At 45.3% G+C, this 82,877-nt stretch carries 80 protein-coding genes and 2 pseudogenes (1 of these 82 only partly in view); 50 read left to right on the top strand and 32 right to left on the bottom strand.

Features of this window, described 5'->3' with window-relative positions:
* The 4 genes from AB4323_RS03795 to AB4323_RS03810 all read left to right on the top strand — a co-directional run.
* Positions 1 to 5, top strand: partial view of a transporter substrate-binding domain-containing protein gene (locus tag AB4323_RS03795; RefSeq protein ID WP_372151659.1) — the final stretch only. 862 nt of this gene lie to the left of the window's left edge; the window shows 5 of its 867 coding nt (coding positions 863-867); the start codon falls outside the window, past its left edge; the stop codon is at positions 3 to 5.
* A 131-nt stretch (positions 6 to 136) separates the two neighbouring features.
* A complete protein-coding gene (locus tag AB4323_RS03800; RefSeq protein ID WP_372151661.1) occupies positions 137 to 778 on the top strand; it encodes an amino acid ABC transporter permease in 642 nt (213 codons plus the stop codon).
* Between the two features lie 115 nt (positions 779 to 893).
* Positions 894 to 1,559 carry an amino acid ABC transporter permease gene (locus AB4323_RS03805; RefSeq protein WP_372051399.1) on the top strand — a complete coding sequence of 222 codons (666 nt, stop codon included), beginning with the start codon at positions 894 to 896 and terminating at the stop codon, positions 1,557 to 1,559.
* Positions 1,552 to 2,406 carry an amino acid ABC transporter ATP-binding protein gene (locus tag AB4323_RS03810; RefSeq protein WP_017065130.1) on the top strand — a complete coding sequence of 285 codons (855 nt, stop codon included), beginning with the start codon at positions 1,552 to 1,554 and terminating at the stop codon, positions 2,404 to 2,406. The genes AB4323_RS03805 and AB4323_RS03810 overlap by 8 nt, the downstream gene beginning before the upstream one ends.
* Positions 2,407 to 2,509: 103 nt before the next feature.
* Here AB4323_RS03810 and AB4323_RS03815 read toward each other — a convergent pair whose 3' ends face one another.
* Positions 2,510 to 3,238 (bottom strand): UTRA domain-containing protein, encoded by a 729-nt coding sequence (locus AB4323_RS03815; protein ID WP_102320935.1) that lies wholly within the window; start codon positions 3,236 to 3,238, stop codon positions 2,510 to 2,512.
* 211 nt (positions 3,239 to 3,449) lie between these two features.
* On the opposite strand from AB4323_RS03815, the gene AB4323_RS03820 reads away from it, so the two are divergent.
* The 6 genes from AB4323_RS03820 to AB4323_RS03845 all read left to right on the top strand — a co-directional run bounded on the left by AB4323_RS03820 (position 3,450) and on the right by AB4323_RS03845 (position 8,848).
* Complete coding sequence (locus AB4323_RS03820; RefSeq protein ID WP_102511694.1) at positions 3,450 to 4,553, top strand: ABC transporter substrate-binding protein; 1,104 nt, start codon at positions 3,450 to 3,452, stop codon at positions 4,551 to 4,553.
* A 61-nt stretch (positions 4,554 to 4,614) separates the two neighbouring features.
* Complete coding sequence (locus AB4323_RS03825; protein WP_372151663.1) at positions 4,615 to 5,493, top strand: alkaline phosphatase family protein; 879 nt, start codon at positions 4,615 to 4,617, stop codon at positions 5,491 to 5,493.
* The gene (locus AB4323_RS03830) at positions 5,490 to 6,383 is read left to right on the top strand and encodes an ABC transporter permease subunit (RefSeq protein WP_017067196.1); all 894 of its coding nucleotides are present in this window, start codon (positions 5,490 to 5,492) and stop codon (positions 6,381 to 6,383) included. The genes AB4323_RS03825 and AB4323_RS03830 overlap by 4 nt, the downstream gene beginning before the upstream one ends.
* Positions 6,383 to 7,168, top strand: coding sequence for an ABC transporter permease (locus AB4323_RS03835; RefSeq protein WP_004732591.1), 786 nt, complete (start codon positions 6,383 to 6,385; stop codon positions 7,166 to 7,168). The genes AB4323_RS03830 and AB4323_RS03835 overlap by 1 nt, the downstream gene beginning before the upstream one ends.
* A complete protein-coding gene (locus tag AB4323_RS03840; RefSeq protein ID WP_017070182.1) occupies positions 7,168 to 8,187 on the top strand; it encodes an ABC transporter ATP-binding protein in 1,020 nt (339 codons plus the stop codon). Before AB4323_RS03835 ends, AB4323_RS03840 begins: the two co-directional genes overlap by 1 nt.
* 1 nt (position 8,188) lies before the next feature.
* A complete protein-coding gene (locus AB4323_RS03845) occupies positions 8,189 to 8,848 on the top strand; it encodes an HAD family phosphatase (protein ID WP_102320939.1) in 660 nt (219 codons plus the stop codon).
* Between the two features lie 75 nt (positions 8,849 to 8,923).
* Here the strand turns inward: AB4323_RS03845 and AB4323_RS03850 are convergent, their stop codons facing one another.
* The 3 genes from AB4323_RS03850 to AB4323_RS03860 form a co-directional block, all read right to left on the bottom strand.
* Positions 8,924 to 9,589, bottom strand: a complete 666-nt coding sequence (locus AB4323_RS03850) for a response regulator (RefSeq protein ID WP_136974564.1) — start codon at positions 9,587 to 9,589, stop codon at positions 8,924 to 8,926.
* The gene (locus AB4323_RS03855) at positions 9,586 to 10,956 is read right to left on the bottom strand and encodes an ATP-binding protein (protein WP_372151791.1); all 1,371 of its coding nucleotides are present in this window, start codon (positions 10,954 to 10,956) and stop codon (positions 9,586 to 9,588) included. The genes AB4323_RS03850 and AB4323_RS03855 overlap by 4 nt, the downstream gene beginning before the upstream one ends.
* 288 nt (positions 10,957 to 11,244) lie before the next feature.
* Positions 11,245 to 11,490 (bottom strand): hypothetical protein, encoded by a 246-nt coding sequence (locus AB4323_RS03860; protein WP_017072318.1) that lies wholly within the window; start codon positions 11,488 to 11,490, stop codon positions 11,245 to 11,247.
* A 301-nt stretch (positions 11,491 to 11,791) separates the two neighbouring features.
* Between AB4323_RS03860 and AB4323_RS03865 the strand changes: the two genes are divergently transcribed.
* The 5 genes from AB4323_RS03865 to maiA all read left to right on the top strand — a co-directional run bounded on the left by AB4323_RS03865 (position 11,792) and on the right by maiA (position 18,294).
* Positions 11,792 to 13,840: a DUF3466 family protein gene (locus AB4323_RS03865; RefSeq protein WP_065584491.1), complete on the top strand. Its 2,049-nt coding sequence runs from the start codon at positions 11,792 to 11,794 to the stop codon at positions 13,838 to 13,840.
* A 437-nt stretch (positions 13,841 to 14,277) separates the two neighbouring features.
* Positions 14,278 to 15,351: a 4-hydroxyphenylpyruvate dioxygenase gene (gene hppD, locus AB4323_RS03870; protein WP_016785453.1), complete on the top strand. Its 1,074-nt coding sequence runs from the start codon at positions 14,278 to 14,280 to the stop codon at positions 15,349 to 15,351.
* Positions 15,344 to 16,519: a homogentisate 1,2-dioxygenase gene (locus tag AB4323_RS03875; RefSeq protein WP_372148151.1), complete on the top strand. Its 1,176-nt coding sequence runs from the start codon at positions 15,344 to 15,346 to the stop codon at positions 16,517 to 16,519. Before hppD ends, AB4323_RS03875 begins: the two co-directional genes overlap by 8 nt.
* Before the next feature lie 9 nt (positions 16,520 to 16,528).
* Positions 16,529 to 17,566 (top strand): fumarylacetoacetate hydrolase family protein, encoded by a 1,038-nt coding sequence (locus tag AB4323_RS03880; RefSeq protein WP_371720762.1) that lies wholly within the window; start codon positions 16,529 to 16,531, stop codon positions 17,564 to 17,566.
* A gap of 38 nt (positions 17,567 to 17,604) precedes the next feature.
* A complete protein-coding gene (maiA, locus tag AB4323_RS03885; protein WP_372098837.1) occupies positions 17,605 to 18,294 on the top strand; it encodes a maleylacetoacetate isomerase in 690 nt (229 codons plus the stop codon).
* A 211-nt stretch (positions 18,295 to 18,505) separates the two neighbouring features.
* Here maiA and AB4323_RS03890 read toward each other — a convergent pair whose 3' ends face one another.
* Both AB4323_RS03890 and AB4323_RS03895 read right to left on the bottom strand, forming a co-directional pair.
* Positions 18,506 to 19,435, bottom strand: coding sequence for a carbamate kinase (locus AB4323_RS03890; RefSeq protein ID WP_371724785.1), 930 nt, complete (start codon positions 19,433 to 19,435; stop codon positions 18,506 to 18,508).
* A gap of 523 nt (positions 19,436 to 19,958) precedes the next feature.
* Complete coding sequence (locus tag AB4323_RS03895) at positions 19,959 to 21,998, bottom strand: acetoacetate--CoA ligase (protein ID WP_372151666.1); 2,040 nt, start codon at positions 21,996 to 21,998, stop codon at positions 19,959 to 19,961.
* Between the two features lie 199 nt (positions 21,999 to 22,197).
* On the opposite strand from AB4323_RS03895, the gene phhA reads away from it, so the two are divergent.
* The 21 genes and pseudogenes from phhA (at position 22,198) to rlmJ (ending at position 45,722) form a co-directional block, all read left to right on the top strand.
* The gene (phhA, locus tag AB4323_RS03900) at positions 22,198 to 22,992 is read left to right on the top strand and encodes a phenylalanine 4-monooxygenase (protein WP_017065113.1); all 795 of its coding nucleotides are present in this window, start codon (positions 22,198 to 22,200) and stop codon (positions 22,990 to 22,992) included.
* A complete protein-coding gene (locus AB4323_RS03905) occupies positions 22,982 to 23,320 on the top strand; it encodes a 4a-hydroxytetrahydrobiopterin dehydratase (RefSeq protein ID WP_017066731.1) in 339 nt (112 codons plus the stop codon). Before phhA ends, AB4323_RS03905 begins: the two co-directional genes overlap by 11 nt.
* A gap of 141 nt (positions 23,321 to 23,461) precedes the next feature.
* Positions 23,462 to 24,562 (top strand): Fic family protein, encoded by a 1,101-nt coding sequence (locus AB4323_RS03910; RefSeq protein ID WP_372151668.1) that lies wholly within the window; start codon positions 23,462 to 23,464, stop codon positions 24,560 to 24,562.
* A gap of 135 nt (positions 24,563 to 24,697) precedes the next feature.
* On the top strand, positions 24,698 to 25,204 hold the full coding sequence (locus tag AB4323_RS03915; protein WP_017066729.1) for a hypothetical protein: 507 nt from the start codon (positions 24,698 to 24,700) through the stop codon (positions 25,202 to 25,204).
* A gap of 216 nt (positions 25,205 to 25,420) precedes the next feature.
* Complete coding sequence (locus tag AB4323_RS03920; protein WP_004732615.1) at positions 25,421 to 25,630, top strand: DUF3283 family protein; 210 nt, start codon at positions 25,421 to 25,423, stop codon at positions 25,628 to 25,630.
* 96 nt (positions 25,631 to 25,726) lie between these two features.
* Positions 25,727 to 26,443 carry a YebC/PmpR family DNA-binding transcriptional regulator gene (locus AB4323_RS03925; protein ID WP_010432326.1) on the top strand — a complete coding sequence of 239 codons (717 nt, stop codon included), beginning with the start codon at positions 25,727 to 25,729 and terminating at the stop codon, positions 26,441 to 26,443.
* Positions 26,444 to 26,604: 161 nt separating this feature from the next.
* A pseudogene (locus AB4323_RS03930) lies at positions 26,605 to 26,769 on the top strand (LysR family transcriptional regulator); the annotation flags it as partial.
* Between the two features lie 12 nt (positions 26,770 to 26,781).
* Positions 26,782 to 27,657, top strand: coding sequence for an NAD(P)-dependent oxidoreductase (locus AB4323_RS03935; protein ID WP_102428112.1), 876 nt, complete (start codon positions 26,782 to 26,784; stop codon positions 27,655 to 27,657).
* 460 nt (positions 27,658 to 28,117) lie between these two features.
* Positions 28,118 to 28,798 carry a hypothetical protein gene (locus AB4323_RS03940; RefSeq protein WP_372151670.1) on the top strand — a complete coding sequence of 227 codons (681 nt, stop codon included), beginning with the start codon at positions 28,118 to 28,120 and terminating at the stop codon, positions 28,796 to 28,798.
* Positions 28,799 to 28,844: 46 nt separating this feature from the next.
* Positions 28,845 to 29,543 (top strand): ABC transporter ATP-binding protein, encoded by a 699-nt coding sequence (locus AB4323_RS03945; protein WP_372151672.1) that lies wholly within the window; start codon positions 28,845 to 28,847, stop codon positions 29,541 to 29,543.
* Positions 29,531 to 30,829: an ABC transporter permease gene (locus tag AB4323_RS03950; RefSeq protein ID WP_372151674.1), complete on the top strand. Its 1,299-nt coding sequence runs from the start codon at positions 29,531 to 29,533 to the stop codon at positions 30,827 to 30,829. Before AB4323_RS03945 ends, AB4323_RS03950 begins: the two co-directional genes overlap by 13 nt.
* The gene (locus AB4323_RS03955; protein ID WP_017065102.1) at positions 30,822 to 31,604 is read left to right on the top strand and encodes an outer membrane lipoprotein-sorting protein; all 783 of its coding nucleotides are present in this window, start codon (positions 30,822 to 30,824) and stop codon (positions 31,602 to 31,604) included. Before AB4323_RS03950 ends, AB4323_RS03955 begins: the two co-directional genes overlap by 8 nt.
* A gap of 9 nt (positions 31,605 to 31,613) precedes the next feature.
* The gene (locus AB4323_RS03960; protein WP_017066909.1) at positions 31,614 to 32,906 is read left to right on the top strand and encodes a hypothetical protein; all 1,293 of its coding nucleotides are present in this window, start codon (positions 31,614 to 31,616) and stop codon (positions 32,904 to 32,906) included.
* Positions 32,906 to 33,940 (top strand): sensor histidine kinase, encoded by a 1,035-nt coding sequence (locus AB4323_RS03965; protein ID WP_372151676.1) that lies wholly within the window; start codon positions 32,906 to 32,908, stop codon positions 33,938 to 33,940. Before AB4323_RS03960 ends, AB4323_RS03965 begins: the two co-directional genes overlap by 1 nt.
* 72 nt (positions 33,941 to 34,012) lie before the next feature.
* Positions 34,013 to 34,861, top strand: coding sequence for a LytTR family DNA-binding domain-containing protein (locus tag AB4323_RS03970; protein ID WP_017066907.1), 849 nt, complete (start codon positions 34,013 to 34,015; stop codon positions 34,859 to 34,861).
* A 175-nt stretch (positions 34,862 to 35,036) separates the two neighbouring features.
* Complete coding sequence (locus AB4323_RS03975; protein ID WP_102428174.1) at positions 35,037 to 37,799, top strand: pitrilysin family protein; 2,763 nt, start codon at positions 35,037 to 35,039, stop codon at positions 37,797 to 37,799.
* Between the two features lie 297 nt (positions 37,800 to 38,096).
* Positions 38,097 to 40,865, top strand: coding sequence for a M16 family metallopeptidase (locus tag AB4323_RS03980; protein ID WP_372151678.1), 2,769 nt, complete (start codon positions 38,097 to 38,099; stop codon positions 40,863 to 40,865).
* Between the two features lie 292 nt (positions 40,866 to 41,157).
* Positions 41,158 to 41,622, top strand: coding sequence for a hypothetical protein (locus AB4323_RS03985; RefSeq protein ID WP_017072340.1), 465 nt, complete (start codon positions 41,158 to 41,160; stop codon positions 41,620 to 41,622).
* Between the two features lie 276 nt (positions 41,623 to 41,898).
* Positions 41,899 to 43,698 (top strand): protein translocase subunit SecD, encoded by a 1,800-nt coding sequence (gene secD / locus AB4323_RS03990; protein ID WP_372146321.1) that lies wholly within the window; start codon positions 41,899 to 41,901, stop codon positions 43,696 to 43,698.
* A 2-nt stretch (positions 43,699 to 43,700) separates the two neighbouring features.
* The gene (gene secF / locus AB4323_RS03995) at positions 43,701 to 44,654 is read left to right on the top strand and encodes a protein translocase subunit SecF (RefSeq protein WP_372151680.1); all 954 of its coding nucleotides are present in this window, start codon (positions 43,701 to 43,703) and stop codon (positions 44,652 to 44,654) included.
* Positions 44,655 to 44,855: 201 nt separating this feature from the next.
* On the top strand, positions 44,856 to 45,722 hold the full coding sequence (rlmJ, locus tag AB4323_RS04000) for a 23S rRNA (adenine(2030)-N(6))-methyltransferase RlmJ (protein ID WP_102332309.1): 867 nt from the start codon (positions 44,856 to 44,858) through the stop codon (positions 45,720 to 45,722).
* Positions 45,723 to 46,029: 307 nt separating this feature from the next.
* Here the strand turns inward: rlmJ and AB4323_RS04005 are convergent, their stop codons facing one another.
* The 3 genes from AB4323_RS04005 to AB4323_RS04015 form a co-directional block, all read right to left on the bottom strand.
* Complete coding sequence (locus AB4323_RS04005) at positions 46,030 to 47,118, bottom strand: alkene reductase (RefSeq protein ID WP_065583951.1); 1,089 nt, start codon at positions 47,116 to 47,118, stop codon at positions 46,030 to 46,032.
* 59 nt (positions 47,119 to 47,177) lie between these two features.
* Positions 47,178 to 48,386 (bottom strand): MFS transporter, encoded by a 1,209-nt coding sequence (locus AB4323_RS04010; RefSeq protein ID WP_372151683.1) that lies wholly within the window; start codon positions 48,384 to 48,386, stop codon positions 47,178 to 47,180.
* Positions 48,387 to 48,476: 90 nt separating this feature from the next.
* On the bottom strand, positions 48,477 to 49,160 hold the full coding sequence (locus AB4323_RS04015; RefSeq protein ID WP_017081308.1) for an SDR family oxidoreductase: 684 nt from the start codon (positions 49,158 to 49,160) through the stop codon (positions 48,477 to 48,479).
* Positions 49,161 to 49,333: 173 nt separating this feature from the next.
* Between AB4323_RS04015 and AB4323_RS04020 the strand changes: the two genes are divergently transcribed.
* The 4 genes from AB4323_RS04020 to AB4323_RS04035 all read left to right on the top strand — a co-directional run bounded on the left by AB4323_RS04020 (position 49,334) and on the right by AB4323_RS04035 (position 51,780).
* Complete coding sequence (locus tag AB4323_RS04020; RefSeq protein WP_229647557.1) at positions 49,334 to 50,263, top strand: LysR family transcriptional regulator; 930 nt, start codon at positions 49,334 to 49,336, stop codon at positions 50,261 to 50,263.
* A 113-nt stretch (positions 50,264 to 50,376) separates the two neighbouring features.
* A complete protein-coding gene (locus AB4323_RS04025; RefSeq protein ID WP_017057647.1) occupies positions 50,377 to 50,769 on the top strand; it encodes a GFA family protein in 393 nt (130 codons plus the stop codon).
* 29 nt (positions 50,770 to 50,798) lie between these two features.
* Positions 50,799 to 51,266 carry an OsmC family protein gene (locus AB4323_RS04030; RefSeq protein ID WP_372151685.1) on the top strand — a complete coding sequence of 156 codons (468 nt, stop codon included), beginning with the start codon at positions 50,799 to 50,801 and terminating at the stop codon, positions 51,264 to 51,266.
* Between the two features lie 169 nt (positions 51,267 to 51,435).
* Complete coding sequence (locus tag AB4323_RS04035) at positions 51,436 to 51,780, top strand: ribosome recycling factor family protein (protein WP_017061272.1); 345 nt, start codon at positions 51,436 to 51,438, stop codon at positions 51,778 to 51,780.
* 144 nt (positions 51,781 to 51,924) lie between these two features.
* Here the strand turns inward: AB4323_RS04035 and AB4323_RS04040 are convergent, their stop codons facing one another.
* From AB4323_RS04040 to AB4323_RS04115, 16 genes and pseudogenes are all read right to left on the bottom strand, one after another.
* Positions 51,925 to 52,164: an RNA-binding protein gene (locus tag AB4323_RS04040; protein WP_017061273.1), complete on the bottom strand. Its 240-nt coding sequence runs from the start codon at positions 52,162 to 52,164 to the stop codon at positions 51,925 to 51,927.
* Between the two features lie 131 nt (positions 52,165 to 52,295).
* Positions 52,296 to 52,959, bottom strand: a pseudogene (locus AB4323_RS04045) (SDR family NAD(P)-dependent oxidoreductase).
* 271 nt (positions 52,960 to 53,230) lie between these two features.
* On the bottom strand, positions 53,231 to 53,494 hold the full coding sequence (locus AB4323_RS04050) for a hypothetical protein (protein ID WP_017061275.1): 264 nt from the start codon (positions 53,492 to 53,494) through the stop codon (positions 53,231 to 53,233).
* Between the two features lie 246 nt (positions 53,495 to 53,740).
* Positions 53,741 to 54,283: a DUF3833 domain-containing protein gene (locus AB4323_RS04055; RefSeq protein ID WP_065583946.1), complete on the bottom strand. Its 543-nt coding sequence runs from the start codon at positions 54,281 to 54,283 to the stop codon at positions 53,741 to 53,743.
* On the bottom strand, positions 54,280 to 54,855 hold the full coding sequence (locus tag AB4323_RS04060; protein WP_017061277.1) for a chalcone isomerase family protein: 576 nt from the start codon (positions 54,853 to 54,855) through the stop codon (positions 54,280 to 54,282). The genes AB4323_RS04055 and AB4323_RS04060 overlap by 4 nt, the downstream gene beginning before the upstream one ends.
* A gap of 3 nt (positions 54,856 to 54,858) precedes the next feature.
* Entirely contained in the window at positions 54,859 to 55,380 is a 522-nt protein-coding gene (locus tag AB4323_RS04065; RefSeq protein WP_017061278.1) for a DUF2878 domain-containing protein, read from the bottom strand.
* A complete protein-coding gene (locus AB4323_RS04070) occupies positions 55,358 to 56,638 on the bottom strand; it encodes a class I SAM-dependent methyltransferase (protein WP_372151687.1) in 1,281 nt (426 codons plus the stop codon). Before AB4323_RS04070 ends, AB4323_RS04065 begins: the two co-directional genes overlap by 23 nt.
* 105 nt (positions 56,639 to 56,743) lie before the next feature.
* Positions 56,744 to 57,550, bottom strand: a complete 807-nt coding sequence (locus tag AB4323_RS04075) for a DUF1365 domain-containing protein (protein WP_017061280.1) — start codon at positions 57,548 to 57,550, stop codon at positions 56,744 to 56,746.
* On the bottom strand, positions 57,547 to 58,818 hold the full coding sequence (locus AB4323_RS04080; RefSeq protein WP_102393346.1) for an NAD(P)/FAD-dependent oxidoreductase: 1,272 nt from the start codon (positions 58,816 to 58,818) through the stop codon (positions 57,547 to 57,549). The genes AB4323_RS04075 and AB4323_RS04080 overlap by 4 nt, the downstream gene beginning before the upstream one ends.
* 2 nt (positions 58,819 to 58,820) lie before the next feature.
* Positions 58,821 to 59,552 (bottom strand): SDR family NAD(P)-dependent oxidoreductase, encoded by a 732-nt coding sequence (locus tag AB4323_RS04085; protein WP_017061282.1) that lies wholly within the window; start codon positions 59,550 to 59,552, stop codon positions 58,821 to 58,823.
* On the bottom strand, positions 59,552 to 59,983 hold the full coding sequence (locus AB4323_RS04090) for a nuclear transport factor 2 family protein (protein ID WP_017061283.1): 432 nt from the start codon (positions 59,981 to 59,983) through the stop codon (positions 59,552 to 59,554). The genes AB4323_RS04085 and AB4323_RS04090 overlap by 1 nt, the downstream gene beginning before the upstream one ends.
* A gap of 14 nt (positions 59,984 to 59,997) precedes the next feature.
* On the bottom strand, positions 59,998 to 61,413 hold the full coding sequence (phrB, locus tag AB4323_RS04095) for a deoxyribodipyrimidine photo-lyase (RefSeq protein WP_065583940.1): 1,416 nt from the start codon (positions 61,411 to 61,413) through the stop codon (positions 59,998 to 60,000).
* Positions 61,410 to 62,357, bottom strand: coding sequence for a DUF523 and DUF1722 domain-containing protein (locus AB4323_RS04100; protein ID WP_017060965.1), 948 nt, complete (start codon positions 62,355 to 62,357; stop codon positions 61,410 to 61,412). Before AB4323_RS04100 ends, phrB begins: the two co-directional genes overlap by 4 nt.
* Before the next feature lie 174 nt (positions 62,358 to 62,531).
* Positions 62,532 to 63,212, bottom strand: coding sequence for a ChrR family anti-sigma-E factor (locus AB4323_RS04105; RefSeq protein ID WP_017060966.1), 681 nt, complete (start codon positions 63,210 to 63,212; stop codon positions 62,532 to 62,534).
* Positions 63,205 to 63,852 carry a sigma-70 family RNA polymerase sigma factor gene (locus AB4323_RS04110; protein ID WP_017060967.1) on the bottom strand — a complete coding sequence of 216 codons (648 nt, stop codon included), beginning with the start codon at positions 63,850 to 63,852 and terminating at the stop codon, positions 63,205 to 63,207. The genes AB4323_RS04105 and AB4323_RS04110 overlap by 8 nt, the downstream gene beginning before the upstream one ends.
* Before the next feature lie 109 nt (positions 63,853 to 63,961).
* Positions 63,962 to 64,582 carry an LON peptidase substrate-binding domain-containing protein gene (locus AB4323_RS04115; protein WP_017065084.1) on the bottom strand — a complete coding sequence of 207 codons (621 nt, stop codon included), beginning with the start codon at positions 64,580 to 64,582 and terminating at the stop codon, positions 63,962 to 63,964.
* Positions 64,583 to 64,834: 252 nt separating this feature from the next.
* On the opposite strand from AB4323_RS04115, the gene AB4323_RS04120 reads away from it, so the two are divergent.
* Positions 64,835 to 65,221, top strand: a complete 387-nt coding sequence (locus AB4323_RS04120) for a tautomerase family protein (protein ID WP_017060969.1) — start codon at positions 64,835 to 64,837, stop codon at positions 65,219 to 65,221.
* 157 nt (positions 65,222 to 65,378) lie between these two features.
* Here AB4323_RS04120 and AB4323_RS04125 read toward each other — a convergent pair whose 3' ends face one another.
* Complete coding sequence (locus tag AB4323_RS04125) at positions 65,379 to 66,176, bottom strand: DUF4344 domain-containing metallopeptidase (protein ID WP_372151689.1); 798 nt, start codon at positions 66,174 to 66,176, stop codon at positions 65,379 to 65,381.
* Between the two features lie 326 nt (positions 66,177 to 66,502).
* Here AB4323_RS04125 and AB4323_RS04130 point away from each other — a divergent pair, with 326 nt between their 5' ends.
* Positions 66,503 to 66,859 carry a YibL family ribosome-associated protein gene (locus AB4323_RS04130; protein ID WP_017060971.1) on the top strand — a complete coding sequence of 119 codons (357 nt, stop codon included), beginning with the start codon at positions 66,503 to 66,505 and terminating at the stop codon, positions 66,857 to 66,859.
* Between the two features lie 316 nt (positions 66,860 to 67,175).
* Positions 67,176 to 68,402 carry a sodium/glutamate symporter gene (gltS, locus tag AB4323_RS04135; protein WP_017060972.1) on the top strand — a complete coding sequence of 409 codons (1,227 nt, stop codon included), beginning with the start codon at positions 67,176 to 67,178 and terminating at the stop codon, positions 68,400 to 68,402.
* 437 nt (positions 68,403 to 68,839) lie between these two features.
* Here gltS and AB4323_RS04140 read toward each other — a convergent pair whose 3' ends face one another.
* Both AB4323_RS04140 and AB4323_RS04145 read right to left on the bottom strand, forming a co-directional pair.
* Positions 68,840 to 69,496 carry an NAD(P)H-dependent oxidoreductase gene (locus AB4323_RS04140; protein ID WP_017061511.1) on the bottom strand — a complete coding sequence of 219 codons (657 nt, stop codon included), beginning with the start codon at positions 69,494 to 69,496 and terminating at the stop codon, positions 68,840 to 68,842.
* Positions 69,497 to 69,787: 291 nt separating this feature from the next.
* On the bottom strand, positions 69,788 to 70,654 hold the full coding sequence (locus AB4323_RS04145; RefSeq protein WP_017070219.1) for a hypothetical protein: 867 nt from the start codon (positions 70,652 to 70,654) through the stop codon (positions 69,788 to 69,790).
* A 571-nt stretch (positions 70,655 to 71,225) separates the two neighbouring features.
* Between AB4323_RS04145 and AB4323_RS04150 the strand changes: the two genes are divergently transcribed.
* The 3 genes from AB4323_RS04150 (at position 71,226) to AB4323_RS04160 (ending at position 75,037) form a co-directional block, all read left to right on the top strand.
* Positions 71,226 to 73,118 (top strand): PTS mannitol transporter subunit IICBA, encoded by a 1,893-nt coding sequence (locus tag AB4323_RS04150; protein ID WP_017066361.1) that lies wholly within the window; start codon positions 71,226 to 71,228, stop codon positions 73,116 to 73,118.
* Positions 73,119 to 73,301: 183 nt separating this feature from the next.
* Positions 73,302 to 74,450 (top strand): mannitol-1-phosphate 5-dehydrogenase, encoded by a 1,149-nt coding sequence (locus AB4323_RS04155; RefSeq protein WP_372057717.1) that lies wholly within the window; start codon positions 73,302 to 73,304, stop codon positions 74,448 to 74,450.
* A gap of 50 nt (positions 74,451 to 74,500) precedes the next feature.
* The gene (locus AB4323_RS04160) at positions 74,501 to 75,037 is read left to right on the top strand and encodes an MltR family transcriptional regulator (protein WP_022571110.1); all 537 of its coding nucleotides are present in this window, start codon (positions 74,501 to 74,503) and stop codon (positions 75,035 to 75,037) included.
* A 286-nt stretch (positions 75,038 to 75,323) separates the two neighbouring features.
* Here the strand turns inward: AB4323_RS04160 and nagB are convergent, their stop codons facing one another.
* Complete coding sequence (gene nagB, locus AB4323_RS04165) at positions 75,324 to 76,124, bottom strand: glucosamine-6-phosphate deaminase (protein ID WP_017057618.1); 801 nt, start codon at positions 76,122 to 76,124, stop codon at positions 75,324 to 75,326.
* 606 nt (positions 76,125 to 76,730) lie between these two features.
* Positions 76,731 to 77,084, bottom strand: coding sequence for a DUF413 domain-containing protein (locus AB4323_RS04170; protein ID WP_017061517.1), 354 nt, complete (start codon positions 77,082 to 77,084; stop codon positions 76,731 to 76,733).
* A gap of 154 nt (positions 77,085 to 77,238) precedes the next feature.
* On the opposite strand from AB4323_RS04170, the gene AB4323_RS04175 reads away from it, so the two are divergent.
* Positions 77,239 to 78,129 carry a LysR family transcriptional regulator gene (locus AB4323_RS04175; protein ID WP_017061518.1) on the top strand — a complete coding sequence of 297 codons (891 nt, stop codon included), beginning with the start codon at positions 77,239 to 77,241 and terminating at the stop codon, positions 78,127 to 78,129.
* Between the two features lie 183 nt (positions 78,130 to 78,312).
* Here the strand turns inward: AB4323_RS04175 and AB4323_RS04180 are convergent, their stop codons facing one another.
* Positions 78,313 to 78,516 (bottom strand): hypothetical protein, encoded by a 204-nt coding sequence (locus tag AB4323_RS04180; RefSeq protein ID WP_017061519.1) that lies wholly within the window; start codon positions 78,514 to 78,516, stop codon positions 78,313 to 78,315.
* Positions 78,517 to 78,752: 236 nt separating this feature from the next.
* Here AB4323_RS04180 and AB4323_RS04185 point away from each other — a divergent pair, with 236 nt between their 5' ends.
* The 3 genes from AB4323_RS04185 to AB4323_RS04195 all read left to right on the top strand — a co-directional run bounded on the left by AB4323_RS04185 (position 78,753) and on the right by AB4323_RS04195 (position 81,195).
* Positions 78,753 to 80,129 (top strand): AlkA N-terminal domain-containing protein, encoded by a 1,377-nt coding sequence (locus tag AB4323_RS04185; RefSeq protein ID WP_017061520.1) that lies wholly within the window; start codon positions 78,753 to 78,755, stop codon positions 80,127 to 80,129.
* 25 nt (positions 80,130 to 80,154) lie between these two features.
* A complete protein-coding gene (locus tag AB4323_RS04190) occupies positions 80,155 to 80,637 on the top strand; it encodes a methylated-DNA--[protein]-cysteine S-methyltransferase (protein ID WP_017061521.1) in 483 nt (160 codons plus the stop codon).
* 171 nt (positions 80,638 to 80,808) lie between these two features.
* Positions 80,809 to 81,195: a hypothetical protein gene (locus AB4323_RS04195; protein WP_372151691.1), complete on the top strand. Its 387-nt coding sequence runs from the start codon at positions 80,809 to 80,811 to the stop codon at positions 81,193 to 81,195.
* A gap of 14 nt (positions 81,196 to 81,209) precedes the next feature.
* Here AB4323_RS04195 and nhaD read toward each other — a convergent pair whose 3' ends face one another.
* Positions 81,210 to 82,649 carry a sodium:proton antiporter NhaD gene (gene nhaD / locus AB4323_RS04200; protein ID WP_017077049.1) on the bottom strand — a complete coding sequence of 480 codons (1,440 nt, stop codon included), beginning with the start codon at positions 82,647 to 82,649 and terminating at the stop codon, positions 81,210 to 81,212.
* Positions 82,650 to 82,877 lie beyond the last annotated feature (228 nt).

Raw genomic sequence — 82,877 nt, forward strand, 5'->3', positions numbered from 1 at the left:
AATAGATGAATAAGCATGCGCCGACACAAACAGTTAGCGGCTGTTTGTGTCCATGCCAATGGGTTCAAAGCGGTTTAACCCATGAGTCTTTGGCGCACAATCTATCGAAAGAAGTCGCTGATCAAAGAGGTCGTTTATGGATTATTACGCTTGGGAACAGTTACTACAGGGCGCGTGGGCAACGGCATGGATATCGGCAGTATCGATTGTATTAGGTGTCGTCATCGGCTTAATGATTGCCTTGGTTAGAATGATGAAAATCCCGTTTGTGGATCAAATGTTGGGCATTTATGTTAGTTGGGCACGAGCAACGCCTTTGGTTACGTTGGCTCTGTTTATTTTCCTTTCTTTTCCGTCATTTGGCATCAATTTAGATAAACACGTTTCTGCCATTTTAGCTCTCACACTCAATACATCGGCATTCAATGCAGAGATTTGGCGCAACGCCTTTCTTAACTTTTCAAAAGGGCAAATGGAAGCGGCTGACGCCATTGGTATGAGACGCATCACTTACTTTCGCCGCATCATGTTCCCGCAAATGGTGATTATGAGCCTACCAGCGCTAGTCAATGAGATGTCGTTCTTAATCAAAGGCAGCCCAGCGATTGCGGTGATCGGCATCGTCGACCTAACTCGTGTCACCAATCGAATCTCTGCGGTTACCTATGAACCACTTGGGCCGATTCTATGTGCCGGTGCCATTTACATGTTGATTATTGGCGTGTTGGTGAAGTTGCAAGCTGTGGCTGAAAACCGAGCCACTTATCTGCAGCAATAAGTGCATACATCTGTTTACAGTAGCAGCAACAGTTTGGCCGTCATCACTACTTGGTCAGCTACACCATTTACCTGCTTGTGATGCGTTATTGAGCGGGTAAGTTTAAGGAGTAAATATGGAAGAATGGAATATTATCTGGCAACAAAAAGAGCTGTTTGCTTCAGGGTTTGTGACCACATTTTATCTTTTTGTTTCGTCTTCAATCTTGAGTTTCGTCATCGGTATTGGTTTGTTGTATTGCCTCGAAAACTCAAAACTTGGTGTGAAGTACACCATCAATAGTTTGATAGGCATGATGCGCACCTTGCCGTTTCTTATCTTAGCGTACCTGCTCTATTACGGGTTGCCGCAGGTTGGTATTCGACTCGATGCGATTACAGCGGGAATCATCGCGCTAAGTCTCTATCACGGTACCTATTTTTGTGAGATTTTCCGAGGTGTTCGTAAAGGATTAGAGCCAGGTTACATCGAAGCGGCGCACGCTTATGGCTTCTCTAAATTCAAAACATTTACCCGAGTTATTACCCCAAATGTGTTGTTTAAGTCGGTTCCACTGATCACGAACCAACTCATCATCTGCTTAAAAGACACTGCGTTTCTTAGCATCATCACCGTCGCAGAAATTACCGCGGCCGCCAACAGCATTCAATCAACGTACTTCATCCCATTGAATGCGTTCATCATTGCTATCGCGCTCTACTGGGCCGTGAGTATTGCACTTGAAAGCATCACCAAACGAATCCAAACCAAAGTTGAACTTAGAGGACTTAGCCATGCTTAAACAATCAGAGATTATTGAAACGGAAGCACCGATTAACCCTTCTTTGGGCGTGAATTTGGAAGTGATTGAGTGCGAGCCACTATTGGAAGAACGAGAGACGATCATCAAGGTTGAAAACCTGTCGAAACAGTTTGATGGCATCGAAGTACTGCGAGACATCAACCTCAACATCAACAAAGGCGATGTGGTGAGTATTCTCGGCTCGTCAGGTTCGGGGAAATCGACGCTACTGCGTTGCATGAACTGGTTAGAGCAGCCAGAGCGCGGCACGATTTTTATGGGTGATGAGCGTATTGGTATCAACTCTGAAACGGGTAAGCCACTCAAATACAAAGAGTTGGCGAAACTTCGAGAGCGTCTTGGAATGGTTTTCCAAAGCTTCAACTTATGGCCGCATCTCACCGTGTTGCAAAACGTCATGGAAGCGCTGGTTCATGTTAAGAAGATAGCGAAATCAGACGCCGAGGAGATGGCTCGTAAGCAACTCGACAAGGTTGGGATGTCACACAAACTAGAGAGTTACCCAAGCATGTTATCGGGTGGGCAAAAGCAACGTGTCGCGATTGCCAGAGCTCTCGCGATGGAACCGGATGTATTGCTGTTTGATGAGCCAACCTCCGCGCTCGACCCTGAATTGGTCGAAGAGGTGTTACTGGTAATGAAGAAGCTATCGCAAGAGGGTTACACCATGGTGGTGGTGACTCATGAGATGGAATTCGCGCGTCAGGTGTCGGATCAGGTGGTATTCCTTGAGAAGGGCATCTTGATTGAGAAATCCAACCCTGAGAAGTTCTTCACTAACCCAGATTCAACAAGGGTAAGGAAGTTCCTCAAGCTTGATTCATGAGCTAGATGATTCGCGCACCTTAATGTTTGATTGTTAAAAAACTCCGACTGAATCAGTCGGAGTTTTTGTATTTGTGTTGCTACCGCATTAAGAGGATGTGGTACTAGCCAATGCTATCAATGTGGATCACTACTGAGTCTGGTCGCCAGTATTCCAGTTCGCAGTCCATCAACTCGCCATCTTGCTTGTAGTTCACACGGCAGATCTTCAGCACCGGTTGACCCTCAGCCAAATTTAATGCCTTGGCGACATGCGCAGGGGCAGAGGTGGGTATCACATCAAAGCGCGATCGTTTGGTCTCGTAGCCGTATTTTTCTCGGTAGATGCCTGTCAGCGACATGGTAAGGTTTTCTGACAACACCTTCTCAAACAACGGCGCTTTTAAGACGTTTTCAACAAACAGCACCGCTCTGCCATCAATAAAGCGTAATCGCTCAATCACGTGTATTGGCGTTATCTGCTCTATCTCTAATGCTTTGGCGTAATCGCCTGTCGCCATCTCTGTACGGGTGCTGAGCAGTCTGGTTTCTGCTATGCGGTGTTGTTCGCGGATCATTTGATGAAAGTGAGAACGTGACAATGGGTTATAGCGAACACGTTCGGGTGACACATACCAGCCACGGCGCTCTTCTCGGTATATCAAACCTTCGGTTTCCAGAGACACCAACGCATCTTTGAGCGTGATTCGTGTGGTGGAAAACAGTTCGCTAAGGTTTCTTTCTGATGGCAGTTTTTGCCCTTCAATGAAGATACCTGATTGAAGCTGCTCTCGAATACTCGCCTTAATTCTTCCTAACTGTGTCCCTGATTGCCCGGTGCCCAATGTTCTCATTACTGATCTAGTCCATAAGTTCGTGTGCTTAATAAGGTAAACCATGGAGTTAACAGGAATGTGACAGTAAACAATGGCTTATTGTCATATGAGTGAAATATAACTGCCACGTAAATGCACTCGAACTGTCAAATAACTTACGGCAAACCGTCACATTCCGGCTATAGCATACAAAACGAACTTACTGACCTAGTCCAGAGGGATAGAGACAATGAAAACTTTGCTTAGCCGTTCAACTGTATCGCCAGCCAAACTGATTGGTTCACCTGCAAAATTAATCGGCGCAACGCTAATAACGGCAACACTTTCAATGCCAGCGATGGCGAAGGATGCTGATCTTGAGTCACTGATTGAAGCCGCTCAAAAAGAGGGTGCAGTTTACAGTGTGGGTATGCCAGACAGTTGGGCAAACTGGAAAGGCACATGGACTGACCTGAAAGCAAACTACGGTTTGAAGCATCAGGATACCGATATGAGCTCGGCGCAAGAGATCTCGAAATTTGAAGCAGAGAAGAAAAACGCAACCGCTGATATTGGTGATGTGGGTTTCGCATTCGCACGTGTGGCCGTAAAGAAAAACGTCACTCAGCCATACAAACCAACCACTTGGAATGACATTCCAGACTGGGCAAAAGACAAAGATGGTCACTGGGCTCTGGCTTACACTGGCACCATCTCTTTCATTTCCAACAACAACCTTGTTGAAGATGCGCCGAAAACTTGGAGTGACTTACTAGAAGGTGACTACAAAGTCACAGTCGGTGACGTAGGCGTAGCAGCGCAAGCAAACAACGCGATTTTAGCGGCTGCATTTGCTAATGGCGGTGACGAGTCGAACCTAAAACCAGCGATTAAATTCTTTGGTGAATTAGCGAAGCAAGGCCGTCTGTCTTACACCGACCCAAGCATCGCGAATCTTGAAAAAGGCGAAGTGGAAGTGGCAATCATGTGGGACTTCAACGCACTGAACTACCGCGACAAGATCGACCGTGAGCGCTTTACGGTAAGCATTCCACAAGATGGCTCAGTGATTTCTGGTTACACCACCATCATTAACAAATACGCACAAAACCCGAACGCGGCGAAGTTGGCTCGTGAATACATCTTCAGCGACCAAGGCCAAATCAACCTAGCAGAAGGTTACGCACGCCCAATCCGCAGCAACATTACGCTACCTCAATCAGTACAAGACAAGCTGATCTCAAACGATGAATACAGCAATGTTCACCCAGTGACTGACTTCTCAGCATGGGAAAAATCAGCACGTCGCCTGCCACGTCAATGGCAAGAAAGCGTATTGATTCACCAGCAATAACCCCGCTTAACACACCACCTTCAATAGGTGGCTTATAGAAACAAGCAATAGAGAATAGACCATGAGCAATAAGGTTATCCTTGTTGTTCTAGATGGACTGAACTATCAGGTAGCCCGTGATTGCATGGGCTACCTGTACGGTCTTCTAGAACTAAGCGATATGCATGAGAAACAGGGCGATTTGCAGAATAAACAGAGCACTTCGCAGAGCACGCAAAAAAACAAGCTGCGCGCCACGCTTTACCCTGTGCAGTGTGAGCTGCCATCTATGTCCCGTCCACTGTATGAGTGCATTTTAACTGGGGTTCGCCCTGTCGAGAGTGGCATCGTCAACAATCAAATCGTGCGTTTATCGAATCACGAGTCGGTATTTAGCTTGGCGAAGTCGCAGAACAAAGTGACGGCTGCAGCGGCATATCATTGGGTGAGCGAGTTATATAACCGAGCGCCATTTGATGCAGTACGTGACCGTTTCACCAACGATGAAACCATGAACATCCAACACGGTTGTTTCTACCACTGGGACCACTACCCAGATGAAGCCTTGTTCTTGGATGCTGAGCACCTGCGCGTCACTCATCAGCCTGATTTCTTATTGATTCACCCAATGAACATTGACGACATGGGACATAAGCACGGGCTGGATTCTCGCCAGTACCGTAATAGTGCTCGTGGCGCGGATATCTACCTATCGAACTACCTTGAGAAATGGGTAGATGATGGTTATCAAGTGATCATCACCAGTGACCATGGCATGAACAATGACCTGTCTCATGGTGGCATTCTGCCTGAAGAGCGTGAAGTGCCTTTCTTTGTGATTGGCGATAAGTTTACACACCAAGCTTGTGCAGTGAAACAGACCGACATCTGCGGCAGCGTGTGTCAGCTACTCAACTTAGATCACGATAAATCTTACACTCAGGAATTGTTGGCCCTATGAGCAGTTCTGTAATCACGCAGAGCGATGGCTCTGCGCTTAAACCCAAAACCAAATCTTTGTTTCAACGCTTCAAGCCCGCTTTGTGGCTTGCGCCTTTCGCATTGTTTTTCTATCTGTTCCAACTGGCACCTATGGTTTGGGTGCTGATCAACAGCTTCTTCTATGACGACGAACTCTCTCTCGAAAACTACGCTGAAGTGTTCGATTCTGCCTTTATGATGCAGGCTTTTGGCAACAGTTTATGGTTGTCGATTTGGTCGAGCATTGTTGGCTTAGCGATTGCGACTCTGCTCGTTTCTTCACTGCGCCGCGTTGATTCTAAAATCCGCGATGCGGTGATTGCTTTCACCAACATGAGCAGTAATTTTTCTGGCGTTCCGTTGTCTTTCGCTTTCATCATCATCCTTGGGACCAACGGTGCGATTACCTTGTTGCTCAAGCAGTATGGATTGCTGGGTGATTTCGACCTTTACGGCAAGTGGGGCTTGCTGGCGATTTACATCTACTTCCAGATCCCATTGGCGGTGTTGTTGCTCTATCCAGCGTTTGATGCTCTGAGTGACGACTGGCAAGCCGCTTCTGCATTGCTTGGCGCGAAAACTTGGCAATACTGGACCAAAATAGCGCTGCCTGTGTTATCTCCGGCTTTGTTCGGCACCTTCATCATCTTGATTGCCAACGCGATTGGCGCCTATGCGAGTGTGTATGCGTTGACCTCGGGCAACTACAACGTGATTACGATTCGAATTGCGAGCTTGGTATCGGGCGACCTGTTCCTAGAACCAAACCTGGCTGCTGCAATTTCCGTGATTCTGATGGCGATGCTGGCCTTCATCACAGTGATTAACCAATGGCTGATCAGTAAAAGCTACGCAGGGAAGAGAAAGTAATGAACACCGTAAATACTCGCTTTCATAAAACGGTTGTCTATTCGATTGTCGGCATCATGATGATTCCGATCTTAGCGACCTTTATCTACTCGATCTCCTCGCGTTGGGGCGCCACTATCCTGCCGGATGGCTTCACGTTAGATTGGTACATCAACCTGCTGACGGATCCTCGCTTCTTGCAAGCTTTTGGTCGTTCACTGTTTATCTGTGTGGCAGCACTGTCATTGAGTGTGGTGTTGGTCTTGCCTGCGATTTTCGTGGTGTTTTACTATTTCCCGAAACTCGACAAGGTGATGAATATCCTGATCTTATTGCCATTCGCTGTGCCACCCGTGGTGTCGTCGGTTGGCTTGCTTCAGCTATATGCCGATAGTGAAATTTCCTTGATAGGCACACCGTGGATCTTGATTGGTACTTACTTCACCATCGCGTTGCCATTCATGTATCGCGCGATTGCCAACAGCTTTGAAGCGATTAACCTGCACGATTTGATGGACGCGGCACACCTGCTCGGTGCAAGCACCACCAAGGCGTTCTTGTTGATTATTCTGCCAAACCTTAAGAAAGGCTTAATGGCGTCGCTGTTCTTGTCGTTCTCGTTCCTATTGGGCGAGTTCGTGTTCGCCAACATCTTGGTGGGTACACGTTACGAGACACTGCAAATCTACCTATACAACATGCGTCAAACCAGCGGCCACTTCACGTCAGCCCTAGTGATGACGTACTTCCTGTTTATTTTCTTACTGACTTGGTTGGCAAGTCGTTTCAGCCAGGGAACAAAATAATGAGCTATGTAAATGCGAAAAACCTTACCAAAAGCTTTGGTGACAACACGGTGTTTGAAGATATTGAATTTTCCATCGAGAAGGGCGAATTCATTACTCTGCTTGGCCCAAGTGGCTGTGGTAAATCGACTCTACTGCGCAGCTTGGCTGGCCTGAATCCTGTTGATGGTGGCGAGATCTGGGTCAACGGTGAAGAGATTACTCACCAAGTGCCGCAACAACGTGGCATCGGCATGGTGTTTCAATCTTATGCGCTGTTCCCGAACATGACGGTTGAAGGCAATATTGCGTTTGGCCTCAAGATGAAAAAGCTTGCTGCTGACGAGATTAAACGTGAAGTGGCGAAAGTGATTGGACTGGTGGACTTAACGGGTAAAGAGAAATTCTACCCGCATCAGCTATCAGGCGGTCAGCGTCAGCGTGTGGCTTTGGCAAGAGCTTTGGTGGTCAAGCCGCGTATTCTGCTACTTGATGAACCGCTTTCTGCACTGGATGCTAAGATCCGTAAACACCTACGCCAACAGATCCGAGATATTCAGAAAGAGATGAATCTGACCACGATCTTCGTGACTCATGATCAGGAGGAAGCGATGATCATGTCTGACCGTATCTTCTTGATGAACAAAGGCGAGATCGTACAAGCAGGTACACCCGAAGAGATCTACACTCAACCATCCAATGAATTTGTGGCTGGGTTCATGGGTCACTACAATCTGGTGCAAGCGAACAAAGCCAAGCAACTTTTCAATATTGAAACAGAGTGGAAAGTGGCGATTCGACCTGAGTCTATCTACGTGAAAGAGCAAGGTCGACAATATGGCGAACATATCTCTGCGCCGAAAACGGGCACGATTCGTAACCACCAGCTTTTGGGCAACGTGATTCGCTACCAAGTGGACGTCGATGAATGTGAATTAACTGTCGATTTACTTAACCGTTCCTCTGAGCGACTGTTGGCAAACGGCAGCCAACTTGAACTCCTGTTTAACCTTAACGAAATTCAACCTGTGAGAGCCTAAGATGTTCAAACCTTTGTATGTATTTGATATGGACGAAACGCTGATCAATGCCGATGCAGCGATGCTCTGGAATGAGTTCTTGGTTGAAAAGGGCATTGCCACTGCGCCCAACTTTATTGATGAAGATAAACGCTTAATGGGCCTGTATTCGGAAGGCAAACTGAACATGGAAGATTACCTCACGTTTTCCATGCAGCCATTAGCCGATATGCCAACAGAGCAAGTCACCGCCTTGGTGGAAGAGTGTGTTGAACAGCATATTTTGCCTAAACAGTTCAAGCAGTCGAAACCTTTGATTGAGCAGTTAGAGCGTGACGATATCGACATGTTGATCATCTCAGCCAGCGTCACTTTCTTAGTAGAAGCGGTCGGCCGTAAGATTGGTATCGAGAATGCACTCGGTATTGATTTGATTGAAAACCAAGGCCGTTTTACTTCTCAAATATCAGGCGTACCAAGCTATCGTGAAGGCAAAGTGACGCGTTTAAAAGAGTGGTTAGACAATCAAGAAACCAATTACTCAGATATCCACTTTTATACGGATTCAATCAACGACTTACCTTTGTGTGAACATGCCGATTTTGCCTATCTGGTGAACCCATGTCCGCGTTTAAAAGCGTTAGCCGATCAACTGAACTGGTCGATTCTCAACTGGGATTAACGCTGATCCCATCTTTGAATTATGTTCGCTTTAGAACGAAAAAAGCCGCTGATGAAAGCGGCTTTATGATTCGTATTATTCTATTTCTAGTTTGTAACCTATCCCGTAAATGGATTTGATGTAGTCACATTTTTCATTTATCGAGACCATTTTTTTGCGTAAGTTTTTAATATGGCTATCGATAGTGCGATCACTGACCACTCTTCTATCGTCGTAGATTTTATCAATCAATTGATCGCGACTATAAATGCGGCCAACATTTTGATAGAGAAGGTGCAAAAGCCGAAACTCAGCTGGCGTTAAACTTAGCTTAATACCACATAGGACGGCGGTCATACTCAATTCATCAATATCAATGGCGTTCGTTGGTGACGTGGCTTGGGGCTTGTTGGAACGGCGCAAAATATTTTTCACCCTCACAACCACTTCTCTCGGGCTGTACGGCTTACATATATAATCATCTGCACCCAGTTCAAGCCCAACGAGTCGATCAATCTCTTCGACCTTGGCTGTCGCCATAACCACTGGGATGTCACTGAACGTTCTCAGCTCTCGATAAATATCCAACCCGTCTCGATTGGGTAGCATGAGGTCGAGAATAATGAGTTTAGGCGATGCTTGCTTTACCCAGTCAATGACAAGGTTACCATCGATAATATGATGACTTTCAAGGCCAGAGTGCTCTAAGTACTCACACAGTACACTTGCTAATGCAGGCTCATCTTCGACGACTAAAATCACGATTTTATTTCCTTTGGTAACGCTATGATGATTCGTAGTCCACCCAATTCTGAGTGGTCGGCAGTAATGTGTCCTTGGTGCGCTTCAACGATATTTTTACAGATAGATAAGCCAAGTCCAGAACCGCCACTTGAGCGACTGCGCGATTTATCAACGCGGTAAAGCCTCTCAAACAAACGCGGAAGTGATGCATCAGGTACACCTGGATCACTGTCTTCAACGTTGATAATAATACTATCACTAATGTCGGTAACATCTATCGATACATGCCCATTATCGCTAGTGTATCGTGCGCTATTTTCCAACAGATTCACAAACAGTTGTGTCAGTAATCTCTCATCACACGAGGTAAACAGTGGCGCCGAATGGTCATAGTGCTTTGTTAATGTGATGTTTTTTTGTTCTAAACGGATCGAGTTTTGAACGATCACAGAATCAATCAGTTTATGTATATCAACGTTGTTTTTAACATTGAGGTTAAATCCGATGTCATACAGGGAGAGTTGGTGAAGATCCTCAACGAGTTGACCTAGTGTGATGATTTGTTGATGTAACGAGTCGATGTATTTTGGTTCAGGAGATCGGATACCGTCTTGTAGCGCTTCTAGTTCACTTCTAAGCACGGTGATAGGCGTTCTAAGTTCATGTGAAATATCTGATAACCACTGTTCTCTAAGTGTTTTCTGTTTTCTTAGTGTCTCGACAACACCGTTGAATATTCCGATGAGATCGGACAATTCATCATTGCCGCTTTTTTTAATGTAGAAATCGAGATCGCCATTTTCGATAGATTTGGCACCTTTCGACAAAGCACGCAATGGTTTCAAAAATCGCCTAACAAGAAACAAAGAGATAAGGAATGAAAGCAACACGGTAATCGATGCGATAGTGCTTACATGCGTCGTTTGTTGTTTGAAAAAGCTTTCTGCTAAAGGCCCTGATATTTCATCCATCTGGACGATGGAGATATACCCAATAACTTGATCATCCAGTGTTATTTCGACTAGTGCTTGATGCTGACCATCTTCAAGGTGATGTAGGTTTTCAGGCGGTCCAATTATGGCTCGCCCGTCTTGATCTAAAATGTTGAGTCGTTGCCAAATAGGTTGAAGGCCTGGCGCTTCCGGCTCTCTTAATGGTGGTGGCGATGGGTGTCTGTCACGAGGATGTGGTCGTGAGGGGCCGCTAATGCTACTGGCGATTAAATGTGGTTCACGCTCTAGCCGCCTCCACTTTTCGGAAGGTGAGTAATATTGCTTTAAGTTATTGGCGAGTTCTTGAGCTAGGGCAATCTCATTATTATTTGTGAAATCTTGGAGCCCTCTTTGAAAACTGGAGTTAATAAAATAGGTCAGTACAAAGAGCATGGTCACGCACACCATTAGTATTGAAACAAACAGTTTGGTGAAAATTGATATGCGCACGTTCTCTCCAGAAATTAAAGTGAATTAAGACGATAGAGTGAGTTAAGACAATAAAATGAGATAAACCAATATTAGCCCTCGATCGTGTGGGAAATATGGACATTGATTTCTTTATTCATCTTAGGCCATGTATAAGCACTCTTTTGTTAGAAATGAATAGCGAGCTGACAGGGTGCTATACCCCATCAGCTCGCATTGAATTATCACTATTTTAGGATAACCCTCTAACCATTATTGACGTCTTGGTGGTGGTGGCGGAACTTCCTCTTCCGATAGACCACCGCTTCCATCTGCGTCTAGTTTATCAAAGTCATCGGCGAGTGGACCTCTGAGCTCTTCTAATTGTAACTCGCCATCACCGTTTGCATCCATTTCTTCAAAGCTTGGCATTTCTCTTGGGCCTTCACGGCTTTCAGCACACGCTTGAAGCGCGAATGTCGATGTCAGTAAAAGTAATGCTGTCGTGATTTTGTTCATAATTTAATTCCTATTCGTAACCAAATATAAGTGTATTTCTTTGACGCAAATAGGTTAGCGATCAAATTAGCAGAGAAAATGGATAAATCTAGGAGATGAAAGTTAGCGTTTAACTTTAATAGGGCATCAGATCATCAGCCCATCAAGTCAGGTTGTTTAAACCTCCATTGTTTCTACATAGTTTCCACATTTTCTATTTTTATCCTAGTCCACTATTGAACTCATGAATTTAATGCCTTTAGCAATAAAGGCAGAAAGCTATCGTTGGTATTGAAATGGATTATTTTTTAGGAGCCGTAGAATGAAGGCAATGGTAAAAAAATCAGTCGTTGTCTCTTCTACGTTGTTGGTTGCTTCTTATAGTAACGCTGCGCTTTATAGGGTGGTTTTGGAGGAATCACCAGTAGAAACTGAATCGGTGTATGGGGTCGCAGTTGAACCAGAGCTTGGTACAACGGATTGCTTTAGTACCAGTTGTGGTGACACCGACTACGCATTCGCAGGGGAAGCTCAAAATGCAGAACCAGGTTTTTCCTTTAAAGAGGAGGTCCCCTTTGGTATCGATAACACGTTCTACTATTTGGATTATGACGATATCTATAGCTACTGCACGAGCGAACTTGGCTACGCGACTTGTGAAGCTTGGAGTTCTTTATTGTGGTATGGCGATGATGATGCGGGCATTGGAGGCTTGAAAAATGAGCGTGATGCGTATTACGGGCTGAGCTATCAGACCAATTCCACGGCTTTTTATGATTCTTCTTCGCTAAGCGAGATCCCAGATGTTGGCAGCAACCCACCTGATGTGAGCAGTTATAGTTATTCCTTTGTTGATGGAACAGAGGAGAAGGTCATCACTAAAGTTGACGAGAATGGTTTTGTTCTTGGTAACACCAGCAGTGGTTACTACAGTTATAACAACCAATATATTCAGTTGTATAGGCAGCGTGGTTACTACGATACAGGCACTGAATTTACGGTTCTCCAACCTGAAGCCGATACCAGCATTACGATCAGCGATGCTGACGGCGAAGCGAATATAATCTCCCAAATGGGAAGAACGATGGCTTTTGACTCTTTCAGTTATGGAGGGGAAAGCTATGTGGTCGGAAGCGCGTCCGTTGCGACTTTTTATTACAGTGATGGATACAAAGATTATGACTCTCCGTACACATCCGACAGTGATGCTGAGGATCTAGATAATTGTATCGATGAAGATATTGAGCCTGCTTTATATCCAGAGTGTCAGAACTTTGCTTTTGCTAATCGAGCTTTTGTCTGGAATATAACCGATGCGAATGGTCCCAATGATGATGGAAACCGTTTTGCAGTATCCGATTGGGAAACCAGTTCGACCTATTACTCTTACAACGATGATGAAGCTTCAGCACAAGCGAGTGTGAGGGCTGCAACGATTTCGTCTAGAGGGACATATAGCTCTTATCCTGTTTTAGTTGGTTACAATACGGAACTAGATGATTCAGATAACTTTCTTATGCAGGCTGCTGTGTTTAGGCCAAGCAGTACGTCAAATTTCAGCGTTTCGGAAAATGCTTGGACGACTACATTTATCGCTAATGCGACGGTAGAAGTGAGTGATTCATACATTCACAGTAATTCTGTCGCAACAGACATTAATGAAAACATGATGGTTATTGGTTATGCAAAACGAGATGGCGATTATCCGTCGGATCGTGTGTCTGATAATCGTATGTTCGTCGCTGATGCGAATGACACAACGCCAACAGCCACATTCTTCGCAAGTTTAGGTGAAGACATTTTCTTTGACAGTGCAGAGGGAAAAGCAAGTGAGATCAACAGCTACAATGAAATCGTTGGCTATGTTGACGCCGAAACTCACGCTGAAGTAGACGGACATGAAAGAAGGCATCGCGGCTTCATTTTCCCTTATAACGACACAGGTACCGATGCTGATAGACGTGCAAGATATAATGATCAAGCTTGGTGGTTAGACGACCTAACTAACGGTGGTGACGACAGTGATGCCAACAACCACTTTAGAATATTGGACGCAACCGACATTAATGATGCGGGTGTTATCTCAGGGACGGCAATACAATGTTTTGCGAGTGAAAGTAGCTCCTCTTCTATGGCTTATGATTCAACCGCGCACTTTGCATATTGTAATGATGGAGTAGGTGACGAGAGGGTGGTGGCTGTGAAACTTATCCCGATATCTGGAGCAACAAGTGAAGACATTGCTGAAAGAAGTGATGATAGCGCTGAAGATGTTGAACGTAGTGGTGCCGGTACCGGGTTATTGGTGCTTATCAGTTTAATGTCCGTGCTTTCAGTTCGCTTGAAAAAGTCTCGTTCTGTGATTGCCTAAATTGATGACGTGCTCACGAGAGAAACAACCTCTATTTGACCGTCAACCATTAAAGTAATGGGTTAGGTTTGATACTTCGTCCCATAAGAATACCGCTGGGATATGAAGCTTTTTAAAAGAGCATCACCTGTTTTGTGATGCTCTTTTTACGTTCAACATACACTTATCTCTTTCTGCTTTAGCCAAAAAAATCACTTGTAACAATTAAGTAACATCTCTTGCTTTGCTGTAAATCAAACCACCCTCTTTCAATCCCTTGATAGCACTCATTTTCTTGTTGTGAGGTTTTGTGTGTAACAAATATTTTACAACTTGACGAGTTTTCAGCGTTACTGCCCATTTCCTTCCATCCATTCCAATCTTTCCGCTTGTGGGCCAAATTTAATCAAGGACAAAAATCACTTAACACAAAACCAGTAGGTACAAGGAGAAAGTTCATGGTGGAGTCATACAACCCGCTTGGCACAGATGGATTCGAGTTTGTTGAATACACGGCCGTTGACCACAAGGGAATAGAGCAACTTAAAGCGCTGTTTGTGTCACTTGGTTTTGCTGAGATCGCCAAGCACCGTTCAAAAGAGGCTTGGCTGTATCGACAAGGTGACATCAACTTTATCGTCAATGAACAGCCTCACAGCCAAGCGGAAGCGTTCGCTAAAGTTCACGGCCCATCGGTGTGTGGCATGGCGTTTCGTGTCAACGAAGCAACAGCTGCAATGGAGCAAGCGTTTAAGGGTGGCGGTGAAGAGTACAAGACAGAAATAGGGCCGATGGAGCTTAGCATTCCTGCCATTTACGGCATCGGTGAAAGCCTGCTCTATTTTGTGGATCGCTACGGCAAGCAGAGCATCTACGACGTTGATTTCCGATTCTATGATGACGCGCAAGAGCGCATGGCGAAAGCCGACGTAGGCCTTTATGAGATCGATCACCTCACGCACAACGTGAAACAAGGCAATATGGATCTGTGGTCTGGTTTTTATGAGCGTATCGGTAACTTTCGTGAGATTCGCTACTTCGACATTGAAGGTAAGCTGACAGGCCTTGTGAGCCGTGCCATGACCTCACCATGTGGCAAGATCCGTATTCCAATCAATGAGTCTTCAGATGACAAATCACAAATTGAAGAGTTCATTCGTGAATACAACGGCGAAGGTATCCAACACATCGCGCTTGCTACGGATGACATCTACAAAACGGTGAAAACCCTGCGTGATCGCGGCATGGACTTTATGCCAACCCCAGATACCTACTATGAGAAAGTTGACGATCGTGTAAAAGGCCACCGGGAAGATACCGATCTGTTGCGTGACCTACGCGTTCTGATTGATGGTGCGCCGACCAAAGACGGCATCTTGCTGCAAATTTTCACGCAGACAGTAATCGGGCCTGTGTTCTTTGAAATCATTCAGCGTAAAGGCAACGAAGGTTTTGGCGAAGGCAACTTCAAGGCGCTGTTTGAATCGATTGAAGAGGACCAGATTCGTCGAGGAGTATTAGACGATGCATAAATGGATCTCGTTTCCTCATCGGGAGGGGGTGTGTTCTAAACAAGCGCATGCCGACTTCCCTGAAGAGGCAATCTATGAGCGAGAGGCGGGTCGAAGTGGTTTCTTCGGCCCTGCCGCTCACTTCCATCACCAACATGCCCCAACAGGTTGGTCGGAGTGGGAAGGTGATTTACGCCCTCGCGCTTTTGATTTTACGCTGGTGGAAAAAGCCAGCCAGATAACCCCTTGGGCGGTGCCTCATCTTTTGCACAATGCGGACTGCAAAATCCGTGTGTGGCGCATGGATGAGAAGATGGATTTCTTGGTGCGTAATTCTGACGGTGATGAGCTGCTGTTCATTCACCAAGGTAGGGCAGATCTCTATTGCGACTATGGTCATTTAGAGGTGAGTGAAGGGGATTACGTGATGATCCCGCGCTCAACCAATTGGCGCTTGGAGCCAAGTGAGCCGATGTTCATCTTGATGATTGAGAACACCGACGCGGCTTATTCCTTGCCTGAGAAGGGCATGGTCGGCAATCACGCGGTGTTTGATCCAGCGGTTCTTGAAATCCCGTCGATCAACGATCAATTCCGCGCTCAGTACTCCGAAGATCAAACCCAAGTTCAGGTGAAACGCCACGACAAAGTCAGTGTGATCACTTATCCGTTCAATCCTTTAGACGCGATTGGTTGGCATGGGGATTTGGCTGTGGTGAAAGTGAATTGGCGCGATATCAGACCGCTGATGTCACATCGTTACCACTTGCCACCGTCTGCGCATACGACCTTTGTTGGCGCAGGCTTTGTAGTGTGTACCTTTGTGCCACGCCCGATTGAGAGCGATCCAGGTGCGTTGAAAGTGCCGTTCTATCACAACAATGACGACTACGATGAAGTGCTGTTCTATCACGCTGGTGACTTCTTCAGCCGCGATAACATTGAAGCGGGCATGGTGACCTTCCACCCTGCAGGCTTCACGCATGGGCCTCACCCTAAAGCCTTTAAGGCTGGGCAAGCGCATAAGAAAAAGTTCACCGATGAAGTCGCGGTGATGATCGATACTCGCCATGCGCTGCAGTTCTCTGGTGAACTCGATAGCGTTGAGAACAAAGAATATGTCTACAGTTGGCAAGACACGGGTTTGCAAGAGACAGGTTCTCAAACCATGGCTGACGATAAGAAGTAAGGGACAAGGATGAAATTAGCAACCAAGAAAAATGGCACTCGCGACGGTCTATTGATGGTCGTAAGTAAAGATCTTAAACAATGTGTAGCTGCCACCGAAATTTTCCATGCGATGCATCTAGCGCCAACCATGCAGGTAGCATTGGATAACTGGGACAGCGTGGCTTCTCAGTTAGAAGAGTTATACACCTCGTTAAACAACGGGCATGTGACTGGCAGTGAAGTGTTTGCATCTCAGTATTGTGAATCACCTCTGCCACGCGCATATCAATGGGCGGATGGCAGTGCTTATGTAAACCATGTTGAACTGGTGCGTAAGGCGCGTGGTGCTGAAATGCCAGAAAGCTTCTGGGTTGATCCATTAATGTATCAAGGCGGCTCAGATGCGTTTATCGGCCCTTGTGACAATATCGAATTTGCCAGCGACGAGTGGGGCATCGATTTCGAAGGTGAGGTTGCGATTGTGACCGGTGATGTACCGATGGGCGCTAGTGCTAAGCAGGCGCATGATTCGATTCGTCTGCTGATGTTGGTGAACGATGTGTCGCTGCGCGGTTTGATTCCGGCGGAGCTTGCTAAGGGTTTTGGCTTCTTCCAGTCTAAACCGTCTTCTGCGTTCTCTCCGGTTGCGGTAACACCTGATGAGCTTGGCGAGCAATGGAAAGGCAGTAAGGTACATTTACCGTTGACATCGACCTACAACGACCAGCCTTTTGGTTGTCCGAATGCCGGTGTAGATATGACCTTCAATTTTGCAGAGTTGGTTGTGCATGCAGCTAAAACTCGACCATTATCGGCAGGCGCGATCATAGGTTCAGGCACGGTATCGAATAAGCAAGGCACTGACCACGGCACCTCAATTGCCGAGGGCGGCGTGGGCTATTCATGCATTGCCGAGGTGCGCATGATTGAGACGATTCGCGATGGCAAACCTTCGACTCAATTCATGTCGTTTGGCGACTCGATTCGCCTAGAGATGTTTGATACGGCGGGTGATTCCATTTTTGGTGCGATTGACCAAAAAGTTAGCCAATATCGAGCGTTATAACCCATATTATAAAGATTCAGCTCGAGCGAGATCATTGTATGAATCAGAACATGACACTTTACGGTTATTGGCGCTCTTCGGCCGCCTATCGGGTGCGTATTGGATTGAACCTAAAGCAACTCGACTATGAGTCTAAATCGGTGCATTTGGTGCGTAATGGCGGCGAGCAGCATGATCCACAATATCGTGAGCTCAACGCCAGTGAGTTAGTGCCTGTGCTGGTGGATGGTGAAGTTAAACTCAATCAGTCGCTGACTATTTTGCAATACTTGGATGAAAGATATTTATGTGAGAGCAGCCCAGACTCCTTGTTGATTCCCGAGCAAACACCATTGCGCTATCAAGCGTTGGCAATGGCTCAGGATATTGCGATAGAAATTCACCCTCTGAACAACCTGCGCGTGTTGCAGTATTTGGAGCGGGAATTGTCGTGCGAGCAAGAGGCGAGAATGGACTGGCTTCATCATTGGATGAACCAAGGTTTCCGTGCTCTAGAAGAGAAACTGGCAAAGCACAGAAAAGCACACGGTGATTCGGTGTATAGCCTCACCGATTCACCATGCATTGTCGATATTTGCTTGGTGCCACAGGTGTATAACGCGCTGCGTTTTGGCGTTGATATGTCACCTTATCCGCTGATTAACTCAATTGTCGAAGCGTGTAATCAGTTACCCGCTTTTATCGACGCGATGCCAGAGAACCAAGCGGATGCGAATGAGTCCATGTAGATTCACTGATGTAAATGCAAATACTCTTCCCTTGCGCTGCCAAAACCGCTTCTTGAAAGAAGCGGTTTCCAACATTAAATATATTAAATACAGTTAGTGTGTGAATATTTATCTCGTTTAGAACTAATATGGATTTAATAAAAATCCTTGTTATTAATTAAAAGGCTTTACCCCAAGGTTTTATATTAGTGGTGATTATCATTCGATAATATTAATAATAAAAAATACCTTCACCTTTAGTAATCAGAGTACCAGCTTCATTGGTAATTATTTTATCTAAATCAAATAATGAACCAATCGCCGCATTACCCAATCCAGCTTCAACGAACTTACAAACGGCATCAATTTTTGGCCCCATAGAACCAGCAGGGAATGAAAATTCTGCTAAACCAGCAGGCGTTGCTTGCTTCATTTCTGCTTGGTCTTCTTTACCATAGTTACGGAAAATCGAACCATCGGTTAAGATAATAAATAAGTCGGCATGGATTTTTTCAGCCAGTAATTCAGCCGTAAGGTCTTTGTCAATTACGCACTCTACGCCAGTACTCTTACCATGCTCAATACTCACGGGAACACCACCGCCGCCACAAGCGATAACAAGGTTTTCTGTATCTAGAAGAGTTTCAATTTGCTGAATTTCAACAATGCTTTTTGGCATAGGAGAAGGCACAACGCGACGGTAATACTCGCCATCAGCTTTAAACTGCATTGTGCTTTGAGCCATTAACTCTTTAGCTCGTTGCTCTGTATATACAGGGCCAACAAATTTAGTTGGGTTAGCAAACGCAGGGTCTTTTTTGCATACTTCAGTTTGCGTGACTAGCGTCGCTACGTCTAATTCAGGGTCAATGTTTCTTAGTTCTTGCTGTAACATATAGCCCACCATGCCACAGGTTTGAGAGCCGAGTACATCCATTGGATACGGGGTCGTCTCAGGCGAATATTCGTTATAAGCCGCGTTTTGTTCCATCAACAAACCTACTTGTGGGCCATTACCATGAACGATAACAATCTCATGCTCGCGTGCGATCGCGGCAATACTCGCCGCTGATTTGATTATATTTTCACGTTGGTTCTCAGCCGTTAATGCTTGGCCTCTTGCTAAAAGAGCGTTACCGCCTAAAGCTAATACTATGCGCATGATAATGTCTCCGATCATTTAATAATGATTTTATTTTACGTAGGGATTAACCGCTTGTTTCTAATTAAATTCAAGCTTATTAATAACAGTGACTAAGTTTTTAATCACTCTTAAGTAATTAACATACCGAGATAGTATGGGAAAATAATCGTCCTAAATGTGATAGTTATCAAATTATTATTTCACTAGAAATGGAGCTGTGGAAATAGGAGTTATTGCAATTCGATTAAATATCCATAAGCTTGGATACAATCTAGCGGTGGAGGCTTTTTTGGTATGAATGATTCGTCTTTAGTGAATATTATCTCTGGCTATAAAATGATTAATTTTCTATTTTTGTTTTAAATATGATGAGCAGATCGCATTAAGAGCTTTAGAAAAGGCACGAAGCCAAACTGATGAGAGGGTTCATGAGCTTTAATAGTGGCTTCGATTCGGTTTTCAATCGGCTGCCTTTACTCTAGGTGTTATCTGACAGCCAAATGAAAATCGGAGATAGTTAGCCACTTTCTAAGGCTCAACGCTAAAGCGAAACAACACTCTTTATCTCTTCCAAAACCTCGGCGTTAGCGATAGCCCCGAGGTTTTCTACATTTTTGCCATTGATCACCTGTTTCACAGCCAACTCCACCAGTTTGCCAGAGCGTGTTTTTGGCACGTCGCTGATCGCAAATATCTGGCTTGGCACGTGTCTTGGCGAACAAGAGGATTTGAGTTTGCTTTTGATGGCTGTCAGTAACTTTTCATCTAAACTCACACCTTGCTGCAGCTGAACAAACAGCCATACCTGTTCATTGCGGTCGATGTTTTTACCGACTGCTATCGAATCGATGATGCCGTCAATGGTGTTCACTTGCTGATAGATTTCGGCCGTACCAATTCGCACGCCACCGGGGTTGAGTGTGGTGTCGCCTCGCCCGTAGAACAGGTAGCCGCCATGTTCGCTCTGTGCGACTTCATCACCGTGATGCCACACATTGTCGAACCTATCCCAATAGGTGCTGTGATAGCGCTCTCCGGTGTCATTCCAAAAGCCAGCGGGGAAGTTGGGTATGGAGTTGGTGCATACTAATTCGCCACGTTCGTGATCGACCTTTTGACCAGACGAATTGAACACCTTGATGTCGACGCCGAGCCCGGCCTGTTGGCACTCACCGCGATACACAGGCGAGATTGGGTTACCCAAAACAAAGCAGCCACAAATATCCGTGCCGCCAGAAATCGACGCTAAATGCAGGTCTTGCTTGATGTGCTTGTAAACGTAATCGAACTGCTCTGGGTAAAGCACAGAACCCGTCGAGCACAGTGTTCTTAATTGAGGCAGAGAGTGGCTGTCGATTGGTGAGAGTTCGGCTTTCTCAATCGCTTCTATGTACTTGGCTGAGGTGCCAAATGTCGATACGTCAGCACGCTGCGCTAAATCCCATAGAACGTTAGGTTGCGGGTAAACCGGGCTACCATCAAAGATAACCAAACAAGCACCGCTGGCGAGCGCAGATACGTGCCAGTTCCACATCATCCAACCACAAGTGGTGTAGTAGAACACGCGATCTCTTGGTTTAATATCGCAATGAAGCTGATGCTCTTTTAGGTGGTTGATGGTAGTGCCACCGACAGAATGCACTATACATTTGGGTTTGCCTGTGGTGCCGGAAGAGTAGAGTACAAACAACGGTTCATTGAAGCCGACACGAGTAAATCGAAGAGGTTTTGTCTGATAGTGATTAATGATGCTGTGCCAGCTTAGAATCGACACATCATGTTCAACTTTTTTCTTCTCTAAATCGCTCTTCTCTAAGTCATTACTCGGTTTCAAATAACCGATCTCACACACCTGTTTTAATTCGTTTAAGTGTTCGATGATTTCACGGTTCTTGCCCGCCATATCGAACGCTTTGCCATTGAAGGTGTAACCGTCACAGGTGAACAGCACCTTAGGTTTCACCTGTCCGAATCGCTCAATCACACTCTCTACTCCAAAATCAGGCGAGGTCGATGTCCAAATCGCGCCTAAGCTGGTGGCGGCTAGCATGGCTATCACGGTTTGTGGCAGATAGGGAGTATACGCAGCAACTATATCACCTTGTTTCACTCCGCTATCGACAAGCCATTGCTGAACACTAGAGACAGCTTCACACAGGGTTTCCCATGTATAACTCTGTTGTTCGCCACGTTCATTCTCAAACCAAATCGCAAGCTCATCAGGCATGGTGTGTGCCAAACGCAGCAAGTTCTCGGCGTAGTTTACTTGTGCATTGGGAAACCAAACCGCATCACGGTTCGATTTAGGCTGCTGCCAGCGGCTCCCACCTTGAGCTTTGATGGTCTCGCTTTCTGCCTTGTTAATAGAGTCTTGTGAGCCGACTACTCCACAAAACTGCCACACGTTTTGCCAAAACGATTCCGGCTGAACTACAGACCATTGGTGGAGTTCGGCATAGTTTTTTACGTCCCTATCTAGGTTTAACCCAGACTGTTCAAGGCTATCGATGAATCGGGTTAAGTTGGCATTGGCGATACGCTGCTCGCTTGGCTGCCAAATGGGCTTATTGCTTTCGTGCATTCCTTTACCTTTAACAAAAAGTTAACGTTTTCAGTCTGGTATTTAGGTTTTACAAAGTCAAAAGTTCAGCAAAATAAGCGCTTGGTGGAATTGTGTAAATAAAATGTTACACGATCGCTTGTTTCGAAAAATCGCGCAAATTGGCGCTTATAAGGAGTGGAGATAGGCTTAAAGTGAGACATTCGAAAGGAGGTGTGTAATGACTCAATATCATTCTAAGCCCGTGAGCCAAGAGGGATGGGTTGAGTGGAGCCTCGAAGAAGACGCTATTTGGCACGACTTAGTGAAAAGGCAACTGGACGTGATTAATGACCGCGCATGCGATGCTTATTTGCACGGTTTGACCTTGCTGGATCTACCATTAGACAGAGTTCCCCAGCTGCCAGAGATAAATAAAGTGCTAATGGAAACAACCGGTTGGCAAGTTCAGCCTGTGCCTGCATTGATCGATTTCGACCGATTCTTTGATTTGCTCGCCAATAAGAAATTCCCAGTTGCGACATTTCTGAGAACGCGAGACGAGTTCGATTACTTACAAGAACCTGATTTCTTTCATGAAATTTTCGGCCATTGTGCCATGCTCACTAATGCCGATTTCGCGGCTTTCACTGAGCATTATGGAAAACTAGGCCAAGCCGCCACATCTAAACAGCGCGCTTATCTTGCCCGTTTGTATTGGTTTACGGTTGAGTTCGGTTTAGTAAAAGAAGGCCAACAACTGAAAATCTATGGCGGTGGCATTCTTTCGTCTCCAGCGGAAACTATGTATGCGTTGGGAGGGGATTTGGCCGTTCGCGAGCGGTTCGATCTGCAAACGGTTTTAAGAACGCCTTATCGTATCGACATCATGCAGCCGAAATATTACGTGATCGACGAGCTATCTGAGCTCTTTAAAATCAGTCAGGAAAACCTATTACAGCAAGCTGATCTCGCCATCGATGCGGGGTTACTACCACCACTTTTTGAACCCAAGGAACCAACACATGTTGAATGAACAAAAATGCGAAGCCTGCAGTATCGACGCGATTGCCCTAAGTGAAGATGAACAACAATCTTTACTGTTGGAGTTGTCAGACTGGCAGATCATCGAAAGAGACGGCATCCCGCAGCTTGAGAAAGTGTTTAAGTTTAAGAACTACAAACAAGCGTGGGCATTCAGCAACAAAGTGTCAGAATTGGCAGAAGAAGAGTTCCATCATCCTTCGATCTTATTGGAGTGGGGCAAAGTCACCGTCACTTGGTGGAGCCACTCAATCAAAGGCCTGCACAAGAATGATTTCATCTGCGCCTCACGCTGCGATGTGTTCGCGGTGAGTGAATAGTTTTGTAGGTTAGAAGTTACTCTTGCAACCTCTGTGATGCGATTAACTCATTATTCGGCTCATAATGTGAGTTGAATAATTGCCTTAAACAGCTCATAGTATGAGTTGAATAAGTGATACTTTCGCATCATGGGGCGTAATATGTGGATTTGGCAGCAAGATAATTGGCCAAACTTTGTTTGGGATAATCAGAAAATAGGCGTGAGGTTAAGAGAAGTACGGCTTAATCAGGGCATTCTATTGGGCAAGATTACCTCACAGTCGGCAGATCAATCCCAAACCATGCTCGACACCTTATTAGCGAACATAGTCCATTCCAGTGCGATTGAGGGAGAAAAGCTTAATGCTTTCTCGGTCCGGTCTTCTTTAGCCAATAAACTCGGTGTCAGTGAAGATCGACCTTTTCCAACGACAGAACAAACCGATGGCCTAGCTGAAATTATGTTGGATGCGGTGCAGAACCTAACAGAGCCACTAGCGCTTGATAGGATCTTACATTGGCACGATAGACTGTTTCCTCAAGGCTACACCATGTTTAACCCTGTAGTCGGAGGTCAGCTAAGAGGCGACACTCCCATGCAAGTGGTATCGGGAAGAATTGACCGTCCGACCGTACATTTTGAAGCGCCTAGCCGAGACATTCTTGATGCTGAGCTAGATACATTTATCAAATGGTTTAATGATTCACTTACCGATGAATCACTCGATCCGTTACTGAGAGCTGCGATAACCCACCTTTGGTTTATCACTTTACACCCGTTAGATGATGGTAATGGCCGTCTTACTCGATTGTTGACCGACTTGGCGTTAGCACAGGCCGAGCAGCAGTCGGTACGCTTCTATGCGATGTCGGTGGGGATTCTCGCTAACCGCAAGCATTACTACGAGATATTGGAGCGAACCCAGAAAGGGGGACTCGATATTAGCGAATGGTTGATGTGGTTCTTAGATACGTTAAACGAGACGTTTACAGGGGTTTTCGCTGAGGTCGACCAAACTGTATATAAGACCAACTATTGGCGCAGCATCGACCAAACCAAGCTTACAGCAGAGCAAGTAAAAGTGCTGAATAGGATGCTCGATGGTGATTTTTCAGAAGGTATCAATGCCAGCCAATATCAGAAAGTAGCAAAGGTGAGTAGTGCCACAGCAACACGTCATTTGAACGCTTTGATTGAGCATGGCTGCTTAGTTAAATCTGGTTCTGGTGGTAGAAGCACGCGCTATCTGTTGCCGGAGTAGGGCTCACTTCAATTTATATACTTAAAGGTGCTGAGAATGTTGGCAGTTCTTTAGCCACAGAAGGTTGTTAAACGAGCCAACTTATAGGTTAAATCTCGCTCCTTCTTTTTACTACTATTAAAATGTGCAAATACAATGACAAATGAAGAAATACAATTATATAACGATATAGTTAAGTCTGGGTTTCCTGTATTAGGGACATTATGTGGTGGTTTAGTTGGTGCAGCATCAACTTATCTTTTAACAAAGTTGAATAACGACAATGACGAAAAGAAAGACGCTCAAAAGCTGCGGAATGATCTGTTAATGAAAACTGCAAATGATGTAGCAGAATTTGAGCATTTAATGGCGATTTATACGACTACATTAGCGAATTATCTAAGAGATCAAGTCGATGACGGCTCTTTGAAAACAGCTTACCTAAATTCATTCAATAGTAATCTAACTTTGCGTAAGGCTAGAATGAATCTCCATATTCTCGGAATGGAAGCATCGTTAGAGTTATTAGAAGGGTATGTTGAGGCTACAAGAGAAGTGCTAGCTTATGGAAAGCGGTTAGATATAAAAAGAGCTATTGAACTAAATCAGAAGATATCTAAGGGTCCAATTTTATTCTATCAATCATTATCGATCGATCCTTAACGCCTTTTTGTTGTTTAGTAAGCTAACTTTCAAAACTCTGCTTTTCACTTTTTAGTTGCTCTTCACCAAACGCACTTTCCCAAACTAGCTTGACCTACATCAGCACTTGCTTGGTTTCTTGTCTCATAAATCCTTTCTACTACTCATAGTATTGGTTTTATGAGGCTGCTCTATGATATATTTCTCGGCCAAGTGTATTACAGACGAAGGCTAGCAATGTCTATCAACCTTTCACTCCTTCCACCCAGCGAGAAAAATAAAATCGAACTGGATAAGCAAGCATCGTTTCTTGTATGGAAACTGAAGCAAGCGAAATGTGGCCCTGAAGCCATTGTTGAAGAAGCAATGAAGCTAGGTGACCCAGAAGAAAAGGCTTGGTTTGATCAGTCTGTAGAAAAATACAAACGGGTAATGGGTGTCGCATAAACGCAGACAAACCTTGCCCAGCAGTGCTGTAGAATTGAAATGACACAGTAATTTGCTAGAATTTGCACCGTTAATTGAATCAGAGAGAAGATCCCGATGGGAAGAAGTTTTGAAGTGCGCAAGGCCTCAATGGCGAAAACTGCAGGCGCAAAAATTAAAGTTTATTCTAAATACGGTAAAGAGATTTACGTACTGGCTAAGAACGGCAGCTCTGACCCAGACATGAACCTACCTCTTAAGCACCTGATTGCTAAAGCGAAGAAAGACCAAGTACCAGCACACGTTATCGAAAAAGCGATCGATAAAGCGAACGGCGGCGGCGGTGAAGACTTCCAACCAGCTCGCTACGAAGGTTTTGGCCCAGGTGGCACAAGCGTAATCGTTGACTGTCTAACTGACAACGGCAACCGTACTTTCCAAGACGTTCGCCAATGTTTCGTTAAGACTGGCGCGAAAATCGGTGTTGAAGGTACTGTTTCTCACATGTTCGCTCACCAAGCTGTATTCCAGTTCAAAGGCGAAGATGACGAGATCATCCTAGAAACGCTTATGATGGAAGACGTAGACGTGACTGACGTTGAGCTAGAAGACGGTGTAATCACTGTATTCGCTCCAACGACTGAGTTCTTCAAAACGAAGACTGCACTAAACACTGCGTTCCCAGAGCTAACGCTAGACGTTGAGGAAATCACTTTCGTTCCTCAAACAACTACGCCAGTAGCTGAAGAAGATTCTGAGAAATTCCAGAAGTTCTTAGACATGCTTGACGACTGTGATGACGTTCAGCAGGTTTACCACAACGCTGAGCTGTAATCTTTACAGTAACAACAGTTATTAAAAAACCGAGCCTAGTGCTCGGTTTTTTTATGAACGTTATACCTGATTTTCCTTGATCATCGTTCCATAATGTACGGCTGACAAAGCGTTCTCTGGTCGCGATTTATCTCTGAACTTCATTATATTGTTCGTCTTATCCCGACATGAATCTGATTTAAGTACTCCCTGAGTATCATCGGGGTGATCGCCAAGCGTATTTAGTGTACAAAGAAAGAAAATATCAGCCAAAGGCTTTGACCCTGCTTATTGATGCATTGATTGAGAGTGTTCGATCTTTTCATAGCGATGGTTTGGTCAAATAAAAGGAGAAAGAAATGAAAGTAAGTTTTATCGGGCTAGGCGTTATGGGTTTCCCAATGGCAGGCCATCTAGTCAAAGCCGGTTTTGAAGTAACGGTATTTAACCGCACTCACAGCAAAGCGCTAGGCTGGGCTGATAAACACCAAGGTAAAGCGGCTGAATCTGTGGCTGAGTGTGTAGCGGAAGCTGACGTGGTATTGGTTTGTGTGGGTAACGATGACGACGTACGCAGCATGACAACCAGCGAAACAGGCGCATTGGCAGCGATGAAGCCAAACGCGATTCTTGTCGATCACACTACAACGTCTGCAGTTCTGTCTGAAGAGCTTGAAGTGGCAGCGAAGCAAGCCGGTATTCGCTTTATGGATGCACCTGTATCTGGTGGCCAAGCGGGCGCAGAAAATGGCGTGCTAACCATCATGTGTGGTGGCGAACAAGCGCTTTTCAACGACCTTCAACCTGTGTTCGAAGCTTACGGTAAGTCGTCAGTTCTTATGGGTAAAGTCGGCCAAGGCCAACGCGCGAAAATGGTTAACCAGATCTGCATTGCAGGAGTGTTGAATGGCTTATCTGAAGGCTTAGTGCTTGCTGAAAAATCAGGTTTGGATATCCCAACTCTGGTTGATTGCCTTAAAAACGGCGCTGCTGGCTCATGGCAGATGGAAAACCGTGCTACCACAATGGCACAAGACAAGTTCGATTTTGGCTTTGCAATTGATTGGATGATCAAAGACTTAGGTTTCTGTCTAGATGAAGCTGAGCGCCAAGGCATCCAGCTTCCACTGACTGAAAAGACCAACAACGCCTACAAGGCACTGTCTGCCGAAGGACAAGGCCGCATGGATACATCAGTATTGATGAAAGCCGTGGTTGAAGAGACAAAGAAGTAGAAAGATCGAAGTAATAGGAACTTCGTTTAGATAACTAAAAATAGCCGCGGATTAGCGGCTATTTTTTTGGTTTGAGCTCTGCCGAGTGCGTTAATCCAAAATAAATCCCCCCCTAGCCTCCCCTTGATTCATATGTAGATCCCTTGCTGATCGTGGAGAGGGGAGGAATAGAACATCGATCGTTAAAAGTGTCGATATATGTTCAGTGCTAAAGAAAGTTCTCCCCCTCTGCTAAAGATCTAGAGATATTGATGAACCCAGATTGAGGGGGAGTTAGAGGGGGAGGTAACTATGGCTAATTATGCGAATAGTGTTCGTCTAGTTCCTATAAGGTTGAGACCCCACTCACACCGCCTCTCAACCATTCACTCCTTATAATTACCATTCGTCGCATTGGTAAAACTGCACGACAAATTCTAGTTAACCTTTCAACGTCAACATTTGAAAGGGATTAGAAATCATGACTACTTCACACTCATTTAATTCAGGCTCTACAACTTCTGTGCTTAAGCGTTCATTGCTGATTGCTCTTGTTTCGTTTGCACCGTCGTTAGCTTTAGCGAACCCGAGTTCAGACGTGCTCGATATCTACAACCAAGCGGCGCAAGGCAATGAAGACTTGGTTGAGGTGGCTTATGAACGCCTTAATGACACGCTGCAACAAGACGGCGCTACGCCACTGACTTTAGTTTATTTAGGAAGCACAGAAACCCTGATGGGGCGTGATGCGTTCTTACCTTGGAACAAGATGAAGTATGTGGAGAGAGGCTTATCAACCATTGATAAATCACTGGTGCTGCTGAAAGACGAAGACCAACCAATTCATGAACAACCCCGTGTTCAAGGGCTGCCAGATTCTTACTTGACTCGCGCTATGGCCGCCGTTACTTACACCTCTCTGCCAGACATGTTTAATCATTTCGATCGTGGTTATGACCTGTTCCTCTCGCTATTGGCTGAAGATGCTTTCCAGCAACAGCATTTCGCTGTGACATCGTGGATTTACCGTTATGCGATTGAGGCATCGATTCGTGCTGAAGACCTAACGCAAGCACAAGCGTGGCTAGAGCAAATGGAAACGGTCGATGCCGACAACATCGAAACGATGACTGCGAAGGCCCTAATAGCGAAAGCGAAATAAAGGGCATGGAAGCTAAACAGTTGGTTAGTAATCAGAGGAAAACGGGATGATTGAATTTAAAGATATCGGCAAAGCATATGTCACAGGCGGTCAACGTGTTGATGCATTAAACGGGGTCGATGGACATATCCGGCGCGGTGATATGGTGGCGTTGTGTGGCCCGTCGGGTTCTGGAAAAAGCACACTTTTGAATATTCTTGGTTTGTTGGATATGAGCTATCGAGGACAGATCAATATTGATGGCCAACCGTATCCGACAGAGCAAATCGCCGCTGCACGCTTTCGCCGTCAGTCGCTGGGTTTTGTGTTTCAGCGCTTCAATCTGGTTCCAGTGATGACGGCACTTGAGAACGTGGCCTACCCATTGATGTTGAACCAATGTTCGAAACAAGAACAGCAGACCAGAGCACAAGAGATGTTGGAGCGTGTTGGGCTAGGCGAATATGTACATCATCGCCCAGACAATCTTTCAGGCGGCCAGCAGCAACGTGTCGCGATAGCCAGAGCGCTAATCCACAACCCAAGCTTAGTCATTGCCGATGAGCCGACCGCTAGCTTAGACAGTCACACCGCCAACCTTGTGATCGACATTATGAAAGAGCTCGGCCATGAAATGGGCACCACCTTTATTGTCGCAACGCATGACCCAAGAATGGCGCAGCGTTGTGACCGAGTCATTGAACTTATCGATGGTCAACTGGCACTACAAGCCACAGCAATGGAGGCAATCTCATGGGCAAGTTAACACAAAGAATGAGCACTTTTTTGCTTCCTACCTCGGTGCGTTTGGCGTGGCTTAATTTATTGAGAAACGGTCGCCGTAGTCTGCTTTCGGTATTGATCATCGCAATTGCCGTATTTGCGCTGACCTCGGCTGGAGGTTATGGGCTTTATACCTATGAATCTCTGCGTGAATCGACCGCGCGCGATACTGGTCATCTTACTTTGAGTACGCCGGGATATTTTGAGCAAGATGAAGACATGCCGCTGAGCAATGGTCTAGACAATGTTCAAGCCCTAACCAAGAGCATTATTGGCGACAGCGACGTGCGTGGTGTGCAGCCTAGGGTCTCTTTTAGCGGCTTGGTTTCTAACGGCAGCAAGTCGACCATCTTTATGGGAACGGGTGTTAATGAGCGTGAGTTCGACATGAAAGGTCCATTCCTTGATGTGCGCAGTGGTCAAACTCTCTCAGATGTGAAATCTCCCAGATACGACAGCCAAGAGCCACAAGTGATGCTGGGAACTGGCCTTGCTCGCAACCTCAAAGTTGCGGTTGGTGATTGGGTGACACTGCTCGCGACTACCAGTGACGGCGCATTGAACGCTTTTGATTTTAAGGTGCAGGGTATTTACTCGACAGGAGTGCCTGAGCTGGATAAGCGTCAGCTTTACGTTCATATCACCACCGCTCAAGAGCTTTTGGCTTCAGACAAAGTCAGTACCTTGTCGGTGTTCTTATTTGAGACAAGCAAGACCTCGACCGTTCAACAGCGTATCCAAACAGCTTTAGATCGAAATAGTGCGAGCCAAAGCGATCAAGGCACAGAGATCGAGATCACCCCGTGGCAAGATCGCGCGTTTTTCTACACCAAGGTGAAAGATCTTTACGACCGTATCTTCGGCATCATGGGCGCGGTGATGGCATTGGTAGTGTTTGTGTCGTTGTTTAACACCATGACCATGTCGGTGACCGAGCGTACTCGTGAAATTGGGACCTTGTCGGCACTAGGCAGTTACCCGTCTGAAATCGTCGCAGGTTTCTTAAAAGAGGCGGGATTGTTGGCTGTGATTGGCAGCGCGATCGGCGCGTTAGTGAGTGGCTTCGTGTCGGTGTTATTGCTGGTGGTGGATATCCAAATGCCACCACCTCCCGGCAGAACCGAGGGTTACCCACTCAACATTTACTTCTCATTGGAATTAGTTGGTTACGCCACTTTAGGTGTGTTGACGATATGTTTGCTAGCTGCTTATTTTTCTGCTCGCAAATGCGTGAATAAGCCAATCACGGAGGCGCTGGTTTATGTATAAATTTACTCGTTCACTCACTGTTTTAGGTTCTGTATTGGTTTTGGTTCTAGCATCGACACCAAGCTGGGCAGTCGATTCACAACAAGTCACCGAGATGATTGCTAAGGCAGACAGCTACCGTTTGAACAGCGAACAGGCATCAAAAGTGGTATCTCTGGTCGCGCTATATCAAGACGAGCAACTAGACAAAACCCGCGAATACAACGTCTACACAAGACCAAACCGAGAGTCGCTGGTCGTGTTCAAGTCGGCGGTCGAGGCGGGTCAAAAGATGCTGATGATAGAGGACAACTATTGGTTACTGATGCCGAAATCGCGCCGACCTATCCGAATCACACCAATGCAGAAACTCTTGGGTGAAGCTTCGGTAGGGGACATTTCGACGCTCACTTGGAGCGAAGATTACCAAGGTAAGTGGGTTGCCGAGCAACAGGTTGAGAGGTCGACTGGCGAGACACTCGATACTTATCATCTAAAGCTAACGGCGAAAACCAAGGGTGCCAGCTATCAATCGATTGATCTGTGGTTAACGGCAGACCGAGCGTTTCCTGTTAAAGCGGATCTGTATCTGCGTTCAGGTAAGTTAGCCAAGCAAGCTTGGTTTACTGAAGGCGTGCGAGATGGCTTGCCAAGTGTAGTTTCGATGACTTTGCTCGATAAGATTCAACCAAGTAAGAAAACCGTGATTGAGTACCGCGAGGTAAGCGAACAAGCTTTAGCGGACAAATACTACAACCCTGCTTACTTATCACGTAATAGCGTGTCTGGGCTTTAGGTGGGTGCCATGAAAGCTTCTAGTCGTCGATTCCACATTAAGCCTTTAATCGCTAGCTTTCTTGCATTGTCTTGTGTGAGTAACACGACTCAAGCGGACGATCTGAGCCTAGCGTGGGACTGGCAACTGAGTGCTGAAGCCGTTGAATCGCGAGAGTCGCCATTTAGCCCTTTTGCATCTGATAATCGTCAGTCACTCAATGGTTTGTTGGATCTTGAAGTTGGATATGGCAATTGGCTTGGCCTGTTTGCCGTGAAAGCCAATGATATTTTGACTAATACTCCTCAAGACCAAGACGCGAGCTTTGAATCGGAATTCATTGCGCGCGAGCTGTTTTGGCAAGGTGGTGTTGAACTGTCTAATTCAGCGTTCGGTGATCACTACCTTGATGTGACACTCGGTAAGGTTCGCCTAGATTGGGGTGTTGGTTATGGCTACCGACCGTTAGACATTATCAAGCCTTACCGACAAAACCCTGTTGGCATTGTCGCAGAAGAGGGCGCCGGTGTGGCTTCAGCGTCACTGTTCGATATGACGGGCGAATGGACACTGCTTTACAGCGATTCGTCATGGACTTCCCAAGACGTAAATGAATTCGAAAAGCAGAATCAGCAACAAGGCTTTGGGATACGTCGTTACAATCTGGTTGGCGACCACGAATATCAGTGGGTCGCTTATTACGACGATGTACGCCATGGCTTACTTGGGGCGAGTTTAGTGTCGGTGTTGAATCTCGCTTGGGAGTTTCATGGCTCGGTGGTTTATCAGCGACAAAGCCTTGGCTACAGTCAGCCGGATTCAATGCTTAAACCGGTTTATCTTGAAGAGCAGGGCGAGGCTTATCAAGCGTTAGCAGGATTAACATGGGCCAATGACACGGGCCATAATGTGGTGCTGGAATACTGGTTTGATAGCCGTGCTTGGAGTCATTCTGAGTGGCAAAGCGCGATAGAAAGTGCAGAGTCTTTGTCGGTTAATCCGATGACATCTTCGTTGGTAGGTTCTTATGCTCAAGGCTATCAGCACGCCAATTTGGTTCAACACAACATCATGTTTCATTGGTCTCTGGATTCGACACATGGCTGGCTTGAAGATATCACGCCAACATTCGATGTCATGTTGTCTCCTCAAGATGGCGGTTTTATTGCGACTCAGTGGCTCAATTATCAGGCTTTAGATAATGGCAATTCATCGTTGGATTTGGAACTTGCTGCACGCTTTCTAGGTGGTAAAAGTGATTCTGCTTACGCCAGTTTACCCGATAGTCATATGATTCTCTTAAATATCAAAGGACGATTTTAATGGACACTTCTTCAAACAGTCGATTTTCATGGATTAAGAGTTTCGCGTTCACCACGCTATTTTGTGTTCTTATTGCGATTACAACCCATACGATTTGGGGCGGCGGATTAACGGTTAACCTGGCAATCAGTTTTGGCTTTGGCTACAGCGCAGTTGGCTCTTCGTTTGTGTTGGTTGAACTATTCAAAAGGAAATCAAAGGCATTTGATGTAGGGGTATCAATGGTGATTGCAATGACCCTTGGTACCTTGAATGCACACTATTGGTTGAACGGCTTTTTCGGCTCTAACCTTTCCGATCTTAAGTCTGTGATGCTGCTTGGTGTGATCTTTTGTTCCGTTTGTTATTACTATTTCTACACAAGAGAGCAGCAGCTACGTGCCGATAATGAATTAGAGGTGGCGAAGCGTCGCCAATCTGATCAAGAAAAGGTCGTTGTACTTAGCCAGTTAAAACAGCTGCAAAGCCAAATTGAGCCGCACTTCCTGTTCAACACGCTTGCGACCATCAATGTATTGATTGAGAGTGACAGCGCGAAAGCCAAGTTGATGCTCGAAAAACTGACTGACTTATTGCGTGTAACTCTGAAAAACAGCCGCACTGAACAATCGACCATCGCACAAGAGGTCGACTTGTTAGACGCTTATCTTAATATCCAAAAGATACGCTTGGGTGAGCGCTTAACGTTCTCGATTGAAACACACGAGATTAGCGATTTGCAGGTGATTCCACCGTTCTTGATTCAACCTTTGGTCGAGAATGCACTCACGCACGGCATCGAGCCCAAAGCCGCTGGTGGCCAAGTGAATATTCGTATTACTCAACAAGCACAGCAGCTAAAAATTGAAGTGGCTGATAATGGCGCTGGGTTGAAAACGCCTTCTGCGAATACGGGTCACGGTGTTGGGTTAAGCAATATTCGTCAAAGAATCGAAACCCTGTATGGTGATAAGGCGAGCCTAACGATTACTGAACACGCTGAAGGCGGGGTAGTCTCGACGATCTTGTTACCGTTGACTGAGGCAGCCGCCTAGAATTACAGATCAGAAAACACCGAACAGTGACGCAAAATAGACGATTTACAGTGTGAATTTAAAGGACTAACCATGAACAACCCAACAGTACAGCCGAGCGTAACGGCGATAATCGCAGACGATGAAGCACTGTTAAGGCACCACTTAGACAAGAGCCTTGCTGAGGTTTGGCCGGAGTTAGAAATCGTCAGTAAAGCACAAAACGGTTTGGAGGCGATGGAGAGTATTCAGCAGCTTAAGCCCGACGTGGCTTTTCTCGATATTCGTATGCCGGAACTGGATGGTATCTCTCTGGCGAAACAACTCAACAAGTTAGATTCACCGCCATTGATTGTGTTTATCACGGCTTATGACGAATACGCGGTCAAAGCTTTTGATCACAATGCGATGGACTACCTGCTTAAGCCAATCAATGAAGAGCGTTTACTGGCCACATGTCAGAAAGTGCAAGCGCGTCTGTCGAGCAATCAAACACAAACAGGTACCACGCCAGAACAGCCCGATATCACGGCGTTAATGGCTCAGCTTCAACAACTATCCCAGTCGACGTCACAGCAAACGCAGCCTCCTTATCTATCGGAGAAAAAGTATCTCACATGGCTCAAAGCCAGTGTAGGGGAAGACATTCACCTAATCGCCGTCGATGATGTCGCTTACTTCAAAGCAGAAGACAAGTACGTGTCTATATTTAAGAAGGGTCAAGGGGGATCGCTAGAGGAGTATATTCTTCGCGTGTCACTAAAAGAGTTGATAGCGCAACTCAATCCTGATGAGTTTTGGCAAATCCACCGTTCAGTGGTAGTGAAAGTTTCCGCCATTGATAAGGTGAAGAAAGGGCTCTCAGGTCAGATGTCGGCGTATGTGTCAGGGGAAAAGCTACCGATCAGCCGTGCCTCGCAAGCGTTGTTTAAGGGTATGTAGCGTACGAGCAAAAGGCGCGACATATCACCTTTATAATTGATTCATGTAATTTATAAATTAAACACTTTCATATTTATATCGAGTGACTCTAAAATTTTAGTCGTTTGATTTAATGGCGAATTATTACACTTTGGCGATCGGATATATTGAAGCAAAGCCCTTCAAAGAGATCGTTATGAAAGCATACTATTTAGTCGTCGTATTGAGCTCCACATTGCTAGGTTGCAGTTCTACTCCTCATCAACAAACGTTATTGAAATCCGATCCATATTGGGTCACAGGTGAATTAGATAACGGTTTAACCTACCACGTTTACCCTGACCGAGAACAACCAGTATCGGTACGCTTACTTGTGCATGCCGGCTCTTTTCAAGAGAGCGATCAACAAAAAGGTTATGCCCATTTTGTTGAGCACATGGCGTTTAATGGCAGCAACAATTTTTCAGGGAATGATGTAGTAGAGTTATTTGAGCAATCTGGTGCTAGCTTTGGCGCTGACTTAAATGCTTATACCTCTTATCAAGAAACCCTCTATAAGTTAGATCTACCCGACAACAAGAATCTAGATAAAGCGTTGGCATGGTTTAGAGATATTGGCGATGGTTTACTGCTGTCCGGCGCTGAGATCGAAAAAGAGAAAGGGGTGATATTAGGAGAATTTCGACACACACGAGTTGAAAATAAGCCTCTCTCATTTAAATTCTACGATCATATGGTTGAAGGCACGAATTACCAAACCAACGATCCCATTGGCAATAAAGAATCCGTTTCTAATGCGAATGTTCAAGAGTTAAATAACTATTACCAAACCTGGTATCAACCTCAGTTAGCCGAGGTGATTGTCTCTGGTGATATCACTCTGGCAGAAGTGATCCCTTTGATTGAAGAAACTTTCTCTGATTGGCAAAGAGGCACAACACCGGTTCCCGTGAAGAACACGTCAGCGGATTACAATACTCAAGATTTTGTGGCGTATGGAGCTGGGAGCGAGCCACCGAGCATCGGGATAGTGATTGAGCGTGGGCAAAGAGTGACACAGAGCCATGAGCAACAACATCAGCTTTGGCTAGATGATATTGCTCAACAACTCATCCAACAAAGGTTGAATTCAGATTTTGTTGACGCTGCATTGCCAGTGCAATGGGTTGCTTCGACTCCCTATTTCTTAGAGTACCAAAGGTATTCCATTACTACGGTTGGCTTTCCTATCGATAGTCGAGAGCAAAGCCAGCAGCAGTTTATTTCTACTCTCGCCTCATTGCGTGATTATGGTGTGAGCGAATATGAATTCACGAGTGTGATACAGCAATACCAAGCTAACCTTGATGACATTCAAGCTAACTGGGAGAGAATGGACGCAGTAGCTCATGCTGACGGTAAGTCGACGGCGCTGGTGATTAACCAAACGGTTCAATCACAGCTTGATTATAAGTCGAGCTTGAAAGAGTTTCTTTCGAGTACGGATCTAGAAGCCGTAAATGATAATTTAGATGATTTACTTTCTAGTCCATATATTTTGGGATTAGGTTTATCGTCTAAAGAAGACTTGCAGGCAATGAATAACGAGCTAAAAGATGTCAGAAAAGCCTATAAAAAGACAGGTAACAGACCATTGCTCGTTACTGCAAGCTCGGCGTTTAGTGTACCAGCGTCTCAAGGTGAAATTGTAAAACAAGTTCAGGTGAGTGACGATCCTAATTTGAAGCAATGGACACTAAGCAACGGCATTGAAGTTTTGTATCTCCGTAACTCTGAGGCTGGTAATAGTGTTGGGGTTTACTATGCAAGTGAGGGGGGGAAAGCGGCGCTGAGTCCTTCGCTGTTTCCTGCTGTAGAGATTGCTCTGCCAGCTTCGATTCGCAGTGGTGTTGGTAAATTTAGTGGTTCGGAGTTCACCGCTCACTTGAGACGCGAAGACATTGAAATCTACCCCTTTATCAACTTTACTCATCATGGTTTAGAAATAAGCGCCAAGAAAAAGACGCTTGCAGAGGGTTTAGCTGCGCTCCATACCATTGTAACCGAACCTAAAATAGACAGTGCCCAGCTTGAGGCTGTGAAGTCTGAATTTGCTCAAGATCGTACAGCATATTTAGAAACACCAGTTGGTCAGTTTATTCAGATGGTTAATCGCAATAGCTATCAAACAAGCAGCCGTCACATGATGCTTGAAAGTGACGATATTAAAGATGTCACGTCGCAAGATATACTAGACGTACAGCATCAACTCTTTCAAAAATTAAGAGACAATACATTGGTTATTGTTGCTGATATTAACCCCGCTGAAATTAAGCCTCTTGTGCGTCAATACGTTGCATCGTTGCCATTAGAAGCCGCTGTGTCTCCTGATTATCAGGTGGCTTATAGTCCTGATTCGAAAGAACGAATGGATATATCCGTCAATAATGAAGACAGCAGTCAGTATTTATTGCGTGTGATTTCCCAGCAAGCTCGGGATCAAACCGCAAAAGATGTGTTTATGGACGATATGCTTCAGCGCGTGTTGTCGAGCCGTTTAACGGCTTATGTTCGTGAAGAGTTAGGTTTGGATTATGCGCCTTATGTGTACTCGGTTGCACAAGACAGTGAGCCGAGTTATGACTGGTTAATCGGCTCTTTAACGGCTCCAGAAAACTCAGATAAAATTGAACAGGCGATTGATAAGGTCATTGCTGAAGCGGCAAAAGGGATTTCTGAAGATGAGACTCGGACGGCCGCTAAGCAGCTTGTAGCGGACCTTACTCCACTTAAATATAAGCCTACCGAACAAGCTTGGTTTATTTCTCGTTATTTGATTCATGACTATGGTTTTGAGGTGTTGTTCGACCTGCAGGGGACGGCAGACTCAATTTCTAGTCAAGACATGACAGAGTATGCGAAAGAAATTTTTGGTGATAACAGCTATCAGCTGAAGAATTTGTTAAGCCCACAAGGTTAGGTCTAGTTAGGTGAGTGGTTTTCTTGAAAGCCGCTTCTACTTTTTATATGTGGATTCACTTACAAGCCAAATGTTCAAGCATTTGGCTTTTTTTTATTGCACTGACAAGCGAGTCTAAAATCGATGTATTAGGCTCTTATCAAAACACCACTTTAAATGAGCACAGCGATCTTACATAACGATTTATGATTTATAAAATAAAGATCTAGATCACAAAGATACTCATCAGGTTCAATATTAAATAATAATCGTTAGCTCAATCTGTATATTGTCGATGAATAACATTAAGAGGTTGTTATGAAAACATATTATTTAGCGACGGCTCTATGCCTCACCTTAGTTGGCTGTAGCTCAACATCAAAAACTACCGAAACGCCAATCCAGCCGGATCCGGCATGGACTTCAGGCCAACTAGAAAATGGCCTTACTTATCATGTTTATCCAGATCATGAAGAATCCGTATCTGTTCGTTTAGTCGTGCACGCCGGTTCGATTCAAGAGACTTCTCAACAAGAAGGCTACGCGCACTTTTTGGAACACATGGCATTCAATGGCAGTAAGAATTTCTCTCAAAATGATGTGATTCGTCTATTCGAAGACGCAGGCGCTAGCTTTGGTGCTGATATTAATGCCTACACTTCTTATGAAGAGACGGTCTACCAGTTAGATTTGCCAGATAACATCCAATTGCAGTCTGCTTTGACGTGGATGCGTGACATTGGTGATGGCCTGGATCTATCAAGTTCAGAAGTCGAAAAAGAAAAAGGCGTGGTTCTTGGTGAGTTCCGTATGGCTCGCCTCGATGATAAGTCATTCGGAGATATATATTATGATTACTTCGTTGAAGGCGGCCCGTACGAATCGCAAGATGCATTAGGGACTAAATCGTCGATCGTGAATGCTACTCCTCAAGGCATCACCAACTTTTATCAGACTTGGTATCAACCTCAAATAGTTGAGCTGGTCGTTTCTGGTGATGTGGACATCAAAACTGTGATTCCACTTATTGAAGAAAAGTTTTCTAGCTGGGAGCGTGGCGATACGCCGAGACCAGAGAAACAGAAAACGACCTCATTCAATGAAGATGATTATGTTGAGTACGCAGGAAGAGAAGCGCCAAGCATCACTCTGACGTTTAACCGCGGTTCAAATATAGTTGAAAATCATGCTCAGCAGAATCAACGCAGGTTAGATGAAACCGCTCAGCAATTGATTCAACGACGATTAGAAGCGGTGTTCAATGATGCCGCGTTCCCGACTCAATGGATTGCATCTGATAGTTATCGAATGGGCGCTTTTTACTATTCGTCAATAAGTGTTGGGTTTCCGGCTGGAGACCGTGAAGTTATCCAACAAGATCTGCTTTCTACATTGGCATCATTGCGTGATTTTGGTGTTTCGGAAACGGATATTGCTGGCGAACTGTACTACTACCAAGACTTGCTGGATAACATCGAGCATAACTGGGATAAAATGGACAGTGTTGAACACGCGAATTACAAAGTGAGTGCGTTAGTCACAGATCGAATCGTCCAATCACAGAAAGATTATCAAGCAAGCTTGGAAGCTTTCATCGCTAACTTGAGCCTTGAAGTGATTAACGACAACATCAAGAATCTACTTTCTGATGATTACTTTATTGTTATTGGGATGGATGACTCCGAAGACAGAACCGCGATCATCAACTCTCTCGATAGTTTAAAAGCCACGTATAGCGAGGCGGGAGTTGCGCCGCTTGCGATTGGAACAGCCAGCGCTTTTGCTGTACCTAGCTCGCAAGGCGAGGTTGTACTTGCTGAACAAATGTCTATTGACCCATACATCCAAAAGTGGACGTTAAGCAATGGCATCGACATGTGGTACCTGCGTGATTATGAGGCAGGTGATGATGTTGGGGTGATGTACATGAGCCTCGGCGGAAAAGCCGCTTTGGATCCGAGCTTGTACCCAGCTGTTGAGGTTGCGTTACCTACCTTCGCTCGAAGTGGTGTCGGTGAGTTTACGGGCTCTGAGCTTTTAGCGTACTTTGATCGTGAAAATATTAGCGCCGATTCTTTCATTGGTAATACTCGTCATGGTATTGAATTTAATATCAATAAAGACGGACTTAAAGATACGTTTGCTGCGCTTTATACCTTCATAACTGCGCCTAAAATTGTTCCCGAGCAGTTAGAGGCAGTGAAACAGGAGTTTGTACAAGGTCAAGAATCTTTCTTGAGCAGCCCTGTCGGTCAGTTTGAGCGCGCAAGAAACCAGAATATCTATCGTCAAGACAGTGGCCACCTCTTTGTTGATAAAGAACGTGTTGAAGCGGTTTCTGTGGAAGACGTCGCTAATCTTCATCAGCAATTGTTTGGTCAAATGAGGCATAACCAATTGGTGATCGTGGGTGACATCGACCCAAGTGAATTAAAGCCTTTGGTTGAGCAATACTTGGCTTCGATTCCATTAGAAAAAGCTGAGGTTCCTGAATTTAAGGTGGCTTACAAGCAGCCATCTGAATCACGCATTGATTTAGCGATCAACAATGTGAATAGTGCAGAGTACATCCTACGAGTTATCTCTGAGCCTAGCGTTGAAGTTAAAATGTCGGCAAAAGATGTTTTCATGGAAGACTTGCTGCAGCGCTTGCTGGCGACTCGTTTAGATACCTATATTCGTGAAGAGTTGAGCTTAGATTACTCGCCATATGCGTATTCAGCATCCGCAGATAGTGAGCTGAGTGGTGAGTGGGTTATCGGGGCGATGGTAGCGCCGGAGAACGTTGACCAAGTCGAAGTGGCGATCGATAAAGTGATTGCAGACCTTTTACAAGGCGTCTCTGAAAAGGAAATGCACGCAGTCGTGAAACAGTTTGAAGCGGACTTCACGCCTCTCGAGACGAGCTCTATTGACCAAGCATGGTACCTGTCTCGTTATTTACTTCATGGTTACGATATCGAAGCTTTGTCTCAAGTTGAGCGAGTGGCAAGGTCGATCACTGCGGAAGACATGAATCAACTTGTCCAACGCATCTTTGGTGAAAATAGCCGTAAGGTTAAGAACATCATGCGTCCTAAAGCCTAAAGCCTAAAGCCTAAAGCTTGAAACCAACAGAAAGAGACAACTCAAAGCCAAGCGAGCACCGCTTGGCTTTCTTGTTTTCCCACCATTCATAACGTCTATGCCTCACCTGTTGTTAAGCCGTTTTAGATCTATGTAAATCTAAATTTTGAGATCGCTTAATCGGTTGCATCGTATCATTTTCTAAAAAAATGTTTTAAATCAAGACAGCGTTTCATTTGTATTGTAGATTGACGATCTACGAGAATGTTGTTTGGATATTAGATTGCTTAAACTGGGTACCCGATTAGTCTTAATGTTGTTTTTACTGAGCTTTGGCTTAGTGAATTCTAACGGCTATTCGTTTCCTTCTAAGCCATTTCAAATATACTCGGCTCAAGAGCAATCTTCACAGAATGATCTTTGTAAACAAGCTGATACGGATAATCCGTCGAGCTACTTAGAGTGCGATAAGGCTCAGTTTGGCACCGTGCCTTCTGGTGACAGTTCTAACTATCACGACACCGAATCAAGCCTTCAAGCAGCAAACTTCAGACGTATGCTCAGTAACGAGCAAGAAAGCGTGGCCGATCTTGAGCCTGCTTATCATCTACTGATTGACTTCTCTCCCCCCTCAATACTGGCTTCCCTGCTCTTCAACACGCCGTTGTTGGATTCCAAGCTGCACTGGACCAGTATTGTGAGTTCTCCGTCTTCCCGGCTTTCGGGGTGGAAAGAGGGCAACATCCAATACTCGCATTTCCGAGAACTTCTTAGCTAATCGTTTGACCCTAAATTGGTCGTATCGATGGTCGCCTAGTGCCCATTGAACTCGCCAGTTAACCAAGACAAACATAGCGACATCAGCTTTAGCATCACTATCTTTCAATCAGCTTGTTCTGGTCGTGATTAGCCATCGCTCGTGTTCGCAAAATATTAGACATACCAATCGTAGTAAATAACTGGTCACCCTAGCTGGTTAAAATGCTCGATCACTGCTTTTTTCTGGTGCTATTTTTGAGCACGTATTTACGGTGATTGGTAGAAAGAAGAGATCTTGACTGTGAAAAAACGCATTCAAAGAAAACAAATTAACCACTACTCAAAGTGGAAATACGCGGTGCTTATCGCCACCATTATCATCATGGTTCTGAGTGCTTTACCTTCTTGGTATGGCGAGAATGCGTCGGTTCAAATTAACAACCGTTCTGAACAGACCATCGATGCTAGCCAAATTACCCAATACCTTGCGAGCGAAGGCATTCAAGCCAAATCGGCATTTCAAAAAGACCAACGTTTAGTCGTAATCTTGGAAGACGCAGAACAACAAGCGAAGGCTAAAGAGGTGCTGAATGAGCGCCTATTGGACAACGCGACGGTTGCGCTAGCGATGGAGCCAGCAGCTCCGAAATGGCTGACTGACATGGGCTTCGCACCGATTCAGCTAGGCCTTGATTTACGTGGTGGTGTGCAGTTCCTGTTAGAAGTAGACATGGAACCGGTTTACCACGCACAAGCGCAATCTGTAGTCGATGAAATCACCAGCCAAGTGCGTTATGCACGCGGTAAAGTGGTGAACAACCAAGTTGAGTTTAACTTCCGTACTGATGCCGATTTCGAGAAAGCACAGAAACTGATTCGCGAAGAGTTCCCACAATGGCAACGTGACCGTTCAGATAAATCGCTAACGTTAACTCAGTCTGAAGAAGAGCAAAGAACGCTACGTAATCTAACGGTTCAACAAAACCTGCAGATCATGCGCAGCCGTATTGAAGAGCTAGGCATCACTGAGGCATCGATTCAACGCCAAGGTGAAAGCCGTATCCGTATCGAATTACCGGGTGTACAAGACCCTGCAGCTGCGAAAGACGTGATTGGTGCTACGGCTTCATTAGCGTTCTACTCTGTATACGACAACGCAACGCGCAATACTCAAACTCTGAAAGATTCAGATGGTAATCGCGTAGTGGTTGCTCGCAAAGCAGTGCTGAGCGGTGAATACATTATCGATGCACGCAGTGGCATTGGTGAAATGGGCAGTGCAGAAGTAAACATCACGCTTGATTCTTCTGGTGGTAAGAAAATGTCTGAGTTTTCTCGCCATAACATCGGCAAGCCAATGGCGACCGTTTACAGCGAATACAGCCGTGACAGAGCCGGTAACAGCGAAAAAACCAGCGAAGTAATCAGTGTGGCGAACATCCAATCTCAACTGGGTAGCCGCTTCAGAATCACTGGTGTAGGCAGCATGGCAGAAGCACAAGAGCTTGCTCTATTGCTACGTGCCGGTTCATTAACAGCGCCTGTTACCATCATTGAAGAGCGTACTATTGGCCCATCTCTGGGTGCTGAAAACGTAACGAATGGCTTTGCTGCTTTGGCTCTTGGCCTTGGTCTGACTCTCACGTTTATGGCGCTATGGTACCGCCGCCTTGGTTGGGTCGCGAACTGTGCATTGGTGGTTAACATGACCACGTTGTTTGGTTTGATTGCCTTGCTACCGGGTGCGGTGTTAACTCTGCCGGGTATTGCGGGCTTGGTACTGACCGTCGGTATGGCGGTAGACACTAACGTGCTTATCTTCGAGCGTATTCGAGACAAGATGAAAGAAGGGCGCAGCTTTGCTAGCTCTATCGATCGTGGTTTCGATAGCGCATTCTCGTCAATTTTCGATGCTAACGTCACCACCATGATCGTTGCTGTGGCTCTATACACCATTGGTAATGGACCGATTCAGGGCTTCGCTCTGACTCTAGGCTTAGGTCTTCTAACCAGTATGTTCACGGGCATTTTTGCTTCACGAGCGATCATCAATTTGGTTTGGGGGCGTGACCAACGCCACGATGTAAGGATTTAAGCATGAGTACTTCAAAAATGACTATTTCAGACCGCTATTTTTCAAATAGCTATATTTCGGATAAGAATATGACTCGCCTTCGTAAGGTGATGTCTGCGATATCTATTGTGCTGTTCATGAGCTCTGTGATGCTGGTGGCGGTGAAAGGTTTTAACTGGGGCTTGGACTTCACAGGTGGTGTGGTTGCCGAGGTTCAGCTCTCTGATCAAGTCACCAAAGATGCGTTAAAAACAAAACTTGATGCAGCTTTCCAACAAGACGTGCAAGTGGTTGGTATGGCAGAACAGGATCGCTGGACAATCCGTTATAGCCAACTGACAGATGCTCCACAGCCAAACTTAGTGGATGCTTTGTCTTCTGTCAGCGACCAAGTAAAAGTGCTTAACAGCAGCGTGGTTGGCCCTCAAGTCGGTCAAGACATGGTTGACCAAGGTGGCTTAGCGGTATTGGTGTGTTTCCTAATGATCATGCTGTACCTGAGTGTACGTTTTGAATGGCGTTTAGCACTCGGCGCCCTAGCCGCAATCATCTATGACGTGACGCTTATCTTGGGTCTGTTCGCTTTTACTCAGTTCGAGTTCAACCTGACTGTGTTAGCGGCTGTGTTGGCGATTTTAGGTTATTCATTGAATGACTCGATCATCATTGCCGACCGTGTTCGTGAAATGCTGCGTGGTAATCCAAATGGTGACACTGATAACCTGCTTAACGAATCGGTTAAAGCGACCTTCTCACGCACCATGGTGACCTCAGGTACAACCCTAATCACCGTATCTGCGCTTTGGCTACTTGGTGGCGCTGCGCTGCAAGGTTTCGCGATTGCACTGGTTGTAGGTATTGTCAGCGGTACGTGGTCTTCAGTTTCAGTAGGTATCACACTGCCTAAGTTACTTGGTCTACAGCCTTGTCACTACCAAGTGAAAGCGCCGGTAGAAGTTGAGGGTGAGTACCCTTAGGTTATCTATTGGTTAACAGTACAACTTAGTCAGTAACGTCAACAAAGCCCTTCGTTTATAGTAAAACGAGGGGCTTTATTTTTTATAAGAGTCAAACAGTTACAGAAAAGAGAGCCTATTTCAAAAAACGATGGATTGAGCAGGCAAGCCCTCATGATATGAAGTATGTTTAGATGACGTTCGTAGAAATGAGGCAAGGGAATGGAATATCGACATCAATGTCATGTAGGCGACCATGGTGATGCGCTAAAGCATCCAGTATTGAGTGCACTTGTTCGGTCATTAATGCAGCAACATTCACGCCTCAATGTTATCGACACGCACTCTGGTACAGGGTGTTATGACCTCAACACTGCACCAAGTAATCATGCTGGTGAGTTTGCTGAAGGGGTTGGGTACTTGTGGCGAAACAAGGCTTATCTTCCTCCGGCATTCGCTTCTTTTATGTCGGTGCTGGAATACTACAATCCGAACCAACTTATCTCTCTCTATCCGGGTTCTGCAGCCATCACCTACCAACAAGGCCGCAGCCAAGATAGCTTCTATTTTTCAGACATTCAGCAAGATGAAGCCGACTTATTACAAACCAACATTGAGAAGCTGCAACGCGATCTTGATGTTTCAAGTAAGCTCACCATTACCGCTGGCGATGGCTTGAAAGCACTGCCTGACGACATAGCAAAACACGACAACCATCACCTGATTGTTATCGACCCGCCCTATGAAACCGATTCTGAATATCTCGCGGTGATTGATGCCTTGGTTAAGGCGTATCAGCAATCTGAGAAGGTATCTGCACTAATTTGGTACCCGCTCTACACGGATGACAAGAGCTCACTGATTTTGAACCACTGTATAACTGCAGTGAAAGATGGTTTGCTGCCAAGCCCGATTAAGTCGGAACTTCGCCTTCGTGATCCTAAGGGGGATGATCGCCTGATCGGCAGTGGTTTACTGTTGTTCAATCCTCCCCAAGGCATTGCGGGAACGGTCGCGGATACGCTTGATTATTTACACAGCCAACTCGCGACTAATGGTGAAGGGTATTGGCAAATGAGAAGTCTATAAATATGATTTCTATGGATTTTATGATGATTTTCTAGACGTCGTTCACTAAATCACTGTTATTTATGTGGTTTAAATTGACCAAACGCTAACTTTTATCGATTGATTAATTGCAGTGAATCATTTAAAAATAGAATATCAATGCGCACAAGTGCATAATGGCTCATAAGTTAAATAATTAATCTTAAGATTAAACTAGATTGTGGTTTACCCCCTAAACTGCATAAGGCTCGCACTAGTCACGCGAGCCTTTCTTTTGCCTGTCGGAAATGTTTCTAGTGGTTAGAAACAATCATCTCCTCCAAATTCACTACAACGCTGGATAATCGATGTAGCCTTTTTCGTTGCCGCCGAACAGAGTGGCGCCATCAAGATCGGATAGTTCACTGCCGTTTTGTAGGCGTGAAACGAGATCTGGATTCGCAACGAATGGGCGACCAAATGCGACAAGGTCGGCGTAGCCTTTGCTTAACACTTCTTCGGCGCGTTCTGGTGTGTAGCTGCCAGCAACGATGATGGTGTTAGAGAACAACTCTCTTAGTTCGACACGGAAGCTTTCAGGTATCACAGGCGCGTCATCCCAATCGGCTTCTGATAGGTGTAGATAAGCGATATTACGAGCCTGCAGTTCCTTTGACGCTTCTAAAATCGTTGGCACGATGTCTGGGCAGTTCATGTCTTTGAAGGTGATGAATGGGGCTAAACGTACGCCCACTTTGTCAGCACCAATCGCTTCAATTACCGCATCCACGACTTCAATTAGAAAGCGAAGTCGGTTCTCACGACTGCCACCATAGTTGTCGGTGCGCTTATTTGAATTGGTTCTTAGGAATTGATCGATGAGGTAGCCATTACCACCGTGGATTTCCACTCCGTTGAACCCTGCCTCGACAGCTTTTTTCGCTGAGTTAGCAAAATCTTGAACAACACGATCGATGTCTGCTTGGGTCATCTCTCTTGGTTGGATGCAATCCACCATGTTGCCGTTACCATTTTCATCAGAGATCCAAACCTGCGTTTCTATGGGTGCCAGTGCAGAAGGTGCAATCGGCAACTCGCCTTTTTGAAAGGTAGGGTGTGATACTCGGCCTACGTGCCATAGTTGGCAGAAGATCGCGGCACCTTGCTCTTTTGCTGCTGTGGTGACTGATTTCCAACCTTCGATTTGCGCATCGGTATAAACGCCGGGTGTGAATGAGTAACCTTGAGAGTCATCTGAAATTTGTGTGGCTTCAGTGATGATAAGTCCTGCACTTGCTCGTTGTTGGTAATAAGTCGCCATCATGTCGTTGGGCACGTTTCCAGGTTGGCTAGTGCGAGCGCGTGTCATGGGTGCCATAACCACGCGATTTTGCAGTTCTAGGCCTTTCAGTTCTGATTTTTCAAATAATTTGTTCATGGTTTCTACCTTGTTTTAATGCTGTGATCTTTCGTTTTGTATTGGGGCGAGAAGTCGCGTTATTTGCTTTCTTCTGGGCTGAAAATAGAGTTGCTTTGTGGCTTGCCCGCTCGGTTGGCTTTGGCGATAAGCAGCAAACCAATCACTGGGACAACAACGGCTGCGAATGGAATCATGCCTGCGCCTAGTTGGCTGTCGAGTACCATGCCGCCAAGGAATCCACCAAAGGCATTGGCTAAGTTAAACGCTGAGATATTCGCAGTTGCTGCTAGCTCTTGGCCTTCGCCACCGTGGTTCATTACTCGAAGTTGCATGGCAGGGACGTTCGCAAATGATGCAATACCAAAGACAAATGCAGCTGCAACGAAGAGGATTTTGTTGTCTACCACAAGGCCAACTACAACCAATGACACGATCATTGCAACGGCCCAAAACATTGAAGCTTTGCCTAGGTTTTTATCTGAAGAGCGTCCGCCCAAGGTGTTACCGATGATTAAGCCGACACCCACAATCACTAAGATCCAAGTAACAGACTCTTGACCGTAGCCGGTGATGTGCATAGCGATTGGCGCAAGGTATCCGTATAGCGTCATGAAGCCAGACCAAGCAAAAGCAGTGATTGCCAAGCTGATCAGCAGCATTGGGTTTTTGAACGCTAGAAGCTGAGTTTTGATGTCTTTCGCTTCACTATGACCGGTCGATTTAATCGAAGTCAGAATGGCAAGCATCGCGATAGTGCCAAGTGCTGCCACGGTAAAGAAAGTAGTGTGCCAACCGAATTGCAAGCTCACCCAAGTTCCTGCGGGAACCCCAAGAACGTTAGCGAGCGTTAAGCCAGCGAACATCTGACCAACAGCACGACCTGCCATTTTCTCAGACACTAAATTGGTCGCGACAACTGCACCTATGCCATAGAAAGGACCTTGCACTAAACCTGCGATAACGCGGCTTGCAAGTAGAAGTGGGTAGCTAGGAGCTAAGGCTGACAAGATATTGCCGATGATGAACAAAGCCATTAAGCCAATCAGTACCATCTTCTTGTTAAAACGTGCGAGGTAGATGGTTAAGATCGGGCCACCAATAACGATAGCCAATGCGTAAGCACTAATTAGGTAGCCGGCTTGACCTTCGGTGATCGAAAGGGATGTGGCAATTTGTGGAAGGATGCCTGCGATAACAAACTCAGCGGTGCCGATGGCAAAAGCTGCGAGTGTCAGTATCCAAACTTGGAATGGGATCTTTTCTTTATGGATCGCTTCTGATTTCATAGTGAAGTACCTGTGTTAATTCTTGTTTGTTAGGACGTGAGATACACGCCCTAACGATTGTTCTTTATGTCTTTGCTTCTTTGCGGAGTGTTAGCCGAGTAGAGCGCCGCCATCGATATCGATGATTGACCCAGTGACGTATGGGTTATTAATTGCGAACAGGTAACCCATGGCTATCTCTGAAGGCTCGCCAACCTTGCCTGCGGGTAGGTTATTTTTGGCGTTGTCGTACATGCTTGTACGAGCGGAATCGTCCATGTTTTTGTAGGCTTCCGTCATGGTTAAACCCGGGCTAACGGCATTGACTCGAATGGGTGATAGCTCTTTCGCCAGTATTTTGGTTACGCTTTCTAGTGCGGCGTTGATGGCGGTTTTTACGTAAGTGCCTGCCACAACCTTGCGTGACAACATGCCAGTTGTGAAGGTGATAGAGCCGTTTGGCGTCATGTAGCGTGCGGCATGTTTGGCTACGTTTAAGCTGCCCCAAAACTTAGTGTCAAAAGCTGTCTTGGCGTCTGCGGTTGCTACGTCTGTTACTTTTCCTGCGGGAGCGGATGAGCCAGCGGTTACGACTAAGTGGTCAAACACGCCAATCGATTCGAAGTATTCACAAATCGACTTTTCATCGGTGATATCAACGCCTGTGTGTCGGCTAGCAATATGTACCGTGTTGTTCTCGTTTCTTAGTTGCATCGCTAGTGCTTTGCCGATACCTGATGTGCCACCAATGATGACGAAAGTGTGTTTCTCTTGTTTAGTCGATTCGTTAGTCATGCTCTGAATTCCTGCGTTGTTCTGTTGATGTTTGCCATTATATTTATTCGACTAAATTTGATAATTGGTTAAAATATAAATTCATTATTCGGTTAACCTGAATAGTGTGACTGAGTATTCAAATCGAGCATTAAGATCGAGAAGTAAGACAAAGAGGTGGAAGCGAGAATCGTATGGATAAGTTTTCAGATATGGCGATGTTCGTCAGTATTGTTAAGCATCACGGGTTAGCGGCGGCGGGGCGAGAGTTAGGGCTTTCTCCTGCGACCATGACAGCAAGGCTGCAGGCGCTTGAAGAACGATATGGTGTGAAGTTGTTGAATCGAAGCACGCGTCATGTGTCTTTGACCGACTCAGGGGAGCTGTATCACAAGGCATGTTTGGAGATTTTAGACAACGTCAGTGAGGCCGAAAACCTGATTCAAAATGGCGTAAAAGAAGTCAAAGGCTCGCTAAAAATCGCCGCGCCTAAAGACATCGGAAAGCAGTACATTCTTCCTATACTTTCGGAGTTTTGCCAGCAGTATCCGGACGTGATCCCTTACCTGTATTTAAACGATAACCTCTCGAATATTGCTGAATCTGGCATGGATATCGTGGTCCGTTATGGTGAACTGGTCGACAGCAGTTTGATATCCAGACGCTTGTCACCAAGCCGACGTGTGCTGTGTGCTTCACCAGAATATCTCGCCAAACACGGCACGCCGATCAAGCCACAAGATTTGGTTGAACATGACTGTTTGGCTATGCTGCGTAGCAATGAAGAGCTCAAGACATGGCACTTTCAAGATCATGATATGAAGAAGGCTGTGACGGTTGTGCCGAAGCGCTTTTCAGACGATGGTGAAGTGATTCGATACTGGGCATTGCAAGGAGAAGGGATTGCGTTGAAGTCGGTACTCGATGTGCAAGATGACATCAATAACCAACGCCTTGTGACGCTACTTAATGGCTACATGAAGAACTTCAACACCGCGATGTCGGTGTCGAGTGCCGATTTGAATGTGGTGTACATCAGCAAGAAATATCAGCCCAAGCGTATCCGGTTGTTTCTTGATTTCTTGTTTGAGCGGTTTGGCGATTTGGTTGAAAAGTCTAGTTAGATTAGCCGAGAAGCAGCGCATGATAGATCTCTCGAACTCAACACCCGGGTACGGACAGAGAACATTGAACTGGTTATGATACGACCAACATAAGGATGTGATTGGAGAGAAAAATGAAAGTCGTCGGAGATACGGTTATCCAACCTTTTCACAAGGCAACCTGCCATTGCGGTGCGGTTGAACTAGAGCTCAGTTTACCTAACGGGATAGAAAAACCACGCCGCTGTGATTGCTCGATCTGTCGTCGCAGGGGAGCGATTGTGGGCTCTGTTGCGCTGGATGGCATCAAGATCCTTAAAGGTGCAGAGCATCTCAAGCTTTACCAATTCAATACCAATACCGCGAAGCATTACTTCTGCTCAAACTGCGGTATCTATACCCATCATCAGCGCCGTTCTAGCCCAAACGAATACGGTTTTAACATCGGCTGTTTGGAAGGGGTGAATCCTTTTGATATTGGTGATGTGGTGACCAACGATGGTGTCAATCATCCAGCTGATCGTTAATTTATTGAGCTTTAAAAAGGGAAGAAATTATGTCTGAATACGGAGCGATCATTCGCTGGAAAAAAGCAGAAGATGAAGTCTTTAGCGACAATCAATACAGTCGAGGTCATACGTGGGAGTTCGATGGTGGTGTCACTGTGCCTGCTTCGTCCTCTCCACATGTTGTGCCACTGCCGTTTTCGGTGGAAGCGAATGTTGATCCAGAAGAAGCGTTTATCGCGGCACTTTCTAGCTGCCATATGCTGACGTTTTTGGGCATTGCCGCAAAGCAGAAGTACGTGATCGACTTCTATGTCGATGATGCGATTGGTGTGCTGGAAGAAGATGAATCTGGCCGCTCATCGGTCACTAAGGTGACTCTGCGCCCTAAAATTGTGTTTTTAGGTACCAAAAAGCCCACCGCCAAGCAGCTCGACAAACTGCACCACTTGGCGCACAAAAACTGCTTTATCGCGAACTCGGTAAAAACGGACATTGTGGTAGAAACTAAAGCGTAAACCACACACGTTAACATCCAAAAACCGCGAGGTTGCTTAGTGCATCACTGGCGGTTTTTTTGTGTCTGTGTAATCCTACGTACGGTTTTAATTGAGTGACAGTTAGAAAGTTTTGAGAGATAGGTAGAGAGCTCTTGAATGGTAGGAATAGATTGATTAGCAGAGAGTTATGTTTAGCGTCCCATTGAATAGTTTTGTACATCGTGTGAGTGATAAAAGCCAAGTGATGGTGAATGCTGCGGAATGTGGATGTCAGTTGAAACGAGTTCGTCGTTCGCGTAATTGGCTGTTGGTCGCTCAAGAGTATCAACTCGTTGAATTTAAAACGATGTTAACCCATGAAAAAGACGGTTGGATAGCAATTGCAATCGACAAAGTGCTGCCTAAACCCGTGGTGTGTTTGGCATCTCTGTTGGCCGCTACACCTTCAATGACTGTGGCTCAGCTGGTGATGGAATCTGGATGTTCAATGGCCGAAGCAAGACGTGCTATTGATGAACATGAAGGTCTGTAGGCGTATTCAAATCGTGTGAAAAGAGAATTGCGAGCAGCAAAAAGCCCGTAACGATATTGCGCTGGAAAACGTCATATCGTTACGGGCTTTATCATCTGTGCTGCTGTTAAGCTAAGCCATGCGGCTGATGAAGCATTGAATCGATTAAGAGTTCGCTACTTTTACACGAATCGTGTTTTTGCCAAGCTTTGACAAGTTCAGCTTGTTTAGTGCCGCTTTAGCTTCTTCTTGCTCTGGCATTTCAACAAAAGCGAAGCCTTTTGAGTCGCCAGTTTCTTGGTCTAAAACTAGGCTGCACTCTTTTACTGAGCCAAACTCAGAAAATAGCACACGGATGTCTTGCTCAGAGGTAGAGCGCGATAGGTTACGAACTAGAAGTTTCATAATAAACCTTGAATATGAATTTACGCCGAGCATTGTCGCACACTTTCATGCTCACCCTCACAAATAATTACTCTAATCATTTCTTTGGTAATGTGTCGCTCTATTTACCGATTAAGCGAGCTGTTTACCTGCTAGCCGCGGTTTATCGTGATATCTGACACGAATCCATGCTCTGTGCTGGTCAACGCCTGTTGTAGCATCTGAGCGGCTTCTTGCGCGGTCATAAAGCTCGAGGTATCCATGCCTTTACCGCTTGTATTCCAAAACTCGGTCGCCATTCCTCCAGGGTAAACCGCCACGATTTTCATCGGGTGACCTTTTAGCTCTAACCTTACCGATTCGATAAAGCCTTTCACGGCCCATTTTGCCGCGCAGTAGGTGGACTCTTCAGCTTTAGCACCTTGTGCCGCCGTCGACATCACCACAGCGATGGTGACCGATTGATCTTTGTAGCGCTGTACAAGCTCGCGAATCAAAAAGATCGAAGACTCAATATTGTTCTTCAGCATGTCGCTGATGATGGTTGGATCTTGCTGTTCTATCTTACCGAAGTACCCACTGCCAGCGCTGTGGATCACCAGCTTCGGCATTTCAGGTAACGCATCCAATAACTCGCTCACTGAGTGCGGGTCACAGAGATCACACGCTTGGCTAATGGTATTCGCAGGTAGGCCTTGCGCCACTTCTGCTAAACGTTGTGCATTGCGACCTGTAATGGCTACGCGCTGAGCGTCTGTTGCAGTGTATCGCGAGCGCTGCGCCTAAACCGCTGCTTGATCCGGTAATTAAAATCATACTGTCTTCAATTTGTAGAGTTGATTCGAGATAGTAAGGGGCTAGGCTAAGATTTTCTGAGATCTATGGCTAAAGTTGATCGATAGCCTGGTTGATAGGTTGATAGGTTGATAGCTTGGGTGATCGGTCGAGCGGTAAGGCTGAGCTAAGAAAGTGGGGGAAAGCCGTTAAGAATCGACGGGTTTAGCAAGAAATAACAGCGTTAAAAAACAACGAACTAACAAGTAAAAGCGCCGGCATAGAGCCAGCGCTTTTGAGTAATCATAAGTGATTATTCGTCGTCGAACTGTTTGATCGTGAACGCGTCTTCGATTCGGTTAAGCTCTTCTTGTTCTTTCACTCGCTTCTCTTCTTGCAGAGTCGCTCTCGTTTCGTTGAAACGTTTTTTCTCTGACTTAGTCAGGAATTTTACAGCTTTTTTGTTGGTCAGTGCGTAAGCAACTACGTCTTCACCTTTTTCTCTGCGGTCGTTTACGCGTTGTGAGAAACGTTCATTGTCGCGAGCTTTACGCTCCGCTGAGGTCAACTTGCTCATGCTTTAAAGCCTTTTCAATTATTCATGGTAGGGAATCTACGCTTAGCGAAACAAATGGGGACTGCTTAGTGTCAGTCTAGTCCATTTGTATGCTGGTGGCGCATCTTAGCACAATGGCTTGAGCATGCAGGTATGCTATTCGAGGGATCAAACAAAACAGCCCACAATTTTTGTTGTGGGCTGTTTTGTTACGTACTGTAGATGTAGTCATCGTTTTAAAACTAAGAATCAGAAACAGCAGTTACATCAAATCTTCTCGATGTATAAGATGACCTCTCCGACTTTAAAGCCAAACTTAGACATCTCAGTCTTGTTGAACAAGCGTTTATCGTCCATTAAGAACATCCAATCATCGAGCACCACTTCATAGGTGCTGCCGTCTACTTCAATCTCTAAGTCATATTTCCAATACAGCGCAGAACCTTGGGTTTCACCATAAGCGGTTCCAACGACATCGTTGGCAGTCCCAGAATAGGTGTTTTCGCCCGTTTTGATTAGATTCCAAACGCGAGTTGAGCGCTCGCCATCAGCAAAAGAGAACCACTCTTTTATTTTTCCGTTGTCACCGTCCCAAGTCGCGATCAGTTTGGCATCAAAGCGGCGCAGTAAGTTACCAGAGCGGTCTAGCACCATGCCGTAGGCCATTAGCTCGCCATTAAAAAAGGTTTCAAGCTTGAGCTCTGGCGTAGTGTCGACATGGTCTTCTAAACTTGCAGAGCCACAGCCCACTAGCCAAGTGAGTGAAAAAAATGCTAGAGCAAATTTTATTATTGTTGTTTTTGGATTCATTTGTTCAAACCTAAAAGTTGTTTACGAAGACCGGGTTCAGAGGTGTTTTCAGACAACCAAATCGCTAGAAAGGCTTCACCAAATTGCTTGTCTTGGATGGTGCCGATCGGTTGTTCATCGAAATAAAAACGACTTACGTTATCTTCAGCGACACGAATCGTGAGTGTGCTTCCTTCTTCCACGTTCGGCCACATCGCGTACAAGGGTTTCAACCAACGTTGAATGTTGCTGTCAGAGTAGCCAAGCTTGTTCCACTGATCTTCGGTAGCGTCTACGAGGTCTTTGCTATCGATAGAGCGGTAATACTCAAGCTTCAAAGCTCGTTCGGAGTTGGTTGGAGTCGCGTAGAATTCTGCCGAGTAGAGAGTCCAAAACAGGTAACTCATTTCACCCTCACCACGTTTGTTCAGATCATCGACAGCAGAGGCTCTAGCGTGTCCGGCAAATAACAGCGCAGCAAAGATTAACGGGAGAGTAATAAAGCTTAGAAGTGTGTTTTTTGCTTGCTGATGAGCGCGAACAATACCTCGCTCAGGTTTGAACGTTTGTGTCGGGTTGCGTGGATAAGCCATAAGTCACCTCGTTATTGCCATTTTAGGTTGTATTAAGTTGGAGTAGGCGGCCACCAGTAAGGGCAACAAAATCCCCCAACTTATTGCAAGGGCAGCAACTACCGATGCATCTGGCCAAGTAGTAAGAAGAGCACCTGCTTTGATGCCTCCCCAATAACTACTAGTACCTGCTACGAACCCTATGACAAACAAGATCACTTTCGAGCATTTTAAAAGCCAATTTAGGCTGTGGTTAAAACTGATTAAGAACATGATCCACAGGCAGACAAGCCACACCGGGAACCACGATTGATTCGCAATTTCAGAGTCGACGGCAAACACGCCGAAGTGGAGTAAGAGGCTATCAAGCAATAGCCCCAATGGTAATAAAATGAGTATCTTCAAATCGCTACTGCGAGTCGGTGATAGAAGGAAGTGAACCACTACAATCAGTGGTGTGACGAACGGGGCTTGCGCGGTAAAGAAAGCACTGCAAACCCAGGTCGCTTGAAACAGTACGAGATTAATAATCCAAAACCGCTTCATCTTTTTCTCCAAAGTAACGAGGTTTTCTTGCGACTACATGGTGAGTGCTGATCACGCGCTCTTTGAATGCGCCTTCACAGTAGCAGAAGTAGAAGGTCCATAAGCGTTTAAACTCTTCTGAATAGCCGAGAGACTCTAGCTCTTCCCAACTATTTTCAAAGGCGATGTTCCAATCATTCAGCGTTCGAGCGTAGTGCAGGCCAATGTCATCAATTTCTTGAACCACAAGGTCGGTGCTGGTCGCAAGGTGTTGGGTCATCACTGAAACAGAAGGTAGGCAACCGCCGGGGAAGATGTACTTCTGAATAAAGTCGACACCTTTGCGGTATTTGTCGTAACGGCTGTCAGCAATAGTAATTGCTTGAATCAGCATCTTGCCTGAGGGCTTAAGTAGCGAGGAACATTTTTCAAAGAAGGTTTGTAGATACTCATGTCCGACCGCCTCTATCATCTCGATCGAAACCAACTTGTCATACTCACCAGTGAGATTGCGATAATCCTCTTTGAGCAGGGTGATTTTGTCGGTTAAACCAAGCGCTTTTACTCTCTGTTCAGCAAGTGCATGTTGGGCATCTGAGATCGTGGTAGTGGTGACGTGGCAACCGTAGTGTTGCGCCATGAAGATGGCTAAGCCGCCCCACCCTGTGCCTATCTCGACCACGCTATCTTTCTCAGACAGTTCTAGTCGCTCACAGATGGTTTTCATTTTGTTTTGTTGAGCCTTCGACAAGGTTTCTGCGTCTTCGCTGTAGATTGCGGAAGAGTACTGCATCGAGCTATCTAAGAAGCGCTCATACAGCTCGTTGCCAATATCGTAGTGGGCGAGAATATTTCGCTTAGAGCCTTGCTCGGTGTTGGCATTCTTACGACGCAGCAATAGGTTTTTGATGCGAGAAATCCATTGTGTCTTGTCATCAAGCTCATCCAATTGGGCTTGGTTACGAGCCATGATTTGAATCACACGCGTTAGATTTGGGCTGGTCCATTTACCATCGATGTACGCTTCAGATGCGCCGATACTGCCGTTGATGACCACATCTCTAAAAAAGGTCGCATCATGAATCACGATTCGACCTTTCAAGTCTGCTTCTCGATCACCGAACACCGAATGCTCGTCGCGCTCAATGATCTCGAGCGTCGCGAATTGCAGGCTTTCTAACACCTTGAAGATTAAAGCTCGATATTTACAGTTGCTTGAAACAGCAACGGCTTTAGCTTGTTGTTCAATATTGTTGTTTTGTTTGGCAAGCTGTTCCATGTAAACCTCGCTGATAACTCATTCTAATATTTTGTGCCAACTAAGCTGAGTTCTGCTCCTTGATTGGAGCGAACCCAAGCTTCAATTGAGTTCTTTCATGTGCGCTTAAGACGTTGAGTCTGGATGCGCCACAAACGGTACTTTTTTCAGGAATAATTTGAGAGCCTGATAATAAATTCCCATCACGACTTTTATCGTCATCGCCGGAATCTTGAATACCGTTCGTCTAATGTTTGTCTTGGTTACTGACTGCTTCGTCAGAGCCAGTGTCGCATCGAAAAGCTTGTCGTCTCGGCGGCTTTCGATGTGAACTAACGTGCGTTTCGCTGGTGGCTTAATCTTCCAAAAATAAGTCATGTTCAAATCCATGAACGGCGAAACGTGAAACTCTTTTTTTACCTTCAATTCTTGGTGCATGTCGATGAGATAGTAGTGTCTTTCTCGCCAAGGCGTGTTACTCACCTCAGCCAACATGTACTTACAATCTCCAGTTTCGTCATAACAGAAGAAGCAGTTGATTGGGCTGAAGTAGATGCCTAAACAGCGGCACTGAGCCAGCATCGTCACACGGTTTGAATCAGACCAAACCCCACCAAGTTGTTGCACTTTGGAAGCTATACGTTGCTTAAGTGATTTTGGTTCATCCGTGGTGACATTTTCTTTTTTTTCAGCGAGATAATCCGATTCGACAAAGCGAATCGGGTTGTACCAACGAGTTCCGAACAGCGCACTGCGCGCTGTGGTTTGGGGCAGCTCATCAAGATCTAACCCCATCATATACAGCTGATAGCTGAACTCATGAGTGATGTCGCCAAAGCGGCGATGTCTGACGTTACCCCAATAGATACCGCTGAGCTCTTCACTCTTTTCGGATGCGATCCCCATCTCGGGTGTCAGGGTTTGACTGTTCATAGCGCGGAACTCGTACTCAAATCTAAACCGAAGCGTTTGGTCACATCGAGTGCACTGTGGACACCGTCTTCATGGAAGCCGTTATACCAATAAGCGCCAGCAAAGTGCGTCTGGTTTTTGCCACAGATTTGCTCACGCTTGTGCTGAGCTTCGACCGTGTTCGAATTAAGTACCGGGTGATGATAAACAAAGCTGCGAATAATTTTTTCTGGGTCGATGGCTTCGCTTTGATTCAAGGTGACACAGAAGGTGTCTTGGCTTTCGATGCCTTGCAGAATGTTCATGTTGTACGTGACACAGGCAGGTCGTTTACTGTCGCCATCTAACATGTAGTTCCAGCTTGCCCAAGCCAGTTTTCTGTCTGGTAACAAACGAGTATCGGTGTGCAGAACCACTTCATTGCGGCTGTATGGGATCTCGCCCAGTACCTGTTGCTCTTGTTCTGTTGCATCACCAAGCAAGCGTAAGGCTTGGTCTGAGTGGCAAGCAAAGATTACTTCGTCGAAACCTTGTGCTCTGCCATCTTCAAATTCAATCGTGACGCCTGTTTCTTGGCGAGTCACTTGTTTAATCGATGTATTCAGTGCAACAGTCTTACTTAGGCGTGAAAGGATGATTTCAACATAAGAACGCGATCCCTTTGGTATCACATACCACTGAGGACGGTTCGCGATATCGAGCAATCCATGGTTGTAGAAAAACTGAATGAAGAACTTGAGCTCAAACTCTTCCATTTCTTCCAAGCTTGTCGACCAAATCGCCGCGCCCATCGGTAAGATGTAGTGCTGGCTGAAAAAGTCGGAAAATTGATTATCTCGTAGGAAACTGCCAAGGGTAACGTCTGGTGTGAATTCATTGCTTTCAAACTGAGCCTTACACAGCTTGTTGAACTTGAGAATGTCAGACACTAAAGACCAGAACTGAGGTTTGAAGATGTTGCTCCTCTGCGCGAATAACGAATTAATGCTGTGGCCGTTGTATTCAAACTTGGTCGTCGTGTTGTGGACGCTGAAGCTCATCTCAGTCGGTTGCCTTTCGACATCGAGTTGTTCTAGAAGCTGATTGAAATTCGGGTAGGTTCGATCGTTGAATACGATGAAACCTGTATCTATCGAAAACGCCGAGCCTTGATGTTCAATATCAACGGTCGCGGTGTGCCCCCCAACGTAATCATTCTTTTCGAATACTGTTACGTCGTGGTGCTTATCTAATATATGCGCGCAAGTGAGTCCAGAGATACCTGAACCAATAATGGCGATTTTCTTCATTGTTATACCATCCTTGAAGCGAGTTTTTGCCAAACTGGAGTTGGGAGCATTCTTAGTAGCTTCATCAACATGATGAATCGTCTTGGGAAATCGATTTCACTCTTTCCTTGAGCGATACCATTTACGATTCGCTGAGTTGCGGCCTCACTACTAATAATCATAGGCATAGAGAACGTATTTCGCTCGGTTAATGGCGTTTCAACAAAGCCAGGGTGCACAATTGAGACATGAATGTTGTGCGTTGCCAGATCAACCGAAAGTGTTCTGCCTAAGTAGGTGAGGGCTGCCTTTGAAGCGCCATAAGCCTCGGCTCTTGGCAAAGGTAAAAAGCTGGCGCTGGAGCTGACTAAAACCAAACGGCCGCCGGGCTTGATGTTTTTTAACCAAGCTTTAAGGGCGTAGCCAATTGAAATTAGGTTTATGTTGATGACGCGCTCAAAAAGCTCGGCATCAAAATTCACTGGGTCGTCGATGTACTCACAATCACCCGCATTTAAAATCAGCAGATCGAGCGGCTTGTCTTGGTCGAGTTCTGGGAAGTTGTGGTAATCAGTCAAGTCGAAACAGAGCGGTGAAATTGATGAATGCGCGACGTCTGTCTCGTGCGAGTCAACTAAGGCTTGCAGCTTGTCTGAGTTGCGGCCACAAGCAATCACCTGATGCCCTTGCTGAGCGTAATCTTTAGCTAGGGATTGGCCGATACCTGAGGTCGCGCCTGTAATCATAATACGCATTATCGGCTCGCCCTCTTTTTGATGGATTTGATCGCGCAGCCCAGTACTGGAATGTGTTCGTACAACATAGAGCCGACGTCGAGGTAGTCTCTGTGGTAGACCACTTGACCGTCGAGCATCTTAAGGTGGCTGTGCCCTTGTACTTCGATTGGCTTTTGCCCATTTAATTGCTTGTGAGCAAACTGCATCGTCCAGTAAACGGAAGCTTCGTCGTTCGCTTCGAAAGTGTGTTCGATATGAAAGTAACAGCTGGTTACTTGGGTGTAGAGGTTCTCGAAGTAGTGCGTAAGCGCCGAAATACCGCTGACATGATGCAGCGGATCTTGGAATTCAATATCAGGGTGATAAACCGTCTTAAGCACGTCGAAATTGTCGGTTCCGAGTTCTCGATACATGTTGAGAAAGTTATCAAGCCATAGAGAGTTATCCATAATATTCACTCTAATTATTTGAAGAAGGCTAAGGCTCTCAATCGTGCTTCTTTATGCTCAACGATGGGTTGCCAGTATTCGCTGTCTATTCCGTTTTTAGCGATAAAGTCATGTGGGAAATGTACATGCTTATCTGGGATATTTTGCAGCTCTGGTATGTACTTACGAATAAAAATTCCTTTTGGATCAAACTTTTCACTCTGAGTGATTGGATTGAAAATTCGGAAGTAAGGTTGAGCATCACAGCCAGTACTTGAAGCCCACTGCCAGCCACCATTGTTGGCACTAAAGTCTCCGTCGATAAGGTGCGACATAAAGAAACGCTCGCCCCAACGCCAGTCAATAAGCAGGTGCTTGGTTAGGAAGCTTGCCACCACCATTCTTAGTCTGTTGTGCATCCAGCCCGTTTCAACCAGTTGACGCATTGCGGCATCAACCAATGGATATCCTGTTTTTCCTTCGCACCAAGCTTTGAAGCTAGGATGATCGTGATACCAATCTAAACCATTGTATTTTTGCTGAAAGTTAGCACCTTTGACCAGTTTAGGGTGGTGGAACATCAAATGCTTATAAAAATCTCGCCAAATCAATTCATTGAGCCAACAAAAGGCCGGTAATTGCGTATCAAATAACAGATCGGGTTGCTGCTGAATCAATTGAATCGCTAACCAACGTGGGCTCACGGCGCCAATCGCTAAATAAGGTGATAGCCCCGATGTTCCTTTAACTGAGGGGATATCTCTCAGACGTGCGTAGTCGTTGACTTTATTGCCTAAGAAATTGGGGATCACATTGCCCAATACATCTTGGCTTAATGGCCAGCGACTCGAATCAACACGCGGAAAATCGAAATCATAGTCAGCAGAGATGGTTAAGGCTTGTAAGTCGTCAGGAAGCTGTGTTTGTGAACGTTCAGCTGACTCGACAGGAGCTGGACTGCAGATGATGCCTTTCACCTGAACTTCTTTTAACCAAGCGTTCTTAAAGGGCGTAAAGACTTTGAACATCTCGCCTTGTTTGTTGAGAACGCTACCGAGTGGCAGCATAACGTCACAATCGCTGATCTTCAGGTTTAGGCCGCTTGAAATCAGCTTTTTATCGCGAGCTTGTTCATCGACCTCTGGTTCAGAGTTAGCGTAGACGCACTTGGCATCAAGCTGCTGGCACAAATCGATGAGCTGTTTGGATTGGTCGTCAAAGTCGCTAGCTTTCAGGTGAAGCAACGTTATCCCGAATTCAGCGAGCTGGGAATCGAGTTGTTTTAGATGACGATAGATGAAATCAGCTTTGATCGGCGCAAGGTGGTGTTGCCGCCACGTTTGAGGCGTTGAAATGAAAACGGCGGTCGTTACGCCGTTTTCAACTGCCGCGACGAGCGCTGGGTTATCGTGAATCCGCAGGTCTCGTCGTATCCATAGTATGTCGCTCAATATCCGTATCTCAGTTTAAGTTCTTGAGGGTGCGGGTTTAGGTAAACCTGTGATTCTAGGTATTCGTTCGGGTATTCCATCAGGTAGTGATTGATCAGTGTCAGTGGCACTAGCAGTGGAACAACGCCCTCTCTGAATGATGCGATCTGGTTGGTCAGCTCTTGCTTGTGAGCGCTACTCAGTTGTTTTTTAAAGTAACCCTGCAAATGATGCAGCGTATTGGCGTGACTGCCTCGATTCGCGTGATGAGACAACGCCGTCATCAAGCCTTCGATGTATTGAGCCGCTAGTTCGTCGATATCTAAATCATTACCCGCTAGCAGTTTGCCTAAGCTTTTGTAACCCTCAACGTGGTGACACATGACTAGATATTTGTGGGCGCTGTGGAACTGAATCAGTTTGTGCTTGGTCACACCTTCATCCACAAGATCGAGCCATTTTTGGTAAGTGAACACTCGAGTCATGAAGTTTTCACGCAAAATGGGATCGTTAAGGCGGCCGTTTTCTTCAACGGGAAGTAACGGGTTGCCGTCCATAATTTGTTGGGTGAACATGCCTATGCCTGTCGATTCAGAGCCGCGACCATGGTGGTGGTACACCTTCACGCGCTCCATGCCGCAGGTTGGGCTTTTTTGACACACAATAAAGCCAGCAATGTGTTGGTTTTTCTTTGAGTAGTTTTGACCGAACTCGATCAGTTCGTTGGTCACATCACCTGAGCCATCAGGGCGAGAAACATGGATGATGTCATCTAGCATTCTTGTTTGACGAATGGTTGGACGAGGGGTTGGAAGACCAACAGCCATCTCTGGGCAAACAGGTTCCAATTCCACGTAGTCTGCTAGGTCGTCTGTACAAAAACGAGAGCGTTTATGACCTGTGTCGAAACGTACTTTATGTCCAGCAACACATGCACTGATACCGATTTTGATTTTCTTTTCCATTGGCCAACTCCTTTGCTCTTGCTCTGAGCTTTTTCTTATAGTTCAACATTGCTAATCGTATTTACAGAGCTGGGTGTGTTTTTACTTTGACACCGTAGTTGTTTTTATTCAGATGTATTGACGATATACAGGATAGCTTTATGCCATCCTGTATATTTATAGCCTGCAACTGGGTTAATAGATATATTTTCCAAGTGGATTGAATAGTTGGCTCACACCTTTTGTGAAGTAAAGCGCATCACTTGAAACGGTTAAACAGACACAACCTTCTTTTGTTGCCGGTTGATGAGTGTGATTGCCATCCAACCAGATGAAGTCACCTTTGTTGTAAACGCCCATTTCGTCTTCGAAACTGCCCTCTAGAAGAAGCGTGATCTCGAAGCCTTTGTGGGTGTGGCAAGGCACTTGTCCATCTTTGTCGATGTGCAACAAGCTGGTGTGGTGTGCTTCGTCAGCAAAATCGAGTCTTGCTCGTGAAATTTTGCCTAGGTTCATCCAGTCCTTTCTCGCTACTGAGTTTAGAGCGCGAGGGATTGTGAATGTCGTGTCAGCAACAGTTACTTTCTGAACCTCTGGAGTCACTTCAACAGACTGAGAAGTATCAGCTGTGATTTGCTCTATCGCGTCAAAATCAAAGTCCATGTCGTCCATTGAGAAGCTGTCTAGATCTTCATTTGAGAATACTGGCTCTGCGTCAAAAGCATTATTCGCTGCTACAGCTGTAAGCTGCTTGACTTGTTGTTGGCAGTGTTCACACAGCTCTACATGGCTAGAAACAATCAAAGAAACTGAATCAGCCAACGTGCCATCGACGAAGTCTTTCAAGATTGCCGCGTTTGGGTGATGTTTAATCATGGTCTTGTTCCCCCATGTGAACTTTTAATTTGGCTAAAGCGAGTCTCAGACGTGATTTCACTGTTCCAAGTGGGACGCCAAGTTGCTGAGCGAGTTGCTCTTGAGAGAGCTCTTGAAAGTAAACGCCTTTGACGATGGTTTTCTGAGCGAGAGGCAACTTTTCTATTTGAGTCATTACGTGTCGGCTCATCAAATGGTCACCGAATGGCAAATCTTCGCTTTGAGACTCGGCTACCATCGCATCGATTGGCCAGATATCGTCGGCTATCGTTTGTTCGGCTTTCGCTTTCACTTTGCGCAACATGTCGAATGCTGCATTACGCATTACCGTGTAGACCCAAGTGGTCGCAGCGCCTTTATCTACATTGTAGAGATGTGCTTTCTTCCAAACATTAGTCATCGTGTCTTGAACTAGCTCGTTTGCAGCAGCTTCGCCACCCAACTTACTGATACCAAAACGCTTGATCTTAGGAGCGAAGAACTTGAACAAACAGGTGAACGCCTGCTTGTCTCGGTCTGTACCAACCAACACCAGCCAGCTCGAGAGCTCTGTCGGTACTTTGTTGTCTGTAGGTACTTTGTTATCGGGAATAATGACATGCTCCTTGCCGTTCCCTGAACTTCTGCTTTCCACTTGCATAGTAACTAACCATCATGCGAATTTGATGGGCACTACGTGAAAGGAGAAAGTCGGGATCACTTTCATTTAAATTAATTTCTACTATACAAAATTATAGTGAAGAAAGTGCTTATTGCCCCGTAATGATTTGATTCAAAAAAGGAACTAGAGACGGAAAACTGGCTGGCTCAGTAAATTCTGTTTTCTTTTCCAGTGGGATAGGCATCATTTCGAGCAATCGCGCACAGATCCATTGTGGGCTCTCAAAATCAGGAGTGGGATAGAGTGTTCTTATCGAATCGTGGTCGCGAAACAACTGAACCAAAAAAGCGGTAAACACGTTAGGCACTTTATATTCATCGGTAGGCCAGTGAGGCAACAAGCTGAACTTACTTTTAATCAGGTCATCATCGTCTCGAAACGACCCATGCAATTGCACCAACTTTTCGCCTTCGACATCAATTTCTAATATCTGGTCGTCCGACATATTGAAGTCGACGATGGTCACCTTTGTTCCCCAAGAGCTGAGATGATCAGAGTTAGATTTGTCTTGAGTGGCGATAATGAAACCATCGCCCTGCGCTGCGTGAGCGACCATCGCGAGATACTTTGGCTCAAAAATGCGCAGTCTTTGTCTGCCTCCCGGTAAAAGGAAGATGGGGAGGGGAAACACAGCGAGCTCCAGAGAAGACTCTACGGGTGTTTCTGGTTCGGCGTCTGTCCGCGTGGTCTTCCTAGGTGAATTCGGCACATAGTACTCCTTAGTTCAGATGTGATTCGAGAAGATATACGCGGGGAGGGTGGTGTTCGATCAATTCGCTTCGGCTTATGTTCGCAAAGGGATAGATATTTTGTTGCACCTGTTCATAAATTCATTGTTTTTACCTTTTCTCATACGCGTCATTAGGTAATATATGAACAAATAGTAAGCGAATGGGTAGTTGCCAGACGATGCTTCTATCTGACGTTCTTCTATACCTAACATCGCATCAAAGGAATGGTCATGATTGTTATTTATGGTATCAAAGAGTGCTTAAATCCAATTAAGTTGCAGCTCTCTAATGTGTTGCAGCAGTGCTTGAACAGTGAAATGGGTTTACCCGATGACAAGCGAGCACATCGGTTTGTGCCATTGGAACGAGATGACTTCTTTTACCCGGAAGGAAGAACAGAAGCCTATACCGTCATTGAGATAAATATGATGGAAGGTCGAGCGGTAAACACCAAAAAGCGTCTAATCAAGAAGATCTTTTCTGAGATTGAAAAGCAGCTCTCTATCTCTCCGATTGATATTGAAATCACCATTAAAGAGCAGCCTTCACATTGTTGGGGTTTTCGAGGGATGACCGGCGATGAAGCTCAAGATCTGAAGTACAAAGTGAACGTCTAGGGTTTAAGCTCTTAACTCTTAACTCTTAACTCTTAACTCTTAACTCTTAACACGTAAGACTTAAGCCAATCTATCGAGTGACGGCTTTGGAATTTGATGCCAAAGCCGTTTTCCTAGTTCTCGACACTAACCTTTAAGCATCTAAGCATCTAAGCATCTAAGCATCGTCACTCTTTTTTAAATACTGATGCCAATTTTCATTGATCACGTCAAAGTGCTCAAAGCAGAACTCTTTTCTGTCTTTCAAATAGTCGTTTTCCACTTCATCGAGCAAGTTCTTATAGGCATCGGGATCGCTGCCATACACCAAGCATAACGTGGAGAAGTAACGCTGCAGGTCGAAACTGTGCTCGTCGATGTATTCCCCCAAGTCGTAATACTCTGGGCGGTCTTCTGACTCGAAAGCGAACATGTCTGCAGCGCTGATAGCAGCGTCGGCCCCATGCTCTACGTAGTTAAGCAGTAGCATGGTTGCTAGGTTATCAACCGCATCTTCTTCTTTACCCAATATGGCAATGTTCTGATCTTCGATATACGCATGCCCAGTCTCGTGTAGCAGGGTGTGCAGCAAGGTATCAATAGCGCCGGTTTGCGCAGATTTCCCATACTCTTTTTCGTATTGGTTCTTCTCAAAGTAATTGAGTGACTCAGCGTAAAAACTGTAAGGGATCAGTACTTGATGGGTTTGTGGATCGTAGAGTGGTCCTTCTTCCCCGCCATATTGAATGGTTAATGGCTTCTCAAACATGAAGAGTTGGTTTGATAGGTCGACCACGGTGTCATTAACGCCACTGCTTTGAATCTCTCGTTTGAGCTGCTCTTCTTCGGTATTTTGCGGTGTAGAGTACTCGACGATTAGGTTACTTTGGGTGGCTTGTTCACTAGATGCATAAGTTGTGGCAAACATTGCACTCAGGGCTAGGCTGCAGGTCAATGTTCGTTTCAATAATGTCATCGGCTATCCTTGTGATTACGTTGCGATTCAGAGTCGTGCTGGGGGTAACAACTCCAAGCTGTGTACCCTGATTTAGTTATTGCGTTAGAGTATAAGTTTAGACGGAATTTTGATGCATCGAGGACTGCAATTTTTGAAGTAGGCGCTATCCTATCAATGAATAATCCGCTTAGAGATTCGCCACAAAGAATAAGTAAGCTGAATGAGCGGTGTCGATGTGATTCGTTTCTATTGGTAATTAACAGATAAATTTCGGTTCAACACAACCCTTGTGCTATACTCCGCGCCCCAATCCGAATTGGCTTGTTTAATCTTAGGAAATTATTATGAGTGTTAAAAACGAACTTCAACAAATTAACAACCGTCTAGACAAGTGTCGCCACAAGTTAGATGCTGCTAAAACTCGTAATGATCGTCCTGTTGTTCGTCAGTTCGAGGAAGAGATTAAGAAGCTAACTAAGAAAATTGCCCAGCTTAAACACAAAGAAAGCTATGATGTGAACCAAGAGCGTAAGTCTCTGGTTGATATGCCATTTAGCCGTGAGATCACTAAGGCTGAGCAAGCGGATATGGGTAAACTTAAAAAGTCTGTTAAAGGACTCGTAATTGTTCACCCAATGACGAAGATCGGTAAAGAACTTCGCATTGAGGTTATGACTGGTTACGCACCGAAAAAATTCTAATTACCAGCGATGGTGATGAAAGAGGAGCTAGAAATAGCTCCTTTTTGCTTTTTTAGGTATTAAGAAAGCAGAGTCAGCGGCATAGATACTCACGCCGTTTTCAACTTTTAGGAGGTGATTGTTGTCACAAATCCTTTTATCTCCTATAAAAGTTAACGTGCTACTAACATGGTACTAAGCGATCGCAGTAATGTGTTCGCTTTTCGAATCCACACTTTCTCTCCAGTTTGTATAAATATAGGTAGAGCAGCACAAATAATTACAGATAAAACTAGACTCATTAGGGAAGATGAGAACGTAAAAAAATAGAGGTTATATGAATCAATTAATTTCAATTGGACCACTAGAATCCTTCCTAATCGCGATTAGTGTTTTGTTTCTAGGTCATTTCGTCAATGCAAAGCTTCCGATTCTCAAAAAGTACAACATTCCAGAGCCCATTGTCGGCGGCTTGATTGTCGCTTTTGCTATTACAGCCCTGCACTTTAACGGCCTTGATCTTGAGTTTTCCTTGCCCCTGCAGAACACGTTTATGTTGATGTTCTTTGCAACGGTCGGTCTTGCGGCGAACTACACGCAGCTGATAAAAGGTGGTGCTAAGGTATTCCTATTCTTAGGGGTAGCGTCGGTTTACATCATTATCCAAAACGGTGTAGGCGTAACCTTAGCTACGGCACTAGGCCTTGAACCCTTGATGGGTTTGATTGCTGGCTCTATCACCCTTTCGGGCGGTCACGGCACAGGCGCGGCTTGGTCTCAAACTTTTGCAGACACGTTTGGCATTGCAAATACGCTAGAAATCGCGATGGCTTCAGCGACCTTTGGTTTGATCATCGGTGGTATTATCGGTAGCCCAGTGGCGCAAAAGCTGATTGATAAAAACCAGCTTGAATCTGAGTACGGCACTGGCACGCAAACACATGAACGCTTCCCTGAACTTGTTACTTACAACGAGTATGAAGAAGACAAAGTGACGGCGAAGAAGGTGATTGAAGTGTTGTTCATCCTTCTTATCTGTATCACGGGTGCGAAGTACCTAGAGCAGTGGGTGGCGACTTTTGAAATTTCTTGGTTGATGATTCCTGACTTCGTTTACGCGTTGTTTATCGGTGTGTTCATCACTAACGTGTTTGAAGTGACTAAGCTGCATAAGACTGACAGCGAAACGGTCGATATTCTTGGTACGGTGTCATTGTCACTGTTCCTAGCAATGGCGCTAATGAGCCTTAAGCTTTGGAACATATTTGACCTTGCGATTCCGTTCTTGGTTATCCTGGCGGTTCAGGCGGTTGTGTTAGGTATCTTCTCTTACTTTGTGACGTTCAAAGTAATGGGTTCTAACTACGACGCAGCGGTTATGGCAGGTGGTCACTGTGGTTTCGGCCTAGGTGCAACACCAACAGCGGTAATGAACATGGGCTCTTTGGTGAACCGTTTTGGTCCTTCACCACAGGCGTTCATGGTGGTGCCAATTGTTGGTGCCTTCTTTATCGATATCGTTAACCTGATTATCCTTCAGGGTTACATCTCGTTTATCGGTTAATGTTCGCCTTTACTTAAACGCAATGTGCTTATCGCACTAAGATGAATACAAGAAAGCCAGTCTGTTGACTGGCTTTTTTTGTTCTTGTTTATCGAGGTTTTCTTGCCTGATACCCCTGCGGTTAGGGCTCTGTCACATCAATAACTAGGGCGTGTTGATCTTTCGAGCTGATTTTTGCAGTGAGTTGCTGGGTATTTATACAAGGCAGAGGCATCGATGTGTAGCTAGCCTACATGAGAAGCCGATAACGCAGTAGAAATGACCAGCAAACGCTGCCCGAAGGGTTCGAGCTGGGCGCCCCCGCAAAAAGCGTTTTACTCTTTGTTGAGGGAGGTTTGCTTAGAATGACTAGGCTACTTCTCCCTCACCGCGATTAAAACGCTTTTGACTAGGCGTCCCCATCCGAACAAAATTTAACCACGAAAGGTCAACACGCCCTAAAGTGTTGTAACGACTTCATCAAGAGCTAGGCGCGCTTTTGGTTTGCCGTAGTTGTAGTCTTCGCCGTCTTTGTGGTAGCCGATAGCTAGAGCTACATCAACAACGTGACCTTCTAGTTCGTCAGCAAACTCTTCGCTGATCATAGCTGCATCTACACCTTCCATAGGTGTTGAAGCGATACCTAGACGAGCTAGTGTGTGCAGTGTGTTACCTAGTGCGATGTAAACTTGAGACTTAGTCCAGTTACCGTTGAAACCTGTTTCGTCTGTGTTCATTTCTGCGAATGCGTAAGCACCTAAGAATTGCTCGTACATTTCAGCTGGTAAGTGACCAGAGCTTACTTCTGTATCAGCACGCTTCGCGAATTTCTCTTTAGTGTACTTAGGATCGTGAGCAAACAGGATCGTGTGTGACGCTTCTTTCGCATGTGGTTGGTTAAACTGGAACATGTTTTCGAAAGTATTGTGGAAGCGTTGTTTTGCTGCGTCACTCTCAATGATGATGAATTTCCAAGGCTGAGAGTTGATAGAAGAAGCTGACAAGCGAAGTGCTTCTTTGATTACTTCCATGTCTTCCGCAGAGATGCGCTTTTCTGCATCGTATTTTTTAGCTGTGTAACGAGTGTTTAGATCAGTAATGATTGGATGAGTCATGTTGAATCCTAATATCTATCAATAATAAATGTTGTAGGGTTTTATGTTCAGTTACGTCAACAATAAACGGATAACCAATTTAAACGAATCTCAATAGATTGAACGTCTAAATAGTTATCGAACATGCCCCAATAAATCGAGTATCTGCGGTAGCTCAAGTCGATGGGTGTAAGATAATAGAAGAATGACTCGGGAAAAATAGCGAACATATCAAATCACTATGGTTAATAATGTCCATAATGATTCAATAAGTGTGATCTTAATGGAGGTGGAATCTCTAGATTCAGTAGCTTAGTACGCTTTGATACCATATTGGCGCAATAATGGCGGAAGTACGCTGTCTAGGTTGGGGATATCTTCTGGCGTGATTTCGATTAAACCAAAACCATGCTCTTCATAGATTTTTCTCGTAGCTTCACGTTTATTTTCGGCGATTGGCGCAGAATCAGTTCCCCAGAACTGGATGTATACTTTGCCACTTGGTAGATAAAAATCGCTGATCACTTCTTTTGATATCGGAAGCGGACGCTCGTACGCATGGACCACTCCTGCCATATAAAGCCAGTTATCAATGATCAGCTCTCCCTTTGATCGAACATAATGCCCGTCTAAGCTTCGGTGCTTCGCCTCAAATTTCTGACGAAAACTGGAGAATGACACATCGGTCGAGTGGCTTTCAGCATCATGCCCTAGGAATTCAACAACAGACTGCTTTAAACGTTTATTGCGAACCAATGAGTCGTGCCATACCACGAATAAGTTTTGAGTCGCTTTGTCTTCTCTTTGTTCACCTCCGGCTTTTAAGCCTGTAGAGGTGACATGCCAACCGTCTTCTTCTTTTGTTATCCAACCAAGCTCGTTGAGCAGTAAGTTGATTTTCTTTGCGCTGAGTTGAAAGGCACTGCCAAGCTGGGTGGCGGTGAGTGTTTTTCCTGAGAATGAGTCCAAATCGATAAGCAGTTTCTCTGGCCAGACAATAAAGACACCAAACTTCTTGTGTTCGACATATTCCCCACCAAAGCTTTCTCCCCGTTCTGTGAGAATCCAACGCTCTTGTGAACGCACTATATAGCCCGCTGTTTTTAGATCGCTAAATAAAGCTTTAGCTTCTATGCCTTTTTGTTTAGCGAGTGCGGATGTGGAAATTTTGTCTGACATAGTCTTTTCTCAAATAGCGGAGTGATCAGCTGATGGGTGTTGGATATATATATGATGCGATAGCGTTGGTAAATACCATATCACATCTATCAATGCTAACTGCAGTTCAGTGGTCTATGTTTTTAGTAGAGCGTTAGGTCTCGTTTTGTATGTTTAGCAAAATGTAGCTCAACCTGTAATTAAATTACAGGTATCGCGATTTTGCTCATCTGGGTGCATATTTTATATACGTGACACGATGTTCTTTTATACGGTTTATATAGATCTTAGATGCTATATTTTATTAAATGTGACTTTAATCACTATTTATTTTTAAGTATTACAAAATGAAATGTGATCTAGATCGTGTGCTGATGATATCTATTCTCATTAATTTGGCTTTGTAATTTAAATTCATGGTGTTTTTGTGATCTAAGGTGTGCTTGTTAACCCGAAAGTGTTTTTCGTGTGTGATGGCTATCACGAAAGTTGGGCTAAGGTGCATTTTGGAAATGTTGTGATACATTTTAATCGACTTTTGAGTACACACTTTCGGTCATTTGACCAACCAATACATTACGGGGTTCTACCTATGTTATCACCAGAAGCAAAGATTAAGGTTCAAAACTTTGGTCGTTTCTTATCCAATATGGTAATGCCAAACATCGGCGCATTTATTGCGTGGGGTTTCATTACTGCACTATTCATCCCAACGGGTTGGTGGCCTAACGAAACGTTAGCATCAATGGTTGGTCCTATGATTACATACCTACTGCCACTATTGATTGGTTACACCGGTGGTAAAATGGTTGGTGGTGACCGCGGTGCGGTAGTGGGCGCTATCACAACAATGGGTGTTATCGTTGGTACTGATATCCCAATGTTCATGGGTGCAATGATTGTAGGTCCACTAGGTGGTATCGCAATTAAGAAATTCGATGAAGCTGTTCACGGTAAAGTGAAGAGTGGTTTCGAAATGCTAGTGAACAACTTCTCTGCGGGTATCATCGGCATGATCTGTGCGATCATCGCGTTCATCGTGATTGGTCCTGCGGTTAAGATTCTGTCTGGCGGACTTGCGGCTGGCGTAAACGCAATGGTAGAAGCGGGTGCACTACCTCTAGCATCTATCTTTGTTGAACCTGCGAAAATCCTATTCCTAAATAACGCAATCAACCACGGTATCTTCTCTCCACTAGGTATCCAGCAATCTGAAGAGATGGGTCGCTCTATCTTCTTCCTAATCGAAGCAAACCCAGGTCCTGGTTTTGGTCTTCTACTTGCTTACATGGTGTTTGGTAAAGGTAGCGCGAAGCAATCTGCTGCTGGTGCATCTATCATCCACTTCCTAGGGGGTATCCACGAAATTTACTTCCCTTACGTTCTAATGAACCCACGTCTAATTCTTGCGGTAATCGCAGGTGGTATGGCGGGTGTATTCACTAACGTAATGTTCGATTCTGGCCTTATCTCTCCAGCATCTCCAGGTTCTATCTTCGCAGTCTTACTGATGACGCCAAAAGGCTCTTACATCGGCGTGATTCTATCTGTTATCGCAGCAACGGCAGTATCGTTTGTTGTAGCGTCAATCCTTCTTAAAACATCAGCGCAAGATGATGAGGAAGATTCACTAGAGAAAGCTTCTGCACAAATGAAAGACATGAAAGCGTCTTCTAAAGGTGCAGCAGCAGAAGCAAACGTAAACCTAGCGGATGTAAAAGCAGTTTATGTAGCGTGTGATGCGGGTATGGGTTCAAGTGCAATGGGTGCAGGTCTACTACGTAAGAAAGTAGCAACAGCTGGCCTAGACATTGAAGTAACCAACTACGCAATCAACAACCTACCGGCTGATTCGCAAATCGTTATTACGCATAAAGACCTAACAGACCGTGCTCGTAGCACTGTGCCAGGTGCGATGCATATGTCTCTAAGCAACTTCCTAGACGGCGGCGTATACGACCAACTAGTTGCGGAGCTTGTCGATGCTCAAAGTGGTGAAGCGAAAGTAGAAGCTCCGGCTCCTGCAGCAGCTCCAGCGCAAGAAGGCAACAAGCTTGCACTCACTGACGACAGCATCTTCCTTGGCCTTAAAGCGACTCAAAAAGAAGACGCAATCAAGTTTGCTGGCGAACAATTAGTAAAACTTGGCAACGTATCACCAGAATACGTAGATGGCATGTTTGCTCGTGAAGAGCTTGTGTCTACTTACCTAGGTGAGTCTATCGCAGTACCACACGGCACAATCGAAGCGAAACAGTACGTACAAAAAACCGGCATCGTTTTCTGTCAGTACCCTGAAGGTATTCAGTGGGGCGAAGATGAAGATGATATCGCGAAGATGGTTATCGGTATTGCCGCACAAGGCGATGAGCACAACATGGTGCTGATGGCGATTACCAATTCACTCGATGATGAAGAAGCTGTGGAATGCCTACAGAACACAACAAACCCTGCTGATGTTCTACGTATTCTCAACGGAAACTAAAAAGCTCTAGTCAAGCTCCTGAGTGAAGGAGGCCGGTATCCCCCTACTGGCCTCATTTTCGGTCTTAATCTTTCTAACAAGATTCAGTCTGAATAGCTTACTGCTTAATGCCTAGGGCACATCGTCAAGGCATGTTGTTGAGCAGTTAGCTATCTAGATTCAAATATTTATAAGGTCAAAATTATGAAAGCGTTACATTTTGGTGCAGGTAATATCGGTCGTGGTTTCATTGGTAAGCTTCTTTCTGATGCTGGTATGAAGGTTACGTTTGCTGACGTAAATGAAACGGTTGTAAATGCGTTAATTGAACGCCAAGAATACCCAGTTAAGATTGTTGGCGAAGAGTGTGTTGTCGAAGTTGTTAAGAACGTGACAGCAGTAAACTCAGCGACAAGCGCAGTAGTAGATTGCATTGCTGAGTCTGATCTTGTGACGACTGCAGTGGGCCCTACGGTTCTTAAAATCATCTCTAAGTCTATCGCTCAAGGCATTGAAAAGCGTGCAGCAGCAAACAACACTGCACCAATGAACATCATCGCGGCAGAGAACATGGTTCGCGGTACTAGCCAATTAAAAGCAGCCGTGTTAGAGCACCTTTCTGATGAAATGAAAGCGTTCACTGAAGAGCACATTGGCTTTGTTGATTCTGCGGTTGACCGTATTGTTCCACCGGCAGAAGCGGGCGAAACAGATCCTCTAGCGGTAACGGTTGAAACGTTCAGCGAGTGGATCGTAGATCAAACACAATTCAAAGGTGAGATTCCAAACATCCCAGGAATGGAATGCACTGATAACCTAATGGCTTTCGTTGAGCGTAAACTGTTTACTCTTAACACTGGTCACCTAGTAACGGCATACCTTGGTGTGCTTGCAGGTCATGAGACTATTAAAGACTCTATCGAAGATGACGTAATCCGCGCTGAAGTAACAGCGACGATGGAAGAGAGTGGTGCGGTTCTGATTAAGCGTTACGGCTTTGATCCAGAAGCACACGCTGCCTACATCCAAAAGATTCTAGGTCGTTTTGCTAACCCGTTCTTACGTGATGAAGTAGACCGCGTTGGTCGTCAGCCAATTCGTAAACTGAGCCCGCAAGACCGCCTAGTTAAGCCTCTAAACGGTACATTAGAGTACGGCCTACCGAATGCTCACCTAGTAAAAGCAATCGCTGCTGCGTTCCATTACAAGAACGAAGACGACCCACAAGCGGTTGAACTTCAAGCAATGTTTGCAGAAAAAGGCTTTGCAGAGACATTAGCATATTATTCTGAGCTGAATAGTGACTCAGAAGTTGTTAAACTAGCGGAACAAGCTTATCTAGCATTGAAATGATAAACCACCAAAGTGCCACTCCTGTGGCACTTTCTTATTGCCGAGCCGTTATGCCAATACAAACTAATCATGAAACAGAATTACTCGAAGCACTTTCCGAGGCTGAGAGTGCTGGCGCTTGCCTGATGGCCGCTTATGATGCATTGGATGATACGGTAGATTCGGTTTTAAAAAATATTTTCAAGAAAGACGATACTGCGATTAAGTTCGTTGTAGAACCTCTTCTCAATAGTGGCGGGCCGCTAGGGGAAATAATGATACGCGGAAAGTTGCTTCTGGGGCTTGGCGTGATCAGTAAAGAGCTTTATGACGACTTAGAGATTTTCGTGACCTTAAAAGAATGGGCGAAAATACAGGGTGATGACACCAGTTTTACTGAAGTGGATATCATCTTTGAGCTAAACAAAGTACATGCTATTCAGCGTATTATGCCTATTGAATACGACCCTGAGATGGTGAAAACCATGTCTGGTCCAATGTTAGAAATGTTCTTGGGTCGACATAACCAGAAAGTGAAATCCACGATCGTTTTGGCTATTACAGACATCATTAACACCTTGTGCCGAGATAACGCGCTGAGTTCTTAGTTTTTGCTATTGAGTTCATAGCTTGAAGCTTTCGCTTGAGCTTACACCTAAAGTGTTTATTTAGCTTATCTAGCTTTAATTCGTTTTATCCATCTTAGAATATACCGTCATTGCGGTTTCTCTTGTTTGAGAAATCGCTTTTTTGTTTTTGTGCTTCTAAAAAATATCCGAAATATCTTCCCATTAAATACAAAAGCAGCAGGCACAAAAAAAGCCACATTCAGTGGCTTTTTCTATTCAAGACGCTCTCTTTATAAAAACGCCCTGCTATTCAAGACTATAGGAATTATAGGTCTTGGATGTTCTCAGCTTCTAGCTCTTGGAAGTAGCGTAGAGTCTTAACTTTTAGCTCTTGTTGAGCTGGCTCATCAGCAACGATGATAGCTTTACGGTGCATCTGTAGAGCTGTAACAGTCCACATGTGGTTTACAGAACCTTCGATAGCCATTTGAAGCGCTTGAGCTTTGTTGTGGCCTAGAGAAAGGATCATCACTTCTTCTGCATCTAGAAGAGTCGCAACACCGATAGTTAGTGCGTATTTAGGAACTTGGTTGATGTCGCCATCGAAGAAACGAGAGTTCGCGATACGAGTGTCTTCAGTCAACGTTTTGATACGAGTGCGTGAAGATAGAGAAGAACCTGGTTCGTTGAATGCGATGTGACCGTCGATGCCTACGCCGCCCATGAACAGGTTGATTTTGCCGTATGAACGGATTTTCTCTTCGTATGCTGCACAGTGAGCATCGATATCTTCAGCTTTGCCGTCTAGCAGGTTGATGTTTTCTGCTTGGATATCAACGTGGTTGAAGAAGTTCTCGTGCATGAATGTGCGGTAAGACTCTGGGTGGTTAGGGTCGATGCCAACGTACTCATCCATGTTGAATGTTACAACGTGCTTGAAGCTAACTTCGCCAGCTTTGTAAAGTTCAATTAGCTCAGCGTAAGTAGTTAGAGGTGTGCTACCAGTAGGAAGACCTAGTACAAATGGACGCTCAGCCGTTGGAGCGAACTTGTTGATTGAATCTGCGATATGACGAGCAGCCCATTTACCTACTTTAGCTTTGTTGCTTAATGGAATAAGTCTCATTGATTTTGCCCCTAGAAATAAAATTTTATAGTGTTCTGAAACATTAATTCGCATTATAAAATAAGTTATCCAGTTCCGCTATTGTTTTAGGTCAAGTTTTTGCTTTTTTCGTCGTAACTGTGACTGGAACTCTCAAAATTGCACAATTATTGTATGGATATTTGGTGGCGTTAAACAAGATTAATACGTTTGTCATATACAGCAATGTTGATCTAATTCAGCACCTGAAAGGGTTGGTGTGTTTCTATGCCTTGATACGATTATTGCAATAATGGCATCGCTCGAACCATTGACGAATTTTGGTGCATTAACGTGTTTCGAGTATAAACAAGCGTTGAGCGTATAGTTGAAACTAGAAAAATAATGATGGCAATGGAGCGCTATCGTGATAAAAGACAGGGGCAGGATGAAGAACGATGAATCTCAGTGGGATGAATACCCATAAGATTGAACGAGAGCGGTGTTTTAGTCACGCTATCGCTATGAATTGTATATAAATATTGGTAAAAATGGATAGGTTGGCTAAACTTACCAATTACAAAGAAGATGTGTGTTTGAAGGCAAAAAAAAGCCCAAAGTGATGAGGTATCACTTTGAGCGATTTTACTAATCTTCTAACACTAACTCACTTTCGTATTCTTCCCTAGATACGTCGCCGCGTTTGCAGCCGTTTAGGGTGTGAAAGCGACGGCGTCCACGAGCCAGTTGAATGTACTTCAACCAAACACGCTCTAACTTGGACTTTGCCTTATGAGGGTGAGACAACACTTTAATGAAGTGTTTTTCTTCTGCATTGATTGGTGCTAGTTCACCAGTTTCAAGTGCAAGCATAGTGTCACCAAACAAGGTTAGGATTTCCTCTTCTGAAAGAGTAAAATCACCCGACTTAGCGAACCCTCTCGGGAATTTAATGGTGTCATAAAAACGTTTTTTTCCGTGTCGGAATTCGGTCTCAGACATATCAGCCTCAGTAATGTGGTTAGATAGAAATTAGTGTTTATTGCTCACGCGAAAATATTGTTAAAAGGCTAAAATAGGAAACAAAATGTTTTTGCCTTTACGATAAACAATCCTAGATCGGCTAGTTAGCAGATTTATTACAGAGATGTATTTGATGGATGTGAAAGTATTTAGAACCTTTCTTGAGGTTGCAAGGGTGCGCCATTTTGGGCGTGCAGCTGAAAACTTGTATTTAACACAAGCGGCGGTGAGTGCGCGGATCAAACAGCTTGAAGGCTATTTTGATACTCAGCTCTTCATTCGTGACCGCAATAACATCAAACTCACATCTTCCGGTGAACGTTTGATTGGTTATGCCGAAGTGATGGTGTCCACCCTACAACAAGCCAAATTTGAGCTGTCGTTAGAGAGTGGTAAAGCCTTGCAGTTAACGCTGGGCGGCACGCCGAATATTTGGGATGCGTATCTGCAAAACTGTTTAAGTGTGGTAACCGACTCTTTTGGTGGTTACGGCTTTATGGCAGAGGTGATGGGGCGCGAGCAACTGAACCGTAATTTGTTAGAACGAACCTTAGATATGGCTTTCGCGTTCGATCAGATCAAAGCAGAAGAGCTGAACTGTAAAAAAGTCGCTGACTTGGTTTTGGTGTTGGTATCAACGCAGCAAGATGATCTGGAATCTGTATTTCAACATAAGTATGTTTATGTGGATTGGGGAACGCGCTTTGGTTCTGAACACGCAGAACGTCACCCTAAAGTGCCAGCACCGTACCTACGTACCTCTACAGCCCGTATCGCCCTCGATTTCATTTTAGAGAAAGGCGGCAGTGCGTATCTTCCGGTGTCTCTAGTCGAACCTTTTATCGATTCGGGTCAGCTGCACAAGGTGAAAGGGGTTGAAGACTGGTATCTCCCAATTTATCTGAGCTACCGTAAAAGCAGTACCTCGGTTGATGCGATCATGCAGGTTGAGAAGTTGGTTAATGAGATTGACCCATCGACGGCTTACACATTGCAGCAAGCCGCTGAACAAGCACCTGAGTAACGGCATTCGCGGTAAGCAGTGGCTTTGCTGATTAGATTCAATAAAAAATGGCTCCCAACTAATTGTATAGTTGGGAGCCATTTTTGTTTTAAACCAGAAATGTACTTCTTTTCGGAACTAGAGATCGTTTCTAATTCCATAAATATCGTTTAGGCCTGGTATGTGTAGCCTTTATTAAAAGCCCTATAGGTTCATTAGATTCTCAATAGACTCTTCAAGAGAGTGTGACATGTACGAATGGATTTGATTGCCATCCGTTGCGTCAATCTCGATCATAGAAATCCCGTTGTCCGCTTTGTCTTCAAGAAAGCTTAGAGACTGCTCGACTGATTGACTGGTGAGAACCTGTTGATTTGATAAAACAATACGACATGTGTGTAGAACCATAGCCTTTTCCTTTTTATATTCGATAGGTCTCTGCATCTTGGCGTGCTAAGTACCGATCGTTGACGTTGTGAGAAGAATGCCCTCTCTAGGTTAAATTTAGTCGAATTGAATAAAATTAAAACCCTTTTTTGTGATTTATCTGACCTTCGCTTCCGAAAGTGGCTAGCGACAATGGTGGTTCACGGTAAACTTTTAGGTATCGGATCAAACGCTATGGTAAGTGGGAAGAGTACGGCATGTCGAAAAAGATCAATCACAACAGCAGCTTAACCAGTGAGCAGTGCCATTTGGCTCGATATGCACGAGATGCTCGCTTTGATGGGATGTTTTTTACAGCGGTGAAAACGACAGGAATTTTTTGTCGCCCGATTTGCCCAGCCACACCACCCAAAGAAGAAAACGTCGAATATTTTTCCCATCAAGCTCAAGCATTGAAAGCGGGATATCGTCCTTGTTTACGTTGTCGACCAGACAGCGCACCTTTTTCGCCGGCTTGGAAGGGCGTCGAAACCACTTTCTTACGTGCGATGCAGTTGATTGATAATGGCGCTCTGAATTCAGGATCTATCGTCGACCTTGCAACGCGGTTAGGTATTTCAGATCGTTATTTACGAACCTTATTCGACAATTACATCGGCGTGTCACCCAAGCAATATAGTCTGTACAGTCAATTGATGTTTGCCAAGCAGTTGCTGCACACCAGTAGCATGAGCATTACTGATGTCGGCTTTGCTAGTGGCTTCAATAGTACGCGCCGTTTTAATGATGCCTTTCAAAAAGAGCTGCAGCTTTCGCCAAGCCAAATTAGGCGAGCGAAGCCAAGTGACACTCAGAGTAATCATATTCAGCTTGGTTTTCATGGACCCTTAGATTGGAACCACTTGTTGAGGTTTTATCGACGAAGAATGATTGAGGGCTTAGAAGGCGTTGGCGAAGATTATTATAAGCGCACGGTAAATGTGAACGGGTCAAAGGGTTGGTTCAAGGCGACTTTAGCCAAAGATAACCGCTTGGATATTGAATTCGAGTTGGATGATATAAGCCAATTAAGAAGCTTGATTGCGAATATCCGCCGTATGTTTGATCTTGATGTCGATATTGCCAAGGTTGAGACGTTCTTTACGACTATCGATCCTAACTTGGTGGCTAAGAGTGGTATCCGTATTCCTGGCGTGTGGAGTGCTTGGGAGGCAGGCGTGAGAGCGATTCTAGGACAGCAAGTTTCGGTAACCGCGGCGATTGGTCAGCTTAACTTATTGGTCAAAGAGCTTTCTGATGAACATGAGAAAGCCAGCTTCCCAACACCAAAACAGATAGCGGACGCTGATGTTAGCTTCTTGAGAATGCCGGGAAGCCGCAAAGAGACCCTAAAGCGTTTTGCCGAATACATGGTCGACAATGAAGCTGAGCATCCTTCCAAATGGATTGAGCTAAAAGGGATTGGGCCTTGGACTATTCAATATGCACTGCTTCGCGGGTTAAGCGAACCTAATCATCTGTTGGTTGGTGACTTGGTGGTGAAGAAGTTTATTGAGCATCGCCCCGCCATCAACACGGAGAGTGTTTCGCCTTGGGGTAGTTACGCCACGTTCCACTGTTGGAATCAGTCTTAATCGGAATACTAAGCTAGGAGATATCATGGACAACCGTTTTACTTACTATGAGAGCCCATTGGGAACCGTGACGTTACAGGCGAACGATGAAGGCTTGCTCGGCCTTTGGTTCGAGACACATACCACCAAGCCGGAACCGTTGGGTGTTCAAGATGATAGCTTTCCGATCTTTGCATTGGCTATCGAGCAGCTTAATCGCTATTTCTCGGGCGAAGCTATTCAGTTTTCTGTGCCGATTGCAGCCAAGGGCACGCCATTTCAGCAGTCGGTTTGGCAGGCGCTGACGACCATTCCTTATGGAGAGACTTGGAGCTATGCACAACTGGCCGATGCGATAGGCAATCCGAAAGCCGTTCGTGCTGTGGGTTTGGCGAATGGCAAAAATCCGGTTTCAGTGATTGTGCCGTGTCACCGTGTGATTGGTAAAAACGGCAAACTGACGGGTTATGCAGGTGGCGTAGAACGTAAACAGCACTTATTGGTGATAGAGGGAAGAGAGCAAGACTAGCAAGCGATTTAGCCATGAGCCTGTCCAGATGCTGGCTGAATATCTCGTACTACTTAATGGTGAAGGCGAGTGGTTCTTAAAATATGACTTTGCATTAAAATCAACGCTTTCTGGGAAATATCGATTTGGTTGCATATCCTTTAACCATGTTCTCTAGGCAAGGATGCCCAAATGAATAGCCATCATTCACTTATACTCTGCTGCAGTAGCGCACTATTGCTGACGGGCTGTTTAACCGACACCAGTCGACCCTTCGAAGTACCACAACTTGCTCTGTTCAAAGGTATGTATGAGAACGCAGATAATGACAGTTATCTACTTTTTGAATCCGGGCAAGTGACTTATCAAACAACGGATAATTCCGTGACTCGAACCTATCGTGTTGATGATGACTTGATCACCATTGAATTCAATTCTGGAAGCAGCCGAACTGACTCTAGACTAGTGATGCGCATTCAACAGAAGGGCGAGATGCTAACTTGCAACCAATGTCCAGCGATACAATTGAGTAACGTCTGGACACTTGTAGATAAGCCTGTGAAAGACAGTTCGAACTAGAAAAGATCTCCGAATTAGAAAAGATCGCCATTAAGCCATAGGTGTGCAGCGATACTGACGGCATAGCCAATCATGATCACTGGCATCCATTTCAAGTGGCCAAAGAAGGTGTATTTGCCATGCGCCGCGCCCATTAACGCCACACCTGCCGCACTACCAATAGATAACAAGCTGCCGCCAACGCCTGCGGTTAAGGTGATCAGTAGCCAGTTACCCATCGACATTTGAGGTTCCATCGATAACACGGCAAACATCACCGGAATGTTATCGACAATCGCAGATAAGATCCCCACCATGACGTTGGCCCAAATTGGATCCCATTGGCTATACATCACGCCCGAGGCTAATTCCAAGTATCCAAGTAAACTCAAGCCACCGACACACATTACGACGCCGTAGAAGAACAGCAACGTGTCCCATTCGGCATGCGAAACTCTTCGAAATACATCGAATGGCACAACAGAACCGAGTCGTTTCAGGGCGCCTTCATCGTTATTGGCGATCGCCACCGCTTTTTTCTTCGCGAGTGAGTTGGGTAAAGTCTTACGTAAGTAATAACCAAAGAACTGCAGGTAGGCGAGTCCCATCATCATCCCCATCACAGGAGGGAAGTGGAGTACGGCATGGAAAGCAACTGCGGTCGCTATTGTCATGATGAACAAGAATACGATTCGTCTTGCACCACGTTTTAATTCAACGTGTTGATGAACTGTGTCGGGCTGAGTCGTGGGTACAAAATAAGACATGATCAACGCAGGGACGAGGTAATTCATCACCGAAGGGATAAACAAAGGAATGAACTCACTAAAACTCACATAACCAGCCTGCCATACCATGAGCGTTGTGATGTCGCCGAATGGACTGAACGCGCCGCCAGCATTGGCGGCTATCACGATATTCACACAAGCTAGGTTAACGAATTTAGGATTAGAGCCAGCAACCTTGAGAACAACGGCGCACATCAATAGAGCTGTCGTGAGGTTGTCGGCAATAGGCGAGATAAAGAAGGCCAGAATACCGGTTATCCAGAACAGAGAGCGGAAATTAAAGCCTTTGCCTACCATCCACGCTTGCAGCGCATCAAACAGTCTTCTCTCTTCCATAGCACTAATGTATGTCATGGCGACGAGCAGAAAGAGTAATAGCTCGGCGTATTCCAGAAGGTTATGCTCGAGCGCTTGTTTGGCGACTTCAACAAGGTTGTGTTCTTGGTAGGTAAAACCAATGATTATCCAGATCAGGCCCGCTGCAAGTAGAACCGGCTTGGATTTTCGGAGTTTTAGGTATTCTTCCATCATCACAACTATGTAAGCGACAACGAAAATAGTCAGCGATAGGTAGCCAGCAAATGAACTGGTTAGCTTAAGTGGCTCTCCCAACTGAGAAGTGGCAGCGCCTGCTACCGTAGAAAAAAATAATAAAGAGAGAACAGCAGAAAGCTGGATACCTAACATGGATTACGCTCCGAAGTTAATAAGTTATTAACACGGGTAAAAGCGTAGACCTAAATAACCATGTGCAGTGTGATAGATATCTTAATAATTCAATAGATTATATAGAAAACAGTAGATTGGGTGAAAACGTGAGGTCACAGTGAAAGCCGTTGATTATAGGAACCCTGTCGTTCATAGGAAAACGGTCGATCATCGGCAACTTGTTAATCATAGAGAAATAGAGAAATA

It is taken from the genome of Vibrio sp. 10N.261.52.C11, from assembly GCF_041471405.1.
Lineage (GTDB): Bacteria > Pseudomonadota > Gammaproteobacteria > Enterobacterales > Vibrionaceae > Vibrio > Vibrio crassostreae_C.

Coding starts and splice junctions, on each gene's coding strand:
- AB4323_RS03875 (WP_372148151.1), top strand. CDS start 15,344: ATGCATAAATGGATCTCGTTTCCTCATCGGGAGGGGGTGTGTTCTAAA.
- AB4323_RS04150 (WP_017066361.1), top strand. CDS start 71,226: ATGTTATCACCAGAAGCAAAGATTAAGGTTCAAAACTTTGGTCGTTTC.
- AB4323_RS03955 (WP_017065102.1), top strand. CDS start 30,822: ATGTATAAATTTACTCGTTCACTCACTGTTTTAGGTTCTGTATTGGTT.
- rlmJ (WP_102332309.1), top strand. CDS start 44,856: ATGGAATATCGACATCAATGTCATGTAGGCGACCATGGTGATGCGCTA.
- AB4323_RS03970 (WP_017066907.1), top strand. CDS start 34,013: ATGAACAACCCAACAGTACAGCCGAGCGTAACGGCGATAATCGCAGAC.
- AB4323_RS03935 (WP_102428112.1), top strand. CDS start 26,782: ATGAAAGTAAGTTTTATCGGGCTAGGCGTTATGGGTTTCCCAATGGCA.
- AB4323_RS04180 (WP_017061519.1), bottom strand. CDS start 78,516: ATGGTTCTACACACATGTCGTATTGTTTTATCAAATCAACAGGTTCTC.
- AB4323_RS03810 (WP_017065130.1), top strand. CDS start 1,552: ATGCTTAAACAATCAGAGATTATTGAAACGGAAGCACCGATTAACCCT.
- gltS (WP_017060972.1), top strand. CDS start 67,176: ATGAATCAATTAATTTCAATTGGACCACTAGAATCCTTCCTAATCGCG.
- AB4323_RS04055 (WP_065583946.1), bottom strand. CDS start 54,283: ATGAATCCAAAAACAACAATAATAAAATTTGCTCTAGCATTTTTTTCA.
- AB4323_RS04100 (WP_017060965.1), bottom strand. CDS start 62,357: ATGGAAAAGAAAATCAAAATCGGTATCAGTGCATGTGTTGCTGGACAT.
- AB4323_RS03800 (WP_372151661.1), top strand. CDS start 137: ATGGATTATTACGCTTGGGAACAGTTACTACAGGGCGCGTGGGCAACG.
- AB4323_RS04185 (WP_017061520.1), top strand. CDS start 78,753: ATGTCGAAAAAGATCAATCACAACAGCAGCTTAACCAGTGAGCAGTGC.
- AB4323_RS04140 (WP_017061511.1), bottom strand. CDS start 69,496: ATGACTCATCCAATCATTACTGATCTAAACACTCGTTACACAGCTAAA.
- AB4323_RS04025 (WP_017057647.1), top strand. CDS start 50,377: ATGAAAGTCGTCGGAGATACGGTTATCCAACCTTTTCACAAGGCAACC.
- AB4323_RS04195 (WP_372151691.1), top strand. CDS start 80,809: ATGAATAGCCATCATTCACTTATACTCTGCTGCAGTAGCGCACTATTG.
- AB4323_RS04060 (WP_017061277.1), bottom strand. CDS start 54,855: ATGGCTTATCCACGCAACCCGACACAAACGTTCAAACCTGAGCGAGGT.
- AB4323_RS04120 (WP_017060969.1), top strand. CDS start 64,835: ATGATTGTTATTTATGGTATCAAAGAGTGCTTAAATCCAATTAAGTTG.
- AB4323_RS04170 (WP_017061517.1), bottom strand. CDS start 77,084: ATGTCTGAGACCGAATTCCGACACGGAAAAAAACGTTTTTATGACACC.
- AB4323_RS04110 (WP_017060967.1), bottom strand. CDS start 63,852: ATGCAAGTGGAAAGCAGAAGTTCAGGGAACGGCAAGGAGCATGTCATT.
- phhA (WP_017065113.1), top strand. CDS start 22,198: ATGACTCAATATCATTCTAAGCCCGTGAGCCAAGAGGGATGGGTTGAG.
- AB4323_RS04030 (WP_372151685.1), top strand. CDS start 50,799: ATGTCTGAATACGGAGCGATCATTCGCTGGAAAAAAGCAGAAGATGAA.
- AB4323_RS03945 (WP_372151672.1), top strand. CDS start 28,845: ATGATTGAATTTAAAGATATCGGCAAAGCATATGTCACAGGCGGTCAA.
- AB4323_RS04005 (WP_065583951.1), bottom strand. CDS start 47,118: ATGAACAAATTATTTGAAAAATCAGAACTGAAAGGCCTAGAACTGCAA.
- AB4323_RS03980 (WP_372151678.1), top strand. CDS start 38,097: ATGAAAACATATTATTTAGCGACGGCTCTATGCCTCACCTTAGTTGGC.
- AB4323_RS03860 (WP_017072318.1), bottom strand. CDS start 11,490: ATGAACAAAATCACGACAGCATTACTTTTACTGACATCGACATTCGCG.
- AB4323_RS03965 (WP_372151676.1), top strand. CDS start 32,906: ATGGACACTTCTTCAAACAGTCGATTTTCATGGATTAAGAGTTTCGCG.
- AB4323_RS03815 (WP_102320935.1), bottom strand. CDS start 3,238: ATGAGAACATTGGGCACCGGGCAATCAGGGACACAGTTAGGAAGAATT.
- AB4323_RS03845 (WP_102320939.1), top strand. CDS start 8,189: ATGTTCAAACCTTTGTATGTATTTGATATGGACGAAACGCTGATCAAT.
- AB4323_RS04065 (WP_017061278.1), bottom strand. CDS start 55,380: ATGAAGCGGTTTTGGATTATTAATCTCGTACTGTTTCAAGCGACCTGG.
- AB4323_RS04175 (WP_017061518.1), top strand. CDS start 77,239: ATGGATGTGAAAGTATTTAGAACCTTTCTTGAGGTTGCAAGGGTGCGC.
- AB4323_RS04155 (WP_372057717.1), top strand. CDS start 73,302: ATGAAAGCGTTACATTTTGGTGCAGGTAATATCGGTCGTGGTTTCATT.
- AB4323_RS04040 (WP_017061273.1), bottom strand. CDS start 52,164: ATGAAACTTCTAGTTCGTAACCTATCGCGCTCTACCTCTGAGCAAGAC.
- AB4323_RS04105 (WP_017060966.1), bottom strand. CDS start 63,212: ATGATTAAACATCACCCAAACGCGGCAATCTTGAAAGACTTCGTCGAT.
- AB4323_RS04080 (WP_102393346.1), bottom strand. CDS start 58,818: ATGAAGAAAATCGCCATTATTGGTTCAGGTATCTCTGGACTCACTTGC.
- AB4323_RS03865 (WP_065584491.1), top strand. CDS start 11,792: ATGAAGGCAATGGTAAAAAAATCAGTCGTTGTCTCTTCTACGTTGTTG.
- AB4323_RS04020 (WP_229647557.1), top strand. CDS start 49,334: ATGGATAAGTTTTCAGATATGGCGATGTTCGTCAGTATTGTTAAGCAT.
- AB4323_RS03915 (WP_017066729.1), top strand. CDS start 24,698: ATGACAAATGAAGAAATACAATTATATAACGATATAGTTAAGTCTGGG.
- AB4323_RS03985 (WP_017072340.1), top strand. CDS start 41,158: ATGTTGTTTTTACTGAGCTTTGGCTTAGTGAATTCTAACGGCTATTCG.
- AB4323_RS03960 (WP_017066909.1), top strand. CDS start 31,614: ATGAAAGCTTCTAGTCGTCGATTCCACATTAAGCCTTTAATCGCTAGC.
- AB4323_RS03805 (WP_372051399.1), top strand. CDS start 894: ATGGAAGAATGGAATATTATCTGGCAACAAAAAGAGCTGTTTGCTTCA.
- nhaD (WP_017077049.1), bottom strand. CDS start 82,649: ATGTTAGGTATCCAGCTTTCTGCTGTTCTCTCTTTATTATTTTTTTCT.
- AB4323_RS03895 (WP_372151666.1), bottom strand. CDS start 21,998: ATGCACGAAAGCAATAAGCCCATTTGGCAGCCAAGCGAGCAGCGTATC.
- AB4323_RS03835 (WP_004732591.1), top strand. CDS start 6,383: ATGAACACCGTAAATACTCGCTTTCATAAAACGGTTGTCTATTCGATT.
- AB4323_RS04130 (WP_017060971.1), top strand. CDS start 66,503: ATGAGTGTTAAAAACGAACTTCAACAAATTAACAACCGTCTAGACAAG.
- AB4323_RS04075 (WP_017061280.1), bottom strand. CDS start 57,550: ATGAACAGTCAAACCCTGACACCCGAGATGGGGATCGCATCCGAAAAG.
- AB4323_RS04145 (WP_017070219.1), bottom strand. CDS start 70,654: ATGTCAGACAAAATTTCCACATCCGCACTCGCTAAACAAAAAGGCATA.
- AB4323_RS04050 (WP_017061275.1), bottom strand. CDS start 53,494: ATGAGCAAGTTGACCTCAGCGGAGCGTAAAGCTCGCGACAATGAACGT.
- AB4323_RS04035 (WP_017061272.1), top strand. CDS start 51,436: ATGTTTAGCGTCCCATTGAATAGTTTTGTACATCGTGTGAGTGATAAA.
- maiA (WP_372098837.1), top strand. CDS start 17,605: ATGAATCAGAACATGACACTTTACGGTTATTGGCGCTCTTCGGCCGCC.
- AB4323_RS03820 (WP_102511694.1), top strand. CDS start 3,450: ATGAAAACTTTGCTTAGCCGTTCAACTGTATCGCCAGCCAAACTGATT.
- AB4323_RS03975 (WP_102428174.1), top strand. CDS start 35,037: ATGAAAGCATACTATTTAGTCGTCGTATTGAGCTCCACATTGCTAGGT.
- AB4323_RS03905 (WP_017066731.1), top strand. CDS start 22,982: ATGTTGAATGAACAAAAATGCGAAGCCTGCAGTATCGACGCGATTGCC.
- AB4323_RS03925 (WP_010432326.1), top strand. CDS start 25,727: ATGGGAAGAAGTTTTGAAGTGCGCAAGGCCTCAATGGCGAAAACTGCA.
- AB4323_RS03840 (WP_017070182.1), top strand. CDS start 7,168: ATGAGCTATGTAAATGCGAAAAACCTTACCAAAAGCTTTGGTGACAAC.
- AB4323_RS03940 (WP_372151670.1), top strand. CDS start 28,118: ATGACTACTTCACACTCATTTAATTCAGGCTCTACAACTTCTGTGCTT.
- AB4323_RS04090 (WP_017061283.1), bottom strand. CDS start 59,983: ATGGATAACTCTCTATGGCTTGATAACTTTCTCAACATGTATCGAGAA.
- AB4323_RS03830 (WP_017067196.1), top strand. CDS start 5,490: ATGAGCAGTTCTGTAATCACGCAGAGCGATGGCTCTGCGCTTAAACCC.
- secF (WP_372151680.1), top strand. CDS start 43,701: ATGAGTACTTCAAAAATGACTATTTCAGACCGCTATTTTTCAAATAGC.
- AB4323_RS04190 (WP_017061521.1), top strand. CDS start 80,155: ATGGACAACCGTTTTACTTACTATGAGAGCCCATTGGGAACCGTGACG.
- AB4323_RS03910 (WP_372151668.1), top strand. CDS start 23,462: ATGTGGATTTGGCAGCAAGATAATTGGCCAAACTTTGTTTGGGATAAT.
- AB4323_RS03890 (WP_371724785.1), bottom strand. CDS start 19,435: ATGCGCATAGTATTAGCTTTAGGCGGTAACGCTCTTTTAGCAAGAGGC.
- AB4323_RS03950 (WP_372151674.1), top strand. CDS start 29,531: ATGGGCAAGTTAACACAAAGAATGAGCACTTTTTTGCTTCCTACCTCG.
- AB4323_RS03880 (WP_371720762.1), top strand. CDS start 16,529: ATGAAATTAGCAACCAAGAAAAATGGCACTCGCGACGGTCTATTGATG.
- AB4323_RS04085 (WP_017061282.1), bottom strand. CDS start 59,552: ATGCGTATTATGATTACAGGCGCGACCTCAGGTATCGGCCAATCCCTA.
- AB4323_RS04070 (WP_372151687.1), bottom strand. CDS start 56,638: ATGGAACAGCTTGCCAAACAAAACAACAATATTGAACAACAAGCTAAA.
- AB4323_RS04015 (WP_017081308.1), bottom strand. CDS start 49,160: ATGACTAACGAATCGACTAAACAAGAGAAACACACTTTCGTCATCATT.
- hppD (WP_016785453.1), top strand. CDS start 14,278: ATGGTGGAGTCATACAACCCGCTTGGCACAGATGGATTCGAGTTTGTT.
- nagB (WP_017057618.1), bottom strand. CDS start 76,124: ATGAGACTTATTCCATTAAGCAACAAAGCTAAAGTAGGTAAATGGGCT.
- AB4323_RS03825 (WP_372151663.1), top strand. CDS start 4,615: ATGAGCAATAAGGTTATCCTTGTTGTTCTAGATGGACTGAACTATCAG.
- AB4323_RS03920 (WP_004732615.1), top strand. CDS start 25,421: ATGTCTATCAACCTTTCACTCCTTCCACCCAGCGAGAAAAATAAAATC.
- AB4323_RS03855 (WP_372151791.1), bottom strand. CDS start 10,956: ATGCTCTTTGTACTGACCTATTTTATTAACTCCAGTTTTCAAAGAGGG.
- AB4323_RS04010 (WP_372151683.1), bottom strand. CDS start 48,386: ATGAAATCAGAAGCGATCCATAAAGAAAAGATCCCATTCCAAGTTTGG.
- AB4323_RS04125 (WP_372151689.1), bottom strand. CDS start 66,176: ATGACATTATTGAAACGAACATTGACCTGCAGCCTAGCCCTGAGTGCA.
- AB4323_RS04160 (WP_022571110.1), top strand. CDS start 74,501: ATGCCAATACAAACTAATCATGAAACAGAATTACTCGAAGCACTTTCC.